Source organism: Pseudomonas sp. NFPP07, from assembly GCF_900115645.1.
GTDB lineage: Bacteria > Pseudomonadota > Gammaproteobacteria > Pseudomonadales > Pseudomonadaceae > Aquipseudomonas > Aquipseudomonas chlororaphis.
The window spans coordinates 109563-224905 of record NZ_FOXG01000005.1; the positions used below are offsets into that span (position 1 = coordinate 109563).

The window sequence follows — 115343 nt, forward strand, 5'->3', positions numbered from 1 at the left end:
ACCGAAGTGCGGCAGAAGATCCAGCAAGTGCTGATGGATCGCCTGAAGGCCACCGACTGCGAGTTCTGGACTTTCTTCTCCGAGTCCGTGCTGGCGCGCGTGCAACTGATCCTGCGGGTCGACCCGAAGAACCGCATCGACATCGACCCGCTGCTGCTGGAAAAAGAAGTGGTGCAGGCCTGCCGCAGCTGGCAGGACGACTACGCCGCGCTGACCGTCGAAAGCTTCGGCGAAGCCCACGGCACCAACGTCCTGGCCGACTTCCCGAAAGGCTTCCCGGCCGGCTACCGCGAGCGCTTCGCCGCGCATTCGGCGGTGGTCGACATGCAGCACCTGCTGAGCCTGACCGAGGCCAACCCGCTGGTGATGAGCTTCTACCAGCCGCTGACCCAGTCCACCAGCCAGCCGCTGCTGCACTGCAAGCTGTATCACGCCGATACCCCGCTGGCGCTGTCCGACGTGCTGCCGATCCTGGAAAACCTCGGCCTGCGCGTGCTCGGCGAGTTCCCGTATCGCCTGCGTCACGCCAGCGGCCGTGAGTTCTGGATTCACGACTTTGCCTTCACCGCGGCCGAAGGCCTGAACCTGGATATCCAGCAGCTCAACGACACCCTGCAGGACGCCTTCGTCCATATCGTGCGTGGCGATGCCGAGAACGACGCGTTCAACCGCCTGGTGCTGACCGCCGGCCTGCCATGGCGCGACGTCGCGCTGCTGCGTGCCTACGCCCGTTACCTGAAGCAGATCCGCCTGGGCTTCGACCTGGGCTACATCGCCAGCACCCTGAACAACCACACCGATATCGCCCGCGAGCTGACCCGGTTGTTCAAGACCCGCTTCTACCTGGCGCGCAAGCTCGGCAGCGATGACCTGGAAGACAAGCAGCAACGCCTGGAGCACGCGATCCTCAGCGCCCTGGACGATGTCCAGGTGCTCAACGAAGACCGCATCCTGCGTCGCTACCTGGACCTGATCAAGGCCACCCTGCGGACCAACTTCTACCAGACCGATGCCAACGGCCATAACAAGTCTTACTTCAGCTTCAAGTTCAACCCGCACTTGATTCCCGAGCTGCCCAAGCCGGTGCCGAAGTTCGAAATCTTCGTCTACTCGCCGCGCGTCGAAGGCGTGCACCTGCGCTTCGGCAACGTTGCCCGTGGCGGCCTGCGCTGGTCCGATCGCGAAGAAGACTTCCGTACCGAAGTCCTCGGCCTGGTAAAGGCCCAGCAAGTGAAGAACTCGGTGATCGTGCCGGTGGGCGCCAAGGGCGGCTTCCTGCCGCGTCGCCTGCCATTGGGCGGCAGCCGGGACGAGATCGCGGCCGAAGGCATCGCCTGCTACCGCATCTTCATTTCCGGCCTGCTGGACATCACCGACAACCTGAAGGACGGCGCCCTGGTGCCGCCGGCCAACGTGGTGCGTCACGACGACGATGACCCGTACCTGGTAGTGGCGGCGGACAAGGGCACCGCGACCTTCTCCGACATCGCCAACGGCATCGCCATCGACTACGGCTTCTGGCTGGGCGATGCGTTCGCTTCCGGCGGTTCCGCCGGTTACGACCACAAGAAGATGGGCATCACCGCCAAGGGCGCGTGGGTCGGCGTGCAGCGCCACTTCCGCGAGCGCGGCATCAATGTCCAGGAAGACAGCATCACAGTGGTGGGCGTCGGCGACATGGCCGGCGATGTGTTCGGCAACGGCTTGCTGATGTCCGACAAGCTGCAGCTGGTCGCGGCCTTCAACCATATGCACATCTTCATCGACCCGAATCCGGACCCGGCCACCAGCTTCGCCGAGCGCCAGCGCATGTTCGACCTGCCGCGTTCGGCCTGGAGCGACTACGACACCAGCATCATGTCCGAAGGCGGCGGCATCTTCTCGCGCAGCGCGAAGAGCATCGCCATTTCGCCACAGATGAAAGAACGCTTCGACATCCAGGCCGACAAGCTGACCCCGACCGAGCTGCTCAACGCCTTGCTCAAGGCGCCGGTGGACCTGTTGTGGAACGGCGGTATCGGTACCTACGTCAAGGCCAGCACGGAAAGCCACGCCGATGTCGGCGACAAGGCCAACGATGCACTGCGCGTGAACGGTAACGAGTTGCGCTGCAAGGTGGTGGGCGAGGGCGGCAACCTCGGCATGACCCAGCTGGGTCGTGTGGAGTTCGGCCTCAATGGCGGCGGTTCCAACACCGACTTCATCGACAACGCCGGTGGCGTGGACTGCTCCGACCACGAAGTGAACATCAAGATCCTGCTCAACGAAGTGGTGCAGGCCGGCGACATGACCGACAAGCAGCGTAACCAGCTGCTGGCGAGCATGACCGACGAAGTCGGTGGCCTGGTGTTGGGCAACAACTACAAGCAGACCCAGGCCCTGTCCCTGGCGGCCCGTCGCGCCTTTGCCCGGATCGCCGAGTACAAGCGCCTGATGAGCGACCTGGAAGGCCGTGGCAAGCTGGACCGCGCCATCGAGTTCCTGCCGTCGGAAGAGCAGCTCAACGAACGCGTCAGCGCCGGCCACGGGCTGACCCGTCCGGAACTGTCGGTGCTGATCTCCTACAGCAAGATCGACCTCAAGGAACAGCTGCTGGGTTCCCTGGTGCCGGACGACGACTACCTGACCCGCGACATGGAAACCGCGTTCCCGCCGACCCTGGTCAGCAAGTTCGCCGAAGCCATGCGCCGTCACCGCCTCAAGCGCGAGATCGTCAGCACCCAGATCGCCAACGACCTGGTCAACCACATGGGCATCACCTTCGTGCAACGCCTGAAGGAGTCCACTGGCATGAGCCCGGCCAACGTGGCGGGCGCCTATGTGATCGTGCGTGACATCTTCCATCTCCCGCACTGGTTCCGCCAGATCGAAGCCCTGGACCACCAGGTCTCGGCCCAGGTGCAACTGGAGCTGATGGACGAGCTGATGCGCCTTGGCCGTCGCGCCACTCGCTGGTTCCTGCGCAGCCGTCGCAACGAGCAGGATGCCGCGCGTGACGTCGCGCACTTCGGTCCGCACCTGGCGGCGTTGGGCCTCAAGCTCGACGAACTGCTGGAAGGCCCGACTCGCGAAGGCTGGCAGACCCGCTACACCGCCTACGTCGAAGCCGGCGTGCCCGAGCTGTTGGCGCGCATGGTGGCAGGTACCACCCACCTGTACACCCTGTTGCCGATCATCGAGGCCGCGGATGTCACCGGGCACGACGCCGCCGATGTGGCCAAGGCCTACTTCGCCGTGGGCAGCGCCCTGGACCTGCCGTGGTACCTGCAGCAGATCAGCGATCTGCCGGTGGCCAACAACTGGCAGGCCCAGGCACGCGAAGCCTTCCGCGACGACGTGGACTGGCAGCAGCGGGCGATCACCATCTCGGTCCTGCAAATGGCCGACGCGCCGCAAGACATGGAAGCCCGCGTGGCCCTGTGGCTTGAGCAGAACCAGAGCATGGTCGAGCGCTGGCGCGCGATGCTGGTGGAAATCCGTGCCGCCAGCGGCACCGACTACGCCATGTACGCGGTGGCCAACCGCGAGTTGCTGGACCTGGCCATGAGCGGTCAATCGGGCCTTGTAGCGGCGGCCTGATCGAGCGGTAAATGAAAAAGCCCCGTATCGCGAGATACGGGGCTTTTTTATGGCCTCAAGAAATGCTGTAGCCGCTGCCGCAGGCTGCGATCGAGCGGAACGCTCGCAAGGGGCTCAAGGTCCTGCGGACCTATCGCAGCCTGCGGCAGCGGCTACAAAAAGCACACCGCTCCTACGGAATATCTGGCGTTACGGAATCCGCCGCTTCTGTAGGAGCGAAGCTTGCTCGCGATGACGCCAGAACAGGCAACGCAATTTCCCAAGCCAAGCCGATGAAAAAAGGCGCCTGGCCGCTGTGCGGATCGCAGGCAAGCCTCGCTCCTACGGAGTATCTGCTGCCAGGCGCTTACTGCTTCAACGGCGTCAGCACCTCATCCTTGGCGTCCTTGAGCATGAACACCAGCAGTCTGGCCGGTTTGCTGGCGCTGGCATTGGCCGACACCGGGTGCTGCGAGCCGGCCGGTTCGTACCAGGATTCGCCCGCCTTGTAGGTGATGGCCGGTTCGTCGTTGACCCGCGAGGTGATCTCGCCTTCGAGCACATAGGCCAGGGCCGCGCCCTTGTGCATGTGCGGCACCGTGGCCTGGCCCGGTGCGTAGTCGACGGTGAGCATCAGCGCGGTCTTGCCCGGCAGGTTGCCCAGGGCATGTTCCTGCAGGATCCTGGTTTTCTCCTGGCCGTACTCCGGGTCATGGGCGGCAACGCCCAGAGAGGTGAGCAGGGTCAGGCCGGCGAGGGCGCAGGTCAGGGTAGCGAGGGGCTTCATGGTCGGTTTCTCCGGTGCGAAAGGGGCCGGCTCAAGGTAAGTCCGCTGGCGCGACTGGCCTATAACCAATCCCGGCAAAGAAGCGCAGACCAATGCCTCAATGTTCGAAGTCGAGGGCGCAGGCCAGGCGGCGGTCCAGCAGGTCGATGAAACCCTGGGCCGCCGGCAGATGGAAATGCGCCTGCATCTCGGCCGCCGAGCGCCACTGGCCGCGCACGGTCCAGTGCTGCGAGTCCGCTGTGTTGCACTGGGCGCTGTACGCCAGGCAACCGGGAGCCTCGCGCAGGGCGGCGAGAAGCGTGGTCAACTGCTGGCCAAGCTCCTCCGAACGGCCCTGGGCGGCCCGGATCTGCAGGATATTGATGGCTGGACTGGACATCTAGAACCCTCCACGAGTCCTGTAGCCGCTGCCGCAGGCTGCGATCGGCTTGGGTGGCACTCCGACGGAGCAGGTGCGGGATCTCAAGATCGCAGTTGCAGTCACGGCGTTTGCTGGAGGCTCAGAATAGGGCCGCAAGATTGCAGGAAAAATAACCAATCCCCGAGAAAAGCCCGGGGCCAATCAGGCGATCTGTTGCAGGATGTCGCGCACCTTGTCCAGGGCCGGGTCGATGTCCAGGGTCTCGATGGCGCCAAAGCCGATGAACAGCCCGTCCCTGGCCGGCTCCTGATAATAGAAGCCGTGCAGCGGGTAGAGCCCGACCTCGACCTTCTTCGCCAGCTCCAGCAACAGCGGGATGTTCACCGGCACCTTGCACAGCGCCGCCATGTGGAAGCCGGCGGTGGACGGCACCGCCTGCAGCCAGGGCGAGAGGTCGCCGTTCAGGCGCTGCAGAATGCGCTCGCGGCGCCCGGCGTACACCGTGTGGCAGCGGCGGATGTGCTTGAGCAGGTAGCCCTCGGCGATGAACTTGGCCAGCGCCCATTGCGGCAGGGTCGAGGTGTGGCAGTCGGTGAGGCGCTTGGCCTTGATCACCGCGCCGAGGATCGCCGGTGGCAGCACCGCGTAGCCCAGGCGCAGCTGCGGCAGCATGGTCTTCGAGAAGGTCCCGACATAGGCCACCATGCCGCGCTTATCCAGGCTTTGCAGGGAATCGGTGGGCCGCCCCTCGTAGCGGAACTCGCTGTCGTAATCGTCCTCGATGACGATCGCCCCCAGCTCCCGCGCCCGCTCCAGCAGGGCCTCGCGACGGGCCTGGCTCATGGGCATGCCCAGGGGGAACTGATGGGACGGGGTGACGTAGATCAGGCGCACGCCGTCGGGAATCCGCTCGACCTGGAGGCCCTGATCGTCCACCGGCACGCCGATCACCGTCGCGCCCTGGGCGCTGAACAGCAGGCGCGCCGGGGTGTAGCCGGGGTCTTCCATGGCCACCAGGCTGCCGGGTTCGAGCACCACCCGGGCGATCAGGTCCAGGGCCTGTTGCGCACCGTTGCAGACCAGGATGTCGGCGTCGCTGCAAACCACGCCGCGCGAGAACGAGACATGCCCGGCAATTGCATTGCGCAGCGCCGGCAGGCCTTCCGGCTGGCTGTAGAAACCGCCGCTCTGGGCGATCCGCCGCAGGGCGTCCTGGGTGCAGCGCCGCCACTCTTCCTGGGGGAACTGATTGCGGCTGGTGGCGCCGCCGATGAACTCGTAGCGCGAGGTGCCTTCCAGGGTCGGATGGCGCAGGGGCGAGGGCAGCTCGCGCCATTTTTCCAGGCTCTGCGCACAGGCCAGGTCGGCGGCGCTCTGCTTGGGCTCGGCCTTAACCGGGCGGGCATTGACGAAGGTGCCGCGGCCGATCCGGCCGATCAGGAAATTCTCGTAGGTCAGCAGGCTGTAGGTATCCGATACCGTCTTGCGCGAGATCCCCAGTTGCTCGGCCAGCAGGCGGCTCGGCGGCAACTGGGCGCCCGCCGCCAGCCGCCCGGATTCAATGGCGTCGCGCAGTTGCCGATACAGCTGGTCGGCCAGGTCCTTGCGCCCGTTGATGACGACATGCAGTTCCATCGATGACATTCCAAAACGATCGGTGCCCGCCAGATTACCCGCAAGCCCGGGGTTCGTGTAGCACCCCGGGATCGGCCTGCGGCCTTGGCGCGGACTGCGTCCGCGATCGCAGCCTTCGGCAGCGGCTACAGGGTACGACGCTGCTTTCGGACCGGGCGGTGTAGCCGCTGCCGCAGGCTCGGGCCGCGTTCGGACGATAAGCCCGAAGGGCTTCGGCGGTCTTGAGCCTGACACTGTTCGATGGACTGCCGATAAACCCCCGGATTGGCTATAGGGGCAGGCCGACCCGGCCCTTAGGCTGGGGGAACACAAACACACGCTCAGGGTGACTCCCGATGGAACCCCGCCTGGACTACTACAGCGCCTCGCCGGAAGCCCTCAAGGGCCTATTGATGCTCGAGGCACAAAGCTTCGGCCTGTCCATCGAGAAACCCCTGCTGGAGCTGGTCAAGATCCGCGTTTCGCAACTCAACCACTGCGCGTTCTGCGCCGACATGCACGCGGTGCAGGCGCGCCAGAACGGCGAGAGCGAGTGGCGCCTGTACGCCCTCGGCGTGTGGCGCGACTCGGCGTTGTTCAGTTCGCGGGAGCGCTCGGCGCTGGCCTGGAGCGAGTCGGTGACCCTGTTGTCCGAGTCCGCGGTGCCGGATGCGTTGTTCCAGGCCGTGCGCGGCCAGTTCAGCGAGCGCGAGCTGGTCGACCTGACGGTCGCGGTGGCGGCGATCAACTGCTGGAACCGCCTCGCCGTGGCGTTCCGCCAACAGCCCAGCGTCTAGCCCGGATTCCTTTTCCCTCCACGCCAGCCAATGCTCGGCAAACGGCTGCTCGCGACAGGGCCCGAGCACACAACCTCAAGGCCGTTGCGGCCTCACCGAAGTGCCGAAGGTATTGCCCATCCGCGTGCTGGTGGCGGCCGGGGTGGCCAGGCCCATCTGGTTCGGCGGGCGCTTGTGGATCGGCACCTGCAGGGCCTCCTGGTTCTTCTGCCCGGCCTTGGCGCCGTCGGGGTTGTTGCCCATCTGCTGGCTCAGGCAGCCGTAGTCCGGGGCCTTGTAGCCGCCCACGCTGACGTCGATACACCCCTCCGTGGGCGTTTTGCCGGGAGCGGCGGCGGGCGCTTCGCCAGGCGCGGCGGCGTGGCCGGCCAGCGGCAGGGCGCCGAGCATCAGGCTGGCGACAAGGGTGCGAAGCTGTTTCATCGGGGGGCCTCCTGGCGGGCCCGGGAGGGGCCGTTGCGGTCCTTGAGTGTAAAGCAAGGCGGGTGGCGCGAAGGTGATGGTTTTTTTGCGGGCGCCGTCACATCAGGTTCATAAACTGGCCTCAGGATGACGGTTTTCAGGGACAGGTCAGCCGTGCAGCGACGCCGAGCAAAGGTCGGGTATCGGTCTTTCTTTCACGCGGTGTTCGCGCGCTGTGGTCTTGCGCTGCTGTTGGCGCTGGCCGCCTCGGGTGGGTTGCGGGCGGCGCAACCCGCGCCGCCGATGGTGGATTCGCACCGGCTGCTGGACCTGGACATCGCCGCGCAAGACCTGGCCGAAGCGCTTGAACTGTTCAGCCGCTCGACCGGGATGGCGGTGCTGGTGGACCGCGAGCTGACCCGAGGGCGTCGCTCGGTACGGGTCCAGGGGCGCTACAGCGCCCGGGACGCCCTGAGTCGCCTGCTGACAGGAAGTGGTTTGATGGCCCGTTACGCCCGTTCCGATGCCTTTACCTTGCAAGTCGCCCAGCTCAGCGATGCACCTGCCCCCAAGGGGACGGGCGGCAGTGCCGGGGCCTGGGCCAGCGACAGTTTCGCCAGTGCGCTGCAACGCGCGGTGGAGGCCGGCCTGTGCCGTTCGGAACTGACCCGGCCGGGGCGCTATCGCGCGGTGCTGCAACTGTGGATCGACCGCGGCGGGCATATCGAGCACAGCCGCCTGGTCACCACCACCGGCGATCTGCGGCGCGACGAGGCACTGGTGCAGAGCCTCAGTGAAACCTGGGTCGAACGACCCGCGCCAAGTTCGCTGCGCCAGCCAGTGACCTTGCTTCTGATACCCGACAGCGCAGGAAAACGCATGGATTGCAGACAACGCCAGGGAGCCTTTGGGGCATGAAGAATACCGGGCACAGTGCGATGGTCAGGTTGTTCCTGACCTCCTACGACGACTTCAAGGTGCGTCTGCGCCGGCGCCTGGGCTCGGAGGATCTGGCCAACGATGTGCTGCACGAAACCTACCTGCGGGTCGACCGCATGGAACAGCCGCCGAACCTCGCCCAGCCCAATGCCTACCTCTATCGCATGGCCCTGAACATCGCCGCCGACCGCCGCGAGGCCGATGCCCGGCTGCTCACCGGCAGCGAGGTCGAGGAACTGCTGCAGGTCAGCGACGAGGCCCTGGACCCGTCGCGGGTGGTGGGCGGGCAGAAGGAAATCCAGTCGCTGCTCAAGGCGCTCTACGAACTGCCGGCGCGCCGGCGCAAGATCTTTATCGCCGCGCGCCTGGAGGAGGCGCCGCACCTGGAAATCTCCCAGCGCTTCGGCATTTCGACACGGATGGTCGAGAAGGAAATCAAGGCTGCCCTGGGCCACTGCGCCTCGCGCCTTGAAAGAAAAGTGATTCAGCGGTTCGGTCCCGGCGCCGGAAAACCGTCCTAGTCACTAAAGGCCCCGATTAATCCGTGAGTATCCGCACGCTTGAACATCTTTAGCATCTCCACTTCTCGGGCGACACCGGACCACCGGCTGCGCAACGAGGCCCAGGACTGGCTGCTCCTGCTGACCTCGGGGCGGGCTACCGCGGCCGATGCCCGGGCCTTGCAGCAGTGGTGCGCGCAGAGCCCACAGCATGCCGAGGCCTTCGAGCAGGCCAAGTTGCTGTGGCACAGCCTGAAGCCAGCCGCCGAACACTGCCAGCAACAGGCCCAGCCGCGGCGCTTCGGCCGCCGGGCCTTTCTCGGCGGGGCGCTGGCGGCCTCGGTGGCCCTGGTGGCGGTGCGGGTCTCGGTGCCCGGCGGTTTTGCCGGGCTGGGCGCCGATTACCGCACCGCAGTCGGCGAGCAGCGCCGGGTCGAACTCGAGGACGGGCTGAGCCTGGAACTCAACACCCAGACCCGTATCAGCCGGCGCGAGCTGGCCGACGGCGGGCAGGGCATCGAACTGCTCGAAGGCGAGGTCGAGGTGTTGAGCCAGAGCACGCTGCCGGTGCGGGTCCAGGCCGGCAACGGCTGGCTGAGCGCCTCCCAGGCGCGCTTCAACGTGCGCAATACCAACCACAGTGTCTGTGTGACCTGCATCGATGGCGCGCTGCAGGTCGAGGTCGCGGGCCGGCTGATCCGCCTGGACAGCGGTCGCCAGCTGACCTACGACAGCCGCCAGGTCGGCGAGCCGACGGCGGTGGACCCGACGGCGGTGATCGCCTGGCGCGAGCAGGTGCTGGTGTTCGACAACGCCACCCTCAACACGGTGATCGACGAGATCAACCGCTACCGCCCGGGCATGCTGGTGCTGCTCAACGCCGAGCTGGGCAAGCGCAAGGTGCAGGCGCGTTTCAACCTCAACCAGCTGGCCGGCGTGGCCCTGCTGATCCGCGACGCCTACGGTGCCAAATGCACCGAATTGCCGGGCGGCGTGGTGTTGTTGAGCTGAGTCCTGGCACCTGGATCTGTAGGAGCGAAGCTTGCTCGCGATAGCGTCCGTGCAGACAGCCCGCGTGGCCTGGATCGCGGGCAAGCCTCGCTCCTGCAGAATCGCCGTCGACCCAAATCCCCCGTGGCCGCTGCGTTAACGTACGTTGCCGTTGTAGCCGCTGCCGAGCGCAGCGAGGCTGCGATCGAGGTGGGCGGCATTCCGACGAAGTCCTCGCAAAACCTGAGCATGCGTTTTTCCAGAGAGAACAGGTTGACCGGTTTTACGGCCGTAGGCCGTTCGCAGCCTCGCGGGCTCGGCAGCGGCTACAGGTGCGGCGTCCAGCTCGACGCGGTAATCATTCCAACGGTCCCAGCACCTGGCGGTAACGCTCTTCGCCCTGGGGCGTCTGGCGCACCAGGCGGATCTCCAAGCCTGGCGGGTTTTCCTTGCGGTTGCCGCTGAGCTGGCGCCAGCCCTTGTCCCGATCCCAGACCCGTAGTTGCAAGTCGCTGACATGCTCCAGCACCGCCACGCCGTTTTTCGGCGCGGGCAGCGGATAACGATCGCGGGCCGGCGCCGCCGCGCGGTACAGGGTGTCGCCCTTGAGCCACCAGCGCACCCGTTGCAGGCCATCGCCGGGCGTTGCCGAACTGCGGATCACATCCAGACGGAAGGTGCCGCTGTCGGCGCTGCGCACGGTGAGGGCCGCCGGCACATCGCTGGCTTCGGCATCGCTTCCCGCCGGCACCGGCTCCATCAATTCCACGCTGGCCCGCAGCGCCACGTCCCGTTCCAGCTGGTGCAGGGTGCGCAGCAGCTCCTCGGTCTGCTCGCTGCTGGCCTGCAAATGGCTGTCGGCCCGGCTGACGCTGTCCAGCCCGCGCCAGGCGATCACGCTGACCACCGCCATCAGCAGGATCGCCACCATCACCTCGATCAGGGTAAAGCCGCCTTGGCGCTGGTTGGTCCGCGCCCTCATGGCTGTGCCACCACCCGGACCACGCCTGTGGCGGTGCGTTGCACCGTCAGGCTGTGCCGGCCGTCGGACAGTTGCACCTGCAGCGGCGCGTCTATCCATTCGGCGTTGAGCACCAGCCGCGGGCCGGGCTCGATGCGCACTTTGATCGTCGGGCTTTCCCAGGGCCGCGGGCGCAGCTGCGGGTCGTCCTTGAACTGGTCGAGGCCGCGGCCGTCGTCGCTGGGCCGGCTGAAGGCGAAACCCTTGGCATCCGCCCGCCAGCTGATGGGCCGGCCATCCACGCGCGCCTCGGCCTGGGCCACCTGGAGCAACTGCGCCAGGCGCTCGGCATCCTTGCGCAGGCCCTGCAGCGGGTCGGGGCGGATGCTCAGGCTGATGGCGGCGCTGGCGATCCCGATGATCACCAGCACCACCATCAGCTCGATCAGGGTGAAGCCCTGTTGTCGGGATGGGGTCATGGGGCGCGCTCCTGTGCGTCGGTTTTCATCCTGCCCGGCGAATGTGAAATAAAAACGTGACCATTGCGCGCTAGGCTGCGAAGACGGACAAACAGGAGGTCCTTGCCATGGCATTCGTCCATCGATTTTCCCCGCCGCAGCTGGTGCAGTCCGTGGCCCTGCTGGCGATCGTGGCCGGGGTGGCGACCTGGTCGTCGCTGCTGTTGACTCCCGCCGAGTCACGCACCCCGCAGGCGCCGCCGCAAGCCTTGGCCGCCCAGGCCCAGAGCCCGGCGCAGCAGTGGTTTTCCAACCAGCCGCTGGCGCTGGACATCAAGGTCACCGGGCTGATGGCCAGCCCCCGCGGCGCGGTGGCGATCCTCAGCCTCAACGACGCGCCGCCGCGCAGCTTCCTGGTGGGCGAGCGCCTGGCCCAGGGCGTGCAACTGGTGGCCATCGAGGGCGACGGGGTGGTGATCGAGCGCGCTGGCGAGCGCTCGCGGCTGGATGTCAGCAAGTTGCCGGAAAGCCCGGCGCTGCCGGTGCTGACCCGGCAGTGATGGCTCTGTACGACAAGTGGCTGCATGCTGGAGCCTTCGGCGCTACGCAGGCCATGCCTAGCGGAGTCCCCTGTAGGAGCGAGCTTGCTCGCGATGGACCCGAGAACGCCGCGTTCATCCACTCAACACGCATTATCGTTAACGTCTATCGCGAGCAAGCTCGCTCCTACAGGGTTATTCCTTAACGATTGGGGTTTTTCGGTATCCGCGCGACCAGGGTGTCCAGGCGCGCCAGGGGCGGGGCCTCGCGGCTGCGGTCGAGGACCAGCACGCTGACCCGGGACAGCCGTGGATCGGGGCTGGGCGCGATGTTCTGTTCGCAACGCAGCTTGAGCCGGCCCTGGTCGCACTCGATGTTCTTGGTCCCGGGCGGCAGGCGGCCTTCCAGGCGCAACTCCGCCAGGCGCGACTGGGCCGCCAGCAGGGCGATGGATCTATCCCGCAACAAACCATTGCTCTGGGTCATCAAGCCGGCCACGCGGATCGCCGCCGACATGGCCACGGCGATGATCGCCAGCGCCACCAGCACCTCGATCAGGGTGAAACCCCGCTGTTTAGCGGCTGGCGGTCCGGCGGGTGGTTTGAGTAGTGGCTGGCGGGGCCGCGGCATGGACGCCTCGTGGCGCAAATGGAAGCTTGCAGGCTACATGGCAAATTTGACCGATTGGCGACGGTCACTCCCGAGCAACGTCAATATCACTGACATATTTTCTTGCAACACTGCGCGACGAATCGAAATCAAGCCAAGGAACGTCGAGATGGATGTCGTGCGCTTCACGTCACACCCCGGATCCTGCTGTCAGCCCCGTCGCCAGCCCCGCCGCCCACGCGGACAGGGCGGTTTCACCCTGATCGAGATCATGGTGGTGGTGGTCATTCTCGGGATCCTCGCCGCGATGGTGGTGCCCAAGGTACTCGACCGTCCGGACCAGGCCCGGGCCACCGCGGCCAAGCAGGACATCGGCGGGCTGATGCAGGCCCTCAAGCTCTATCGCCTCGACCACGGCACCTACCCGAGCATGAACCAGGGCCTGAAAGTGCTGGTGGAACGCCCGGCGGATGCCAAGAACAGCAACTGGCGCTCCTACCTGGAACGCCTGCCCAACGACCCCTGGGGCCGTCCTTACCATTACCTGAACCCGGGGGCCAACGGCGAAGTGGATGTGTTCTCCCTGGGGGCCGACGGCCAGCCAGACGGTGACGGCGTGAATGCCGATATCGGCTCCTGGCAGCTGTAAGCGCCGCCATGACAGCCCGTTCGCCGACAGCGGCGAAACAGCGTGGCATGGCCATTATCAGCGCCTTGTTGATCGCCGCCGTGGTGGCGGTGATCGCCGGCGGCATGCTGACCCGCCAGACCCTGTTCACCCGTGGGCTGGAAAGCGAGCAGCTGCGGGTCCAGGGCAGCTGGCAACTCCAGGGCGGCATGGAAGTCAGCCGCCAGCGCCTGTGGGAAGACCGCCAGCGCGACGTGCTGACCCGCCTCGACCAGAACTGGGCGCGGCCGATCCAGCTCGCGGCCCTGGGCCCGGGCGCCGGGCCGTTCGAGGGGCGGCTGGAGGACGAGCAGAGCAAGTTCAACCTGCGCAACCTGCTGGCCAACGACCGGCTCGACCCGTTGCAGATAGAGAATTTCCAGCGCCTGTGCGAGCTGCTCGGGGTCAACGCGACCCTGGGCCAGCGTATCAGTCAGCGGGTGATCGCTTCCTACCCACGGCAGTTGAGCCCGGAAGGCACGGCGGCGCCGGTCAATAGCGGTTTCCACAGCGGTCGCGACACTTCGCCCGAGGCCGCGCGCAAGCCGCTGTTGGCCAAGCAGCCGATGCTGCGCAGTCTCGACGACTTGCTGGGGGTGAACGGCGTCGACGAAAAGCTGCTGGCGCGCCTGGAGCCCTTTGTCACCATCCTGCCGGCCAATACCTGGGTCAACGGCAACACCGCCAGCGCCGAAGTGCTCGCCGCGACCGTGCCGGGGCTGGCACTGCCACGGGCCAAGGCGCTGATCGCCGAGCGCGACAGCGGCCAGTGGTTCATCAATCAGGGTGACTTCATCAACCGCCTGCGCATGCCGCACGTACCGGCGGACGCGGTGCGGGTCGGCATCACCAGCGAATGGTTCCGCCTGCAAGGCCAGGCCCGTGGCGAGCGGCGCCGGGTCAAGCTGCTGGCCTTGTTGCACCGCAGCGAAGACAACATGCCCCGGGTGATCTGGTCGCGGGTGGGCGTATGAGCCGCTTGCGCGTCAGCCTGCCGCCCTTGCATTCGCTGACGGCCGAGAGCCGGGTGAGCTTTGCCCGGCTCCAGGTCAAGGAAGGCCAGGTCAAGGAAGCCGGCGAAGCCAGCCTGATGCAACTGGGGCAGATGCCCAAGGCGCCGGCGGTGGAGTGTTTCCTGCACCCCGAGGACAGCCTGCTGGCGAGTATCGAGCTGCCGGCCCTGGCGCCGGCCAAGGTCAGCGCGGCGGTGGCCTGTGCCGCCCAGGCGCTGATTCTCGGCCACAGCGACAGCCTGTACGTGGCCCACAGCCCGCGCGACGGCGACGGCCAGGTGCACATCAGCTGGCTGCCGCGCGAGGCGCTGGCGCGGCTCGGCCAGGTGCTGGAGCAGGCCGGCCTGAAACTGCGCGGCCTGTACCCGGCGCCCTATGCCTTGCCGGTGCCGGCGGCGGGCCAGTTGACCGCCTGCCTGCAAGACCAGCACCTGTTGCTGCGCCACAGCCCGCGGCAGGGCAGTGTGCAACCGCTACCCGAAGACGCCTTGCAGGCCCTGCTGGCCAACGGCGCCGGGCTGCAATGGATAGGCGAGGCGGCCCCGCCAGCGGCCCTGGAGCAACTGCCGGACAGCTGTCGCTGGACCGGCCAGGCCCCCGACTGGGGCCTGCACGGCGGGGTGCAGAACAACAGCGCTCGCCAGCAGGGCTGGGGCCGTGCCGCGGCGCTGTGCGCGGTGGCGCTGCTGGTCTGGACCCTGGGCCTGAACCTGTATGCCGCGCGCCAGGCGGCCCAGGGCCAGCAGCTCAAGGCGCAGATGAGCCAACGGGTGCAGCAGGTGTTCCCGGAATTGCCGGTGATCCTCAACCCCCTGCAACAGGCGCGTCAGCAACTGGCGGCGCGCCAGAGCGGAGCCAGCGGCGACGCTCCGCACAGCTTCAACAGCCTGGTGCTGCAGGCCAGCAATGCCATGCCTTTCGTGATCGGCGGGGTCGAGCGTTTGAACTATCAGAACGGCGAATTGCAACTGAGCCTGCTCAGCGACACCCGTGTCCCTGCGCCCGACAGTGGCTGGCAGGGCCTGCTGACCCAGGCCGGGCTCGAAGCCAGCCCCGGCGACCAGGGCTGGACCCTGCGCGCCGCCACAGGCATGGCGACCGGCGCGGTGCCGATGGAAGCCGACGACAGCGAGGAAGACGAGGATGAATAAGCTGAGCCTCAGCCATTACCGCCAGCGCTGGCAGCGCCAGACCGCCCAGGCACAGCTGTACTGGAGCGGTTTGGCCCTGCGCGAGAAACGCCTGCTGGCCGGCGCGGCGGCGCTGCTGGGCGGCTTGCTGGTGTGGCTGCTGCTGATCGAGCCGGCGCTGAACAAGATCGATTACTGGCAGGCCGAGATCCCCAAGCTGCGCTCCCAGTCCGAAGCCCTGGAGCTGGTGCTGCACCAGGCCGGTGGGCCCCGTGGCGGCGAGCCGGGGCAGAGCCTGGAGCAGTCCTTGCGCCAGACCCTGGATGCCGCCGGCCTGCAGGGGCTGTACCAGTTGCAGGTGGCGGGCGAGGGCGAGTCCCAGGCCTGGCACTTGAGTTTTCAAGAGGCCCCGGCGGATGCCGTGGTCGGTTGGCTGCTGGGCAATCCCCGGCAGTTTTCCCTGGAAGTGATGGAGGCCCGCCTGCAACGCGCGGGGCCGGCCGACATCGATGGCACGGCAGGCAAACTGTCCGGAACCGTTCGCATGGATCAGGCGCTTGGCGCTAAGGAAGCTTCATGAAGTGGTCAGGTTCTTTCTATGTTCGCCAGTCGCGCAAGGCGCTGCCCTTGCTCCTGCTGGGGCCGCTGGCCCTGGCGCTGGCGGCGTGCAGTCACAACCAGGAGCCACAGCCACCGTTGCTGGTGGACAGCGAACTGGGACGGCCCCTGGGCGAGACCAATCGCAGTGGCGGCGACGTGGTGGCCGAGCGGGAGCGGGCCCAGGCGCAACAGACCCAGCGTCCCAGGTTCCAGCATCCGATCAGCCGTGCGGGACGCGCGCCCGGTGCTCCCGCCGCCAGCGGCACTGTGGTGCGCAATCCCCTGGGCGACCAGCCGGTGCGCCTGAATTTCGTCGACGTCGATATCCAGGCCGTGGTCCGGGCGCTGGCGCGTTCCACTGGCCAGCAGTTCCTGGTGGACCCGCGGGTCAAGGGCAACCTGACCCTGGTCAGCGAAGGCGAAGTGCCGGCCCACCAGGCCTACGACATGCTGCTGGCGGCCCTGCGCATGCAGGGTTTCAGCGTGGTGGACGTCGGCGGCGTGGCCCAGGTGGTGCCGGAAGCCGATGCCAAGCTGCTCGGCGGGCCGATCTACAACGCCGGCAAGCCGTCGGCCAACGGCATGCTGACCCGCACCTTCCGCCTGCAATACGAAAACGCGGTGAACCTGATCCCGGTGCTGCGCCCGATCGTGTCGCCGAACAACCCGATCAACGCCTACCCGGGCAACAACAGCATCGTCATCACCGACTACGCCGAGAACCTCACCCGGGTGGCGCAGATCATCGAAGGCATCGACATTCCCAGCGCCCTGGACACCGACGTGGTGCCGGTGCAGAACGGCATCGCCGTGGACATCGCCGGCATGGTCTCCGAATTGCTGGAAACCCAGGGCGCCGACCCGACCCAGAAAGTCAGCGTGGTCGGCGACCCGCGTTCCAACTCGATCATCATCCGCACCGGCAGCCCCGAGCGCACCGAGCTGGCGCGCAACCTGATCTACAAGCTGGACAACGCCCAGAGCAACCCGAGCAACCTGCATGTGGTGTACCTGCGCAACGCCCAGGCCGGCAAGCTGGCCCAGGCCCTGCGCGGCCTGCTCACCGGCGAGAGTGACAGCGGCACCGGCGACAACGCGCGGGCCATGCTCGGCAGCATGGGCGGCATGAGCCAGGGCGGCAGTTCCAGCAGCGGCCAGAGCGGCAGCAGCGGTGCCACCAGTGGCAGCTCCAGCCTCAGCAGCGGCAGCAGTTCCGGCAGCGGTTATGCCCAGGGCGGCAGTTCCAGCAGCAGCCAGGGCGGCACCCAGGCGTCCGAGCAGAACACCGCCTTCAGCGCCGGCGGCGTGACCATCCAGGCCGATGCCACCACCAACACCTTGCTGATTTCCGCGCCGGAACCGCTGTACCGCAACCTGCGCGAAGTCATCGACATGCTCGACCAGCGTCGCGCCCAGGTGGTGATCGAAAGCCTGATCGTCGAAGTCAACGAAGACGACGCCGCCGAATTCGGCGTGCAGTGGCAGACCGGCAACCTCGGTGGCAGCGGCGTCATCGGCGGCGCCAACCTCGGCGGCAGCGGCCTCAACCTCAACGGCAAGACCAGCCTCGACGTGCTGCCCCAGGGCCTCAACGTCGGCCTGGTCAACGGCACCGTGGACATCCCCGGGATCGGCAAGATCCTCGACCTCAAGGTGCTGGCCCGGGCCCTGAAGAGCAAGGGCGGGAACAACGTGCTGTCGACCCCGAACCTGCTGACCCTGGACAACGAAGCGGCGAGCATCTTCGTCGGCCAGACCATTCCCTTTGTCACCGGCAGCTACGTCACCGGCGGTGGCGGCAACAGCAACAACCCGTTCCAGACCGTGCAGCGCGAAGAAGTCGGCCTGAAGCTGAATGTGCGGCCACAGATTTCCGAGGGTGGCACGGTCAAGCTCGACATCTACCAGGAGGTCAGCAGCGTCGACCAGCGCGCCTCGGTGCAGGCCGGCACCGTGACCAACAAGCGCGCGATCGACACCAGCATCCTGCTCGACGACGGCCAGATCATGGTCCTCGGCGGCCTGCTGCAGGACGGCTATAGCCAGAGCAACAACGCGGTGCCGTGGCTGTCGACTATCCCCGGGATCGGCGCGCTGTTTCGCAACGAAAGCCGCTCGACCAACAAGACCAACCTGATGGTGTTCCTGCGGCCCTACATCATTCGCGACAGCGCCGCGGGGCGCAGCATTACCCTCAACCGCTACGACTTCATGCGCCGCGCCCAGGGCGGCCTGCAGCCGGACCGCAGCTGGGCCATGCCGGACATGCAGGCGCCGCAATTGCCGACGGCGGAGCAGGGGGTGCCGGGGGTTGTGCCGGTGTCGGTGCCTGCGCCAGCGCCGAGGGCGAGGATCAAAGCGGTGCCGGTGCAATGAGTTCGCCTGTTGCGTTTATGCGCTCGGCGTCTGGTGCGTTGGGTGATGGGGGACATATCCGTTGCTGCGGTTATGGCTGCTTAGGGTTTCGCTTTTACAGTGGGGTTGGGGTACATATCCGGTACTGCGGTTATGACTGCTGGCGGTTCCGCCCTTACGGCGGGTCACTTTTGGCAAACGCCCCAAAAGTAACCAAAAAGTCTCGCCCCTCCATTCGGTGCCTCGCTAGGGCTCGGCATGCCCTCACTCCGGCATTGCTCCGGGGGCCCGCCGCCACAGGCCATCCATGGCCTGGGGCGGCTAGCGCGGCATCCCTGCCGCGCTACCCCCTACGCAACGCCTGCGTTCGGCCTCTGGGAAAGGGGCGGGTGGATCAAGGGCAAGATCAAAAGCCACAGCTAAAGCCAAGCGCGTTGTACGCGCTTCTTGTAGCCGCTGCCGCAGGCTGCGATCGGGCGCGCAGCGCACGCCAAACCAGACGACGCGATGTATCAGGCAGATCGAGGCGCATGGTTTTGCGTCTGCTTCGCAGCCGATCGCAGCCTGCGGCAGCGGCTACAGGGAACGTGTTCTCAGACAGGCCGACCGGCAGGTCGCCTCGCGTTGTTTTTGATTTTCTTGCCCCGTCGGGAGGCCGAGTGGAGGTTCTGCGCAGTGGGCAACCCGGCAGGGATGCCGGGTTAGCCGCCCCAGGCCATGGATGGCCTGTGGCGGCGGCCCACGGAGCAGGACCGGAGCGAGGGAATCCGAGCCTTGGCGAGGACCGGACGCTTGGGGCTAGAGCCCTTTGGTTACTTTGGGCTGGGCCGGCTTCCGGCTCTTCCAAAGTGACCCGCCGTAAGGGCGGAACCCTAGGTGGCCGTGACCGCAGCAACGGATATGTACACCCACTTCGCCGTACGAACGAAACCGCCAACGGCCATGACCACAGCAACGGATATGTACACGGTCAAGACCAAGCCCACGGCCAAGCCCCGGAGTTACTCCCATGAACCCCCAACTCCCTTACGCCTGGGCCAAATCCCAACGCATCCTCCTGCGTCACAGCGAGCAGGGCGCCGTACTCCTGGTCTGCCCCTCGACCCCCGGCTGGTCGATCAGCGAAGCGCGCCGCCAGTTCGGCCCGGCGCGGCTGGAGCGGGTGCGCGACGAGGAACTCGACGGCCTGCTGGCCAGCGCCTATTCCGACACCGGCAGCGCCGCCGCGGTGGTCGGCGCCGCCGAGAACGAGGTCGACCTCGACCGCCTGATGCAGGACATCCCGGAAATCACCGACCTGCTGGACACCCAGGACGGCGCGCCGGTGATCCGCATGATCAACGCCTTGCTGACCCAGGCCGCGCGGGACGAGGCCAGCGATATCCATATCGAGCCCTATGAAAGCCATTCGGTGGTGCGCTACCGCGTCGACGGCACGCTGCGCGACGTGGTCTCGCCGCGCAAGGCCTTGCACGGCGCGCTGGTGTCGCGGATCAAGATCATGGCCCAGCTCGACATCGCCGAAAAACGCCTGCCCCAGGACGGCCGCATCGCCTTGCGCGTGGCCGGGCGGCCCATCGATATCCGCGTGTCCACGGTGCCCACCGGCCATGGCGAGCGGGTGGTGATGCGCCTGCTGGATAAACAGGCCGGGCGCCTGCAACTGGAAACCTTAGGCATGGACCCCCAGGTGCTGGGCAAGCTCGACCACCTGATCCGCCAGCCCCACGGCATCGTGCTGGTCACCGGCCCCACCGGCAGCGGCAAGACCACCAGCCTCTATGCTGCCCTGGCGCGGCTGGACGCCAGCACTAGCAATATCCTCACTGTCGAAGACCCAGTGGAGTACGACCTGCCGGGGATCAGCCAGATCCAGGTCAACGCCAAGATCGACATGACCTTCGCCCTGGCCCTGCGCGCGATACTGCGCCAGGACCCGGACATCATCATGATCGGCGAGATCCGCGACCTGGAAACCGCGCAGATCGCCGTGCAGGCTTCGCTCACCGGGCACCTGGTGCTGGCGACCCTGCACACCAACGACGCGGTGTCGGCGGTCAACCGCCTGATCGACATGGGCGTCGAGCCGTTCCTGCTGGCCTCGTCGATGCTCGGCGTGCTGGCCCAGCGCCTGGTGCGGCGGCTGTGCCCGCACTGCAAGGAAGAAGACCCGACCGCCCCTGGCACCTGGCGCCCGGTGGGCTGCCCGGCCTGCAACCAGGTCGGCTACAGCGGGCGCACCGGCATTCACGAGCTGTTCTGCATCGACGACGACATTCGCAGCCTGATCCACCAGGGCGCCGACGAACAGGCGCTGCGCGCCGCCGCACGGCGCGCCGGGATGTTGAGCATGCGCGAGGACGGCGAGCGCTGGGTGCGCAGCGGCGCCACCGCCCCTGAAGAAATCCTGCGCGTAACCCGGGACGCCTGATGAACCGTTATCGCTACGAAGCCGCCGACGCCCTCGGCAAGATCGAGTCCGGGCACCTGGAAGCCGACAGCCAGAGCGCCGCTTTCGGCGTACTGCGCAGCCGCGGGCTGACGGCGCTGATGGTGCAGGTCGAGAGCAACACGCCGAAGGCCGGTGGCGGGAGCCTGTTCAGCGCCAAGCTGTCGGACAACGACCTGGCCTGGGCCACCCGCCAGCTGGCCAGCCTGCTGGGCGCCAGCCTGCCGCTGGAAGCGGCGCTGAGTGCCACGGTCGAACAAGCGGAAAAAAAACACATCGCCCACACCCTCAGCGCGGTGCGCGCCGATGTGCGCAGCGGCATGCGCCTGGCCGAAGCCCTGGCGGCGCGGCCGCGGGACTTTCCGGACATCTACCGGGCGCTGATCGCCGCCGGCGAAGAGTCGGGCGACCTGGCCCAGGTCATGGAGCGCCTGGCCGACTACATCGAGGAGCGCAACACCCTGCGCGGCAAGATCCTCACTGCCTTTATCTACCCCGGCGTGGTCGGGCTGGTCTCGGTGGGCATCGTGATCTTCCTGCTCAGCTACGTGGTGCCCCAGGTGGTCAGCGCCTTTTCCCAGGCGCGCCAGGATCTGCCGGGGCTAACCCTGGCGATGCTCAACGCCAGCGATTTCATCCGCGCCTGGGGCTGGTTGTGTTTCGGCGTGCTGGCCGGCGGCTTCTGGAGCTGGCGTATGTACCTGCGCAATCCCCAGGCCCGCTTGAGTTGGCACAGCCGGGTGCTGCGCCTGCCGCTGATCGGGCGCTTCGTGCTGGGCCTGAACACCGCGCGCTTTGCCTCGACCCTGGCGATCCTCGGTGGAGCAGGGGTGCCGCTGCTGCGCGCCCTGGAAGCGGCGCGCCAGACCCTGTCCAACGACCGCCTGAGCCAGAGCGTCAGCGACGCCACCGCCAAGGTCCGCGAAGGCGTCAACCTCGCCGCCGCGCTGCGGGTGGAGAAAGTCTTCCCGCCGGTGCTGATCCACCTGATCGCCAGCGGCGAAAAAACCGGCGCCCTGCCACCCATGCTCGAACGCGCCGCGCAAACCCTGTCCCGCGACATCGAACGCCGCGCCATGGGTATGACCGCCTTGCTCGAACCGCTGATGATCGTGGTCATGGGCGGGGTGGTGCTGGTGATCGTCATGGCAGTGCTGCTGCCGATCATCGAGATCAATCAGCTGGTGCAGTAACGACATCGATTGCCGGCTCGCTTTTCTGTAGGAGCGAGCTTGCTCGCGAAAAGACTCAAGACAACGCGATGTTTCGGCAAGAACCGCGTCAAGGTTCAGGGCCATCGCGAGCAAGCTCGCTCCTACAGGGGAAAGGGTCAGCCCAGGCAACTTTTTTCTGTGCTCCACTCATCACCCGAGCGCCGAATCCGCCGAACTCGGGTTCCTCGTTCTGTCATGCACGACCACCCCCAGCTCCCCCAGCCCAAGACCTGTGCCGCGTGCCGCCAGGAACTGGCAAAAGGCCTGACGCAACCTCGCTGTCACCTGCGCTGAAAAGCCCGTGCCAGGGCCCTCGAACACCCGAGAAAGTTTTTGAAAATCAAGCGCTTTCTCCCGAGGTTTTTTCCTTTATCTGTCACCGGAAACTGCGAACTTCTTCCCCATGGCCTCACCCCGCACAACGCTCTCAGAGCAGGGCAGAGGATCTGAGCGCCATGGCGTCATGCAAGAACCATTGACCTCCGTATACACACGACGAAAGGAGATTCTTCATGTTTAAGCGCACTATGATCGCAGCTTCCCTGGCCGTAGCGGCTCTGGCTTCGGCCCAATCGATGGCGGCTGTTGTGGGTGGCGGTGCCACTCTGCCTGAGAAACTCTACAACGGTGCTTCGCCTCTGCCACGTCTGCTGCCGGCAGACTTCAGCTATACCGGTGTCGGCAGCGGCGGCGGCAAGACCGCTTTCCTGACCAACGCTCCTGCTTCGATCAACCAGCCAGCCGGCACCCCAGTGGACTACGCCGGTAGCGACTCGGTACTCAGCTCGACTGAACTGACCAACTACAACAACGCCTACGGCGCCACCTTCGGCAAACTGATCCAGATTCCATCGGTCGGTACCTCGGTCACTGTTCCGTACAAGAAATCCGGCACCACCAACCTGCAACTGACCGGCGCACAGCTGTGCAGCATCTTCTCCGGTGCCGTGACCACCTGGGGCCCGATCCTGGGTAACAGCGACGCCACCCCGATCAAGGTCATCTACCGTTCCGGCAGCAGCGGCACCACCGAACTGTTCACCCGTTTCCTGAATGATTCCTGCCCTACCCAGTTCGGTGTCAGCAGCACTTTCACTGTTGCCAGCATCGGTGCCGAGCCTGCCAACTCGCAAGCCGTTTCCGGCAGCGGCGCAGTGGTGACTGCGGTCAACGCCACCGATGGCGCCATCGGTTATGTCAGCCCTGACTTTGTCTCTGCCAACAATAACGCCGTGGTTGCCCGCGTCAGCAAAAACGCTTTGCCTGCCGGCACCGCTCCACTGCCAAGTCTGGCCAACACCACCGCGGCCCTGGGCACCGCGCCAGTACCGGCTACCGCTGCCGAGCGTGCCAATCCGTTGAAGTGGGTGCCAACCTTCGGTTCCGCCGCCGGTGACACCGCTGTACCAACGGGCACCAACCAGTACCCGATCGTGGGTTACACCAACCTGCTGGTAGGTCAGTGCTACAAGACCGCTGCCGATGCCACTGCCATCCGCAACTTCCTGACCGACCTGTACACCGGCGTGAAAAACTCCACCATCGCCGCCCACTCCTTTGCCGTCGTGCCGAACACCAGCGCAACACCGACCAACCTGGCTGGCGAAATCAAGAAAACCTTCCTCGACAACGCCTATGGCGACGGCCTGGATATCGCCAACGTCAGCGTTTGCAACGGCAAAGGTCGTTTGTAAGCCGCACGCGGGATGCACCACTCGGCCACAGGATGTGGCCACTTGAACACCCATCGGTAGTGGCCTGGCTGGCGCTACCGATGTTGTGTTTCCAACCCTGATGATCTGTCGATCTTGCAGTTAGGGCGACTTTCCCCTCAGTAGCTTTTATTGCCCTGTTCGGGTTGCTCGATAGCGCACGGCCAGGGTCATTCGCACTGTCGGATCAGGGCTCAACCCCACTGTTTTCAGGAGATTGCTCATGTCACGGCATAGTCTCTTCGCAACGGTTCTGGTGCTGGCGAGCTTGTGTTCCCAGCCGGCGATGGCGGCGGTGATCGGTGGTGGCTCCAGTTCGCCGCTGCGGCTCTATACCGGTACGCCGGCCTTGCTGCCAGCCGACTTCAGTTATATCGGCATTGGCGGCGGCGATGAAAAGGCGGCCTTCCTGACCAATGCGCCGGTGCTGCTGGGATTGCCGCTGGCGACCTCGGTGGATTTCGCCGGCAGCGAGTCACTGCTGACAGCGGGCGAGCTGCAGACCTACAACAGCACGCAGTCCGCCAGCTATGGTCCATTGATCCAGATTCCGGTGGCCGGCATGGCACTGGCCATTCCTTATAAAAAGTCCGGTACCAGCACCCTGCAACTGACTGCGGCGCAGTTGTGCGACATCTTTTCCGGTGCTGTCAGCACCTGGGGCGCGGTCCTGGGGAATGCCGACACGATGCCGATCAAGGTCATCTATCGCTCCGGCAGCAGTGGCAGCACTGAGCTGTTCACGCGTTTTCTCAACGACTCCTGCCCCGGCAGGATTTCCGTCAGCAGCCTGTTCACCCAGGCCGGTTTTGCTCCGCTCCCCAACCATTGGCAGGCGGTGGCCGGCAGTGCCGATGTCGTGGCGGCGATCAATGCCGGGGAGGGCACCATCGGTTATGTCGCCAGCGAGTACCTGGCCCCCCACAACAACGCGACCTCGGCGCGGGTCAGCAAGCTACCCATGGCCGCCGGCACTGCGCCCTTGCCCACGGTTGCCAATACCCGCTACGCCCTTGGGTACTTCCCGCCGCCGATGACGGCGATGGATCGGGCCAATCCGTTGAAGTGGGTGCCGTTTTTCGGCTACGGCGCGGGCGGTCAGATGCCGGTGCCGACCCAGGGCAATCAGTACCCGATCGTCGGCTACACCAACCTGCTGATTGGCCAGTGCTATCGCGACGCTGCCGATGTCCAGGCGCTTCGCGGTTTTCTCGGCGAGCTGTACAGCCTGGCCAAGGCTCCGACTATCTATCAGCACTTTTTCGTCACTGTGCCGCAAACCGCCAGCCAGATGTCGGGGCTGGCCGGGGAGATCAGGAAAGTGTTTCTCGACAACGCCTATGGCGACAACCTGGATATCGGCAATGTCAACGTCTGTCACGGCATCGGGCGTCCATAGGACGTCGCTCCCGCCCGCGGATATGAACTTTGTATGACAACAGTTCGGTCGCGAACCTTTGTAACCGCCTATCAGGTATCGGCAATGCCGCCTCGGGGCGGCTGTGTGGCCCAACTCTGTGCAATGGGATAAGGATCAACCAGTGATGCGTCTGTCTAAAAAAACCTCGAACCCGACGCCTCGCGGCATTGCCCATGAATCCGTTCGCTCCGTGCTGGAGCAGGGCACGCTGTACCTCACGCCCCTGGCCCGGGCCATTGCCCTGCTGGTACTGGCGGGCTCGGCCCAGGCCGCTCAGCCCGCGGCGTTCAGCTCAGGTTGGTTTGCCGCCAAGGGCGCGGCCCAGACCACCAATGCCTCCCGCCCGGGCGGGTTGGTGCCGGGAGCGCCGCCACCGCTGGCGCAGCAGCAGAAAGCCAACCAGCAATTGCAGCGTTCCTTGAACAATCTCAACAACACCGTGGCGGCGATCGCCGCCCAGCAGGCGTTGCAGGCAGCCGGCCGCACAGCGGCCTTCGCCAGCCCGGAAACCATCCATAACGGCCTGGGCGGCAATGGCCTGAATCTGGTGATCGGCGCCGACGGCAAGCCGGTGTTCAGCAATGTCGAGGCGCCGGTACAGAGCGAGGCAGGCGGCAAGACCCAGGTTGCGATCAAGCAGACCGCGGACAAGGCGATCATCAACTGGGAAACCTTCAACGTCGGGCGCGACACCACCGTCGACTTCCAGCAGAACGCTGATTGGGCCGTGCTCAACCGGGTCAACAACACGACCGCGCCGAGCCAGATCCAGGGCGCGATCAGGGCTGACGGCACGGTGCTGATCCTCAATCAGAACGGCATCGTCTTCAGCGGCAGCAGCCAGATCAACGTGCGCAACCTGGTGGCGGCGGCCACTGCCTTCGACGACAGCCAGTTCCGCAGCAATGGCCTGTACAGCCCGGGCACGGCGCCGACCTTCACCAACGCTGGCGGCAAGGTGCGGGTCGAGCAGGGCGCAAGCATTGAAACCCATGCGCCCGCCACTTCCACCGCCGGCGGCGGTTATGTGCTGCTGTTGGGCAGCGAGGTGGACAACGCCGGGACCATCAGCACCCAGAAGGGCCAGGTCGCGCTGGCCGCGGGTGGCAGTTTCGTGATCAAGAAGGGCCAGGGCACCGACGGCAATGTCGATTCCACCGTGCGCGGCAATCAGGTGCTCGCCAGCGGCGTGGGCCAGGCCAGCAACAGCGGCCTGTTGCAGGCGGCGCTGGGCGACGTCAGCCTGACCGGCCAGGACGTGCGGCAAGACGGCGTGGCCCTGGCCAGCACCTCGGTGGATTCGCGCGGCACCCTGCACCTGACCGCCAGCCGCAGCGTGACCCTGGGCGAGGGCGCGACCAGCGCGATCCTGCTGGACAGCAGCAGTGCCCTGGACAGCCAGCGCAGCAGCCTGATGCAGCCGCTGAGTGCCGACAGCTCAACGATAGTCACGGCCGACGGCTATCGACGCGACCAGTCGTTGATCGCCATCGACAGCGCCGGCACCGTCGACTTTCAGAAAGGCTCGATCACCCTCGCCAGTGGCGGCCAGGTAGGCGTTCGTGCGGCCCAGCGCAGCCGGGTGGGCGACGGTGCGATCATCGACGTATCCGGTGAGCTGGGCGTCAAGGTGGCGATGGAGTCCAACAGCATCAAGGTCAACGTCCAGGGCAACGAGCAGCGCGATGCCTCGGCCAACCGCGACCAGGGCAGCCTGAACAGCCAGGACGTGTGGGTCGATACCCGTGAGCTGGTGTTCGTGCCCGCCGGCACCAACGGTTATGCCTCGGACCGCTGGTACACCGCCGGTGGCCTGCTCGAGGTCGGCGGTTACCTGGGCACTCGTGTGCACAGCGTGGGTGAGTGGATGGCCCAGGGCGGCACGGTGTCTTTCAGCGGCAATGATGTGGTTACTGTCCAGGGCTCGCAGATCAACCTGTCCGGCGGCACCCTCGATGTGCAGTCCGGGATGGTCAAGCAGAGCTGGCTCAAGGGCGCGGACGGTCGACTTTATGAAGTCTCCAGCGCCCCCGGCGACATACTCTACGAAGGCCTGTACCAGGGTTACGAGGATCACAGCGAGCGTTGGAACCAGAGCCATTTTTACTACAGCCCGCTGATCGCGCCACGAGAGCGTTTCGAGCAGGGTTACAGTGTCGGCCGCGACGCCGGTACTCTGGTGATTGGCACGCGTAACGCGGTGCTGGAAGGCCAGGTGGTCGGCGATACCTTCCAGAGCGACCTCCAGGTACAGGCCGCGCAGGTCGGGCTGGACGCTTACAACCAGTCAGCGAAAGCGGTGGCCCGTGGTGCGCAACTGGTGGTTGGCAGTTACGTGCCGTACTACGTGAAAAGCAGCGGCACCTTGCAATACGCCTTGCGCGCCAATGCCGGCACGCTGCAGGACATCGTCCTGGGGACGGAGGCCCAATCCCTCGCGGCCGGCCTGGGGCTCGACGACCCGGTGACCGCCGAGCGCGAAGGCCGCCTGTACCTGGACAGCGACCAGCTCAACGGCTTCGGCCTGGGGGCGGTGAGGATCGCCGCCACCGGCAGCATCAAGGTCGAGGGTGACCTGCAGGTGGCGCCGGCCGGCAGCATCACTCTGTATGGGCCGCAGGTCGAGGTCGACGCCAACCTGACGGCCCGTGGCGGCGACATTGCCCTGGGCAACGTGTTGCAGCAGATCAGCAGCAGTGCCCGGGTCGAGGACACCCGGATCGATGCCCTTGGCGGCAGCCGTGCCAGCGTCCGCGTGGGCGAGGGCGTGACCCTCGACACCCGTGGTGCCTGGAGCAATCAGGTGCACAACCCGAATGACGTCAGCGCGCTACCGTACCTCAATGGCGGCAATGTGTCCCTGCGCAGCAGTGGCGACCTGACGCTTGCGGCCGGAAGTCTGATCGACGTTTCATCGGGTGCCGCGTTGCTGGCCGATGGCAAGCAACGCGGTGGCAAGGGCGGCAACTTGACCCTGGCGGCCAACGCCAATACTTCCGACAGCAATGGGGTGTTGAGCCTTGACGGCGAGGTGCGCGGTCATGGGGTCAGTGGCGGTGGCCGCCTGAACCTGCAGGCCGGCCGGGTGACCATCAGCGACCAGCCGGTGGCGGGCAACGATGCTGGCCTGCTGCTGGGCAGTGGCTTCTTCAACAAGGGCTTCTCGGCCTACGACATCACCGGCAACCAGGGACTGACCGTCAGCGATGGCACCCAGTTGGACGTCAGCATGCCGGTGTACCACTTCGGTGAGAACATCCAGGACGCGGCGACCGGCAGCGCGCCGCAGGCACTGTTGTCGCTCTGGACCCCGCAGCTGTATCAGCAGGACCCGGTCAAGGGCCTGTTAAGCCAGCGCAAGGGCGCGAACCTGAGCCTGCAGGCTGGCAGCATCCTGTCCACCGCCAGCGAGCGGGAAACGACGGCCCTGCTGATCGGCACAGGCGCGCGGATCAGTGTCGATCCAGGCAGCAGCTTGAGCCTGGCCAGCGTCGGTCAGTTGAGTGTCGACGGGCAACTCGACGCTTGGGGCGGGAGGATCCAGCTGACCCAGATCAAACCCGTGGGATTGGCGGATATTCCGGTCACCGAAGCTCCTCATCAGCGTTCGATCCTGTTGGGCGAGCATGCGCTGCTGGATGTCTCGGCCCGCGCGGCAACCGCGGTGGATGCCCAGCGCCGACGTTACGGCCGGGTCGACGACGCCGGCAGCATCGTCATCGGTGGCAGTGTCGATACGGCCAAGGGCACCGCCAGTGCGCCGGACCTGTTCGTGGTGGTGGAGCGGGGCGCGCGCCTTTTGGCCAACGGCGCCCAGGCCGAACTGGATATTCGCGGGCAGGGCGCCACGACGCTGAGCAGCACCGGCGGCAGCATTGCCCTGAGTTCGAACAACGGCCTGCGCCTGGACGGTGAGTTCCAGGCCGCATCCGGAGGCGTGGGCGCGGCCGGCGGCAGCCTGTCGGTGGCCCTGGAAACCCCGCTGTACGATCGCTCCACGGTGGACGACCAGGTGCGGGTTCCGCGTGAGCTGGTCCTGTCCCGGGGAGCGGGTACTGCTGCCACGGATAGCCTGATGAACTATGGCCAGGGCCGTCTGGACGTCGATAATGTCGGCAGTGGCGGTTTCGCCAACCTGACCTTGCTGAGCAACGGCATTTTGTCGTTCGCCGGTGATATGGATCTGAACCTGACGCAGAGCCTGCAGATTTATGCCGGCTCCCTGGCGCTGGCCGAAGGCGCGCCGGGTGACAGCCGGATCAGTCTGAATGCGCCGTATGTGCGCCTGGCGGGGGCCGTGGCCAGTCAAGGTACTGATGTGGCGGTACGCCCGACTGTACAGGGTGGCCTGTCGGTACAGGACAGCGCGGCCCGACTGGAGGTCAACGCCGACCTGCTGGACCTGCGCGACGTCCTGACCCTGGGCGCCCACGGCACGCTGGAGCGCCAGCAGGGCCCGGCCCTGGAGGTCGACCGCCGTGGTTTTGCCCAGGCGCAGTTGAGCAGCCGTGGCGACATGCGTTTTCTCGGCGGTTCGCCGCTCAATATCGAGCGTATCGCTACACAACTGCTCAGCAACGCCGACCTGGCCCTGCTGGCGGCGCAGATCTACCCGACCACGGGGGCCACGGCGCTGGTCAAGACCACTGCGGACTCCACCCTGCGTATCGGTCGCACCAGCGACACACTGCCGGCCCAGCCCTATTCGGTGTTCGGCTCACTGAGCCTGGATGCCGGTACGCTGTTGCAGGGCGGGGTGCTGCGTGCGCCGCTGGGGCTGCTCAGCCTCGGTGAGGAAGTCGGCAATATCCAGACCCTGAAGCTGTTGCCGGGCAGTGTCACCTCGGTCAGTGCTGCCGGTCTGAACATGCCTTATGGCGGTACTGTCGATGGCCTGTCCTATCGCTATAACGGCAAGGATGTCGAACTGATCGGCGTGGCTGGCGGTATCTCGAACAACCTGTTGTCAGTGGGTGTATCGATGACCGGGCACACCATCGATGTGCAGCCGGGCGCAGTGCTCGACCTGTCCGGTGGCGGCGAACTGGCCGGGGCCGGCTTCATTTCCGGGCGTGGCGGCTCCACCGACGCGCGCTACAACCCGCTGGTGCAGATCGGCGCGGACGGCAGCCTGGTGTTGCCGGGTCTGGACACCAACCCGGTCTACGCCATTGTTCCGGGCGAGCAGCGCAACTATGCGCCGCCGGCTAGCGAGGCCGGGGTGCGCGACCCGCTGATTGGCCAGCGCATCACCCTGGACGCCGGGGTTCCAGGCCTGCCGGCAGGCACCTATACCTTGCTGCCGTCGACCTATGCCTTGCTGCCGGGGGCGTTCCGGGTCGAACTCAATGGCCTGGCCAGCAGTGGCAAGACGGCCAGCAGCCTGGCCATGCGCAACGGCTCCTGGGCCACCTCGGGGGGGCTGTCGATTGTCCACAGCGACGTTCGCGATGCGCTGTCCAGCCAGGTGATCCTGACCTCGGCGGACGTGCTGCGCCGCTACTCGCAATACAACGAAACCGGCTACGCTGCCTTCGCCGCGGCCGATGCCGCGCTCAAGGGCGTGCCGCGGCCGATGATCGAGGCCGATGGCAAGACCCTCAAGCTCACATTCAAAGGTGTGGGCGACCCGGCCGAGACTTTCCGTTTCGACGGAACGGCGAATTTTAAACCGGCGCAAGACGGCTTGGGAGGCAGTGCCGGTATTTTTGCCAGCGCACGTTATCTCGAAGTGCTGCCGGTCGGCCAGCAGGCCACACCGGGTTTCGCAGGGGCCTCGCTCTACGACCAGGCGCTGAATGCTTTGCAGGTTCCGCGCCTGTCGATAGGTGCGTTGCCCGGAGTCCTTTATGGGCAGGGCGGCAATCTGGTGACGTTCAACTCGACCCTGTCCGACATCAATCTGCGTCAGGGCAGCAGTCTCAAGGCCGGGGAAGTATTCCTCGTCACCAATACCAAGACTGGCGCCATCGTGATCGAGCAAGGGGCGAGCATCAACACCCTGGGGCAGGGCAGCGCGCCGTTCGATTCCCGTAGCGGATTCATCTACGACCCGGGCCAGAACAGCCTGCTGGCGGTGTCCAACGGTTGGCTCGAGGTGCTGCCGCCCACCACGAGTACAGAAGCCACCAGCGGTCCGGGGTCGATCCTGATCGGGTTGTGCGCCAGTGACTCTTGCGGCGCTACCACCGAACTCTATTCCCAAGGCACCATCACCGCGGCCACTGACAATACCTTCAACCTCGACGAATCGGTGCGTTTCGGCACGCGCAACCTGACGCTGGCGGTCGGCGCGATCAACATCGGCTCGGCCCAGGCCCTGGCTGCGGCCGGACAGCGCCAGGCGCTGCCCCAGGGGCTGACCCTGAACCAGCAGGTCCTTGACCGCCTGCTGCGCGGCGACACGGCCAAGGGTGCGCCGGCCCTGGAAAACCTGGTACTCAATGCCCGGGATTCGGTGAACTTCTACGAAAGCGTCGAGCTCAGCACCCTGGACCCGCTGACCGGCCAGTCCAGCCTGCAGCGCCTGGTCCTGGGGACGCCGGCGATCTACGGTTACGGCGCCGTTGGCGACCGCGCCAGCATCCGCACCGGCACGCTGGTATGGAACGGCGCGGCGACGGCACCCGGCGCGCCGTTGCTGGCCGGGCCCGGCAATGGCAGCGGGGTACTGGATATCCAGACCCAGGTGCTGGAGTTCGGCTACGGCCCCAACGCCCAGGCCAACAATCTCGACAACCTGCAGCGCCTGGCCCTGGGCTTCAGCCAGGTCAACCTGACCGCCAGCCAGCGCATTACCGCCAACCACAAAGGCGCGCTGCAGGTGTACCAGTTGCGTGGCGACTATGTCAGCGGCAAAGGCTATAGCTACAGTGGTGGCGACCTGCGGGTGAATACGCCGCTGTGGACTGGCGAGGCGGGCTCGGTCAACCGCATCACCGCCGGTGGCGCGCTGACGGTGGCGGGTATCGCCGGGCTGTCGGCCATCGCGGCCGACAACGCGGCGCTGGGGGCTGAATTGCAACTGGAGGCCGGCAGCCTGCTGCTCGACAGCACGGTGCGCCTGCCCAGTGGCAAGCTCACCCTCGGCGCCAGCGGCGACGTGGTGCTGGGGGATAATGCCCTGGTCGACCTGGCCGGGCGCGAGGTGGTCCTCAACGATGTGCGCAAGTACAGCTGGGGTGGCGACCTGATCCTCGACAGCCGTGGCGGCAATATCCGCCAGGCCACCGGTTCGACCGTCGACCTCAGCGCCCGCAACAATCGCGCCGGCCTGCTGAGCGCGATCGCCCTTGACCCCGATGCCGGCCTGATCGACCTGCAAGGACGGATCCTCGGCTCCGCCAGCGGCAGCTACAACGCCGGCGGCACCCTGGTGCCTTATGCCGGTGGCGCGGTGAGTTTGCGCGGGCAGAGCCTTGGGGATTTCGCCGCGCTCAACACGCGCCTGAACCGCGATCAGGTCTTCGGCTCGCGCAGCTTCCAGCTCAAGCAAGGCGACCTGGTGATCGGCAACGAACTCAAGGCCAATGAGATCAATGTCTCGGTGGACAACGGCAACCTGACAGTGGTCGGTACTGTCGATGCCAGCGGCCAGCAGGTCGGCAGTATCCGCCTGGCGGCCAGGCAGGGCCTGACCGTTGCCGGTAGCGCGCTGCTCGATGCCCACGGCAGCCTTCTGCGGGTCGACAGCTACGGCAAGATCATCGACAGCCCCAACCGGGCACTGATCGAACTCAACTCGGGGGACGGCCAGTTGACCCTGGCCAGCGGCGCGCGCTTCGACCTGCGCCATGGCACCGACGCGCCGCTGGGCAATGCCCCCGGGCAAAATGACGGTCGAGCCCGTGGCACTCTGGAGCTCAATGCCCCGCGGCTGCGGCTCGAGGATCCGCGATACGGCGATATCGCCATCGATGCCTCCGGCAACCTGTCGGTGCTCGGCGCGCGCTCGATCAGCGTCAACGCGATCGCCCGCTACACCGATGCCCGCGACGGCAGCACGCCGGCGGTGGACGGGCGGCCTTACCAGGTAATCGATCAGGACTACCTGAATGCCAAGCACCTCGACAGCCAGGCATTCATCGATGACGCCCTGGCCAACGGCAACCTGCTCAACGGCAAGCTGGCCGGCCTGAACAATGCGACTTACGCCGATGCGCTGCACCTGCGGCCCGGGGTGGAAATCCTCAGCAAGACGGCGGATGGCGATCTGCTGGTGCAGGGTGACCTGGACCTCTCCGGTTATCGCTACGCCAGCCTCAACCGTCATACGCAGAAGACCGATGTCTATGGCTCCGGCGAGCCGGGCAGTTTAGTCGTGCGCGCCGGCGGCAACCTGAATATCTACGGCAGTATCAGCGATGGTTTCGCACCGCCGGAGGCGGGCGATCCGGCAGAGCGTACCGATGGCAACGGCTGGTTGCTGATTCCCGGGAAACAGCCGTTCGGTGCCGACTTGGTGGTACCGGGGGCTGGCGTCGAACTGGCCGAAGGCACCCTGTACCCGGCCGGCAGCCTGCTCAACTACGACCTGCCGTTCAAGGGCGCCAGCCTGCCGGCGGGGCTCGAGTTGCCGACTGCTATGAGCCTGGGCGAGGCGCTGAACCTGCCCGCCGGTACCTTGCTGCAGGCGGCCATCCACGATGCTGGCGGCAATCTGTTGTATGCCGCCGGGACCTTGTTGAGCGAGACGGTCACCCTGCCTGCCGACACCCGCCTGGATGCCGGTACCCGACTGTCGATGGATATCACCGTCAAGGACGGCATCTGGCCCAAGGGCGTCGCGGTGCCCCGCAATGGGTTGACGCTGCGCGGGGCCATGGCGCTGGCCACTGGCGCGCTGATTCCTTCCGGCACCGACGTCAAGCTGGCCGAAGGCGTCGATCTGATCGAACTGCGTCCGGTCAACAACGGTGTCCAGGGGCGTAACTGGGCGGTGGCGAGCCTGCTGCCGGAAGGCTCGCAATCCTGGTCGATGCGCTGGGTGGCGGGGGCCGACACCGAGGCGGCCGACACCCGTCTTACCCGTCCCCACGCGGAGGCGGGCAGCCTGCAACTGGCCGACGGGCATTACCTGGCCAAGCGTGAGCAGACAGGTGGCGGAGGTGACGGAGGTGGTGGCGGCACGGGATTAGTGTGGTCACCGACCAGCAATTTCGGCACACCGGGCGATCCGGTGCCTCCAGAGATGCTGGACTTTTGTACCTGGGTGCCCGATGCGTGTGTGCCGGCGCCGGCCAAGACGCAGTTGGTCTGGTCACCGACCAGCAATTTCGGCACGCCGGGCGATCCGGTGCCTCCAGAGATGCTGGACTTTTGTACCTGGGTGCCCGATGCGTGCATGCCGGCGCCGGCCAAGACGCAGTTGGTCTGGTCGCCGACCAGCAATTTCGGCACGCCGGGTGATCCTGTGCCGCCCGATATGCTGGACTTCTGTACCTGGGTTCCTGACGCGTGCGTTGTGGCAACCGTTCCGGAGGAGCCTGGCCCTACGGATCCCGTACGCACCAAGGTCACGGTCGGCAACCAACTGTTCAGCGTCTTGCGTACCGGGACCGGGGACCTGGACCTGCTCAGCGCCGGCGATTTCAATATGCATTCGCTGTTCGGCGTCTACACCGCCGGCGCCCAGTCGGCCTCGCTGGCGCCGGGCGCCAACGACCCTTATCAGCAGGCCCGTGGCCGCCAACCCGATGGCAGTGTGCTGGGCACCGCGGGTGCGGCTTATGAATCGCTGACCACAGGCAGTGCCTATCAGGCCTGGTATCCGGAGCAGGGCGGTAATCTCAAACTGGCGGTTGGTGGCAATCTGCTCGGCGACTCGCTGGGTACCAAGAGGGACTCAAGCGGTGTCAGTGCGCCGCAGAAAACTTCGGCTTCCCTGGGCAATTGGTTGTGGCGGCAAGGCACTGGCGCCACGGCCGATCCGGCCGCGCAGATTCCTACTGCCTGGTGGATCAACTTCGGTAGCTTCGCCCAGCAGCCCTCTACCGGGGCGAGTGATCCTTACCTGACGGGTTTCACCGGGATCGGCACCCTCGGGGGCGGTAACCTGAACGTCGATGTCGGTGGGGATGCCGGCCTGATCTCGGAACAGCTCGAAGCATCGGGTACGGCCGTGGAGCGCAGCCAGGGACTGGTGCTGGCCGTGGGCAGCAGTGGCCGGGTCGCCGCCGATGGCAGTCTGGTGTTGACCGGTGGCGGTGACCTGCGGCTGCGCGTCGGCGGTGAGCTCAACCCGTCCCGGGAGGCGCGAGAAGCCGTCAACACGGTGGCCGATCTGAACGGCATGCTGGCCAACCTGCGTGGATCGTTGCAACTGCAAGCCGGGGCCATCGGGGCGTTGGGCCTGACCTATGGCAGCTATAGGGTCAGCCAGGATCCGCAAGAATCGCGGGCCTATGACGCCTATGTTTCGACCATGGCCGCCGCCCGCGGCGGCGTGACCCTGATGCCGGGGGATGCCGGCGTCAGCCTGGACAGCCGCGGCGACCTGGTGTTGCAGGGGGTGGGCGATCCGGGGCGGGTGGTGATGCAGAACTCCACCGGCTATACCGACCGTGACGGTGCCTACCGCAGCGGTGGTGGCCTGAGCCAGTTCTCCTTGTGGACCGATAATACTGCCATCGACTTGTTCAGCGTCGGCGGTAACCTGACACCAATCGTTGCCGATGAGCGTCGTGCCGGCACCAATGCGTCGACCTCCGGCGGACGTTTTGTCTATCCGTCGGTCCTGCGGGCCACTGCGGCCAATGGCAGCCTCTATTACGGGCCGTCGGCCAATGGCGTCAGCGGTCAGGCATCGGGTTTCTCGCTGATGACCGCACCTTCGGCCAATGCCGAGCTGCAACTGATCGCCGCCGATTCGATCTATGCCGGCGGTTATGCGGTGACACAGTCGGGGGCTGACCCGGCGCTATTGTCCAGTCCACTGAACCCGGGTTTCGCGGGTTATAGCGGGATCAATATCAACCCGAACTACGACAACTACGGTGCTGGGGTCGGTGTCTCGCCGAGCGAGTTTCCGTTGTTCAGTTTTGGCATCAATACCTTCAGCACCCAGCCGTACATCGGGCGTGAGCCGGTACGTTTTTATGCGGTCAAGGGCGATATCGTCGGCCTGCGTACCGGCGAAGTGATTCGTTATCCGTTGCAGGGCAACGAAGTACGCTACGAAGGTAGCGGCCCGCTGCGGGTGATGGCCGGGCGCGACATCGTCAACTCCGGCCTGCCGTTGAATACCTTTACCGATGTGCCTGTTGAAGTGAATGGGGCGGGTCCAGGGCAATCCACCGGTAACTTGATCGTGCACAGCCGGGCCGATGAGATTTCCCAGGTCTGGGCCGGGCGGGACATCCGTCTGAGTACCTTCAATATCGCCGGGCCCGGCCTGCTGGAGGTCAGCGCCGGGCGCAACCTGTACGGTTCGGGCCCGGGCGTGGGGCAGCTTTATCAGGAGAGTGCCTTCAACAGTATCGGCAATGTCGACCCCGCAGCGCGGATGCGCGACGGTGGCGCCTCGATCGCGCTGATCGCCGGGGCGGGTGCCCAGGGCCCGAATTACCAGGGCTTGCTGACGCGTTATCTGCAGCCGGGAGCGGCGCTGAAGAACTATGGCAGCGAGCTGAACCTGTGGCTGAGCCAGCGCTTCGGCTACAGCGCCGGCGAAGACCAGGCCCTGGCGTTCTTCGCCAGCCTGCCGGCGGAGCAGCAGAACGTTTTCGCCCGGCAGATCTACTTCGCCGAACTCAAGGCCGGGGGCCGTGAATACAACACCGTCGGTGGCGAGCGCAGCGGCAGTTACCGCCGTGGGCGCGAGGCGATTGCCGCGCTGTTCCCGAGCAAGGATGTGGCGGGCAACAGCATCCGCTATGACGGTGACGTCACCCTCTATGGCGGTTCGGGGATCCATACCGACTTCGGCGGCGATATCCAGGTGCTGACCCCGGGCGGGCAGCAGGTGTTTGGCATCGAGGGCGAGGCGCCACCGTCCACGGCGGGGGTGATCACCCAGGGCCAGGGCAATATCCAGCTGTACTCCCTGGGCAGCATCCTGCTGGGTCAGAGCCGCATCATGACCACCTTCGGCGGTTCGATCCTCGGCTGGTCGGCCGAGGGCGATATCAACGCCGGGCGGGGCTCGAAAACCACCGTGGTCTACACCCCACCAAGGCGTGTGTACGACAACTGGGGCAACGTGACCCTGTCGCCGTCGGTGCCGAGCACCGGGGCCGGTATCGCCACGCTGAACCCGATTGCCGAGGTGGCGCCGGGGGATATCGACCTGATTGCGCCCTTGGGCACCATCGACGCCGGCGAGGCCGGGATCAGGGTCTCGGGCAACGTCAACATCGCGGCCCTGCAAGTGGTCAACGCGGCGAACATCCAGACCCAGGGCGAGTCCTCGGGGATTCCGGTGGTGGCGTCGGTCAATACCGGGGCCCTGACGTCGGCCAGCTCGGCGGCGTCTTCGGCGACCCAGGCCGCCGAGGATGTGGCGCGCCAGCAGCAGGCGGCGGCGCGGCAGAACATGCCGTCGGTGTTTAGCGTGCAGGTGCTGAGTTTCGGCCAGGAGCGCCTGGCGCCGACCCGGGATGGCGCCAGCCGGGCCAACCCCGGCTACAACCCGGACAGCCCGGTGCAGGTGCTGGGCGCCGGGCCGCTGAGCGACCAGGCGCGCCAGCAGTTGACCGAGGAGGAGCGGCGGCAACTGACCTTATAGGTTCTCTCGTGGCAACACAGTTCGGGGCGATCGTTGATCGCCCCTTTTTTTGCAGACCTGTCACACAGGTGCCCATCACCCCTTGAAACCTAGGCGAAGGCTCTAGTCCGCGGGTTTGCCATTTTCTGCCCGGATCCATGGAGAAGACCGGCGCCTATCGGCCGGCCCGGCGGATGATTGACGGCAAAATAATGGCAAATTAACAACGCGCCACTATTTTGATATCATCTGTCTCGAGGGACCGAACATGTACTCACCCGCCTTCGCGGGGAGGTTGTGCCTGGCTTTGCTGTGCCTGACTCCACTGCACCTCGTTCATGCCGCTCCCACCCCCGGTGACACCGACCTGATCCGCGAACGCCAGGATCGCCTGCTCGAAGAGCAGCGCCGGCGCCTGGAAGAACTCAAGGACCTGCCCGGTAAAGAGGCTGCCCCTACGGCGCCGACCGCGCCTGCCGACACCCGCTGCTTCCCGATCAAGGACATCGAGCTCAAGGGCGCCGACAGCCTGTCCGCCGCCGAGCAAGCTCGCTTGCTCAAGCCCTATATCGGCCAGTGCCTGGGTGTCAGCCAGCTCAATGAGCTGCTCAAGGTCATCACCGATCACTACCTCGAGAAGGGCCTGGTGACCAGCCGTGCCTACCTGCCGCAGCAGGATCTGTCTGGCGGCCACTTGAAGGTGCTGGTGGTCGAGGGCCGGCTCGAAGGCTTGAAGGGCGCGGCCGACAGCCAGCTGTCCGAGCGCGAGCTGGCCATGGCTTTTCCCGGGAAGGTCGGCGAGCGGGTCAACCTGCGGGAAATCGAACAACTGGTGGACCAGCTCAACCGCCTGCCGTCGAACCAGGCGCAAATGGAGCTGGCGCCCGGCAACGAGGTCGGTGGCAGCGAAGTGCTGGTCAAGAACACCGCGCAAAAGCCCTGGCGAGCCGGGCTGTCACGCAGCAACGACGGCCAGCGCAGCACCGGCGAGCAGCAGTGGGGCACTACCTTTGACTGGGACAGCCCGCTGGGGCTGGCCGACCAACTGATGTTGCGCGGTGGCCACGATGCCATGAGCGATCACCAGCACACCTCCAATAACGCCATGCTCTATTACAACCTGCCCTGGGGCTGGTGGAACTTCAGTTACACCTACAGCCAGAGCGAGTACCGCTCCCAGGCCCAGGCCAATGGTTTCAGCTTCAAACAGACCGGCGACAGCCAGAACCACCAGTTGCGCGCCGAGCGGGTGATCCTGCGTGACGCGGTGAGCAAGACCTCGCTGAATGCCGGCCTGGCCTACCTGCGCACCAACAACTTCATCGAAGACAGCAAGCTGGCCTTGAGCAGCAACCGCCTCAGCGAAGCCCAGTTCGGCATCAACCATGGCCGGCGCATCGGCGGTGCCTTCGTCAACCTCGACCTGGGCATGCAGAACGGCATTGGTGCCTTCGACGCCCAGGACAATGGCCACCCGGGACCGGGCGAGCCGAATGCGCGCTACCGCAAATACACCGCCACCCTCAGTTACCTGCAGCCGTTCAAGCTGTGGGGCGAGTCGTTCAGCTTCAGCAGCCTGATGACCGGCCAGCGCAGCGAAGACGTGCTGTTCAGCCCGCAGCGCACCAGCCTGGGCGGGCAGTCGTCGATTCGCGGATACAAGGATCAGTCGCTGTCCGGCGACAGCGGCGGTTACTGGCGCAACGACCTGCGCTGGAGCCGTCCGGTGACCTGGGCCTGGCTCCAGCCACTGTTCACTGAGTACGGCAGCAGTCTGGGCTACGACCAGGGCGTCATCCGTGGCGATCGCTACAACGGCGAGCAGCACGGGCGCCTGTCGAGCAACTCCCTGGAGCTGTTCGCCCGCGGCCGGCACCTGGCGACCAGCGTGACTTTCGCCCATTCCCTTGAACGCCCGGATGTCCTGAGCGAGCGCGAAGCGCCGATCTACTTCCGTCTGGACTTCTTCCTCTGATTCGCGTTTTTCCGAGACCTTCGACATGGATGTTCGCCAATTCGCTTTCCTGGCCCGCCAGCCTTCTGCCGCTCTGAAAACCCACGAGCACTTCTGGGGCATGCCCAAGCGCGGCCTGGCGTTCCTGCTGGCCAACGCCATGTTCTGGCAACCGTTGTGGGCCCAGGCGGAGGGCATCGTGGTCAGCGCGCCGGGCACCAGCCTGGGCCAGGCGGGCAACGGCGTGCCGATCGTCAACATCGCCACGCCCAATGGCAGCGGCCTGTCGCATAACCAGTTCCACGACTACAACGTCGGCCAGCAGGGGCTGATCCTCAACAACGCCACCGACCGCACGCAGAACACCCAACTGGGCGGGATCATCGTCGGCAACCCGAACCTCAAGGGCGTCGCGGCGCAAACCATCCTCAACGAAGTCAACGGCGGCAGCCCGAGCCAGCTGCGCGGCTACACCGAAGTGGCAGGGCAGTCGGCCCATGTGATTGTCGCCAACCCCTATGGCATCAGCTGCAACGGCTGCGGCTTCATCAACACCCCGAAAGCCACCCTGACCACCGGCAAGCCGGTGATCGAAAACGGCCAGCTCAGCCGTTACCAGGTCGATCAGGGGCAGGTGACCATCGACGGGGCGACGCTCAACGCCAGCAACGTCGACAGCTTCGAGATCATCACCCGCAGCGCCAAGATCAACGCCGAGATCCAGGCGAAAAACCTGACCATCGTCACCGGCCGCAACGACGTCGACGCCCGCACCCTGAACGCCACGGCGCGCGCCGACGACGGCAGCGCCAAGCCGGAACTGGCGATCGACTCTTCGGCCCTGGGCGGGATGTATGCCGGGGCGATCAGGCTGGTGGGCACCGAGGCCGGGGTCGGGGTAAAACTCGACGGCAAACTGATCGCCAGTGGCGGCGATATCCAGCTCGATGCCAATGGCCATCTGAGCATGGTCGACACTGCGGCTGCCAATGGCGCGGTCAAGGTCACGGCGGCGAGTCTGGATGCCCAAGGATCGGTCCATGCCGGCAGCGCACTCACTGTGCAAACCCAGGGCGACTTGAACAACCGACAAAACCTGACCGCGCGCGACAGCATCAGCCTCAGCGCCGGCGGCCGCCTGACCAACAACGGCATCATCGAAGCCGGGGTCAATGCCGACAACAGCCGCAATGCTGGCGGTGATCTCACCGTCAATGCGCAGACCCTCAATAACAATGGCAAGAGCGTGGTCGCCAGCCGTAATTTGACGGTCAATGCGGTGCAGAGTCTGAACAACCAAGGCGGCACCTTGAGCGCGGGGCAGAGCGCCAACGTCAGCGCCGCGACCCTGGATAACCAGAACAAGGGCCGGGTGCTGAGCAGCGGTAGCCTGAATCTGAATGCCAACCAGTTGCTCAATAGCCAGGGTGGGCTGGTGAGCAGCAATGGTGAACTGGTCGCCAATGTGGCGGCGCTGGGTAACGCTGGCGCTGAGATTTCCAGCCTGGCCGGGGTGACCTTGAATGTTGCCTCCCTGGATAACGTCGCCGGTCTGATAGCGGCCGGTAGCGCTCTGAATATCAACTCCAGCGGTGTCTTCAATAACCAGGGCGGCCGGGTCCAGAGCACCGGCGCTGCGCTGGTCAACAGCGCCAGCCTCGACAACAGCCAAGGCACGTTGCAGAGCAGTGCGAGCCTGACAGCAAAGATTGCCGGGCACTTGCTGAACCAGGCCGGCCTGTTGTCAGCGAACGATTGGCTGGCCCTCGACAGTGCCAGTCTCGACAACCAGCTCAAGGGACGAATCGTCAGCAAGGGCGGCCTCGACCTGAACACGGCGGGCGTGCTGGATAACCGCAGCGGCAGTGTCAGCGCCGGTGGCGTCCTGACGCTCAATGCCAACCGAGTGGATAACCGTCAGGGCGGTTCGCTGGGCGCCGTCCAGGGAATGAACCTGGGGGGCGGCAGTCTCGACAATCAGGGTGGCAGCGTCTCCAGCCAGGGCTATCTGAAACTGACGGGGACCACGCTGAATAACAGCAATGGCGGCAAACTGCTCGCCAATGGCGACATCAACCTGAACCTCGAACAACTCGACAACCAACTCGATGGCCAGTTGTCCGGGCAGGCGGCTGTGCAGGTCAAGGCTGCGCGGTTGAACAACGGCCAGGGTGGCAATCTCTACGCCAAAGGCAATCTGGACCTTACGGCGAGCGAGCAGTTGCTCAACGCCCGAGGCACGCTCAAGGGTGATGGCGCCGTTCTGCTCAAGGTCGGCAGCCTGAACAACGACGGCGGCAACCTCTCCAGCGTCAAGGATTTGAAGCTCACCAGCCCGGGCACCGTCAGCAACCTGGGCGGCACTCTGGTCAGCGGCGATACGCTCGACCTCAGCGGCGGCCAGCTCAACAACGGCGCCCAAGGCAGCATCTCCAGCACCAAGGCCCTGACGGCCAGCGTCAGCGGCCTCGATCAACAAGGCGGCAAACTGTTCAGCAGCACGGGGCTGAGCCTCGACCTGAACAACGGCCAACTGAATAACCAGGGCGGCTTGATCAACGCCCCAGGCCAGTTATTGCTGAAGAACCTCAAGGGTGTCGCGAACCAGAAGGGCGAGATTTCCAGTGATCAGGGCTTCACCCTGGCCGCGCAAACGCTGGACAACACCGACGGCAAGGTGATCAGTCAGAACGCATTGGTCCTGCGCATCGACCAAGCCTTGAACAACGTCAGAGGACTGGTGTCGGCCGATGGCCTGGATGTCCGGGCCGCTAGCCTCGACAACACGGCCGGCAAGATGGGCAGCGACTCGGGCCTGGCCTTGCACGTCGAAGGTGCGGTGATCAACGTTAATGGCTCCGTTTCCAGTGCCGGGTTATCGACCTTCAAGGCGATGAGTCTGGACAATACCCAAGGCCAGCTGACGGCCGACCTTGGTCTTGGCGTCGAGTTGAGCGGGGCATTGAACAACCAAGGCGGCAAGGTCGGCTCCGGCAAGGCGTTGAACCTGGCCGCCGGCAGCCTCGACAACCGCGCGGCGGGAACGCTGCTGGCCGTCGATGGCAGCCTGACGGCAACAGTTGCTGGAGCCTTCGATAATCGGGAGTTGGGGAAACTCAGGGCCGGCGGCGGCATCGAGCTGACCACCGGCCGTCTGGATAACCGTGGCGGTAGCCTGTCCGGCAAGGATCGGCTGACCTTGCGCAGCGACCTGGCGGATAACCGGGGAGGGCTGATCCAGGCCGATAAGGACCTGAAGTTACTGGTCGGACAGTTGGATAACCGCGATAAGGGCGTGGTGACCGGCAAGGCGGCGATGGGCTATGAAGGCTCGCGACTGGACAACAGCGGCGGCCTGCTCAGTGCGGTCGGTCCGTTGACGCTCAAGGCCCTGGAAGTCACCAACAGCAAAGGCCGGATCGCCAGCCAGGGCGATCTGGACGCAACCCTCGACACCCTGAACCAGCAGGGGGGTGAGTTGGTCGCCAAAGGCAGTTTGCTGCTGACTGGCAAGACCCTCGACAATCGCGGCGGCCTGGTGGGCAGCACCCACGCATTGACCCTCAATGTCGACCAGGCGGACAACCGGGCGGGGGAGATCTCCAGTACCGAAAGCAGCCTGAGCCACACGGGCCAGCGTCTGGACAACAGCGACGGTGGCAAGCTGCTGTCCGCTAGCGACCTGCAGCTGACCGTGGCGCAACTGATCAACCAGACCAAGGGCAAGCTGTTTGCCCAGGGCGCGGCTCACCTGACCGGCACCACACTCGATAACGCCGGCGGTAGTTTCTCTGGTCTCAAGGGCCTGGATATCCGCCTGGACGGGGCCCTGCTCAACAACACCGGATTGCTCAGCAGCGAAGAGGCCCTGACCCTCAATGTCGCCACGCTGGACAACACCGCGGGCAAGCTCAGCGGCGCCCGCGCCCTGTCGCTTGCCAGCCTGGGGGCAGTGCTCAACCAGGGAGGCTCGATCATCACCGATCAAGGGTTGATCCTGTCCAGCGCCAGCCTCGATAACAGCCACAACGGCGTGATCAACGGCAAGGGCGCGACCGGTGTCACCACCGGTGTCTTGGACAACAGCCAGGGCGGCCACCTCACCAGTGACGGTACGCTGGAGCTGACTGCCACCCAGGTCAGCAACGGCGCCACCGGCCGCATTGCCAGTGAAAAGGATCTGACCGCCAGCGTCACGGGCCTGGATCAGCAAGGCGGCGAGTTCTTCAGCAAGACCCGTCTGGAGCTGGACCTGAACAACGGCCAGCTCGACAACCGCAACGGCCTGATCAACGGGCCCGTGCTGGTACTCAAGAACCTCAAGGACGTCGCCAACCAGAAAGGCGAAATTTCCAGTGCCCAGGCCTTCACCGTCACCGCGCAAAACGTCGACAACAGCGGTGGCAAGCTGCTGAGCGACCAGGGCCTGACCCTACGCATCGCCCAGCTCCTGAACAACCTCGACGGGCTGGTTTCCGCTGCGTCCCTCGATAGCTGCAGCGCCTCCCTGGACAACAGCCACGGCATGATCAGCAGCCGTGGCGCTGTCGATCTGGGCGTGGCCCAGACCTTCAACAACCGCAATGGCACGCTGATCGGCGACGGGGCAGTGCTGTTGGCGGCCAACCGTCTCGACAACCGCGATGGTTCGGTGGCCGGCAAGGCCGATGTGTCGGCCAGCCTCGGTACCCTCGACAACCAGAACGGTCAATTGATCGCCAGCGGTGCGCTGAATCTGACCGCCAGCGCGCTCGACAACCGCCAGGATGGCCTGGTGGCGGCTACAAAAGCGCTGAAACTCGAGGTCGGCGAGATCGACAACCGGGGCGGCGAACTCTCCGGCAGCGCCGGCATCAGCCTGACCGGCAACCGCCTGGACAACAGCGACAGTGGTCAAATCATCGCGGCCATGGGCTTGACCATGACCCTCGGCCAGGTGTTCAACCGCAATCAGGGCTTGATCGACGGCAAGGCGGGTTTGACCCTGGATGGCCAGACCCTGGACAACACCGCAGGTCACTTGCTCAGCGGGCAGGACCTGCGGCTGGGCCTGGGCAGCGACCTGACGAACGATCAGGGCCAGATCAGCAGCGAAGGCACACTCGATGTCACCGGCGCCAACCTGAGCAACGCCGGCGGCAGCCTGTCGAGCGCAGGCGCCTTGAAGGTCAAGGTCAGCGCTACGCTCGGCAACCAGGGCGGGAAATTGGTCAGCGACGGCAGCGTCGACCTGCACAGCGCCAGCCTCGACAACCGCCAGCAAGGCGTGATCAGCGGCAAGGGAGTGGTCGGCGTGACCACTGGCGCCTTCGACAACAGCCAGAAGGGTAGCCTGAACAGTGGCGACAGCCTGACCCTCAGTGCGGGCCAGGTCACCAATCGGGACGGCGGCAGCATCGGCAGCGTCAAGGCCCTCACGGCCAGCGTTACCGGCCTCGACCAGATGGGCGGCAAGCTCTTCAGCGAAACGAGCCTCACCCTCGACCTGCACCAGGGGCAACTGAATAACCGCAACGGCCTGATCAATGCGCCGTCGCTGGTGCTCGACAACCTCAAGGACGTTGACAACCAGGGCGGTGAAATCTCCAGTGCCCAGGCCTTCGCGCTTGTCGCCGACAGCCTCGACAACAGCAACGGCAAGCTCCTCGGCAACCAGGCCGTGACCCTGCGCGTCAATCAGGCCTTGAGCAACCTCAAAGGCCAGATTGCCGCGGCGGCCCTCGATGTACGCGCCGCCAGCCTGGACAACGCCGAGGGAACCGTTAACAGCCGTAGCGATTTGAACCTGAATATTGCCGGCCTGCTGAGCAACCGAGACAAAGGCCTGATCAACGCGAAGCAGAACCTGATACTCGGCAGCGCTGATCTGAATAACCAGGGGGGAACCCTGCTCGGTGGCAGCGCCGTGACCCTCAATGCAATGGCACTGAACAACAGCGCCAACGGCTTGATTAACAGCCAGGGCGGTTTGAGCCTGACCGCCCACAGCCTGAACTCCAATGACGGCGGGGAAGTGTCGGCCAAAGGCGACATGGCCTTGACCCTGGGGGCACTGACCCAGAATGGCGGTCGCCTGCTGGGCGACAGCGGTGTGCGTCTCGAGTTGTCGGGCAGTGACCTCGACAACCGCAATGGCTTGCTGATCGCCAAAGGCCCGCTGAGCATCAACCGCTTGCGCGACCTGAATAACCAGAATGGGGAGATTTCCAGCAGCCAGAGTTTCAACCTTATCGGTCGTACGCTGAACAGCAGCGGTGGCAAGTTGATCAGCCAGAACCAACTGGGGCTGACAGGCGACACCTTGCTCAATCAGGGCGGCCTGATCTCTGGCTGGCAGGGGCTGGCAGTCAATGGCGGCAGCCTCGACAACCGCAACAACGGTACGCTGTCCAGCCGCAGTGGCGACCTGGATGTGAATGTCAGCGGTGCCTTGCTCAACAGCAACGCCGGCGCGTTGGTGAGCCAGAAGACCCTGACCGTCAAGGCGGCCAGCCTGGATAACAGCGCAGGCATTCTGTCCAGCGGCGGGGCCCAGTTACTGACCGTTGGCGGGCTGTTGAACAATACGCTGGGTGGTTCGATCGACAGCGGCGCGGCCCTGACGTTGCAAGCCATGGCCTTGAACAACGGCGGCAACATCAATGCCCAGCAGTCGCTGGGCTTTACCGGCACCACCCTGGATAACTCCGGCGGCAGCCTGGCCAGCAATGGCGCGGTGAACCTCGACCTGCTGGGCAACCTGACGAACACCAATGGCAAACTAGCCAGTGGCGGTCCGCTGGTGATCAGCCGTAGCAGCCAGATCAACAACCAGGGCGGCCAATTGGTCAGCCAGGGGTTGCTGAGCGTGCTCAGCGGTGGCCTGGATAACCGCAATCGCGGCACTGTCGCGAGCAATGACAGCCTGGTCATCAATACCTCCGGTGCTGTCCAGAACAGCGGCGACGGCCTGATCTACAGCCAGAACGGCAACCTGCAACTCACTGCCGCCAGCCTGGGCAACGCCAAGGGCACCGTGCAAAGCCAGGGCGCGTTGAACCTGGCCGTGACCGGCGATATCGACAACCAGAGCGGTCGGCTCCTGGCTCAGAACGGCGATCTCAAGGTCAGCGCCACCAATCTCGATAACCGCGGCGGTACCCTCGCCAGCCTCAAGGGCGCGCTGGAAGCGCGTGTCGTCGGCGTGTTGAAAAATGGCTACGACCTGACCAACAACCGCCAGGGCGGCATCACTCAGGCTCAGCGTCTGAACCTCAGTGTATTGGGCGGCATCGATAACTACGGCGGGCGCATTTCGGCCCAGGGCGGCGATGCACTGATCACCACCGCCAACTTCGACAACCGTAACGGCGGCCTGTATGCCAAAGGCCTGGTCTACGTCAGCGGCAATAATTTCGACAACAGCGGTGACAACGACGGCCAGATCGCCGGTAATCGGATCGACCTCAGCCTCAACGGTCACTTGAACAACCGCATGGGCATCATCGAGAGCGACAGCACCCTCAGCGTGCGTGCCGCCAGCCTCGATAACCAGACCGGCCAGCTTCGGGCCCTGGGCACCGGCGGCAAGACCGACTTCCAGATCGGCGGCCTGTTCGACAACCGCAACGGCAAACTGGAAAGCGCCAACAGTGACCTGACCCTGAATGCCGCAAGCTTCCAGAACCAGGGCGGCAGCTTGTTGCATGTGGGCAACGGCACTTTCGATATCGCCACGGCCAACGTCACCAATGCCGGCGGCAGTCTCGTCACCCGAGGCGGGCTGACGCTCGCTGCCGACAGCTGGACCAACAGCAGCGTGATCCAGGCCGGGCGCCTGACCATCAACGTCAACAACCTGACCCAGACCGGCAGCGGGCAATTGCTGGCCTCCACCAGCCTGGTGGGCAACGGCGGTAACTGGGCCAACGATGGCCTGATTGCCAGCGACGGTACGGCCAGCCTGAACCTGGGCGGCAGTTATGGCGGCAACGGGCGTTATACCAGCCTGGGCGACCTGGGGCTGACGGCCGCTGCCGTGAGCCTGGGCAGTGCCGGCAGCGTCGCCAGCGGCGGCAATGCCACGATCAATATCGGCGGGCAGCTCAACAACTATGGGCGCATGACTTCTGCTTCCGGGATGAACGTCAATGCCGGGTCGATCAACAACTTCGGGACCCTGGGCAGCAGCGCCAACCTGCAGTTGGGGACGTCCAGCCTGCTGAACCAGAAGGGCTTGATCTTCAGTGGCGGCGACATGACCTTGAGCGTCGCCAACCTGACCAACCAGAACGGCGACCTGTACGGGCTCGGTAATGTGGCGATCGGCGGCTATGGCGGCGCTGCCCGGGCCGCGGGGGTCTACAACGTCTCCGGTTCGATGGAGAGCGGCGGGACCTTCGCGCTGAACGCCGATGTGTTCCAGAACCGGACCGATGGTGCGGTGGCGTCGGGCAGCCGTAAGCTGCTGTCGGGGTTTATCGCCAATATGTGTAATGACTGCAAAGGGAAGGTTTACACCTTCACCCTGGCGGCCCGCGAGGTCTACGAGAGCATCGACAACGACACCAGTGCCTCGGCGGTGCTGACCGCCGGCAGGGATCTGGTGTTCCAGGGCGGCAGCTTTCTCAATAGCAAAAGCACGGTGAGCGCGGGCGGCAATATCAATATCACTGCCGACAGCCTGCAGAACATCGGCGCGCAGAACGGGACCATCGAGCGCACGCGCCTGTACAAGGTCTACGACATGGGCGCAGGTGCTACCGGGCGGCTTTTCTCCGATGTCCTGACGCCCTATAACCAGCGCAACAACCCTGATTTCCCTTATGTGTATTACCTTGATCTGGCAGACAACATCCACAAGGCCATACCCAAATCGGCTTATTACAGAGAGCCGGGGCGAGACGGTCAAACGTACCAGGTGGTGTCCCTCAAAGACGCCGATACGGGGAGAACCGTCGATACAAGCAGTGTTTATAACAAAGTATTCAGCGGACTAAAGTACGGCTTCGAAAACACGACGCTATCCCAGTACGACCCGAACAACCTGCTTGAACTGCCGAGCCAGCTGTCCCAATACACACTGCTCAGCGACGTGGAAATCGCCAAGGACAGTAGCGGTGCCGCCAGTACGGCTGGCAGCCGTAATGCGGTTATCCAGGCGGGCGGCAATGTTTCGATCACCGCCGCCAAGGACCTGCAGAACAGCGTCATCCATCAGGACTACAGCGTCGGCGGTGGTACGAATAAAGTCGCCGACACCAAGGTGAATGCCAGCGGCACCACCGTTGTGCGGATCAATAGCCAACTGCCTCCCGATCTGGCCCAGCAACAGGTCAACCCGCTGAGCCTGCCCGGCTTCACATTACCAACAGGGCAAAACGGCCTGTTCCGCTTGAGTGGGCAGGGCGCAGCGGTGCAGCAGGCGACCCAGGCCAATAGCGGGCCGCAGGACTGGAGCATGGGCAGCGCCTCGGTCAGCACCGCCCAGCGTCAACAGAACCTGCCGGATATTCAGGCGCGTAGCTTCCAGATTGCCGATGTTGCCCCAGTGGCCTCCAGCGATCGACAACTGACCCGGGTTACTCGCCAGGTCACCGACAGCAACGTGGGTGCCAGTGCGCTCAATGTCAGTGCCCCGGCCGACAATGGCGGCAACCTGCTGTTGCCAGGCTATGAAGGCCATGCTGGCGCGATCACTCAGGTGGGAGCCGTGCAGGTCGAAGGCGCCAGCCATAGCGCAGTTGCCACGGGGCCGGACCTGAGCGTGCCAACGCTGCCGCTGGCCCCCTCGACCGGCGTGACCACGCCTGGGAACAGCCAAACCCCCGGTGCAATGGTCGCGACACCTGTGGCCAGCCAGACCCTGGCCCGGGTGCAGGGCCTGCCGGATAGCAGTTTCAAGCCCAATCCGCAGAAGTACCTGATTGAAACCAATCCGGTGCTCACTGACCTGAAACAGTTCATGAGCTCGGACTATCTGCTCGCCAACCTGGGCTATAACCCCGACGAGAGCCAGAAGCGCCTGGGCGATGGTTTCTATGAGCAGAAGCTGATCCAGCAGGCGGTCGTCGCCCGCACTGGCCAGCGTTTTATCGACGGCCAGACCTCGGACGAAAAACTCTTCAAGTACCTGATGGACAACGCCATCACCAGCAAGCAGCAGCTCGGCTTGTCGGTGGGCGTGACGCTGACCTCACAGCAGGTCGCGGCGCTGACCCACGACATCGTGTGGCTCGAAGAGCACGAAGTGAATGGGGAAAAAGTCCTGGTGCCGGTGCTGTACCTGGCCCAGGCCGAAGGCCGCCTCGGCCCGACTGGCGCCTTGATCGCCGGTAACGACGTCAGCCTGATCGCCGGGCAGAACCTCGACAACGTCGGCACCCTGCGCGCCACCAACAACCTGTCGGCCACGGCGGGCAAGAACCTGGTCAACAGCGGCCTGATCGAGGCCGGCAAACGCCTGGACCTGCTGGCGGGCAACGACATCGTCAACAAGGCGGGCGGCATCATCGCCGGGCGAGATGTGACGATGACCACGATTAGCGGCGATGTGCTCAACGAGCGCAGCGTCACCTCGGCGGACAGCGTGGCACGGGGCTATTCGCACAAGGATTACGCCAACAGCGCCGCGCGTGTCGAAGCCGCCAACGACATGAGCATTTCCGCCGGTCGTGACCTCAGCACCCCTGGCGGCGTGCTGCAAAGCGGCCGGGACATGAACCTGAGCGCGGGGCGCGACGCCAATCTGGTGTCCACTGAGCTCAGCAACAGCCTGGTGCTGGGTAAAAAACACTACAGCAGCGATATCACCCAGATCGGCGCCGAGGTCAGCGCCGGCCGCGACCTGACGGTCAAGGCCGGTCGCGACATCAACGTCATCGCCAGCGAAATCGAGGCCAAGCGCAACATCGCCATGGCCGCCACCGAGAACCTGACCCTGTCCTCGGCGGCCGACGAGCAGCACTCCTACGAAAAAACCAAGAAAGTCACCCGCCAGGAAGACCACGTCAGCCAGGTCGCCACCACCCTCAACGCCGGCGGCGATGTCTCGCTCAGTGCCGGCAAGGACATGGCGCTGATCTCCAGCCGCATCACCGCTGGCGACGAAGCCTACCTGGTGGCCGGTGACAAGCTTGAACTGCTGGCGGCGCAAGACAGCGATTACTCGCTGTACGACAAAAAGAAAAAGGGCAGTTTTGGCAGCAAGCAGACCCAACGCGACGAAGTGACCAAGATCACCCATGTCGGCAGCGAAATCACCACCGGTGGCGACCTGACGCTGGTCAGCGGTGGAGACCAGAAGTACCAAGCGGCGAAGTTGGAGAGTGGCAGCGACCTGACGCTGGCCAGCGGTGGGGAGATCACCTTCGAAGGGGTGAAGGATCTGCATCAGGAGAGTCATGAGAAGACCAACAACAACGCCGCCTGGGTTTCTTCCAAAGGCAAGGGCAATACCGACGAAACCCTGCGCCAGACGCAGATGCTGGCTGCCGGCGACATCGTGATCAAAGCCGTTGACGGCTTGAAGATCGACGTCAAACAGGTGGACCAACAAACTGTCAGCCAGAGCATCGATGCGATGGTGAAGGCCGATCCGCAACTGGCTTGGCTGAAGCAGGCCGAAGCTCGGGGCGATGTGGATTGGCGGCAAGTGAAGGAGATTCATGAGTCGTTCAAATACAGCAACTCCGGGCTCGGGCCGGCTTCGCAGATCATTATTGCGATCGTGATGGCGGCGGTGGTTGGGCCATTGGCGGCGGGAGCAATGGGGGGGGCTACTGGCGGGGCGGTCGCTGCTGGGACCATTTCGTCGACTACTGCGGGTGGTCTGTCAGCTGCAGCAGGGGCTGTCGCGGCAGGTGCAGCGACCAATGCCACCGTTAGCGTTATCAATAATCGCGGCAATCTCGGTGCGGTATTCAAGGACGTGACCTCTTCCGATGCGATGAAGGGGTATGCAATCTCTGGTATTACCGCGGGTCTCACGGCCGGCTATTTTGATAAATGGACTGGCACCGAAACCAACACGGCGATAGGAAAGGTCACCGTTCCGCCCTCTCTGGGTACCTGGAGTGGCGTTGGGCAGTTCGCAGCCAATCAGACGCTGCAGAGTGGTACCTCCATGTTGCTGAGCAAGGCACTTGGACAGGGTGGTAGCGCCAGTGATGCCTTGAAGAGTGCCCTGTTCAACACCTTGGCGGCTGCGAGCTTCAACGCGGTGGGTGACTACACCAAAAATGTCCTGGCGGACGGCTCGTTACCTAAGATCGCGGTTCACGCAATGGTGGGTGGATTACTGGCTAAGGCTACCGGAGGTGATTTCAAGACCGGTGCTTTGGCGGCGGGGGCGAATGAGGCGCTGGTTACCCATTTGGACAAATTGGTGGGCGGAAATGAAAACCTGCTGACCATGAGTTCGCAGATCGTCGGAGTGCTGGCGGCAGCCGGGCAGACAGATGCTGATGCGGCCAAGATGGAGAAGGGCAGTTGGGTTGCAAAGAATGCAACGCAGTACAACTGGCTTCTGCATCATGAAGCAGAGGAGATGCTGCGTGAAATTGATGAGCAAAAGACCGAAGAGGACAAAAACAGGGTTCGAGAGCGCTATGCGGAGCTAGATGAGACAAGAAACAAAGAGCTTCCAGAGCTTTGTCGGAACTCTCCTGGGTTTTGTGACCGCCTGTCACAGAAGCTGTTTCAAGATGATCCGAAGCTATTGGCGTTGGCAAAGACATTGTCAGCTAGTGGAAAATATGATCAGGCGACAGTCATCGCGTTGACTATTACCAACAGTAACCTTGCTGCTGGGAGCATTATTGCTACAGAGTTGGCGACTCTTGATGAGGGAGAGAGTGCGCGCTTCAAGAATGCGCTGGGTGGGGTGGCGCTTGGAGCCATATTGGGAGGAAGCAATCCAGGGCCTGGTGGTGCAAAAGGCATAATTAAAGCGAGTGAAACCATTGGTCAGCCAGTAGAGGCCGTGATAGGGGGGCGTAAGCGCCTGTTGCGGGTTGATATCGAACCTAATGGTAAGCTTCAAATACAGTCGGGGGGTGGGAAAGAGTCGATCGTAGACTTCAGGCCGGATCTATCCAAACCATTGGCTCCACAGATTAATACAGCATTCAAGCGACTACCTCAGTCAGCAAGAGACCAGTTGATCAGAAATGCTGAGAAAGGTCTAAAACGGTTACAAGAAACAGGAAATATGTAATGAGTAGTAGATACGCTGTTGTTTTGGGACCAGGATCTATCTTACCTGACAGAGGGTTCTTGATCAGTCAGGCTTGGGGTGATGTACCTGTCTCTTATGTTCAGGATCATGAAATTTTCAATGAGTGCAGATTTCTCGACTTGAAAATCAATAAATGGGAGCTCAATAGTCGGTGGAGTAATAAACAGGATAGCGAGCCCTGGATAAGGATTGAAATACTTAAAGGGCAAGTGCTTGAGGAATATTTGCAGAATGAAGGCTGTCCTTTGTCTGTAGAGGTTGCACGCGAAACTCTCATGATTTTTGACCTAGACGAAGGAGGGAGTGCGGTGGACGACATGTTATTGCTGCGTCTGGTGTCAGTTTTTTATGACCGCTTCAGGGTCTACAAATGGTCTGATCGTATTGAAGAAATGAGCGCAAATTCCATTGCCTCTCTACCGGCACGAGACACCATTCGTGAGCGACTGGTCAAGTGTGAGTAGGTGCATATTGATTTTTCGAAAGCTAGAAGCATCACATTTCGCACCTGATGGCGCTTTTAGGTAAGTAAAAAGACTGAATAGTTTAAAAAGGCAGCTAACTTATGGGGAGATATTTTGATGAGGGGGTGATTTCTGAGTTGGGGCAGTATATTGCGTCTGGGGAAATGGTGGTTGTTAATGATGTTAGTTGCTATGTGGATGGGATAAATTCACGGTTACCTATTAAGAATCGAAAGCTAGATTGGGGTACGAGTTTTTTAGCCTCGGGGCTTGAACTTGATCGTAGAAAAAAAGCCTCAGCATTTTCAGTTTTTTTTCAAGAGGTAAAGTTAAGGTATGGGTTGGAGGGTGAGGTTTTTTATATAGGGGGTGGAGCTACTGATATTGTTGTTGGAGATGTAGAAGTTTTTGTGAAAGTTTTGGACTGCTTTGTTTCGATTCCTCAACATCATTATTTTTTAGCGGATGACTATTCTTGGTTTATATGCTTTTCGATGGAGGGAGATATGGGGTTTAATTTTTTGTGAGGTTGGCTGTTTTCTATTTTGCCAATGTCAGCGTGAACAGAACCAATCTGGAATGTGATGTAAGCGCCAGTAAGAAGCTATTTCGGGGGGGGCACCTTCGAGGCAGATTTAATCGAGCGATTTCAGTGAGCGGTATAAAACTTTGTAAAATTAGTGAGTGGTGCATTCTGCTCGACCTAGCCCAAGAAGTGAAGATGACTCCATGAAGAGATTCATGTATCCGCGTCGTAAAGTATTCATAGCATTCTTCCTATGTCCTCTGGTACTAGGGTTTATCGCTGGCGTGATAAAGTTCATGACAGTAATTGTTCATCTAGCGAGCAATCCTCGGCTGCTGGGCGAGGTCAGAGGGGGCGAACTGCTATTGATGCCGTTAATGGCGCCTTTGATTGCGCAGCTATTGTTTCTGTTGCCATTTCTGGGATTTTCCCTAGTGGTTTCTCTAATGAGAGTTCGTAGGACGTCACGCAACTGTGTGCTTCTTGCTCTGATAGGGGGAGGCTTGTCTGCTTTATGGGCGTTACTATTTTTGGTAACTATTGCGAGTGGTATCAGCAACCTACAGCTTTCGAACTATCTTGAACTGTTAGTACTTTTTTTGCATCGGCCGTCACCTGCTGGTTGGTGGCACGCTTTTTTTTGCCGGAAGGGCATGGAGCTAATGCTTGATGTTCTCAGAACGGGATGTGCCGATGGTTTGAGTCTCAGTCATCGAGTTGATATGAGTTTTGCAATGGGACGAATAATGAGTGTTTAAGATGCGTTGTTGCTAGAGAACAGAGCTTGGTCTTTGAAACTTGCGCGATCATGTTTATACCCATAACAAATGAGAAAAGAAAAGATTCCTCGGAATTCGAGGCAGACAGCTGCGGGCAAGGAAGGCTGGGACAGTCCTTGGTTTCTGCGTTTTAAAGATGCACTCTGATTTGGCTCATGGACGGGCTTTGCTGAGCAAGGCTTGATCGGAGTTTGCCTAGTGGATTAAAAGTGGGCGGCCTGACACCGCCCGCTACTTTTTTATATCGAAAGTCTTTCTTGCAGCTTCCGTCCCGCCACATCCATCAAATCACACCCATCACGCAGCATGATGCTGCAAACCAACGTCAGTTCCTGCAGGAGAACAGGTTCGTGGCGAGGGGCATTCGCTGCCGAAAAGCTTTCCAGCAATCGGGTGACCGCGCGTATGCGATAAGCCGCTGCGTCGTGCAGCACGTCGATGGGAGCTTGGGTATCTATAAGCAAGGAAGGAATGTTGCAGTCGTTGCCGGTAATCGGCATGTAACGGTTCATACGTTCACCTCTGGTTGATTGCCTGAGCCATCATCCCTCTGGTGTCAGGTCGCCAAACCCGGTCGCCATTTGGGCGACTGGCCGACTGTAAGCCGTGCTGCGGTGGGTGGAAATAAGGGGAGTTCACCGCTGGTTGTAAGGCCTTTCTGATTATCAATGCAGCAGGCAAAGCTGCTTGAACTCGTCCTTATTAAGGGGGCATGACGACGTCGCGGCCGTTCCGGCCGATCGCAGCCTGCGGCAGCGGCTACGGGGATTACATCGGTCCGGCGTCTTTTTGTCGGGCATGTGGGCCTTCGGGCTTGGCCGCTCAACGGTCAATAGCTGGCGAGAAAATGCCTTGAAGCTCACCACCTTCCGACATAGCCGGTCGTTATTCAGCCGTGGAATGCCCCTCTCACCGACACGGTCCCTATAAAAACTGCCCATCCGGAAGGTCGAGATCGATGGTCCCTCTGGTCAATACAGAGGCTGCCGCGATTGCCTTTGCTGAAAACAGGCGCAACAGAACGACTTTACCCAGCGTATCGCTGCGTAACGCCATTTCGTTCTGATTGCCGATCAGCACTACGTCGGGCGCAATGGGCCAGCCGCCTGCCCGGGCATAGAAACGCGCCAGCGGTGGGTCGCAGGTGAAGACGCCGATATCGAGATTGCTGTGTTCCATGCAGCGCGTGGCCGCGGCGACGGTCCTCAGGCCCAGGCCTTGTCCCTGGCAAGCGGGATCGGTCATGACGCAGCTGAGCCCGGCGATGTCGAATGTGTGGCCGGCATGCTCGATCGTCTTCATGGCGACAGCGGCGTAGCTGAGCACCCGGTCGGGTGCGCAGATGTAGAACGAGAAGGTGTCGAACACGGGAGCGTGCAGCGGGGCGGCTTCGGCGTCTTCAGGCTCGTCCGGCTCGGGATAGACGCGCCGCTGCAGCAAGGCAAATGCTCGCTGCAAGGCCGAGGAGGCCCGCTGGTAGGCGATGGCGTCGACAGTCCCGGGTTCCAAGGGCCTGAGGTCTGTCATGGGGGTGTCCTTGTCTGCAATAGCCTGGTTGAGGGATCGACATTCTCGCATGCCGGCCGTGTGGCGTTCACCGCGTCACCGCCCCCCACCTTTCCACTCCATATTTCCAGGCCAGGCACCCTGGCGCCCTCTGGCCTGTCCTGGCCGAACCTTCCTGGGGTGAATGAAGCTTTTGTGACAAAAGTTCGGTAGCACTTCGCCAGTCCCGTCATGGATATGTGACGCGCTTGAGGGGGCCTTCTGGCCACTGTTCTGAGCCGAGGCGGGACGCCGGGAGTGAGGTATGGGGACTATGGAACGCTACGCGAAAGTGGGCATGCAGGAGCTGGACCAGCGGCTGTCGAAGATCGTCGAAGCCGCGCGCAAGAAGCCGGTGTCGGTCTATCGCTACGGGGCGCCGTGGGTCTGGATCGTTTCCCAGGATGACTGGCAGGGCGCCTTGAAGGAGGTGTCGAGCTATATCCCGCCGGGCCATTCGCTGGTGTTGCTGCGTCCGCAGATCGACGCCTTGCTCGACCAGCACCGCGACATTCTCCAGGGCCTGGATGCCGAGCCCGGCATGCTCATCGCCCCGCGCACGGTGATGCACATCCTGCTGTTGCAGCTGCTGTATTCGGTGCCCGGCGAGCAGCAGCTGTACGAGCAGCTCAATTACAACCTGCTGTTTCGCTGGTTCGTCGGCCTGGACCTGAACCAGAAGGTCTGGAGCCTCGGCGTGCTGAGCCGTGACATCGCCACGCTGTTGAACGATGCGCGGGCGGTGCTGCTGATCCAGAAAATCATCGGTGAAGTGTTCTGTGGCGCCTTGCTGCAAATGCCCGAGTTCTCGTTGAACTTCGCGCTGCTGCACAGCTGGCTGGCCAAGCACGCCACGACATCGACCTTGAGCAATTGAGGCGGCCAAACGCCGTACAGACGGCGACGGCGGTTTCGACGCGGTTGGACATTCTTGGAAATCTAGGGGGCGGTGTGGAGCATCTGTTCAAGAGATGGCGGCCGGGGCCGACCAGGCGCTGGCTGCCGGTGTGCGGCTGGCTGGCGCTGGTCGCGCTGAGTCAGCCGTTGTTGGCCGAGGAGGGCGGCCCGGTGGCAGGCGAGCCGGTGCAAGGCAGCGCGGCGCCAGGCAAAGCCGCGCCCGCGCGGCTGGTGGATGTGAATGAGTACTTCGTGCGCGGCAACACCGTGCTCGATGCCCGGGCCATCGAAGAGGCGGTGTATCCCTTCCTCGGCCCGCAGAAAGCCCTGAGCGATATCGAGGGCGCCCGCGATGCCTTGCAGAAGGTCTACCAGGCCCGCGGCTACCAGTCGGTGTTCGTTGAGCTGCCGGAGCAGAAGGTCGAGGACGGCATCGTCTACCTGCAGGTCAGCGAGACCAAGGTCGGGCGGGTGCGGGTGGTGGGGGCCAAGCATTATTCGCCGGTGGAAATCCGCGACGAGGTGCCGGCGCTGCAGGAAGGCGAGGTGCCGGACTTCGCCAAGGTCCAGGGCCAGCTGGCGAGCCTGAACAAGACCCCCGGGCGCCAGGTCATGCCGCTGGTCCGCGAAGGCCAGCGCCCCGGCACCATGGACGTCGACCTGCAGGTGGAAGACCAGAACCCGTGGCAGGCCAGCGTCGGCCTGAACAACGACTACAGCGCCGACACCAAGCACCTGCGGGCGGTCACCAGTCTGGGCTACAACAACCTCTGGCAGTTGGGCCACAGCATTTCCCTGACCTATTTCACCGCGCCCGAGGACCAGGACAACGCCAAGGTCTGGTCCGGTTCCTACACCGCGCCGCTGAACGAGCGCTGGAGCCTGCAGTTCGCCGGTTACCAGTCCGACAGCAACGTCGCCACCATCGGCGGCAGCAACGTGCTGGGCAAGGGGCACTCCTACGGCCTGTCGCTGATCTATAGCCTGCCGGCCAGCGGCAGCTGGGCCAATTCGTTCTCGGTCGGGGTGGATTTCAAGGACTTCGAGGAAGAGCTGAGCCTCGGCGGCGACAGCGACAAGGTGCCGCTCAAGTACGCGCCGTTCACCTTCGCCTACAACGGTTTCCGCTACACCGAGACCTCCCAGCTGGGCCTCGGCCTGAGCCTGGTGGCCGGCACCCGCAGCCTGTTCGGCTATGGCAGCTCGGACGAAGACTTCGACTACAAGCGCTACCGCGCCAACCCCAGTTTCGCCGTGCTCAAGGGCGACCTGAATTACACCTACACCTTCGCCAACGACTGGCAGACCGGGTCCAAGGCGGCCTTCCAGCTGGCCTCGGGGCCGCTGGTGTCCAACGAGCAGTTCTCCGCCGGCGGCGCCACCTCGGTGCGCGGCTACCTGGCGGCCGAGCGCACCAGCGACGACGGCTACCTGTTTTCCCAGGAACTGCGCACGCCGTCCCTGGCCAAGTACCTGGGCGGTTATGTCAACGAATGGCGTTTCTATGCCTTCGCCGAAGGCGCGCGGATGTACCTGCGCGACGAGCTTCCCGACCAGGAGGCCGACTACAGCCTGGCCAGCGTCGGCCTGGGCACCCGCGCCAGCTTGAGCAAATGGCTTTCCGGCAGCCTGGACTGGGGTTACCCGCTGCTTGATGGACCGAACACCCAGAAACAGGACTCGCGCGTGCACTTCAGTGTGCAGGCGACGTTTTGATCTTTCACGGAGTAACTTTCATGCAGCGCTTACTGATTTCCCTGTTGATCTGCCTGGGCTTCGTGCTCCCGGCGACCGCCCAGGCGTGGTGGCAGGACGACTGGCACTACCGCAAGCAGATCTCCATCGACACCACGCCGCAAGGCGCGGCCATCAACCAGGCCCTGGGCCGCACCGCGTTGCTGGTGCGCCTGCACACCGGCAACTTCAGCTTCGACGGGGTCAAGGAAGACGGCTCCGACCTGCGCTTCGTCAGCGCCGATGACAAGACCGTGTTCAACCACCAGATCGAAAGCTTCGACCCGCTGATGGGTATGGCCCTGGTCTGGGTCGACGTGCCGAACGTGGAGGGCGGCCAGCGCCAGGACATCTGGATGTACTACGGCAACCAGAAGGCCCCGGCGACCGCCAACGGCCAGCTGACCTTCGACCCGAACTACGTTGCCCTCTATCACTTCGACGGCGCCAACGGCACCCCGGCCAAGGACACCACGGCCTACGGCAACCATGCGCAGAACGCCACCGGCGCGAGCATCGACGGGGTCATCGGCCGGGCCTTGCAGTTTAACGGCCAGCCGCTGCTGTTGCCGGCCAGCCCGTCGCTGCAACACAGCGCCGACGGCGCCTTTACCTTCAGTGCCTGGCTGCGCCTGGACCAGGCCAGCGGCGAGCAGTTGCTGCTGGCCCGGCGTGAGGGAGCCAGCAGCCTGCTGATCGGGGTCAACCAGGGCGTGCCTTTTGTCGAGGTCGACGGCCAGCGCGCGGTGTCGACCCAGCCGCTCAATCCCGGGCAGTGGCAGCACCTGGCCCTGACCGCCCAGGGCAGCCAGCTGGCATTGTTGGTCAATGGCCGCGAAAGCGCCCGCCTGGCGGTGGCGCTGCCGGCGTTCAATTCGCCGCTGGCCATCGGCGCCGATTTGCCGCCGGCATCAACGCCAGGGGCAACGGCCGAGGCCAGTACCTTCCTGCCGTTCAATGGCGCCATCGACGAGCTGCGCCTGTCCAAGGTGGCCCGTCCCGCCGGCCTGCTGCTGGCCGATGCCGCGGCCCAGGGCGCCGAGTCGAAACTGGTGGTGTACGGCGTCGATGAAGAACAGTCGGGCTTCGGTTTCGGCAGCCTGGGCTTTTTGCTCAAGGCCGTGCCGGTGGACGCCTGGGTGATCATCGCGGTGCTGGTGCTGATGATGTTCCAGTCGTGGATCATCATGATCCGCAAGAACCGCATGGTCAGCCGTGTCAGCAGTGCCAACCAGATCTTCCGCGAGCAGTTCGCCCGGGTCGGCACCCGCCTGGAAATGTTCGCCGACGACCGCGATCTGGCCCAGCGCCTGGAGCATTCCTCGCTGTGGCGCCTGTACCAGGTGGCGGTCCAGGAGATCCGCACCCGCCGCGAGCAGGGCGCCGACACCTCGTCGGTCTCGGCGGCGACCATCGAGGCCATCCGCTGTTCCATGGACGGCGTGCGCACCCGCGAGAACCAGCAGCTCGGCTCCAAGCTCTCGACCCTGTCCAACGCCATCGCCGGCGGGCCCTACATCGGGCTGCTGGGCACGGTGTTGGGGATCATGGTGGTGTTCCTCGGCACGGCCATGGCCGGCGACGTGAACATCAACGCCATCGCCCCGGGCATGGCCGCGGCCCTGCTGGCCACCGCCATGGGCCTGTTCGTCGCGATCCCGGCGCTGTTTGGCTACAACCGGCTGATCACCCGCAACAAGGAAGTCAGCGCCGACATGCGGGTGTTCGTCGACGAATTCATCACCCGCCTGGCCGAGTTGCATGGCGCCAGCCAGTCCAGTGAAGCCGCGCCCGCGCGGGCTCATAACGCCAGCGTGCCGGCCTGAGGAGAAACGTCATGGCTTCTGTGAACGCCTCCCACGACGACGATGACGACGCGCCAGTGGACAGCATCAACATCACGCCCCTGGTGGACGTGCTGATGGTGGTGCTGGTGATGTTCATCCTCACCGCCACCGCCCAGGTCTCCGGGATCCAGATCAACCTGCCCAAGGCCAGCGCTTCGGTGTCGCTGTCCGAGGCCAAGACCAAGGCGATTTCGGTCAACGACGGCGGCCAGGTGTTCCTCGACGCCTACCCGGTGACGCTGCCGGAGCTGGAAGAACGCCTGCGCATGGAAAAGGCCCTGAACCCGGACTTCCCGGTGATCGTGCGCGGCGACGCCACGGTGCAGTACCAGAAGGTCATCGAGGTCCTGGACCTGCTGCGCCGGCTGGAGCTGTCCCAGGTCGGGCTGGTCACCGGCAAACCGAGCCAGGGCTGAGCCATGACCGCACAACAACCTATCCAGCTGCCGCCAGTGAAGAACCGCACGGCGCCGCGCCTGCTCAAGTGGGGCGTGGGCCTGCTGCTGGGCGCCGGCGCCGCCTGGCTGCTCTGGCAGTGGGCCAACGACATGAGCGGGGTGCGCCGGGAGGCGCCCAAGGTGCCGACCATCATCCCGCTGCCGCCACCACCGCCACCGCCGCCGGAAAAACCCAAGGAGCCGGAGCCGCCGGTCGAGGAGAAGGTGCCCGAACCGGAACCGACCCCGGAGCCGGAGCAGGTCAAGCCCGAGGAAGAGGCGCCGCCGTCGCCGGTGGACGACCTGGCCAATCCCATGCAGATGGATGGCGATGCCCAGGCCGGCAGCGACGCTTTCAACATCGGCGCCGGCAAGGGCGGCGGCATGGCCGGCTCCGGCGGTGGGCGCCTGGGCAACGGCACCTACAGCCAGTTCCTGGCCTTCACCTTCCAGCGCGTGCTGCGGGAAAACCCGGACCTGCGCAACCAGGCCTTTTCGCTGCAAACCGACGTCTGGCTGAGCGCCGTCGGCGAGATCACCCGGGTCGAGCTGGTCAAGTCCAGCGGCAACCCGCAAATCGACACCCAGGTGCTGGCCGCCTTGCGCGGCGCGGCGCATTTGACGGAGCGGCCACCGGCCTCCCTGACCCTGCCTGTACGCCTGTCCCTGCAGGGGCGGCGTCCGGGTTAACCGAACGACTGATGCAAGTTTTGCCAAAAGGAGCTGTGTGCAAATGATTTCCAACGTGAATCGATTGTCCCTGGCGATCGGCATGGTCATCGCGACCCTGGTGGGACCGGTAGCGGCCGCGCCCGCTGCGCCCTCGGAAAACGCCACGATCAATCTGATCCGTTTGCTGGTGCAGCAGGGCGTGCTGAAACAGGAGCAGGCCGACGGCCTGATCGCCCAGGCCGAGCGCGAAGCGCAGCAGGCGCGCCAGGCCAGCACCGCGGTGGCGGCAGGGCCGGCGGCGACGCCGGGGGATGTGCGGGTGCAATACGTGCCGGCCATCGTCCGCGACCAGATCCGCGACCAGGTCAAGGCCGAGGTCATGGCCACCGCCAAGCAGGAAAACTGGGCCCAGCCCAACACCTTCCCGGACTGGGTGTCGCGCATCAGTTTCGACGGCGACATTCGCCTGCGCGACGAGTCGCGCTACTACTCGGGCAGCAACAGCAATGAAATCGTCGACTTCGCCAAGCTCAACGACAAGGGCCCGTACGACGTCAACCCCAACAGCAGCTCCAACCTGCCGCCCTTGCTCAACACCCGCGAGGACCGCGAGAACCTGTTCCGCCTGCGCGCCCGGCTGGGCATGAAGGCCCAGGTCGCCGAGGACTGGACCGCCGGCATCCGCATCGGTACCGGCTCGGACAACAACCCGGTGTCCACCACCCAGACCCTGGGCGGCGGGTTCGGCAAGAAGGACATCTGGCTCGACCAGGGCTACCTGACCTGGAAGGCCACCGACGCGCTGACCCTGACCGGCGGGCGGATCGCCAACCCGTTCTTCTCCACCGACCTGCTGTATTCCAACGACCTGAACTTCGACGGCGTGGCGGCGATCTTCAACCACAAGCTCAATCGCGACTGGGGGCTGTTCGGTACGGTCGGCGCGTTCCCGGTGGAGTACACCAACGACACCTCCACCAGCAACGGCTTCGACAAGGAAGAGAGCGACAACAAATGGCTGTACGGCGCGCAGATCGGCGCCAACTGGGCGATCAACGGCAACCACCGGCTCAAGGGCGCATTGGCCTACTACCGCTTCGACGACATCGAGGGCCAGCGCTCCGGTGCCTGCGAACCCTGGGCCGGGGCGCCGGGCTGCGACAGCGACGGCAGCCGCGTGGCCTTCATGCAGAAGGGCAACAGTGTGTTCCTGTTGCGCGACATCACGCCCAACCCGCTCAACCCGGCCGCCACCGCGCAGCCGCAGTTCGTCGGCCTGGCCTCGGAGTTCAACCTGCTGGACCTGAACCTGGTGTGGGACGCCGACCTGCCGGAGAACTTCAAGCTGCGCAGCCAGGCCAACTACATCCACAACCTGGGTTACGACGAAGGCGAGATGCGCAAGCGCTCTGAAGGCCAGATCGTCAACAACCTGGACAGCAACGGCGAGCTGGAAAGCGGCGCCAACGCCTGGATGGTGCAGTTCACCCTGGGCAACAGCCTGGAGCTGGCCAAACAGGGCGACTGGAACCTGTTCGCCGGCTACAAGTACATCCAGCCCGATGCGCTGCCTGACGGCTTCAACGATTCCTCGTTCCACCTCGGCGGCACCAACGCCAAGGGTTACTTCCTCGGCGGCAACTACGGCCTGGCCAAGAACGTCTTCGCCACCGGCCGCTGGCTGAGCTCCGAGGCGGTGTACGGCGCGCCGTTCGACATCGATGTCTTGCAGCTTGAAATCAACACGCGCTTCTAGGGCGCAAGGGGCATTGTCATGACCAGTCTTGCTATGAGCAGCACGGCGATGAACACGCGAGCCAGGGCAGGGCGCTGCCTGTTGTTGGCCCTGGGCGTGCTGCTGGCCAGCGGGGCCAGCGCCGAAGGCATGGAGGAGCGCCTGCGCACTCAGTTGCGCAGCACCACCCAGCAGTTGCAGGCCCTGCAGAGCGAACAGGCCCAGGCCAGCGCGGCCCGGGTCGCCGCCGAGAACCAGGCCAAACAGGCGCAGGCGCAGATCAAGCAACTGAGCGCCGACCTGGCCAAGGCCCGCGGCGTCGCCGAGCAACTGGCCGGCCAGCAGCAGAACCTGCACAGCCAGGCTCAGGCGCAGATGGCCGCCAGCAGCGAGCAGATCGGCAAGTTCAAGAAGGCCTATGACGAGCTGCTGGTCATGGCCCGGGCCAAAGAGGCCGAGCGGGCCAGGCTTGCGGCGCAATTGAGCGAACGTGACACACAAGTGCAGCAATGTTCGGTCAAGAATCAGCAGATGTATGGCGTGGCCAAAGAGATCCTCGCGGCCTACGAGAAGATCGACGTGGCGCAGGTGATGAAAATCCGCCAGCCCTTCGCCGGCGGCGCCCGGGTCAAGTTCGAGGAACTGGCCCAGGGCTTTGGCGACGAGCTGTACAAAACCCAGTTCGATGCCCCGCGGGCAGCGAGCACCCACTGAATATCAGGGAAGAATCGAGCATGACTGAACAAGCGCAATTGATCCTCAGCGTCACCCCGCAGAGCCTCACCGAACTGCTGCAAGGCGCCGGCTACCGGGTCAACCAGACCGACCAGAACGGCATCGTGCAACTGCTCAGCGCCAGCCAGGGCATCGGCTACGCCGTGCGCTTCGGCAACGCGGCGGGTGCTGGGCAGGGCAGCTATGTGGACTTCACCTTCAGCTGCGCGCTGCGGGTCCAGGGCGAGTTGCCGGCGGGCCTGGCCGAGCTGTGGAATGCCTCGCGACGCTTTGCCCGGCTGTCGGTGCAGGGCGAGTTCCTGGTGATGGAAATGGACGTGGTGGTGGCCGGGGTCGGCCACGATCACCTGCGCAGCCAGCTGGAACTCTGGGACCGGCTGTTGCAGGAGTTCATCGTCTACCTGCGCGACTACAGCCAGCACGCCGCGCGCCTGCAGGCCCAGCCTGAAGCCACGCCAGAAACCATGCCTGAAGCAGCGCCCGAGGCCGTCGCCGAGGCTGTCGTTGAGGTGCCTGGGCAGTGAAGAAGCCAAGCCTGGTGGTCGGTGTCGGCGCCCTGGCCCTGGTGGCGCTGGCGGTGTGGCTGGGCGTGCGTCCGGGCAGCGACCCGGTGGCGGCGCAACAGCCCAGGGTGGCGCTAGCCAGCCCGATCGACGACGGCCCGGCGGTGGCGCGCCTGGGCAACCAACGGGTGGCGCCGGAGGAGCTCAAGGCGCTGTTCGCGGCGTTGCCCGAGGCGTCCCGCGAGCAGCTGCGGGGCAATCGCCCGGCCCTGGAAAACTGGATTCGCACGCGCCTGGCGGAAAAGGCCGTGCTCGAACAGGCCGATGCCCAGGGCTGGCGCCAGCGTCCGGAGGTGGCCTTGCAGACCAAGGTGGCCACCGAACAGATCGTCTTTCGCGATTACTTGCGCTCGGTCAGCCAGGTGCCGGCCGGCTACCCGAGCGAGGCCGAACTGCAGCAGGCCTACGACGCCGGCAAGGCGCAGTGGCAAACCCCGGCCTTGTACCGGGTCAGTCAGATCTTCCTCGCGGTGAATGACCCGCAGGCGCTGGAGGCGACACGCAAGCAGGCCCAGGAACTGAGCAAGAAGGCCCAGGCCGCCCCCGGCGAATTCGCCGCCCTGGCCAGCCAGTATTCCCAGGACCCCGACAGCGCCCGGCGCGGCGGCGACTCCGGTTTGCAGCCGTTGCCGCAACTGCTGCCCGAGGTCCGCGGCGCGGTGGCGCGCCTGAAGGTCGGCGCGGTGTCCGATGCGGTGCAGAGTGCGGCGGGTTTTCATGTGCTCAAGCTGACCGAGCAGCAACCGGCCCGCACGGCGACCCTGGACGAGTTGCGCGAACGCCTGACCCAGGCCCTGCGGGCGCAGCGCCAGGAACAGATCGCCAAGGCCTACCTGGAAGGCATGCTCGACACCGCGACCCTGAGTATCGACGGCGCGCAGTTGAACAAGGTGCTGGAGGAGAAGCTTTAGGCAAGCGGTGTGGCCGCTACCGCTTCGCGAGCAAGCTCGCTCCTACAGGATCGATGCAGTCCCCTGTAGGAGCGAGCTTGCTCGCGATAGACGGCAAAGCCGTCGCTGCCCGTACAACGTGCAATGGATGCCATCACCCACACGACAGGGAGTCACTCATGTCCTTTCTCGAACCCGTCCCGATCTCGGGCATCACCCCCTACATCGCCCAGGCCGAACCCCGGGAAGCCTGGCTGGCCCTGGCCGCCGGGATCGAGCCGGAGCTGGCCCAGTATTTCCTGGTCACCGCCCGTTGCGGCTGCTTCATGCAGGCGGCGCGCAGCCTGAACATCAAGTCGACGCTGCTGCGCAAACAGCTGGCGCACCTGGAGGAACAGTTGCGCCGCCCCTTGTTCAGTTTCCAGGGCAGTGCCCTGAGCCTCAGCCGCGAAGGCCAGCAGCTCAAGGCGCAGCTGATCGCCCTGGCCCACGGACGCACGCTGCCGGTGCTCGAACAGCCGCTGCTGCGCCTGGCGGTGGCCGAGTCGATCCTGCACGACATCCTCGGTCGCGACCTGATTGCCCTGTTGCGGCGCAACGCCAGCGTGCGCCTGGAGATCATCTCCATCGACAGCGAGCTGTCGCTGCGGGCGTTGAGCGCAGATGTGGTGGTGTGGCTGGGCGGGGTGGATTCACCCAGGCCGGGGCCGAGTTTCGTCACCAGCGCGCCGCAGCCGCTGGTGCGCCTGGACTACCTGCCGCATATCGCCAAGCGTTATTCGCGGGTCGCGGCGCGCCCCGACAGCCTGGCCGACCTGGCCGACTACATGCTGGTGCAATGGCAGCAGGACCGGCAGGTCGAGCCGCTGCGGCCGTGGAACCAGCTGGTGGAGCAGCGCCTGGCGGGGGTGGTGCAGGTGCATTCCTACGAGCTGATGCTGGAGATGATCCGCTGCGGCGCCTGCATCGGCCTGCTGCCTCATTACATGAGCCGCTTCGACCGCGGCCTGACGGCACTGCCCGGGCTGTTCGACGAGGCCATGGCGCGCCAGGTGTGGATGGCGGTGAACGCCGAAGTGGAGCACGACGCCGAGGTACAACAACTGGTCGACCTGATCCTCAACACCTTCCGGGAACGCAGCGAGTGGTTCGACTTCGACGGCACGCCTCCATAGGAGCGAAGCTTGCTCGCGATGGCGTTCTGCCTGATACACCGCGGCGCCGGCATCGCCAGCAAGCTGGCTCCTACAGAGAGAATCCCTGTGTCCGGCGCTCGCCATGCGCGGCGCTGGCGCTCTACACTCGACGGCCGTCTCGCATGAACCAAGGAAGACTTATGCCCGCAGAGATCCCCAGCATCGTCATCGAACGTTTCAGTGAAGCCCATGTGCCGGGCATTACCGCGCTGTACAACGACCCCGCGGTCGCCCGCCAGGTGCTGCAGATGCCGTTTCAGTCCGTTGAGGTCTGGCGCAATCGCCTGGTGCCGGACAACGAACGACGGGTGGCCCTGGTGGCGCTGCACCAGGGGGCGGTGATCGGCAGTTGCAGCATCGAGCAGTTCTCGCGCATCCGCCGCGCCCACTGCGGCAGCGTCGGCATGGGCGTGGCGGTGGAATGGCAGGGCCAGGGCGTCGGCAGCCGGCTGTTGGCGGCGGTGCTGGACGTGGCGGACAACTGGATGAACCTGCAACGGGTGGAACTGACCGTATTCGCCGACAACGAAGCCGCCCTGGGCCTGTACCGCAAGTTCGGCTTCGAAAGCGAAGGCCGGCTGCGCGACTACGCGGTGCGCGACGGCCAGTACGTCGACGTCTTGAGCATGGCGCGCCTGCGCCGCATGCTCCAGGCCTAACTCGCCCCTGTAGCCGCTGCCGAGCGCCAGCGAGGCTGCGATAGGTCCGCAGGACCTCAGCGATCTCGAGAGCGCCGCGCCCGTTCCGGGCGATCGCAGCCTCGCCAGGGCTCGGCAGCGGCTACAGGCTTGCGGATGGCCGATGATCTGCAGTCAGCCATGCCGCGCTCCATCCAAGGCAAACGCCACCGCCGCCCGCGCATGCAGCTCGGTGGTGTCCAGCAGCGGCAGGGGGCTGTGTTCGGGCTTGAGCAGCAGGCCAATCTCGGTGCAGCCGAGGATGATGGCCTGGGCGCCGCGCTCCATCAGGGCCTGGATCACCTGCTGGTAGCGCTGGCGCGAGGCCTCGCTGATGACGCCCACGCACAGCTCGTCGTAGATGATCCGGTGCACGGCCTGGCGGTCCACGGCGTCCGGCACCAGTACCTTGAGGCCGCGATCGAGCAGGCGCTGCTTGAGGAAATCCTGTTCCATGGTGAAGGCCGTGCCCAGCAGGCCCACGCTGAGGGTGCCGGCCTCGAGGGCGGCCTCGGCGGTCGGGTCGGCGATGTGCAGGAAGGGCACCGACAGCACGGCCTGAATCTCGTCGGCGACCTTGTGCATGGTGTTGGTACAGAGCACCACGCATTCGGCGCCACCGGCCTCCAGGCGGCGCGCCGCATCCACCAGGATCCCGGCCGCGAGGTCCCAGCGCCCGGCGTGCTGGGCCTGTTCGACAGGTCCGAAGTCGACGCTGTACATTAGCAACCGCGCCGAACGCAGCGGCCCGAGACGGTCCCGTACCTGCTGGTTGATAAGGCGGTAATACTCGGCGCTGGACTCCCAGCTCATGCCGCCGATAAGGCCGATGGTGCGCATACACAGCTCCTGTTGCTGACAAAACTGAATGCCGAGAGTGTCCCGTGACGCAGCCCCGCGATCTATCAAGAAATTTCACATGCCCGGCGTGCTGAGCAGCAAGGTTCTGAGCAGCCGGGGCCTGGGTCACGAGCCGCTGCGCCGCGAACTGCTGGGCGGCACGCTCGACCTGCAATTGCTGCCGCGCGCGGCCTACAGCGCGCGCGATCCGCTGCAGTGGCAAAGCCTCGGCCTGAGCCTGGAGCGCCAGCGGGGCGTGCACGCCATCGGCAGCGACCGGCGCGAGGATTTCGACAGCTGGCCGGGGACCCTGGCCTTGACCCCGGCCGGGGTCGAGGTGTTTTCCGAGTCGCCCCAGGGCGGTGAATACCTGCTGCTGCGCTGGCTGGCCGACCCCCAGGCCCTGGGCATCGCCCGCGGTTCGCGACGCTTGCAACGGCCCGGACACGCCCGGGCCCTGGCGTTGGGACGCCAGGCGCGGCGGCTGTTGCTGGAACCCGCCGGCGATCCGTTGGCCCTGGAACAATGCGCCCTGCAGTTCGCCGGCCTCGCCGCCTTCGACCCAGCACCGGCCAAGGCCGCCAGGCGTACCGAGTTCAGCCGGGTGTTGACGCTGATCGAGCAGCAGTACGCCGAGCCGCTGTCGCTCGGTGAACTGGCGGCCTGCACCGGGCGCAACGAACTGCGTTTCCTGCGGGATTTCACCCGCGCCATCGGCATGACGCCCCATGCCTGGCTGGTCGAAGTCCGGGTGCAGGCGGCGCGCCGGCTGATCGAACGCAGCGACCTGCCGCTCGCCGCCATCGCCCTGGAAACCGGCTTCGCCCACCAGTCCCATATGGGCAGCGCCTTTCGCAAGGTCCTCGGCCTGACCCCGAGCCAGTACCGCGCAGGTTTTTAGTCGTACGCCGACACCCCCCATCTGCCATGCTCAAGGTCCGCAACCGCGGTTTCTCGAAGAGGCATGAACATGGACGACGTACGGCAACTGGGCGAGATGCTTCGGCGCTATGCAGAAAGCGAAGCCCACAAGAAACAGCTGTTCGAAAGCCAGAAGGTGGTCTGGGCGAGCCGTATCACCGAGCTGTTCGAGCATATCCAGCAGTGGCTGGCACCGGTGCTGATGCCGGACCTGCTGGCCTTGAGTCGCGAACCCTACTTGGCCTTCAGCCCTAGCGTCCCGGTGAAAACCTCGACCTTCAAGACCGAGAAACTGACCCTCGTCATCGTCGGCAAACCGGTGGAGTTCGTGCCCGATGTGATGGGCGCCGCCGGGCAGATTTCCCTGGCGGTCATGGGCCTGACCGCCGCGCGGTATGGCAGCGTGTCCCTGGTGGGCTTGGCCGACGGCAGCTGGCAATGGCGCCAGGCCAACGGCCTGAAGGAGTCCGACGTCTTTACCTTCGACGGCGACTTCCTGGCGTCGCAGCTGCAGGCGCTGATTCCCCGGGAACGTGGGTGAGGCAGTAACTGTCTGGTGGCCTGGGCGTCTACCAGACCCATCAAGGGCATTCTTCAGATCTCTACATTGCCCCAGCCGGGCCTGGCGGTTTGCGGTTCCGGCGCCACGGCGTTGATTTTCTTGCCGGTGGTCAGTTCCACCCGGCGCGCCACGTCCGGGTCGTCGGCGAAGGGGATCAGGCTGGCGTCGTCGAGGCTCTTGGCCGATTGATGGCGCAGGCAGTAGCCGATGCTCAGGTAGAGGAAGGTCACGCCGAGCAGGTCAAGGGCGAATTCGATCATCGGGGGCTCGCTGTGCTGCGGGAGGGATGAGCGACGCGGGCCGGGTGTGGCCCGCGTCGTGGTCGTGGCTTGGGCGATCAGGCGATCTGGGCGTCGCTGAGGGCCAGGCGCGGGTCGGCCACGCGCACGGTGCGCCAGGTGTTGTAGGCCATCAGCAGCATGCCGCTGAGGAAGAACACGCCCCCGGCGAAGCGCACGATAAAGCCCGGGTGGCTGGCCTGCAGGGCCTCGACGAAGGAATAGGTGAGGGTGCCGTCGTCGTTGACCGCGCGCCACATCAGGCCCTGGGTGATGCCGTTGACCCACATCGAGGCGATGTAGAGCACGGTGCCGATGGTCGCCAGCCAGAAGTGCAGGTTGATCAGCGCGACGCTGTGCATCTGCTCACGGCCGAAGACCTTGGGCACCATGTGGTAGACGGCGCCGAAGGTGATCATCGCCACCCAGCCCAGGGCGCCGGCGTGGACGTGGCCGATGGTCCAGTCGGTGTAGTGCGACAGGGCGTTGACCGTCTTGATCGCCATCATCGGCCCCTCGAAGGTCGACATGCCGTAGAAGGCCAGGGACAGCACCAGGAACCGCAGGATCGGGTCGGTGCGCAACTTATGCCAGGCGCCCGAGAGGGTCATCATGCCGTTGATCATGCCGCCCCAGCTCGGTGCCAGGAGGATCAGCGACATGGCCATGCCCAGCGATTGCGCCCAGTCGGGCAGGGCGGTGTAGTGCAGGTGATGCGGGCCGGCCCAGATGTACAGGGTGATCAGCGCCCAGAAGTGCACGATGGACAGGCGATAGGAATACACCGGGCGCCCGACCTGCTTGGGCACGAAGTAATACATCATCCCGAGGAAACCGGTGGTCAGGAAGAAGCCCACGGCGTTATGGCCGTACCACCACTGGACCATGGCGTCGGTGGCGCCGGAATACACCGGGTAGGACTTGAACCAGTCCACCGGGATCGACAGGTGATTGACCACGTGGAGCATGGCGATCACCAGGATAAAGGCGCCGAAGAACCAGTTGCCGACGTAGATGTGTTTGGTCTTGCGCTGCACCACGGTGGTGAAGAACACGATGCCGTAGACCACCCAGACTACGGCCATCCACACCGCGCCGGAGAATTCGATTTCCGCGTATTCCTTGGTGGTGGTGTAGCCCAGCGGCAGGGTGACCAGCATGATCAGGATCACCGACTGCCAGCCCCAGAAGGTGAAGGCGGCGAGCTTGTCGGAATACAGCCGCACCTGGCAGGTGCGCTGGACCGCGTAGTAACTGGCGGCGAACTGGGCGCTGCCGGCGAAGCCGAAGATCACCAGGCTGGTGTGCAGCGGGCGCAGGCGGCCGAAGCTGGTCCAGGGCAGGTCGAGGTTCATTTGCGGCCAGACCAGCTGGGAGGCGATCCATACCCCCATGGCCATGCCGATCACGCCCCAGACCACGGTGGCGATGACGAATTGGCGTACCACCTTGTAGTTGTAGGCCGGTTCCATTGTTGCTGTGCTCATGGTCAATGCTTCCACGGTTGCAAAGGCTTGCCAGGCCACCCGGCCTGGCATGCCATGCACTGTAGAAAGCACGGGCGAAACAAAACAGGCTCAGAAAAACTGCATTAATACGGATCAGATTGACCGCCTGCCAGCACAGGTCTACGAGCTGCTGATACGGTTTTTTAGTGTTCACCTGAATCTGTAACGTCCTGAGCCGCAAGGGCATAGTCACCACCACACCAAAACCCCCGGATCACCCCTGGAATGCATAACCCCGTGGCCACCCTGGCCCTGTAGCCGCTGCCGAGCGCAGCGAGGCTGCGATCGGCTGCAAAGCAGCCGCAAGACCGACACATGCGTTCTGTCTGCCAGACCGCGTCGTCCGGGTTGCGAGTGCTATGTCGGGATGCCGCCCAACTCGATCGCAGCCTCGCGCTGCTCGGCAGCGGCTACAGGATTACAGCGGCTTCAGGGGCGGGATCGGGGTCAGCACTGATGAGGCCGTGACATGTATCACTATGACGAGTACGACCGGGCCCTGGTCTTTGAACGGGTGGCGCAGTTTCGCGATCAGGTCGAACGCTTCATGGCCGGCGAGCTGAGCGAAGAGGAGTTCCTGCCGCTGCGCCTGCAGAACGGCCTGTACATGCAGAAGCACGCCTACATGCTGCGGGTGGCCATTCCCTACGGCACCCTCAGTGCGCGGCAGATGCGCACCCTGGCCAGCATCGCCCGCGACTACGACCGCGGCTACGGCCACTTCACCACCCGGCAGAACATGCAGTTCAACTGGATCGAGCTGGCCCAGGTGCCGGACATCCTCGAACGCCTGGCCAATGTCGAGATGCATGCGATCCAGACCTCCGGCAACTGCGTGCGCAACATCACCACCGAAGCCTTCGCCGGGGTGGCCGCCGATGAGCTGATGGACCCGCGGCCCCTGGCGGAAATCCTGCGCCAGTGGTCGACCATCAACCCGGAATTCCTGTTCCTGCCGCGCAAGTTCAAGATCGCCATCTGCTCGGCCCGTCAGGACCGGGCGGCGATCATGATGCATGACATCGGCCTGTACCTGTACCGCGACTGGCGCGGGCAGATGCTGCTGCGGGTGATGGTCGGCGGCGGCCTGGGGCGCACGCCGATCCTCAGCCAGCAGATCCGCGACGGCCTGCCGTGGCAGCACCTGCTGTCCTATGTCGAGGCGGTGCTGCGGGTCTACAACCGCCACGGCCGGCGCGACAACAAGTACAAGGCGCGGATCAAGATCCTCGTCAAGGCCCTGGGTATCGAGGCCTTCGCCAAAGAGGTGGAGGAGGAGTGGCAGCACCTCAAGGACGGCCCGGCGCAACTGACCGAGGCCGAATACCAGCGGGTCGCCAGTGCCTTTGTGCCGCCGCTCTACGAACGCCAGCCGGCCACCGATCTCGACTACGGCAGCCGCCTGGCCGAGGAGCCGGCCTTCGAACGCTGGGTGGCGCACAACGTGCAGCCGCACAAGGTGCCGGGCTACGCCAGCGTGGTGCTGTCGACCAAGCCCGGCAGCGCCTCACCGCCCGGAGACGTGACGGCGGCGCAGATGGAGGCGGTGGCCGAGTGGTCCGAGGCCTTCGGTTTCGGTGAAATCCGCATCGCCCACGAACAGAACATTGTCCTGCCGGACGTGCCCAAGGCCGCACTGCATGAACTGTGGCGGCTGGCCGGCGAACAGAGCCTGGGTTGCGCCAACGTCGGCCTGCTGACCGACATCATCGCCTGTCCCGGCGGCGACTTCTGCGCCCTGGCCAACGCCAAGTCGATCCCCATCGCCCAGGCGATCCAGGCGCGTTTCGACAACCTCGACTACCTGCACGACCTGGGCGACATCAGCCTGAACATCTCCGGCTGCATGAACGCCTGCGGCCATCACCACATCGGCAATATCGGCATCCTCGGCGTCGATAAGAACGGCAGCGAGTGGTACCAGATCACCCTCGGCGGCGCCCAGGGCAAGCACAGCGCGCTGGGCAAGGTCATCGGCCCGTCGTTCAGCGCCGAGCAGGTGCCCGGGGTGATAGAGCGCATCATCGCCACCTTCGTGCGTTACCGGGAGAGCGAAGAACTGTTCGTCGACACCGTGCAGCGCATCGGCCTGGAGCCATTCAAGGAGCGGGTCTACCCGAAAGTGCTGGAGGCGCTGCCATGAGCCCGCAGCGCGACCATGCAATAGAAAGCACAGCCGTGAGCCAGGAGTTACAGCCGTGAGCGAGAGACTAAAACCATGAATAATCTGCTGCGTCTGCAAGATGGCCAGGCCGGGCGGGTCGAGGACGATCCCTGGAATCTGGTGCGCGAGGTGGACGGCCCGCTGCCCCAGGGCCCGTTGATTCTGCCGCTGGCCCGCTGGCTGATCCGCCGTATCGAGCACGAGCCAGCGCGGGACGGGGTCTGGCTCGGCCCGGACGACGAGGTGGAAAGCCTGCGGCCCTGGCTCAAGCTGATCCCGCTGATCGCCCTGGACTTCCCCAGCTTCCGTGACGGCCGTGCCTACAGCCAGGCCTACCTGCTGCGCACCCGGCTGGGCTGGATGGGCGAACTGCGGGCGGTGGGCGATGTGCTGCGCGACCAACTGAGCCATATGCGCCAATGCGGTTTTGACAGCTTTGCCATCCGCGAAGACAAATGCGCCGACGACGCCCTCAAGGGGCTGGCGGGCATGAGCGTGCTCTACGGGCGCTCGGCGATCGAGCCGCGGCCACTGTTCCGGCGCCGCTGAAGAGCAGCGCCTGCCCGGGCCGGCGCTTCGATCGATGCTCACAGTCGCCCGGGAACAGGGCCGGCAACGGCCATTGTCTGGCCGCCAGGGGCATTTGTCCTTGGGTCGATGATGGCGCTTTGGTAGAGTCGCACCTCTTATGACGGAGCCAGGGATCGGCGTCCGGCGATCAGTCGCCGGCGTGCCTGGCATGGGCCATCCATGGAAGAGAGTCGCGGCTGTGAGCGTTGCTAAAAAGATACTCGGGTTGTTTTCGTTGTTGCTGCTCCTGACCCTGTGGGTCGGCTATTTCTATGTGTATCAGGATGCCCGCAGCGGGCGCCTCGGCGACCCTCTCGACAGCTACGGCTGGTGCGGCCCCGCCGCGGATTCGCCGCACTCCTTCAAGCGCGACTACCTGCTGCTCAGGGTGACCAACAGCACCCAGGGCGAGTTCAAGGTCTCGGGGGAGGTCAACGTTTCCGAGCGCACCTACAACCGCTACGAGCTGGGCCGCTACCCGCTGAAACTGCGCCTGGAACCCTTGCAGTCCACCTACAGCATGCCGCCGTTGTTCTTCGAAGAGGTCAAGGTCAAGCCCTTGAACCGCAACTTCAGTTCGCCGCACAAGAATGCCTACGCCGACCTGGAAAACCGGCCGATCCGGGTCAACGGCGAGTCCAGCCGGTTTCCCTTCGAGGTTTACCGTTACGGCTACAAGCCGGTGCTGTACATCCTCAAGGGCAACGAGCAGGTCGACCTGCCGTTCAAGCGCATCACCACGCAGCTGAACCTGTCCAATACCTTTACCCCGACCCGCCTGTACAACCCGGCGGACTATATCGCCGAGCAGAACAGCCTGGTCCAGCCCGGCGACTATCCCGCCTATGGCGCCAGCGAGTGCGCCTTCAGCATCGAGCGCAAAGGCTCGTTCAAGATCATCGTGCTGCTGTTATTGCTGGTGCTGTGCCTGCCGCTGTTGATGGTGCTGTATCGCGACGAGCCGACCATCGACTTTCTTGCCACCTTGCTGGGCGTGGCGGCGGTGCGGGTGTTCCTGGTCGGGCCGCTGCAGGACTACCAGTTGTACGGCATCGACTTCGTATTTGGCGCCGTGATCATCCTGGCCGGGACCTTTTCCCTGCTCAAGGCCATGCGCATCAACGCCTTGCGCGAGGCGGCGGCAAGGCGCGGAACCACCTGGTAATGGGGAGAGGTGCAGCGTTGACGCTGCACCTGTATCTTTCCGATCTGCCAAGAATTCTCTGGCCTGCTTTGGCGATTAATCCGCTTTTGCTGTGCTGATATGCCCGCTATTGGCTATACCTACACTTCCTCAAACCAGTAGCGCTTCCGGATTTCTGACAGGAGTTACCCCATGAAGCTCGCATCAATGATGAGCACGCTGTGCCTGGCCTCCCTAGGGTTGGTGGGCTGTTCCAGCAACGTCACCCAACCCGACGAGTACTCCGGTTTTCTCGGCGACTACAGCCAGCTCAAGGAAGCCAAGTCGCCGTCCGGCGTCGAGGTGATGCGCTGGGTCGATCCCAAGCTGGACCTGAAGCAGTACCGCAGCGTCTATATCGAGCCCACCCAGTTCTACCCCAAGCCGCAGCCGACGGTGAAGATCCCGCAGAACACCTTGTACGGTATCAACCGCTATTACGACGAAGCGCTCAAACGCGAGATCGGCCAGGACTTGCCCCTGGCCACCGCGCCGGGGCCGGGGGTGATTGTGGTGCGCGCGGCGATCACGGCCGTGAGCAGCAAGACCGAAGGCCTGAAGCCCTACGAAATCATTCCCATCGCCCTGGTGGCGGCGGCGGTGAGCACGGCCAGCGGCATCCGCGACCAGGAGACCACCCTGGGCACCGAGGCGCAGTTCATCGACGGCGGCAACAACAAGGTGATCGCCCAGGTGGTGCGCAAGGGCAGCGGCAAGCCGCTGCAGAACGACACCCAGGTCATGCAGCCTTCGGACGTGAAAAACGTCATCGACGGCTGGGCCTCCGACCTGCATCAGTCCTTCCAGAAACTGAAAAAACAGTAGGGCCGGGGTTTCTCCCCGAGCTTTTTTGCCCACTGCGTCGGGGTCAGGGCGAATACCTGACCCCTTCACTGAGCAGTTCCGGCAAGTCAATCAAGAACACAGGTTTCGCTGGCGAGGCGAGGGCGCAAGGCCTGCTGTCCGTGACAGGTTTTCACGTCCGCGGCAGGGCAGCGTGCTCCAGGGTCGAGTGGCAGCGAAGCTTCAGGCGGCGCCTTCCGGTTCATGTGGATTATGATTATTTCCATGCTTTTAGAGTGGTTAACTTAAAGTGATTTATTGATTTAAATAAATTCAATAAAAGCAGATAGATACAGAATATTTATGATGTATTGAGTGAGATTGTGTTGAGGCTTTCAAGAGGTTTTTCCAGCATGCCTGTGCTCGAACGCATGACTTTCATTGCCGGTCGCAGCCCGGCTCAGGTGCTGGATTTCTGTCTTGAAGGCGCCAACTTCCCGAAGATCTTTCCCGAGCGCACCAGCCCCTTGCGGGGCGTGGATATCAATGACCTGCGGATCAGCGCCGGGCGCGAGTTCAGCTTTCGCCACTGGCTGTGGGGTGTCATACCGGCGACATGGACGGTGGTTATATGTAAATACCGACCGGGTGACCTATCGGGCGCTGGGCGGCGCACCTGTGGAATGGCTGCTGGTCAATGCCTGCATGCGCGCATTTTCGGGTTCCGGCATCGCACTCTGTTGCGCTTGCTAGGTTGAAGCAGGCCTTTGTAGCCGCTGCCGCAGGCTGCGATCGACCGCAACGCGGGCGCGGGATGCCGATATCGCCGAAGGCCTGCGGCCTTATCGCAGCCTGCGGCAGCGGCTACAGTGTTTTCGCGTTCCGCCGGTATTTCGATGGCCTCCAGCGTTGCGCTCCGCTCTCGGGGCTTGTTCTACAATTTGTATCCCGGGCATAGGTGGCCGGGCCATTTCATGTTTAACTTCCGGCCTCTCGATTTTCTTTACAGCTGTTCAATGACCATCGTTTATAAGGACTCCGTTCATGGCTCAAGTCACCCTTAAAGGCAACCCGGTTCAAGTCAACGGCCAACTGCCACAAATCGGCGCCAAGGCGCCCGCGTTCTCCCTGGTGGGCGCCGGTCTGGCCGACATCACCCTGAGCAGCTTTGCCGGCAAGCGCAAAGTGCTGAACATCTTCCCAAGCGTCGACACCCCGACCTGCGCCACCTCCGTGCGCAAGTTCAACGCCCAGGCCAGCGGCCTGAACAACACCGTGGTGCTGTGCATCTCGGCTGACCTGCCGTTCGCCCAGGCCCGTTTCTGCGGCGCCGAAGGCCTGGACAACGTGCAGAACCTGTCGACCCTGCGTGGCCGCGAGTTCATCGAGAACTACGGCGTGGCCATTGCCGACGGCCCACTGGCCGGCCTGACCGCCCGCGCGGTGGTGGTGCTGGACGAGAACGACACCGTGCTGCACAGCGAGCTGGTCAAGGAAATCGCTGAAGAACCGAACTACGACGCGGCCTTGGCCGTTCTGAAGTAACAGGTTTTACAATTATTCACGGCCTGGCCCTGTCCAGGCCGTTTTTATTTGTGCTTCAGTGGCTTAGCAGACACTTGCAAACGTAAGCCCAAGGTAAATTGCCGGTAAAGGCGCTTTGCTAAACACCGGCCAGTGCTTATCTTTCAGCCTTCTGAAAAAGATCCCCTCGCGCCCAATGGTTGATCACTCCATGCAATCCTCCGTTTCCCGCAACTCCCGTCGCTGGCTGCTCGGCCTGCTTGTCCTGTTGGCCATCGTCGGCCTGTGCTGGAAGTTCTGGCCGGCCTCGACCACCCCAAAGGATGCCGCCGGGCAAAAGGCCGCGGCCGGACACTCCGGTCGCAGCGGGTCTATGCGGCCGGGGTTTGGCGGCGCGAGCGGGCCGATCCCGGTGCGGGTGGCGCCGGCCACGCGCGGGGACTTCGCGCTGTATTACAAGGCGCTGGGCACCGTCACCGCGCTGAACACCATCAATGTGCGCAGCCGGGTGGCCGGTGAGCTGGTCAAGGTGGCCTTCGAGGAAGGGCAGATGGTCAAGGCCGGCGACCTGCTGGCGGAAATCGACCCGCGGCCTTACCAGAACGCCTTGCTCCAGGCCGAAGGCACGCTGTTGCAGAACCAGGCGCAACTGAAGAATGCCCAGGTCGACTACGAGCGTTATCGCGGCCTGTATGCCCAGGACAGTATCGCCAAGCAGACCCTGGACACCGCCGCGGCGCTGGTCGGCCAGTACCAGGGCACGGTCAAGACCAACCAGGCGGCGGTCAACGACGCCAAGCTCAACCTCGAATTCACCAAGATCCGCGCGCCGATCACCGGCCGCGTCGGCCTGCGCCAGCTGGACGTCGGCAACCTGGTGGCGGCCAACGACACCACCGCGCTGGCGATCATCACCCAGACCCAGCCGATCAGCGTGGCCTTCACCCTGCCGGAGAACAACCTGAGCAGGGTGCTGGAGCGTTATCGCAGCGGCGCCAGGCTGCCGGTGGAAGCCTGGGACCGCGGCGACCAGACGCTGCAGGCCAGCGGCGTGCTGCAAAGCCTCGACAACCAGATCGACACCACCACCGGCACCCTGAAGTTCAAGGCGCGCTACGACAACCGCGACCAGGCGCTGTTCCCCAACCAGTTCGTCAACGTGCGCGTGCTTGCCGACACCCTGAAAAACGTGGTGCTGGCGCCGTCGGCGGCGATCCAGTTCGGCACCAACGGCACCTTCGTCTATGCCCTGGACGGCGCCAACAAGGTCAAGATCCGCCAGCTGCAGGTCGGCGACAGCAACGGTGATTCCACCGTGATCAAGGCCGGCCTGGAAGCCGGCGACCGCGTGGTGCTGGAAGGCACCGACCGCCTCAAGGACGGCAGCGAAGTGGAAGTGGTCAACACCCCCGAAGAAGTGCCGGCCACCCCGACCCAGCACCTGCAGGGCCAGCCGGCCAGCTCGGCGACCACGCCGGCCACCGAGACGCCGGCGGGCAAGGTCGGCGCATGAATATCTCGCGGCTGTTCATCCTCCGCCCGGTAGCCACCACCCTGAGCATGCTGGCCATTGTCCTGGCCGGCCTGATCGCCTATCGCCTGTTGCCGGTCTCGGCGTTGCCCCAGGTCGATTACCCGACTATCCGGGTGATGACCCTGTACCCCGGCGCCAGCCCCGACGTGATGACCAGCGCGGTCACCGCGCCCCTGGAGCGCCAGTTCGGGCAGATGCCCGGCCTGACCCAGATGGCCTCCACCAGCTCCGGCGGCGCCTCGGTGCTGACCCTGCGCTTCAACCTCGACATCAATATGGATGTCGCCGAGCAGCAGGTGCAGGCGGCGATCAATGCCGCGACCAACCTGCTGCCCAGCGATCTGCCGGCGCCGCCGGTGTACAACAAGGTCAACCCGGCGGACACCCCGGTGCTGACCCTGGCCATCACCTCCAAGACCATGCTGCTGCCCAAGCTCAACGACCTGGTCGACACCCGCATGGCGCAGAAGATCGCGCAGATCAGTGGCGTTGGTATGGTCAGCATCGCTGGCGGCCAGCGCCAGGCGGTGCGGATCAAGGTCAACCCCGAGGCCCTGGCGGCCAACGGCCTCAACCTGTCGGACGTGCGCACCCTGATCGGCGCCTCCAACGTCAACCAGCCCAAGGGCAACTTCGACGGCCCGACCCGGGTGTCGATGCTCGACGCCAACGACCAGCTGACCTCGCCCAAGGACTACGCCGAGCTGATCCTGGCCTACAAGAATGGCGCGCCGCTGCGCCTGAAAGACGTCGCGCAGATCGCCGGCGGCGCCGAGAACGAACGCCTGGCGGCCTGGGCCAATGAAAACCAGGCGGTGCTGCTGAATATCCAGCGCCAGCCCGGGGCCAACGTGATCGAGGTGGTGGACCGGATCAAGGCGCTGCTGCCGAGCATCACCGACAACCTGCCGGCCGGCCTCGACGTCACCGTGCTCACCGACCGCACCCAGACCATTCGCGCCTCGGTCACCGACGTGCAGCACGAATTGCTGATCGCCATCGCCCTGGTGGTGATGGTGACCTTCCTGTTCCTGCGCCGGGCCAGCGCCACGGTGATCCCGTCGATTGCCGTGCCGCTGTCGCTGATCGGCACCTTCGGCGTGATGTACCTGGCGGGCTTCTCGGTCAACAACCTGACCCTGATGGCCCTGACCATCGCCACCGGCTTCGTGGTCGACGACGCCATCGTGATGCTGGAGAACATCTCGCGCTTCATCGAGGAGGGCGACAGCCCGATGCAGGCCGCGCTCAAGGGCGCCAGGCAGATCGGCTTCACCCTGGTGTCGCTGACCCTGTCGCTGATCGCCGTACTGATCCCGCTGCTGTTCATGGCCGACGTGGTCGGGCGGCTGTTCCGCGAGTTCGCCATCACTTTGGCGGTGGCGATCCTGATTTCCCTGGTGGTGTCCCTGACCTTGACGCCGATGATGTGCGCGCGCCTGCTCAAGCGTGAGCCCAAGGAGGAAGAGCAAGGCCGGTTCTACCGTGCCAGCGGCGCCTGGATCGACTGGCTGATCGCCAGCTACGGTCGGTGGCTGCAATGGGTGCTCAAGCATCAGCCGCTGACCCTGCTGGTGGCCATCGGCACCCTGGCGCTGACCGTGTTCCTTTATATGGTGGTGCCCAAGGGCTTCTTCCCGGTGCAGGACACCGGGGTGATCCAGGGCATTTCCGAAGCGCCGCAGTCGGTGTCCTTCGCCGCCATGAGCCAGCGTCAGCAGGACTTGGCGAAAATCATCCTGGCCGACCCGGCGGTGCAAAGCCTGTCGTCCTATATCGGCGTCGACGGCGACAACGCCACCCTCAACAGCGGCCGGCTGCTGATCAACCTCAAGCCGCACCGCGAACGCGACCTCAGCGCCGCCGAGGTGATCGCGCGCATCCAGCCCCAGGTCGACCGGTTGGTGGGCATCCGCCTGTTCATGCAGCCGGTGCAGGACCTGACCATCGAGGACCGGGTCAGCCGCACCCAGTACCAGTTCAGCCTGTCGTCGCCGGATGCCGACCTGCTGGCCCTGTGGAGCGGGCGCCTGGTGGATGCTTTGGCTCACCGCCCGGAACTCACCGATGTCGCCAGCGACCTGCAGGACAAGGGCTTGCAGGTGTACCTGGTGATCGACCGCGACGCCGCGTCGCGCATCGGTGTCTCGGTGTCGAACATCACCGACGCGCTGTACGACGCCTTCGGCCAGCGGCAGATTTCCACCATCTACACCCAGGCCAGCCAGTACCGCGTGGTGTTGCAGGCCCAGGCCGGGGAAACCATCGGCCCGCAGGCGCTGGAACAGATCCATGTGAAAACCACCGACGGCGGCCAGGTGCGCCTGTCGAGCCTGGCCCGGGTCGAGGAGCGCCAGGCGCAATTGGCCATCGCCCATATCGGCCAGTTCCCGGCGGTGATGATGTCGTTCAACCTGGCGCCCGGCGTGGCCCTGGGGCAGGCGGTGGACATCATCGAACAGGTGCAGCAGGACATCGGCATGCCGGTGGGCGTGCAGACCCAGTTCCAGGGCGCGGCCCAGGCGTTCCAGGCCTCGCTGTCGAGCACCTTGCTGCTGATCCTGGCGGCGGTGGTGACCATGTACATCGTGCTCGGGGTGCTCTACGAGAGCTACATCCACCCGATCACCATCCTCTCCACACTGCCGTCGGCGGCGGTGGGCGCCTTGCTGGCGCTGATCCTCAGCGGCAACGACCTGGGCATGATCGCGATCATCGGCATCATCCTGCTGATCGGTATCGTCAAGAAGAACGCGATCATGATGATCGACTTCGCCCTCGACGCCGAACGCAACCAGGGCATGGCCCCGGAGCAGGCGATCTACCAGGCGGCGCTCCTGCGTTTCCGGCCGATCCTGATGACCACCCTGGCCGCGCTGTTCGGTGCCGTGCCGCTGATGCTGGCCACCGGTTCCGGCGCTGAGCTGCGCCAGCCCCTGGGCCTGGTGATGGTCGGCGGCCTGTTGCTGAGCCAGATCCTCACCCTGTTCACCACGCCGGTGATCTACCTGTACTTCGACCGTCTGGGCCGGCGCTGGCGTTCGGCGCCTGAACCCGCGGAGCCGGTAGAACAGCCATGAACCTGTCCGGACCCTTTATCCGCCGGCCGGTGGCCACCATGCTGCTGAGCCTGGCGATCATGCTCCTGGGCGGTGTCAGCTTCGGCCTGCTGCCGGTGTCGCCGTTGCCGCAGATGGACTTCCCGGTGATCGTGGTCCAGGCCAGCCTGCCGGGGGCCAGCCCCGAGGTGATGGCGTCCACCGTGGCCACGCCCCTGGAGCGTTCCTTCGGCGCGATCGCCGGGGTCAACACCATGAGCAGCCGTTCCAGCCAGGGTTCGACCCGGGTCATCCTGCAATTCGACCTGGATCGCGATATCAACGGCGCGGCGCGGGAAGTGCAGGCGGCGATCAACGCCTCGCGCAACCTGCTGCCCAGCGGCATGCGCAGCATGCCCACCTACAAGAAGGTCAACCCGTCCCAGGCGCCGATCATGGTGCTGTCGCTGACCTCCGACGTGCTGGAGAAGGGGCAGCTGTATGACCTGGCCTCGACCATCCTGTCCCAGAGCCTGTCCCAGGTGTCCGGGGTTGGCGAGGTGCAGATCGGCGGCAGTTCGCTGCCGGCGGTGCGTATCGAGCTCGAGCCGCAGTTGCTCAACCAGTACGGCGTGGCCCTCGACGATGTGCGCAAGACCATCGCCGAAGCCAATGTGCGCCGGCCCAAGGGCTCGGTGGAGAACAGCGAGCAGATGTGGCAGGTGCAGGCCAACGACCAACTGGAGAAGGCCAAGGACTACGAGCCGCTGATCATCCACTACAAGGACGGCGCGGCCCTGCGCCTGAAAGACGTGGCCAAGGTCAGCGACGGCGTCGAGGACCGCTACAACAGCGGTTTCTTCAACGACGACGCGGCGGTGCTGCTGGTGATCAACCGCCAGGCCGGGGCCAACATCATCGAGACGGTCAACGAGATCAAGGCGCAACTGCCGGCGTTGCAGGCGGTGCTGCCGGCCAGCGTCAAGCTCAACCTGGCGATGGACCGTTCGCCGGTGATCAAGGCCACCCTGCACGAGGCTGAGATGACCCTGCTGATCGCCGTGGCCCTGGTGATCCTGGTGGTCTACCTGTTCCTCGGCAATCTGCGCGCGTCGCTGATCCCGACCCTGGCGGTGCCGGTGTCGCTGGTGGGCACCTTCGCGGTGATGTACCTGTACGGTTTTTCCCTGAACAACCTGTCGCTGATGGCGCTGATTCTCGCCACCGGGCTGGTGGTGGACGACGCCATCGTGGTGCTGGAGAACATTTCCCGGCACATCGACGAAGGCATCGCACCGATGAAAGCGGCCTACCTGGGAGCCAAGGAAGTCGGCTTCACCCTGCTGTCGATGAACGTCTCGCTGGTGGCGGTATTCCTGTCGATCCTGTTCATGGGCGGGATCATCGAAAGCCTGTTCCGCGAGTTTTCCATCACCCTGGCGGCGGCCATAGTCGTGTCCCTGGTGGTGTCCCTGACCCTGACCCCGATGCTCTGCGCCCGCTGGCTCAAGCCCCATGTGCCGGGCCGGGAGAACGGCCTGCAGCGCTGGAGCCAGCACGCCAACGACTGGATGGTGGCCAGATACGCCAGCAGCCTGGACTGGGTGCTGCGCCACAAGCGCCTGACCCTGCTCAGCCTGTTCGTGACCATCGGCGTCAACATCGCGCTGTACGTGGTGGTGCCCAAGACCTTCATGCCGCAGCAGGACACCGGCCAGTTGATCGGTTTCGTGCGTGGCGACGACGGCCTGTCGTTCACCGTGATGCAGCCGAAGATGGAGATCTTCCGCCGCGAAGTGCTCAAGGACCCGGCGGTGGAGAGCGTGGCCGGTTTCATCGGTGGCAATAACGGCACCAACAACGCCTTCATGCTGGTGCGCCTCAAGCCGATCAAGGAACGCAACATTTCCGCGCAGAAGGTCATCGAGCGCCTGCGCAAGGAAATGCCCAAGGTGCCCGGCGCCCAGCTGATGCTGATGGCCGACCAGGACCTGCAGTTCGGCGGCGGCCGCGAGCAGACCACCTCGCAGTATTCCTACATCATCCAGAGCGGCGACCTGGGGTCGTTGCGCGAGTGGTACCCGAAAGTGGTCACCGCGCTGCGTGCCTTGCCGGAGCTGACGGCGATCGATGCCCGCGAAGGGCGGGGCGCCCAGCAGGTGACCCTGGTGGTCGACCGCGACCAGGCCAAGCGCCTGGGGATCGACATGAACATGGTCACCGCGGTGCTCAACAACGCCTACAGCCAGCGGCAGATTTCCACCATCTACGACAGCCTCAACCAGTATCAGGTGGTGATGGAGGTCAACCCGAAATACGCCCAGGACCCGGTCACCCTCAACCAGGTGCAGGTGATCACCGCCGATGGCGCGCGGGTGCCGCTGTCGACCATCGCTCACTATGAAAACAGCCTGGAAGACGACCGGGTCAGCCACGAAGGCCAGTTCGCCTCGGAAAGCATTTCCTTCGACATGGCCGAAGGGGTGACGGTGGAGCAGGGCACGGCGGCCATCGAACGGGCGATCGCCAAGGTCGGCATGCCCGAAGACGTGATCGTCAAGATGGCCGGCACCGCCGACGCCTTCGCCGCGACCCAGAAGAGCCAGCCGTTCATGATCCTCGGCGCGCTGCTGGCGGTGTACCTGGTGCTGGGCGTGCTCTATGAAAGCTACATTCACCCGCTGACCATTCTCTCCACGCTGCCGTCGGCCGGGGTCGGCGCCTTGCTGTCGATCTACGTGCTGGGCGGCGAGTTCAGCCTGATCTCGCTGCTGGGCTTGTTCCTGCTGATCGGCGTGGTGAAGAAAAACGCCATCCTGATGATCGACCTGGCGTTGCAGCTGGAGCGTCACCAGGGCCTGGGCCCGCTGGAGTCGATCCGCAGCGCCTGCCTGCTGCGCCTGCGGCCGATCCTGATGACCACCCTGGCGGCGATCCTCGGCGCCTTGCCGTTGCTGCTCGGCAGCGCCGAAGGCGCGGAAATGCGCCAGCCCCTGGGCCTGACCATTATCGGCGGCCTGGTCTTCAGCCAGGTCCTGACCCTCTACACCACCCCGGTGGTCTACCTCTATCTCGATCGCCTGCGCCATAAATTCAACCACTGGCGTGGGGTCCGTACCGATGCCGCTCTGGAAACGCCGCTATGACTGACTGCTCGCCCCGCAACCTTCCTCAGCGCCTGGCCCTGGCCCGCGGTTCGCGGCTGTTGAGCCTGAGCTTGAGCCTGGCGCTGCTCAGTGCCTGCGCCATTGGCCCGGACTATCAGCGCCCGACCGTCGCCGAGCCCGCGCAATACAAGGAAGCCGCAGGCTGGCGCCAGGCCAGCCCCAGCGATTCCCTGGCCCGCGGCGCCTGGTGGGAGCTGTACGGCGACCGCCAGCTCAACGACCTGATCGACAAGCTCAACAGCGCCAACCAGAGCGTGGCGCAGTCCGAGGCCCAGTACCGCCAGGCCCAGGCCCTGGTGCGCAGCGCTCGTGGCTCGCTGTTCCCCACGGTGGACCTGAGCGCCGGGAAAACCCGCGCCAGCCAGGGCACCGGCAGCAGCAGTTCGGCCCTGAGCAGTTCCTCCAGCGGCATTCGCGACACTTACAACACCCAGCTCGGGGTGAGCTGGGAGGCGGATGTCTGGGGCAAGCTGCGCCGCGGCCTGGAAGCCAACGAAGCCAGCGCCGAAGCCAGCTTCGCCGACCTCGCGGCGATGCGCCTGAGCCAGCAGTCGGAACTGGTGCAGAACTACCTGCAACTGCGGGTCATGGACCAGCAGAAGCGCCTGCTCGAAGCCACGGTGGCGGCCTACCAGCGTTCGCTGACCATGACCGAGAACCAGTACCGCGCCGGCGTCTCCGGCAAGGACGCGGTGGCCCAGGCGCAAACCCAGCTGAAAACCACCCAGGCCGACCTGATCGACCTGATCTGGCAGCGCGCCCAGCTGGAAAACGCCATCGCGGTGCTGATCGGCCTGCCGCCGGCCGAGTTCAGCCTGGCCGAGACCCAGGACATCCCGGCCTTGCCCCAGGTGCCGCTGAGCCTGCCGTCGCAGCTGCTGGAACGACGCCCGGACATCGCCTCGGCCGAGCGTTCGGTGATCGCCGCCAACGCCAATATCGGCGTGGCCAAGGCCGCCTATTACCCGGACCTGACCCTGAGCCTGGCGGGCGGCTACAGCAGCAGTACCTACGCCGACTGGATCAGCCTGCCGAACCGCTTCTGGTCGGTGGGGCCGAAACTGGCCATGACCCTGTTCGACGGCGGCCAGCGTTCGGCGGAAGTCGACCGCACCGAGGCGGCCTACGACCAGACCGTGGCCAAGTACCGCCAGACCGTGCTCGACGGCTTTCGCGAGGTGGAGAACTACCTGGTGCAGCTCAAGGTCCTGGAAGACGAGGCCGCGGTGCGCCAGCAGGCCCTGGATTCGGCGCGCGAGTCGTTGCGCCTGACCGAGAACCAGTACAAGGCCGGGGTGATCGCCTACCTGGACGTGGTGGTGGTGCAGGCCACGGCGTTGAGCAACGAACGCAGCGTGCTGAGCCTGCTGCAAAGCCGGCTGGTCACCAGCGTGCAACTGATCGCCGCCCTCGGCGGCGGCTGGGACGGCCAGCTGCAGGCCAGCAAGGAGTAACAGGCTGAATCCGCGATCCGCCTGTTTTACCAGCGCTACGCGCTCGATCGCAGGCTGCGCCAGCGGCTACAGACAGCGTGTAGCCGCTGCCGAGCTTGCGAGGCTGCGAACGGTTCGCGCAGCGACCGCAAACCCTGAATCCGCGCTCCATCTGGCCTCACACATTGTCCGTCCTACGACCGCTATGCGCTCGATCGCAGGCTACGCCAGCGGCTACAGACAGCGTGTAGCCGCTGCCGAGCTTGCGAGGCTGCGAACGGTTCGCGCAGCGACCGCAAACCCCGTATCCGCGCTCCATCTGGCCTCACACGTTGTCCGTCCTACGACCGCTGCGCGCTCGATCGCAGGCCGCGCCAGCGGCTACATCGATAGCGGCGTCCCTGGCGTTGTGTCACTGTTGCCAGCGGTCGAGTCGCTGTAACCGGTTTGTTTTATCAAGCGGCTACTTTCGTCCGACTGATGGCTTTTTGCTTACTTTGTGAGTGTGTTTCTGTACGCAAGCAGTACAATTGCGCCTTTTTACCGCCGGGCATGGACGCTTCCGGCTAACGCCACGAGACGTTCATGCTCACCGGTACCTACTCTCCCGCCCTGGTTCTGATTTCCCTGTTTGTGGCGATTCTCGCCTCTTACACCGCGCTCGACCTGACCGGTCGCATCGCCACCACGCGTGGTCGAGCGGCGTTGCTGTGGATGGCCGGCGGCGCCCTGGCCATGGGCATCGGGGTGTGGTCGATGCACTTTATCGGCATGCTCGCCTTCAGCCTGCCCATCGACCTGGGCTACGACACCGGCATCACCGCGCTGTCGCTGCTGATTTCCGTGCTGTCCTGCGGTTTCGCCCTGTGGCTGGTGAGCCAGCAGAGCCTGCCGCTCTGGCAGCTGGCCTTCGGCGCGCTGGTCATGGGCGCCGGGATCAGCGCCATGCATTACACCGGCATGGCGGCGATGCGCATGCAGCCGGGCATCGACTACGACCCGAGCCTGTTCGGCGCGTCGCTGCTGATTGCCGTCGGCGCCTCGGCCGCGGCGCTGTGGATCGCCTTCCGCCTGCGCCGCAATACCCCTTATGTCCGTTTGGCCCGCGGTGGGGCCGCGGTGGTGATGGGCATCGCCATTGTCGGCATGCACTACACCGGCATGGCCGCGGCGCGGTTCGTCGACGGTAGTTTCTGTGGTGCGGCGGTGGATGGCCTGAGCGGCAAGGGCCTGGACAACCTGGTGCTGATCACCACCCTGGCGGTGCTGATCATTGCCTTGCTGACCTCGGTACTCGACGCGCGCCTGGAAGCGCGCACCGCGGTGCTGGCCGAGTCGCTGACCGTGGCCAACCGCGAGCTGACCCAACTGGCGCTGCACGACACCCTGACCGGCCTGCCGAACCGCACGCTGCTGGCCGACCGTATCGACCAGGCGATGCAGCGGGTGACGGAGCAGGGCGGTTGTTTCGCGCTGATGTTCATCGACCTGGACGGCTTCAAGCCGGTCAACGATGCCTTCGGCCATCACATGGGCGACCAGTTGCTGCGCGAGGTGGCGGTGCGCCTGCGCGAAGACCTGCGCAGCCAGGACACCCTGGCGCGGATCGGCGGCGACGAGTTCGTGCTGCTGGTGCAACTGAACGAGGCGGACGATGCCTTGCGCCTGGCCGCGCGCCAGGTGGGCCTGATCGGCCAGGCGTTCCGGGTTGCCGAGCACGAGCTGCAGATCTCCGCCAGCGTCGGCATCGCGGTGTACCCGGGCAACGGCCTGACGCCCCAGGAACTGCTGATGAACGCCGATGCGGCGATGTATCACGCCAAGGGCACCGGCAAGAACGGCTACAGCTTCTTCGACGCCTCGATGAACAGCGACGCGCGCCGGCAACTGCAACTGCTGCAGGACCTGCGCCATGCCGTCGAGCACGGCGAGTTCAGGCTGTATTACCAGCCCAAGTTCGATGCCGCCAATGGCTTGCCGGTGGGCGCCGAAGCCTTGTTGCGCTGGGAGCACCCGCAACTGGGGCTGCTGCTGCCGGACAAGTTCATTGACCTTGCGGAAAAGACCGGGCTGATCATCCCCATCGGCGAGTGGGTGCTCAACGAGGCCTGTCGGCAGATGCGCGAGTGGTACAGCGAAGGTTATGAAGGCTGGCGGATCGCGGTGAACATCTCGGCGTTGCAGTTCTGTCATGCCGGGCTGGTCGACAGCGTGGCCAGGGCGCTGAGCCTGCACCGCTTGCCGGCCAACAGCCTGACCCTGGAGATCACCGAGACCACGGCCATGAGCGATGCCGATGCCAGCATGACCGTGCTCAAGCAACTGGCAGAGATGGGCGTGGACCTGTCCATCGATGACTTCGGTACCGGTTATTCGAGCCTGATGTACCTCAAGCGCCTGCCGGCCAACGAATTGAAGATCGACCGCGGTTTCGTCCGCGACCTGGAGCACGACAGCGACGATGCGGCGATCGTCTCGGCCATCGTCGCCCTGGGCCAGGCCCTGGGCTTGCGTATTGTCGCCGAGGGCGTGGAAACCGACGTGCAGCAGAACTTCCTGACCCAGTTGGGCTGCGATTCGCTGCAAGGTTATTTCCTCGGCCATCCGCTGCCGGCCGCACGGTTCATGCAGAACATCCATCAGGCCGAACAGCTGGCACTCTGAGCGCCTCGAAAAGCCTGCCTGCTTCGCCGGTTCGCAGCCTGCGGCAGCGGCTACAGAGACTTCTGTAGGAGCGGCCGGTCCACGCTCGATTGACCAGGCAGCGTCGACCCATAAGGATTTGCTGGCGTGAGAACGCCACGGCCGTACCGGCCGATCGCAGCCTGCGGCAGCGGCTACATCGATCGCGTTGCAGCCGACTCCCGTAGCCGCTGCCGGGCCTGCGAGGCTGCGAACGGTTTGGGCGGCACTCCGACGCAGTGAGCGCAAACTCCAAGCCCGCGATCTGCCTGGATAGACACGCCGACCGGCGACCAGCCACGGGGCGGAGAAGGTTTGCAACGCTCGCCCCAGGGTGTTTAATTGGCGGCGTTCAAAGATCAGCGAGGGAGTTGGCAGCATGGACAAAGTCATCCTCATCACCGGTGGCGGTCGCGGTATTGGCGCGGCCACCGCGCTGCTGGCCGCGCAACAGGGCTACCGCATCTGCATCAACTACCAGGCCGACGAACAGGCGGCCTTCCAGGTGCTGGAGCAGGTGCGTGGCCTGGGCGCCCAGGCGATTGCCGTGCGGGCCGATGTCAGCATCGAGGACGAAGTGATCGCCCTCTACCAGCGGGTCGATGCCGAGCTGGGGCGGGTCACCGCGCTGGTGAACAACGCCGGGACCGTCGGGCAGAAGTCGCGCCTCGACGAAATGTCCGAATTCCGCATTCTCAAGACCATCAAGACCAACGTGCTCGGGCCGATCCTCTGCGCCAAGCACGCGGTGCTGCGCATGTCGCCAAGACATGGCGGGCAGGGCGGCAGCATCGTCAACGTGTCCTCGGTCGCCGCCCGCCTGGGCTCGCCCGGCGAGTACATCGACTACGCCGCCTCCAAGGGGGCGCTGGACACCTTCACCATCGGCCTGTCCAAGGAAGTCGCCGGCGAAGGCATCCGCGTCAACGGCGTGCGCCCGGGCTATATCTACACCGACTTCCACGCCCTGAGCGGCGACGCCGACCGCGTCAGCAAGCTGGAGTCCGCCATCCCCATGGGCCGCGGCGGCCGTCCGGACGAAGTGGCGGAGGCGATCATCTGGCTGCTGTCGGACAAGGCCTCCTATTCCACCGGGACCTTTATCGACCTGGGCGGCGGCCGCTGAGAGCCTCACGCGTGTAGCCGCTGCCGAGCCCGCGAGGCTGCGATCGACTGCGCAGCAGTCGCAAGGCCGGACAGCACGTCTATCCAGACAAATCGCAAGTTCAGGATTTGCGGTCGCTACGTCGGAGTGCCGCCCAAACCGATCGCAGCCTGCGGCAGCAGCTACAGGGCGCGGGATCGGTGTAGCCGCTGCCGCAGGCTGCGATCGGCCCGGAACGGGACGCGCTCTTGAGGCCGTCGAAGGTCCTGCGGACCTTGTCGCAGCCTCGCAGGCTCGGCAGCGGCTACAGGTTCCACATTTACGTGGAGCGCTGGCCCGGCTTCAGAACGACCGCACGATCCGTCCCAGGGTTTCCATGGCCTGTTCCGCCGCTTCGTTCCACGGGCTGCCGTAGTTGAGGCGGATGCAGTTTCGAAAGCGTTGGGTCGGCGAGAAGATCGGTCCCGGGGCGATGCTGATGCCCTGGGCCAGGGCCATCTGGAACAGCTTCAACGAATCCATCTGCGCCGGCAGTTCCAGCCACAGGAAGTAGCCGCCGGCCGGCTGGCTGACCCGGGTCTGCGCCGGGAAGTAGCGGGCGATGGCGGCGAGCATGGCGCTCTGCTGTTCTTCCAGGGCGTAGCGCAGTTTGCGCAGGTGGCGGTCGTAGCCGCCGTGTTGCAGGTAGTCGGCGATGGCCGCCTGGGCCGGCATCGAGGCGCACAGCGAGGTCATCAGTTTCAGCCGTTCGATCTTCTGCGCGTAACGCCCGGCGGCGACCCAGCCGATGCGATAGCCCGGTGCCAGGCTCTTGGCGAACGAGCCGCAATGCATCACCAGGCCCTCGGTGTCGAAGGCCTTGGCCGGTTTCGGCGCTTGCTGGCCGTAATACAGCTCGGCGTAGACGTCGTCCTCGATCAGCGGTACCTGATGGCTGCGCAGCAATGCCACCAGTTCCTGCTTCTTCGCCTCGGGCATGGTCGCGCCCATGGGGTTCTGGAAGCTGGTCATGCACCAGCAGGCCTTGATCGGATGCCGTTCCAGGGTCTGCGCCAGCACTCCCAGGTCGATGCCGTCCCGCGGGTGCACGGGGATTTCCACCGCCTTGAGTTTCAGGCGCTCCAGCACTTGCAGGCTGGCGTAGAAGGCCGGGGCCTCGATGGCCACCAGGTCGCCGGGTTCGGTCACCGCCTGCAGGCACAGGTTCAGGGCTTCCAGGGCGCCGTTGGTGATCAGCAGTTCTTCCATGGGCAGCATCAGCCCGCCGACCATGTAGCGCAGGGCGATCTGCCGGCGCAGCTGCGGGTTGCCCGGCGACATGTCGGTGACCACCACCCGTGGGTCCATCTCGCGGCTGGCGCTGGCCAGGGAGCGCGACAGGCGCTGCAGCGGGAACAGGGTCGGGCTGGGAAAGGCCGAGCCGAACGGCACGGTGGTCGGGTCCTTGATCGAGTCCAGCACCGAGAACACCAGTTCGCTGACATCGACCTCGGTGGACTCGTTGACCTGGCTGCTGATCACCGGCTCCGAGAACGGGCTCGGCGCATGGGTGTTGACGAAGTAGCCGGAGCGCGGCCGGGCGCGGATCAGGCCGCGCCGCTCCAGCAGGTAATAGGCCTGGAACACCGTGGACGGGCTGACCCCATAGGTCTGGCTGGCGTAACGTACCGAAGGTACGCGCTGGCCGGGGCCGAGCACCCCGGAGCGGATCAGTTCTGCGATGTCGTCGGCGAATTTTTCGTAGCGTTTCATGGGGCGGCTCGGGTTGGAGGCTGCGGTGGCTGAGCGATTTATCGCGAGCAAGCTCGCTCCTACAAGGACCAATGCGCACCTGTAGGAGCGAGCTTGCTCGCGATAGCCGCAAAGCGGCGCCCAGTCTAAGGGATCAACGGTTCAAGGGCGCAACAAACCGGCTCTTGGCCACGCTGTAGATCTGCGGCTGGTCGGCGTCGACCACCTTGAAACTCAGCTCCTGGGAACTGCTCTGCGGCTGCTCGGCGATCATCGCCACCGACACCGGCAGGTCGACGATCTCGCCCGCGGCCAGGCTGACTTCGGTCTTGCCTTGCAGCTGGAAGCCGTCGCCGTCCACCAGTTGCAGGCGGTAATCCTGGCGTTGCTGGGTCTTGTTGATGATCTTCAGGCTGTAGATGTTCTCGATCTGGCCCAGGCTGTTTTCGCGGAACAGGCCACGGTCCTTGCTGACGTCCAGCGACACCATCGGCCGCTCCACCAGCGCCAGGGCCAGGGCGCCGATCATCACCAGCAGCACCGCGCTGTAGCCGATCAGGCGTGGGCGCAGCAGATGGGTCTTGCCACCCTGCAACTGGTGCTCCGAGGTGTAGCTGATCAGGCCCCGGGCATAACCCATCTTGTCCATGATCGAATCGCAGGCGTCGATGCAGGCGGCGCAGCCGATGCATTCCATCTGCAGGCCGTCGCGGATGTCGATGCCGGTCGGGCAGACCTGCACGCACAGCTGGCAATCGATGCAGTCGCCGAGGCCGATATTGGCGGGTTTCACGCCACGCTTGCGCGGGCCGCGAATTTCGCCGCGGGCCGGGTCGTAGGAAATGGTCAGGGTGTCCTTGTCGAACATCACGCTCTGGAACCGCGCATACGGGCACATGTGCATGCACACCGCCTCGCGCAGCCAGCCGGCGTTGAGGTAGGTGGCGCCGGTGAAGAACAGCACCCAGAACAGGCTGACGCCGCCGATTTGCAGGGTCAGCAGTTCCTCAGCCAGCGGCCGGATCGGCGTGAAGTAACCGACGAAGGTCAGGCCGGTGAGCAGGCTGATGGCCAGCCACAGGCTGTGCTTGGCCGAACGGCGGATCAGTTTGTTCAGGTTCCAGGGCGCGGCCGCGAGTTTGATGCGTTGGTTGCGTTCACCCTCGGTGATCTTCTCGCACCACATGAACAGCCAGGTCCAGGAGCTCTGCGGGCAGGTGTAGCCGCACCAGACGCGGCCGGCGAACACGGTGATGGCGAACAGGCCGAAGGCGCAGATGATCAGCAACGCCGAGAGCAGGATGAAATCCTGTGGCCAGAAGGTGGCGCCGAAGATGTGGAACTTACTCTCCGCGAGGTCCCAGAGCACCGCCTGGCGGCCGCCCCAGTTCAACCACACGGTGCCGAAGAACAGCAGGAACAGGAAGCCCGCGCCGCTCATGCGCAGGGTGCGGAACAGGCCGGTGAAACTGCGGGTGTGGATCAGGTTGTCGCTGGATTTGGCCTTCGTCTTTGGGCGCGCAGGCTCGAATGTTTCTACTAATCGGACGGGGATTCTTTCGCTCATGGTCGTTCGCTCATCAGCCTCCATCAGGCAGACGAACTATGCCCAGCGATCTGTTTGCATAACAGACTCAGGTATCGCAATAAAAAGCAGATCAGATGCCCGTCAGGCGCCGCCCTGCGACAACTTGCCATACCCGGCCAAGCGCCCGCTATCGGGCGCCGTCGGCGTCTGGCACAGGCCTGCGCCGGGTGCCGTGATGCAGATCAGTCAAATCACCGAATCACTGTCGCTGGCGCGCAGATGACGCCGGCCGTCGGTGGCGCCTGCTACGGTCAATGCGTCGGCTTCTGCTTCGGTGATGTAGATGCGCCGGCCTTCGAGGTCGACCGCCGACATCGACTTGGCCGCGTCGGTGATCACGATCAAGGCGCTGGCTGGCAGGCGGGCGTGAAGGTCTTCGGTGTCGAAATGGCAGATCCGGTTTTCGATGCGCAGGCTCATGGTCGAATCCTGTTGTGCGGTGGGTACGGTTTTTAGGGCCCGGCTGCCGTCCGGGGTTCTGCCCGACCGATCAATGGTCGCCCGCTGGCGGATCGCACCTTTTGCCCGGCGTCGCTGTCCTTTGATTAAGGAGGGCTGCCTCGTCGCCCGCCCGCCAGCCAATAAGAACCTGAGAACCCGAACGGAAAGGACCTGCGCATGAACGCCTGGTGGCATGAAGTCTGGGACACCCTGCAAGCGGAGTTCGCCGACATCGGCGATGCCCGGCAACTCACCCAGATCACCGTACGCCTGCTGATCGCCGCGCTGCTGGGCGGCATTCTCGGTTTCGAACGCGAGCACAAGGGCAAGGCCGCCGGGGTGCGCACCCATATGCTGGTGGCGCTGGGGGCGGCGCTGTTCGTGCTGGTGCCGCAGATGTCCGGCGCCCAGGCCGATGCCATGAGCCGGGTGGTGCAGGGGGTGATCGCCGGTATCGGCTTTCTTGGCGCGGGCACCATTCTCAAGGGCAAGCAGGACGAGGAAGGGCACGTAAAAGGCCTGACCACCGCCGCGGGACTATGGATGACCGCGGCGATCGGCGTCTCGGCGGGCGTCGGCCGCGAAGCCACGGCGGTGTTCAGTACCCTGCTGGCGCTGGCGGTCTTCAGCGTGATGCCCTGGATAGTGCGCAAGCTGGAAGGCGACGATGAACCGCCCGGATGAACGCCCTGAAGCGTCGCGGGCACACTCGCCGCCAGCAACGAAGGGATGCCCGCTGCCGGTTGGCGACGGCAGCGACGGGCAACCGATTGTCTACGCTTGTCATGGTTTGGGCGTAATGCTGTGACCGCAAGCGATGACCGGTGCCGGATCGATCGGCGGCTCCTCCTTGGGCGGTGGGGTAGTTTCGGGTGGATCTTCCTCGGGCACCGGTTGCGGCTCGGTTGGCGGCAACGTCGGGTGGTCGATGTTCGGATCGGGCGTTTCCGCGGGGATTGGGATACTCATCGGCATGGCCTCCTTTGTGCTTGGTTTTGCACAGTCTCCCAAGGTGGACCCTCGCCCCGGCGATTTGATTCCCGGCGCGAAGGGAGGCAAATCCGGGTGAACTTTCCCGGCCCTGGTGTCTCGGAACCTAAGTGCTTCGCTGATCCGCGCGGGTGGTTGCCGACCCTGGGGGCCGCTCTCAAAAGAGGGCCCGCGCCGGAATAGACCAGCAACAGAGCGTCCATGGGGCGTAAGGAGTGATGCTCGATGACTGCCGAAAAAAGACCGACTGAACTGCAATACAACCCGAACCTGCCCCTGTCGCAGGCCTTGCTGCTGCCACGCATCGTCATCGAGAACACCCGGCCGCTGATCGACGGTGGCCAGTTCGCGGTCAAGGCGGTGGAGGGGCAGGTGGTGAAAGTCAGCAGCAAGGTGTTCGCCGACGGCCACGACAAGCTGGCCGTGCGCATCCGCTGGTGCGCCGAAGCCGACAGCCACTGGCACAGCGAAACCATGGAAGACCTCGGCAACAATAGCTGGGAAGGCCAGTTCACAGTGCCCAGCCAGGGCCGCTACCTGTATTGCATCGAGGCCTGGATCGATCAGTTCGCCAGCTTCTGCTACGAACTGCAGAAAAAACACCAGGCCGGCGTCGCGGTCAGCCTCGAATTGCAGGAGGGCCGCAGCCATGTGCTGCACGCCGCCGAGCGCAGCGAAGGGCCGCTGCGCGAGCAGTTGCTGGCGCTGCACCATGAGCTGGCGACGCTGCTCGAAGCCGAGCAGGTGGCGCTGTTCCTGCACGAACGCAGTGCACGGCTGATGACCGAGGCCGACCACCGTCCCTACCTGAGCCTGAGCCCGGAATACCCGCTGGACGTGGAACGCGAGCGCGCGCAGTTCGCCAGCTGGTACGAGCTGTTTCCCCGCTCGATCACCGATGATCCGGCCCGTCACGGCACTTTCAATGATGTGCACTCGCGCCTGGCGATGATCCATGACATGGGTTTCGACGTGCTGTACTTCCCGCCGATCCATCCCATCGGCCGCAGCTTTCGCAAGGGCCGCAACAACTCGCTGACCGCCGGCCCCGACGAGCCGGGCAGCCCCTATGCGATCGGCAGCGAAGAGGGTGGCCACGAGGCGATCCATCCGCAGCTCGGCAGCCGCGAGGATTTCCGCCGCCTGGTGGCGGCCGCCGCCGAGCACGGCCTGGAGGTCGCCCTGGATTTCGCCATCCAGTGTTCCCAGGACCATCCCTGGCTCAAGCAGCATCCAGGCTGGTTCAACTGGCGCCCGGACGGCAGCATCAAATACGCCGAGAACCCGCCGAAGAAATACCAGGACATCGTCAACGTCGACTTCTATGCCATCGAGGCCATCCCCAGCCTGTGGCTGGAGCTGCGCGACATCGTGGTCGGCTGGGTCGAGGAGGGGGTGAAGATCTTTCGCGTGGACAACCCGCATACCAAGCCGCTGCCGTTCTGGCAGTGGCTGATCGCCGATGTGCGGGCGCGCTACCCGGAGGTGATCTTTCTCGCCGAGGCCTTCACCACGCCAGCGATGATGGCGCGCCTGGGCAAGGTCGGTTACTCCCAGAGCTACACCTATTTCACCTGGCGCAACACCAAGAGCGAACTGGCGACTTACTTCACCGAACTCAACCAGTCGCCGTGGCGCGAATGCTACCGGCCGAACTTCTTCGTCAACACGCCGGACATCAACCCGTTCTTTCTCCATGACTCGGGGCGCCCGGGGTTTCTCATCCGCGCCGCGCTGGCCACCATGGGCTCGGGCCTGTGGGGCATGTATTCGGGGTTCGAGCTGTGCGAGGCGGCGCCGGTTCCGGGGCGCGAGGAATACCTGGACTCGGAGAAATACGAGATCCGCCCCCGGGACTTCAGCGCCCCCGGCAACATCATTGCCGAGATCGCCCAGCTCAACCGTATCCGCCGACAGAACCCGGCGCTGCAGACGCACCTGGGCTTGCAGGTCTACAACGCCTGGAACGACAACATCCTGTATTTCGGCAAGCGCACCGCCGACCTCAGCAACTTCATCCTGGTGGCGGTCAGCCTCGACCCGTTCAACGCCCAGGAGGCGCATTTCGAATTGCCGCTGTGGGAACTGGGCCTGCCCGACGATGCGCAGACCCAGGGCGAGGACCTGATGAACGGCCATCGCTGGACCTGGTACGGCAAGACCCAGTTCATGCGGATCGAACCCTGGCAGCAACCGTTCGGCATCTGGCGCATCAGCGTTGCCTGATTCACACCGGTAGCCGCTGCCGCAGGCTGCGATCGGCCCGGAACGGGGCGCGCTCTTGGGGCCGTTGAAGGTCCTGCGGACCTTGTCGCAGCCTCGCGGGCTCGGCAGCGGCTACAGGCCGATCGGTGTAGCCGCTGCCGCAGGCTGCGATCGGCCCGGAACGGGACGCGCTGTTGAGGCCGTCGAAGGTCCTGCGGGCCTTGCGCAGCCTCGCGGGCTCGGCAGCGGCTACAGGGCAGTTACACAGCCACGGATCAATGAATTTTTCAGGAGTTACCCATGGCGAAGAAAACCAGGTCAGCCACCTTCATCAAGGACCCGCTCTGGTACAAGGATGCGGTGATCTATCAGGTTCACGTCAAATCCTATTTCGACTCCAACAACGACGGGATAGGCGATTTTCCCGGGTTGATCGCCAAGCTCGACTACATCGCCGACCTGGGGGTGAACACCATCTGGCTGCTGCCGTTCTATCCCTCGCCGCGCCGCGACGACGGTTACGACATCGCCGAATACCGCGGCGTCAGCCCCGACTACGGGACCCTGGCCGACGCCCGGCGGTTTATCGCCGAGGCCCACAAGCGCGGGCTGCGGGTGATCACCGAGCTGGTCATCAACCACACCTCGGACCAGCACCCCTGGTTCCAGCGGGCGCGCAAGGCCAAGGCCGGCTCCAAGGCGCGGGACTTTTATGTGTGGTCCGATGACGATCAGAAGTACGACGGCACGCGGATCATCTTTCTCGACACCGAGAAATCCAACTGGACCTGGGACCCGGTGGCCGGCCAGTACTTCTGGCACCGCTTCTATTCCCACCAGCCGGACCTCAACTTCGACAACCCGCAGGTGATGAAGGCGGTCCTGTCGGTGATGCGCTACTGGCTGGACATGGGCATCGACGGCCTGCGCCTGGACGCCATTCCCTACCTGATCGAACGCGACGGCACCAACAACGAGAACCTGCCCGAGACCCACGACGTGCTCAAGCAGATCCGCGCCGAGATCGACGCCAACTATCCGGATCGCATGCTGCTGGCCGAAGCCAACCAGTGGCCGGAAGACACCCAATTATATTTTGGCGATGTGAAGGGCAATGACGGCGACGAATGCCACATGGCCTTCCACTTCCCATTGATGCCGCGCATGTACATGGCGCTGGCCCAGGAAGACCGCTTCCCGATCACCGACATCCTGCGCCAGACCCCGGAGATTCCCGCCAACTGCCAGTGGGCGATCTTCCTGCGCAACCACGATGAGCTGACCCTGGAGATGGTCACCGACCGCGAGCGCGACTACCTGTGGAACTACTACGCCGCCGACCGCCGCGCGCGGATCAACCTGGGCATTCGCCGGCGCCTGGCACCGCTGATGGAGCGCGACCGGCGCCGCGTGGAACTGCTCAACAGCCTGCTGCTGTCGATGCCGGGCACGCCGACCCTGTATTACGGCGACGAGATCGGCATGGGCGACAACATCTACCTGGGCGACCGCGATGGCGTGCGCACGCCGATGCAATGGTCGATCGACCGCAACGGCGGCTTCTCCCGGGCCGACCCGGCGAGCCTGGTCTTGCCGCCGATCATGGACCCGCTGTACGGCTACCAGTCGGTGAATGTCGAGACCCAGGCCGGCGACCCGCATTCGCTGCTCAACTGGACCCGGCGCATGCTGGCGATCCGCAAACAATCCAAGGCCTTCGGCCGCGGCAGCCTGAAGATGCTGTCGCCGAGCAACCGCCGGATCCTGGCCTATACCCGCGAATACACCGGGCCGGACGGCAAGCACGAAATCATCCTCTGCGTGGCCAACGTGTCGCGCAGCGCCCAGGCGGCGGAACTGGACCTGTCGGCGTTCGCCGGCATGGTGCCGGTGGAGATGCTCGGCGGGAATGCCTTCCCGCCAATCGGCCAGCTGAATTTCCTCCTGACCCTGGCGCCCTACGGTTTCTACTGGTTTGTCCTGGCGGCGGAAAACCAGATGCCGAGCTGGCATGTGGAGCCGGCCCAGAGCCTGCCGGACTTCACCACCCTGGTGCTGAAAAAACGCCTCGAGGAATTGCTCGAAGCGCCGTCGCGCGCCACCCTGGAGCAGAGTTCGCTGCCGACCTGGCTGCCCAAGCGTCGCTGGTTCGCCGGCAAGGACAGCGCCATCGAACAGGTGCACATCGCCTATGGCGTGCGCTTCGGCGATCCGCAGCATCCGGTGTTGCTCAGCGAGCTGGAGGTCAGCGGCGGCGGCCAGAGCGGGCGCTACCAGCTGCCGTTCGGCCTGCTCGGCGAAGAGCAGATCGGCGCCGCGCTGCCGCAGCAACTGGCCCTGGCGCGGGTGCGCCGTGGCCGCCAGGTGGGGCTGATCACCGACGCCTTTGCCCTGGAAAGCTTTGTCCACAATGTCCTGCAGGCGATCCAGACGCACACCGTGCTGCCGTGTGGCGAGGGCGAGATCCGCTTCGAGGCCACGGAGCGACTGGCCGGGCTCGGCCTGGGCGCGGAATCCGAAGTGCGCTACCTGTCCGCCGAGCAATCCAACAGCTCGGTGGTGATCGGCGGTAGCCTGGTGCTCAAGCTGATCCGCAAGGTGGCCAGCGGCGTGCACCCGGAACTGGAGATGAGCGCCTACCTGACCGCCGCCGGCTTCCAGCACATTTCACCCTTGCTCGGTTCGGTGATCCGCCGGGACGGGCAGGGCGAGGACAGCCTGCTGATGATCGCCCAGGGTTACCTGAGCAATCAGGGCGATGCCTGGGAGTGGACCCAGAACAACCTGGAGCGGGCGATCCGCGACGAACTGGCCGACGCCATGTCCGAGCAGGACCAGCATTACAACGCCCTGGGCGAGCTGCGCGACTTTGCCGGCATGCTCGGCCAGCGCCTGGGGGAAATGCACCAGATCCTCGCGGCGCCGACCGCCAACCCGGCCTTCCGCGCGCGGCCGAGTACCGACAAGGACGCCCAGGCCTGGGCCAGGCAGATTGGCGCGCAACTGGAACGGGCCTTGCACTTGCTCAAGCAGCATCAGACTGAGCTGACGGCCGAGGATCGACAGCGCGTGGCGTCGTGGAGCCAACACAAGAAGGCGATCCTGGCGCATATCCAGGGCCTGGCGAAACAGGCGGTCGGCGGTTTGCGCATGCGCGTCCACGGCGACCTGCACCTGGGCCAGGTGCTGGTGATCAAGGGCGATGCCTACCTGATCGATTTCGAGGGCGAACCGGCCCGGCCGCTGGACGAGCGCCGGGGCAAGCACAGTCCGTACAAGGACGTCAGCGGCGTGCTGCGCTCCTTCGACTATGCCGCGGCGCTGGCCCTCGGCGGCCAGAGCCTCGACGCCTCGGCCCACGCCCTGGCGGCCCGGCAGCGGGTCACCGAGCGTTATCTGCATGAAGCCCGCGAGTCGTTTGTCCAGGCGTACCGGCTGGCGGCAGCTAGTCTTGCTCATGCCTGGCAGGAAAAAAATGGCGAGGACGCCGCGCTGGCCTTGTTCAGCCTGGAGAAAGCAGCCTACGAAGTGGCGTATGAAGCGGAAAACCGTCCGGCCTGGCTCGCGGTGCCGCTGCGGGGGCTGCATATTTTGTTGAGTGATGTGAAACCCTTTTCCGATACAAAAAGTGCTGGAGAGCAGTCATGAGTTTCTCGAACAAGGAACAGGGTGAGGTCAAACAGGCAATGCCCGCCGCGCGGGATGTCGAGGCATTGGTGAGTGCCGAGCACCAGGACCCCTTTGCCGTGCTCGGCCCCCATGGCGACGACGTCGGTGGCCAATTCATCCGTGCCTTCCTGCCGGGCGCCCTGAGTGTGCAGGTGCTGGCTCGCGATGGCGTGACAGTGCTGGGCAGCCTGGAGGGCACCGAGGTGCCGGGGTTGTTCGTCGGGCACTTTGCCCAGGCCCAGCCCTATCTGCTGCGCACGCAATGGGCCGGTGGCGAGCAGATTGGCGAAGACCCTTACAGCTTCGGCCCGTTGCTGGGGGAGATGGACCTGTACCTGTTCGCCGAGGGCAACCACCGCGACCTCAGTGCCTGCCTCGGCGCGCAGCTGAAAACCGTGGAGGGTGTCGACGGTGTGCGTTTCGCGGTCTGGGCGCCGAATGCCCGGCGGGTCTCGGTGGTCGGCGACTTCAACGTCTGGGACGGGCGGCGGCACCCGATGCGCCTGCGTCATCCGTCCGGGGTCTGGGAGCTGTTCATTCCGCGCCTGGGCCCGGGCGAAGCCTACAAATATGAAATCCTCGGTGCCCACGGCATCCTGCCGCTGAAGTCCGACCCGGTGGCGCTGGCCACCCAGCTGCCGCCGGATACCGCCTCGAAAGTCGCCAGCCCGCTGAGCATCGACTGGCAGGACCTCGACTGGATGCAGGCCCGCGGCGAACGCCAGCGCGCGGATGCGCCCTTGTCGATCTACGAACTGCATGCCGGCTCCTGGCAATGCGAGGTGGACGATCTGGGCGAGGTGGCGCGCCAGTACGACTGGCACGAGCTGGCCGAACGCCTGATCCCCTATGTGCAGAACCTGGGGTTCACCCATATCGAGCTGATGCCGATCATGGAGCATCCCTTCGGCGGTTCCTGGGGCTATCAGCCGCTGTCGCAGTTCGCCCCCAGCGCCCGCTACGGCAGCGCCGACGACTTCGCGGCGTTCGTCAACGCCTGCCACCTGGCGGGCATCGGGGTGATTCTCGACTGGGTGCCGGCGCACTTTCCCACCGACGCCCACGGCCTGGCGCAATTCGACGGCACCGCGCTGTACGAGTACGGCAACCCGCTGGAAGGTTTCCACCAGGACTGGGACACCCTGATCTACAACCTGGGGCGCACCGAGGTCCATGGTTTCATGCTGGCGTCGGCGCTGCACTGGCTCAAGCATTTCCATGTCGACGGCCTGCGGGTGGATGCCGTGGCCTCGATGCTCTATCGCGACTATTCGCGCAACGCCGGGGAGTGGGTGCCCAATCGTCATGGCGGGCGCGAGAACCTCGAAGCCATCGATTTTCTCCGTCACCTGAATGACGTGGTGTCCCTCGAGGCGCCGGGCGCCCTGGTGATCGCCGAGGAGTCCACGGCCTGGCCGGGCGTCAGCCAGGGCACCCAGCAGGGCGGTCTGGGCTTCGCCTATAAATGGAACATGGGCTGGATGCACGACTCGCTGCATTACATCCAGCAGGACCCGGTGTACCGCGCCCATCACCACAACGAACTGAGCTTCGGCCTGGTGTACGCCTGGTCCGAGCGCTTCATCCTGCCGATCTCCCACGACGAAGTGGTGCACGGCAAACGCTCGCTGATCGACAAGATGCCCGGCGACCGCTGGCAGAAGTTCGCCAACCTGCGGGCCTACCTGAGCTTCATGTGGACCCACCCGGGCAAGAAGCTGCTGTTCATGGGCTGCGAGTTCGGCCAGTGGCGCGAATGGAATCACGATCAGCAGCTGGACTGGTACCTGCTGCAATACCCCGAGCACCGCGGCGTGCAGAAACTGGTGGGCGATCTCAACCGGCTGTACCGCGAGCATCCGGCGCTGCACGACCAGGACGACGCACCCCAGGGCTTCCAGTGGCTGATCGGCGACGACGCGATCAACAGCGTCTACGCCTGGCTGCGCTGGAGCAAGGACGGCAAGCCGCTGCTGGTGGTGGCCAACTTCACCCCGGTGCCGCGCCAGGCCTACCGGATCGGCGTGCCCTTCGCCGGGCGCTGGGGCGAGTTGTTCAACAGCGACTCCGATACCTACGCCGGGTCCAACTATGGCAATGGCGGCGGGGTGTTCACCGAGGACGTGGCGAGCCACGGCCAGGCGTTGTCGCTGGCGTTGAACCTGCCGCCGCTGGCGGTGCTGATCCTGCAACCCGAAGCGTGATATCGACTGGCCGCTGCGCGCAGCGGATCGCGAGCAAGCTCGCTCCTACAGAGGTTGCGCGTTCCCTGTAGGAGCGAGCTTGCTCGCGATGACATCCGCCCAGACACCCTCAAGTTGTCCCTGAAAATCCAATCCCTGTAGCCGCTGCCGCAGGCTGCGATCGGGCTCGCAGAGCCCGCAACCCGGACGACGCATATGGCCGATGCTCCCTTTGCCTCGGCTGCGCCGCCTATCGCAGCCTGCGGCGGCTACAGGTTTTTACCAGCGCATCCGCACACCCAGGCTGCCGATCAGCCCGTTGAGGTCATTGTCATCCACATCGCTGCTGTAGTCGGCGCTCACATACAGGCTGACGACGGGGGTAAGCCTGGCCACCAGGCCCAGGCCGACTTCGACCGTGGAGGACTTGCGGCTGCTGCTGATCTTGTCGACCTTGTCCAGGGTCAGGGTGTCGCCGCTGTACACCGTGTGCCACAAGCTGGTGCGCACATAGGGTTCCACCGAGTGCCCGGCGACGTCGTAACGGCCTTGCAAGTGGGCCCCGACGCGGCCGCTCCAGGCGTTCAGGTTGCCGGCGGAGCGGCTGCTGCTGTCGGCATTCGGGTTGTCCAGGCTGACGCGCTGGTTGATTAATTGCGCCTGGGGTTCGACCACCCAGTTATCGCTGATGCCGATGGGAATCCCGCCTTGCACCGACAGGGTCACCGCGCTGCCTTCGGCGGCTTGCCGCTGGCCTTGCTCGGTGCGGCTGAAGCCGCTGACCCGGGCGCCGCTGGCCGACAGATCGACGTGCCAGCCCTGCGGGCCGGTCAGGCTCCAGAACGCGCCAAGACTTTGACCCTGGACACTGAAACGGTCGTTACGCGGGTCGCTGAAACCGCCGGGCACGCCCTGGCCGTTGGCCTGGAACTGGCTCTGGCCGCCCAGCAGGCCGATGCGCTGGGTATGCCCGCTGCTGCTTTCCAGGGTGTAGAGCACCGGGCCGCCGGGCGTGCCGTTGATGCTGCTGGCAAAACGCGAACCGAGGTAGCCGGCTTCGGTCTGCCGCGCCGCGGGCCCGTACAGCGGGTCCCAGACCTGCGGGCTGCCTTGCACGATACCCAGGCTGTTGCCCTGGGGCTGGCTGGCCGGTATGGGCGTCGCGGAGGGCGCGGGTGTCAACAGGCGGTTCAGGAGCAGGTCCTGGCGATACCAGAGCTGCGCCTCGTCCTCGGCAGGGGACGCTTGTACCTCCATGGACGCGCACAGCAATACCGAAGCGGAAACTGTGCACAGAATGATCTTGATCTCTTGTGGGGTGAGTGAAGTTTTCATGGAGGGCTACCTTGCAATCGCATGCCGTGTCTCGCCGTGGCGTCTCTCCTACCCCGAATGAGGGGCGACCGAGTTCGTTGAGGCAAGGCTCGGCGACCCGCTCTAGAGCAGGTATCCGAGGCTTGCCCCTGGTTGTATTTCCGGGGGTAGTAAGCTGTAGCTAAGGAGACGACTCCGTTATCGTCAAGAAAATGACCGACCAATGGCGTAGGTAATTCAGGCGGTGTAACCGACTGAAAAAGCGCGATTCTCTAAGTTCTTGTTTGTGCGGAAAAACGTCGGCAGAGGCGGGGAAAAGCGATTTTCGGTAGCCCACTACCGACTCGTCCTGTGCGGGCGAGTCGGTAATTTTCCTGGGCCAAGGGCCGCGTCAGGCCTTGGCCAGCGCGCTGGCCGCTTCGTCCATCAGGCCGGCGACCGCGGTTGCCGGGGAGGCGAGAGTGGCCTGGTTGGCCGCCAGGCAGATGATCCTCGATGCCTGGGCGAAGGCATCAGAGGTGCACTTCCACCGCCAGCGGCAGGTGATCCGACAGGTGAGTCCAGGGCTTGTGCCCGAGGATCTTCGGTGCGTGGCTGCTGGCATTGCGCAGGTAGATGCGGTCCAGGCGCAGCAGTGGCCAGCGCGCCGGGTAGGTCTTGGCCGGCCTGCCATGGTGGCGTTCGAAGGCTTCGTGCAGGTCGTCGCGGCGGGCGAGGGTGGCATTGCCATGCAACTGCCAGTCGTTGAAGTCGCCGGCGATGATCACCGGCGCATCGTCCGGCAGCGACTCGAGCAACTGGCACAACAGCGCCAGTTGCAGCTGGCGATGGCTTTCCAGCAGGCTCAGGTGCACGCAGATCGCGTGCACTTCGGCATGCCCCGGTACATCCAGCACGCAATGCAACAGCCCGCGGCGCTCCGGGCCGGTGATCGAGACATCGAGGTTGCGGTACTGGCGGATCGGGTATTTCGACAGCAGGGCGTTGCCGTGATGACCATCGGGATAGACCGCGTTGCGCCCGTAGGCGAAGTCGCTCCACATGCTGTCGGCGAGAAACTCGTATTGCGACTGCTGGGGCCAGTTGCCGTAGCGGCTGGCGTGGCGGTCGTGCTCGCCCAGCACTTCCTGGAGAAACACCAGGTCGGCCTGGGTGCTGCGGACCGCGTCGCGCAACTCTGGAAGAATGAAACGGCGGTTCAGGGCGGTGAAGCCCTTGTGGGTGTTGACGGTCAGGATGCGCAGGCGATGGATCGCCGGGGTTTCGTCTGGCGCTGCCGACGTGACCGGACGCCTGGTTGAATCGGTGCTCACGCTCACTCCTCGTAATCAGGGCGGTTACTCATGCGACTGACACTTTGCCGGTCAGTTCAGGTTTTCCCCCGGTCTGCCTGCATCGGGGCAGCCCTACATGAAAAAGATTTCGTAGGACTGGCGCAGCCGCTCCAGCACCACCGGCGTCAGGGTCGGGGCCAGGCCGATGCCCGGATCGCCCTGCAACTGGCTGGCATAGGCATGCGCCGCGTGGCGCTTGCGGGCCACGGTCCAGGTGTCGAGGCGCAACTTGCGGGCGCGATGCCAGGGCAGCAGCTGTTCATCGCGCGCCGGCCAGTGCCAGGCCCACACCGGCACTTCATGGAACGCCACGCCGGCCTGGGCCGCGGCCTTGGCGCTGGCCCGGCCGACGGCGTCGTGATCGTCGTTGCCGTCTTCGCGCCAGGTGCTGAACACCACGTCATCGGGGCGCAGGTAACGGCCAATGAACTGGCTCAACTGATGCTCGCGTTCCTGCAGCCCACTGTCGGCAAAGCCGCCGCGAATCCACTGCAGGCTGTGCAGGGGCAAACCCAGGCGGCGCAGGGCCTCGACGCTTTCCTGGGGGCGGAACACACTCAGGCGCCGCTCCGACCACAGGTCGGAGCCGGGGTGGCTGGCGCTGCCGTCGGTGATGGAAATCAGTTGCAGCGGATGGCCATGGTGGGCCAGTACCTGCAGCAGGCCGCCGCAGGTCAGCACTTCGTCGCCGGGGTGCGGGGCGATGACCACCGCGCGAAATCCGGGCGGCACCAGGCTGGCAAGATTGATGGAGGGGACGTCGAGCAGTTGGCGGGCGCCGTTCCAGACCTGCTCCGGCCAGTTGTCGCTCAGGGGTATGGATCTCATGGGTGTCACATCCTTGTTCCGGGGCAGTCGGCGCGCGGTGATGGACCGGGCCGCTTGGGTCCGCACCCGGTATCGGTCCGGGTGCCGGCGCTCCATACCTTGGATTGCCGTCCTGCAAGAGCGTTCAATCATACACAGCCGTTGGCCACCATCGCAGGGGCCAGCGATTTTTTCCAATGGCGACGCTCAGCTGTTCAAGATAGCGGGGAATGGATATCCGACACCATCGTACATATGTCTGATGGGCTGGCCACTGCCCGTCATGCAATCCGGCAAATGGCCAATGACCTGTTCAATCGTCATCCTCGTGCTGCAGTTCGAACAGCAGCAGCGAGCGCCCGGTCACCGAGTACCGGTGGCCGAACTCGAAGCGTTCCTGGCCTTTCACCGAGGGCTGGTTGGTGTCGATCATGCAGGTCCAGAAACCGCCGTCGGGCACTTCCGGCAGGCTGAAGTTGACGATGTCGTGATGGGCGTTGACCACCAGCAACAGGGTCGCGTCGGCACCGGGGCGGCGTATCCCGGTTTCCTGGGCGCGGCCGTCGAGCAGCATGCCCAGGCAGCGGCCGTGGCTGTCCTGCCATTGTTCGATGGTCATCTCGCTGGCGTCCGGGGCGAGCCAGGTGACGTCCTTGACCCCGATATCCTCGTTGTAGTTGCCCACCAGGAAGCGTCCGCGGCGCAGGATCGGGTAGGTCATGCGCAGCTTGACCAGGCGCTTGACGAACTTCAGCAGCGACTTGCCGTCCTCGTCCAGGTCCCAGTTGACCCAGCCGATTTCGCTGTCCTGGCAATAAGCGTTGTTATTGCCGTGCTGGGTACGGGCGAACTCGTCGCCGGCGACGAGCATCGGCGTGCCCTGGGCCAGCAGCAGGGTGGCGAAGAAGTTGCGCATCTGGCGCAGGCGCAGCGCATTGATCTGCGGGTCGTCGGTAGGGCCTTCGACGCCGTGGTTCCACGACAGGTTGTGGTTGCTGCCGTCCTGGTTGTCCTCGTCGTTGGCTTCGTTGTGCTTGTCGTTGTACGACACCAGGTCATGCAGGGTGAAGCCGTCGTGGGCGGTCACGAAATTGACAGAGGTATAAGGCCGCCGGCCGCGCTGGTTGAACAGCTCGCCGGAGGCGGTCATGCGCGCGGCGAAGTCGGCGAGCTGGCCGTCGTCGCCTTTCCAGAAGGCGCGCACGGTGTCGCGGAACTTGTCGTTCCACTCCACCCATCCCGGCGGGAAACCGCCCACCTGATAACCGCCGGGGCCGATGTCCCACGGCTCGGCGATCAGCTTCACCTGGCGCAGCACCGGGTCCTGGCGGCAGGCCACGAGGAAGCTGTGGCGCTCGTCGAAGCCATCGTGGTAACGCCCGAGAATGGTCGCCAGGTCGAAGCGAAAACCGTCCACGTGCATTTCCGTGGCCCAGTAGCGCAGCGAGTCGGTGACCATCTGCAGCACGCAGGGATGGCTCAGGTCGAGGGTGTTGCCGGTCCCGGAATCGTTGATATAGAAGCGTTTGTCGTCGGGCATCAGGCGGTAGTAGGAGGCGTTGTCGATGCCGCGCATGGACAGGGTCGGGCCTTGCTCGTTGCCCTCGGCGGTGTGGTTGTAGACCACGTCGAGTATCACTTCGAGCCCGGCTTCGTGCAGGTGCGCGACCATTTCCTTGAATTCGGCGATCTTGCCGCTGGCCAGGTAGCGCGGGTCGGGGGCGAAGAAGGCGATGCTGTTGTAGCCCCAGTAATTGGTCATGCCCTTGTGCAGCAGGTGCTGGTCGTTGACGAAGGCATGGATCGGCAACAGCTCCACCGATGACACCCCGAGCTTGCGAATATGCTCCAGCACATCGTCCACCATCAGCCCGGCGAAGGTGCCGCGCACCGCCTCCGGCACCGAGGGATGACGCATGGTGAAGCCGCGCACGTGAGTCTCATAAATGATCGTTTTATCCCAGGGCACGCTGACCCGATGATCGTGGCCCCAGGTGTGGGCCGGGTCGATCACTTTGCATTTGGGCACGAAGGGCGCGCTGTCGCGCTCGTCGAAACTGAGGTCGGCGTCGGGGTGCCCGATGGTGTAGCCGAACAGCGCCTCGGACCATTTCAGCTGGCCCACCAGCTGTTTGGCATACGGGTCGATCAATAGCTTGTTGGGGTTGAAGCGATGACCGTTGGCCGGGTCGTAGGGGCCATGCACCCGATAGCCGTAGATCAGCCCGGGGTGGGCGTCGGGCAGGTAGCCGTGGAAGATCTCGTCGGTGTATTCCGGCAGTTCGATGCGTTCCAGCTCGACTTCGCCCGTGGCATCGAACAGGCACAGCTCGACCTTGGTGGCATTGGCCGAGAACAGGGCGAAGTTGACCCCCAGGCCGTCCCAGGTCGCGCCGAGCGGGAAGGGCAGGCCTTCGCGGATGCGCGAGGGCTCGGTGGCTTGCGGGGTTTTCGGCGTGGCGGCTGCTTTGGCGGTGGTCATGGGTGCTCCTGCGAATCAGATGGGCGAATGGGCTCCCTGTGGCGCTCGGGCGCGCCACGCACATGGGCAAGGTCGGCAGTGGAGGGTGGCGCGAACGCCTCGCGGCAGAGGCGTCAGCTGGTCGCTGGCTTGCGCGGTGCCCGCGGCTTTTTCGCCGCGCTGCTTTTGCTCCCGGGTGGCAATCCTTTTTCTGCGGGAGGCCGCTTTTCTCCAGGAGGCACCCTTTCTCCAGGAGGTACCAGGGGTGCTGCCGCCGCGGGTTTGGCGACGGCCTTGGGCTTTGCCGCGGGCTTGCCAGGCTTGGCGCTGGCGGCACGGGTCGCCCTGGGAGGTTTGCTCGGGGCCAGGGCCTCGGCTTCGGCCAGCTTGCGGGCCATTTCCCAATGCCGGTGTTCCTGGCCGTCGGGCCGGCCTTCCGATTCCCAGATTTGGTAGGCGAACTCACGAATGCGTTTGTCGTCGGTACTCATCGCAATGCTCCTGAACTGAACTCAAGTTTGGATGAAGAGGTTGACCGGGAAATCCCGCAATGCGCTGCTGATCATCAGATCCTTGTGGGGTGTGACTGCCCCCGTGGAAAAAAGTCCCTTCAGGTTTTGTCCTGGCGCGGCGAATGGCAGATGCACACGCGTATCGCCCCAATCCGGCGCGTCGACCCGGGGTTGCGCGCCGCTTTCCAGCAGCCCGGCGACCAGCCTGGGCACGATCACCACGGCGCGCTGGCCCTGGTGTTCGCGCATGAAGGCCAGCACCTTGTCGGCGTGTCGGCCCTGTACCGGCAGCGGCTGGTAAGTGCCCCGGCGAAACAGTTGCGGGTATTCGCCCCGGCGCGCCAGCGTGGCGGCGATCAGGGCCTGCTTGATGCGCCCGTCGCGCCAGTTCGCCAACAGTTCCATGGTTTCGCCGCAAGGGTCCAGAGCCTGCTGTCGGGCGGCGAAGTCCACCGGGCGACGGTTGTCCGGGTCCACCAGGCTGAAGTCCCAGAACTCGTTGCCCTGATACAGGTCCGGCACGCCGGGCACGGTCATGCGCAGCAAGGATTGAGCCAGGCCGTTGAGGGCGCCAGCGGGCGCGATGACCTGGACGGCTGTGCCGATGGCGCTGCGCAACGGCAGGCCCTCGGGGCTGAGCAACAGGCGCTCGATGAAGTCGTGCACGGCACTTTCATAGGCCTCGTTGGCCGCCGCCCAACTGCTGTGCAGCTTGGCTTCGCGCAGGGCTTTTTCCTGCCATTGCCAGAGGCGCTGGGCATAGTCGCGCAGGCCCTGGCGGTCGTCGCTGTGCAGTTCCAGCGGCCAGCTGCCGAGCAGGGCCTGATAGAGGATCAATTCGTCGCCGGCAGCGGGCGCCTGGGGATCGCTGCGCAGGGCCTGGGCCAGGCCGCGCCAGTGTTCCACCTGTTCGACGTACCAGGGGCCGAGTTCGCTGAGCACCGCCAGGCGCGCGCGGGCATCTTCGCCGCGCTTGTGGTCGTGGGTGGCGCTGGCCAGCAGGTTGTCGGGGAAAGCCTCCAGGCGTTCGCGGCAGGCGGCGTGGAAGTCTTCCACCGGGGCGCAGAACTGCTCGGTGGAAAAGCCGACGTCGTTGCGTGACAGCAGCACCGCCGAGCGATAGAGCGCGGTGTCTTCCACCGCCTTGGCCGCCGCCGGCGAGGTCAGTTGCTGGAAGCGCACGCAGGCATGCTTGAGCACCTTGCGCGGGCGCCCCGGTGGCAGCTGGCGCCAGCCGCGGCCGCCGAGCCACTGTTGCAGGTAGGCCAGCACCGGCCAGTCGGCTTCGCCCAGGGTGTCGCGGGCGCCTTGCAGGGCCTGCTGGAAAAAAACCTCGTCCGCCGCCGAGCGCCCGCAGGCGCCGATGTAGGTGCGGTACACCGGGAAGTGCACGATCAGTTCCTGCAAGGCACGACGGATGGCGCCGAGGGTCAGGTCGCGGCTCATCACGTCGTTGCGCGCCACTTGCAGCAGGGCCTGGGCCACGCTTTCGAAGTCGCTGGCCAGCGAGCCGTTGAGCAACTGCTGGCGCGCCAGCCGGGCCTCTTCGAGAAAGGCCGCCGGGCGTTCGCTGTGCCGGCTCCAGAGTTCGGCCAGGGGGGCGGCGCCTTGCGGGTCGTGTTGCAGCAGCGACAGCTGGTTCATGAACTCGTAGCCGGTGCTGCCGTCCACGCCCCAGTCGCGGCGCAGGGTTTCGCCAGCGCCGAGGATCTTCTCGACGTAGATCGGCAAGTGCTGGCCGGGGCGCAGGGCGTCGACCCGGCGCCGCAGTTTGCGGCAGTAGCCGCGGGGATCGGCCAGGCCGTCGATATGGTCGATGCGCAGCCCGTCCACCAGGCCGGCGGCGATCAACTGGAAGATTTTGCCGTGGGTGGCCTCGAACACCGCTGGGCGCTCGACCCGTAGCCCACCCAGTTCGTTGATGTCGAAGAAGCGCCGCCAGTTGATGTCGTCCGCCGCGGTGCGCCAGCTGGCCAGGCGGTAGCTCTGCTGCTCCAGCAGGGCGTGCAGGCGGGCGAAGCCCTGCGGCTGGCGCGAATCGTAGCGCGCCAGGTGCTGCTCGATGGCCGCGCGGACCTGCGGTTCACGGGCGGCTTCCTGCAGTTGTTGTTGCAAGGACTCGGCCTGGGTGTGGGCGTCGGGCTGGTAGCGCAGGGTGCTGAAGGCATCGGCCAGTGGCTTGAGGCGCTCGGCCGGCGCGGCGTCGGTCTCGCCCTGGAGCCGCAGCAGTTCGCCATAGTCGCTGGGGCAGATCGGGAAATGATGCTGGTAGTGCTCGACATGAAACTCGCCCCGTTCGGCATCGAAGCACAGCTTCAGCGCGCCTTCCTGCAGGGCTACGCCGTAGTCGCTGCCGAGGAACGGCAGCAGCAACTGGCCTTCCATCAAGGGGTCGGGGGAGTGCCACTGGATATCGAAAAATTCGCCGTAGGGGCTCAGGCGACCCCAGCGCAGCAGGTCATGCCACCAGGGATTGTCCGCGCCGCCGACCGCCATGTGGTTGGAGACGATATCCAGCAGCAGGCCCATGTCGTGCTGGCGCAGGCTGCGGACCAGGCGCTCCAGGGCGGCCTCGCCACCCAGTTCGGGGTTGACCCGGGTCGGGTCGACCACGTCGTAGCCGTGCATCGAGCCGGCTCGGGCGCACAGCAGCGGCGACGCGTACAGGTGGCTGATGCCCAGGCGGGCGAAGTAGGGCACCAGCGGCACCGCGTCGTCGAGAGTGAAGCCGCGATGAAACTGCAGGCGCAGGGTCGCCCGCATGGGCGGGCTGTGGTGCGTGGAATCCTTCATCGGTCGCGCTCGTGGGCCTGTTGCCGGGCGCAGGCCAGCAGCTCCAGGCGGCGCGCGGCGTCCGGGTCGTCGAGCAAGGCTGCGCTGCTGCCGGCCAGGCGCCGACGCCAGTTGGGATGGCTGTCGAGGGTGCCGGGCAGGTTGGCCTGTTCGTCGATGCCCAGGGCGTCCTCCAGGGGCAGCAGCACCAGCGGTGCGCGGGTATGGCCGAGGAAACGCACGCTGGCGTCCACCACCTGGTCGGCTTCGTGGGTGTCTTCTCGAAAGTTCTGCGGGTCGCGACTCAGGGCGTGGCGCAGGCCCTCGCGTTCGCGCTGGCGATGTTCGCGCCAATGGGTTTCGCCGCTTTCGTCCACCAGGCCCAGGCGCGCGCTCCAGTCAATGTCGCGGCCTTGCCACCAGCCGTTGAGGGTCGGCAGGTCATGGGTGCTGGTGGTGGCCAGGGCGTTGTCCGGCCAGTCGAGGATCGGCCGGAAATGCGTGCCGTGCTCCTGCTCGAACAGCAGCACGCGCATGCCGAGCATGGCCCGCGCGCTGAGTTTTTCCCGCAGGCCGTCGGGCACCGTGCCGAGGTCCTCGCCGAGGACGATCGCCTGGTGCCGGTGCGACTCCAGGGTCAGCAGGCGCAGAAGGTCGTCCACCGGGTAATACAGGTAGGCGCCGTCGCAGGGTGGGGCGCCGAGGGGGATCACCCACAGCCGCTGCAACCCCATCACATGGTCGATGCGCAGGCCGCCGGCATGGGCTAAGTTGGCCCGGAGCATTTCGATGAAAGCGTGGAAGCCATTGCGCACCAGGCCCTCCGGGGAAAAGGCGGAGATGCCCCAGCCCTGGCCCTGGCGATTGAGAATGTCCGGCGGCGCGCCGACGGTCAGCGCCGCCAGCAGTTCGTCCTGGCGACTCCAGGCCTGACTGCCGCCGCCGTCGGCGCCCACCGCCAGGTCGGCGATCAGGCCGATGCCCATGCCGCTGCTGCGGGCGGTGGCCTGCACGCGCTCCAGGCAACGGGCGATCAGCCATTGGCAGAAGGCATAAAAGCCGATATCGGCGGCATGCTCCTCGGCGAACTGCGCCAGCGCCGGGCTGCGTGGGGTGCGCCAGGCGTCGGGCCATTCGCGCCAGTCGAGGCTTTCGCCACGGGCGGCGCGCTGGGCCTGGATGGCTTCGAAGCGGCAGTGGTTTTCCAGGGCCTCGCCGCTGGCGTGGCGGAAGCTGGCGAAGTCCTGGTGCAGCGGATGCTCGCCCTGGCAGAAGCCGTCATAAAGCGCGCGCAGGACTTTCTGCCGGGCCTGGGCCGCCACCGGCCAGTCGACCATTGGCTGTTGTTCCAGCTGTTGCAGTTGCGGCCCGAGGCCGCTGGCATCGATCGCGCTGCGCCAGGCCCGCTCGCCGAGAATGGTCCCGGGCGCGGCGTACAGGCTGTTGAGAAACAGCCGGCTGGACGGCGAATAGGGGCTGTAGCGGCCGGTGTCGCTGCTGAACATGGCATGCAGCGGGCTGATGGCCACGGCCTCGGCGCCCCGTTCGCCGGCGACCCGGACCAGGTCTTCCAGCGCTTGGGTGTCGCCAAAACCACCGTCGCCGCTGCGCCGTAGCGAATACAGCTGTACGCTCAGGCCCCAGGCGCGGGGCGTGGCCTGGTCCACGGCGTCGGCGACGCTGTAGCAGCGCTCGGGCGCCACGGCCAGGGTGAAGTGCTGGCCGGCGATGCTCACCTCCTGGTAACCCACCGGGACCAGGCCCGGCAGCATGGAGTTGGCGTCCAGCCTGAGGTTGAGCACACCGCCGTCTTCGAGGTGGATTTCGCAGGGCGTGTCCGGGGCGAAGTAATGCCCCAGGTCCAGGCCCTGGCCGGCGTCGGCGGTCAGCAGCGGCGGCAGTTGCCGGCTCTGCTGCACCTGTAGCAGCTGGCGCAGGCTGGCTTCGATCTGCCGGTCGTTGTCGGCCGGATGGCCGAGGCTGGCCAGCACGGCTCGCAATACCCGTGGCTCGACCCGTTGCGGGCGGCCGTTGGCGTCGATCCAGTCGACGGCCAGGCCGGCCCGGCTGGCGAGGATTTCCAGTTGCGCGTCGCTCATGGGTGTTCTCCGTCAAGGTCTGGCGTGGGGGCGACTGCGTCGAGGCTGACCAGCGCGCTATAGGGGGCGAGAGTGCCTTGGCGCAACCGCTCGAACGCCTGGGCCGGGTATTCGAACAGGCGCTGCGCCGCGCTTGGCGGCTGTTGCTCGACATTGTGCGGGCTCAGGTTGAGGTCGATGCGCAGCTCCTGGCCATTGCCCAGGCGCCAGCGGGCACAGAGCGCGCCTTCGGCCAGCACCTCGGCGCCCAGGGCTTCGGCGCCGGGCAGGTAGGGCACGATGTGCTCGCGGCGCAGTTG

72 protein-coding genes and 1 pseudogene (2 of these 73 cut by a window edge) are annotated in these 115343 nt (G+C 64.9%); 49 read left to right on the top strand and 24 right to left on the bottom strand.

The genetic code is table 11. From position 1 onward, the window contains the following. Window positions 1-3579 carry the 3' portion of an NAD-glutamate dehydrogenase gene (locus BM019_RS14215; RefSeq protein ID WP_092418643.1) on the top strand. 1293 nt of this gene lie to the left of the window's left edge, so 3579 of the gene's 4872 nt are visible here — the last part of the coding sequence; the start codon falls outside the window, past its left edge; it ends in the stop codon at window positions 3577-3579. Between the two features lie 346 nt (window positions 3580-3925). On the opposite strand, the gene BM019_RS14220 is transcribed toward BM019_RS14215, so the two are convergent. The 3 genes from BM019_RS14220 to BM019_RS14230 all read right to left on the bottom strand — a co-directional run bounded on the left by BM019_RS14220 (window position 3926) and on the right by BM019_RS14230 (window position 6341). Next, on the bottom strand, window positions 3926-4345 hold the full coding sequence (locus BM019_RS14220) for a cupin domain-containing protein (RefSeq protein WP_092418644.1): 420 nt from the start codon (window positions 4343-4345) through the stop codon (window positions 3926-3928). 97 nt (window positions 4346-4442) lie between these two features. Further along, window positions 4443-4724 (bottom strand): putative quinol monooxygenase, encoded by a 282-nt coding sequence (locus BM019_RS14225; RefSeq protein WP_009043640.1) that lies wholly within the window; start codon window positions 4722-4724, stop codon window positions 4443-4445. Window positions 4725-4907: 183 nt separating this feature from the next. Beyond that, entirely contained in the window at window positions 4908-6341 is a 1434-nt protein-coding gene (locus tag BM019_RS14230) for a MocR-like pyridoxine biosynthesis transcription factor PdxR (protein ID WP_092418645.1), read from the bottom strand. A gap of 335 nt (window positions 6342-6676) precedes the next feature. On the opposite strand from BM019_RS14230, the gene BM019_RS14235 reads away from it, so the two are divergent. Then, a complete protein-coding gene (locus tag BM019_RS14235) occupies window positions 6677-7117 on the top strand; it encodes a carboxymuconolactone decarboxylase family protein (RefSeq protein ID WP_092418646.1) in 441 nt (146 codons plus the stop codon). Between the two features lie 75 nt (window positions 7118-7192). On the opposite strand, the gene BM019_RS14240 is transcribed toward BM019_RS14235, so the two are convergent. Next, the gene (locus BM019_RS14240) at window positions 7193-7540 is read right to left on the bottom strand and encodes a hypothetical protein (protein WP_092418647.1); all 348 of its coding nucleotides are present in this window, start codon (window positions 7538-7540) and stop codon (window positions 7193-7195) included. Window positions 7541-7822: 282 nt separating this feature from the next. Here BM019_RS14240 and BM019_RS14245 point away from each other — a divergent pair, with 282 nt between their 5' ends. Genes BM019_RS14245 through BM019_RS14255 form a run of 3 tightly spaced genes read left to right on the top strand, consistent with a single transcriptional unit; the run spans window position 7823 to window position 9969 of the window. Continuing rightward, on the top strand, window positions 7823-8437 hold the full coding sequence (locus tag BM019_RS14245; RefSeq protein WP_092418872.1) for an STN domain-containing protein: 615 nt from the start codon (window positions 7823-7825) through the stop codon (window positions 8435-8437). Then, window positions 8434-8979: an RNA polymerase sigma factor gene (locus BM019_RS14250; protein ID WP_092418648.1), complete on the top strand. Its 546-nt coding sequence runs from the start codon at window positions 8434-8436 to the stop codon at window positions 8977-8979. The genes BM019_RS14245 and BM019_RS14250 overlap by 4 nt, the downstream gene beginning before the upstream one ends. Before the next feature lie 39 nt (window positions 8980-9018). After that, on the top strand, window positions 9019-9969 hold the full coding sequence (locus tag BM019_RS14255; protein WP_092418649.1) for a FecR family protein: 951 nt from the start codon (window positions 9019-9021) through the stop codon (window positions 9967-9969). Window positions 9970-10306: 337 nt separating this feature from the next. Here BM019_RS14255 and BM019_RS14260 read toward each other — a convergent pair whose 3' ends face one another. Both BM019_RS14260 and gspH read right to left on the bottom strand, forming a co-directional pair. After that, window positions 10307-10930, bottom strand: a complete 624-nt coding sequence (locus BM019_RS14260) for a PulJ/GspJ family protein (RefSeq protein ID WP_092418650.1) — start codon at window positions 10928-10930, stop codon at window positions 10307-10309. After that, window positions 10927-11388: a type II secretion system minor pseudopilin GspH gene (gene gspH / locus BM019_RS14265; RefSeq protein ID WP_092418651.1), complete on the bottom strand. Its 462-nt coding sequence runs from the start codon at window positions 11386-11388 to the stop codon at window positions 10927-10929. Before gspH ends, BM019_RS14260 begins: the two co-directional genes overlap by 4 nt. 107 nt (window positions 11389-11495) lie before the next feature. Between gspH and BM019_RS14270 the strand changes: the two genes are divergently transcribed. Next, window positions 11496-11927: a type II secretion system protein N gene (locus tag BM019_RS14270; protein ID WP_085531025.1), complete on the top strand. Its 432-nt coding sequence runs from the start codon at window positions 11496-11498 to the stop codon at window positions 11925-11927. Window positions 11928-12108: 181 nt separating this feature from the next. Here the strand turns inward: BM019_RS14270 and gspI are convergent, their stop codons facing one another. Beyond that, window positions 12109-12537: a type II secretion system minor pseudopilin GspI gene (gspI, locus tag BM019_RS14280; RefSeq protein ID WP_009043648.1), complete on the bottom strand. Its 429-nt coding sequence runs from the start codon at window positions 12535-12537 to the stop codon at window positions 12109-12111. A 148-nt stretch (window positions 12538-12685) separates the two neighbouring features. On the opposite strand from gspI, the gene gspG reads away from it, so the two are divergent. The 14 genes from gspG to BM019_RS30520 all read left to right on the top strand — a co-directional run bounded on the left by gspG (window position 12686) and on the right by BM019_RS30520 (window position 53940). Continuing rightward, window positions 12686-13165: a type II secretion system major pseudopilin GspG gene (gspG, locus tag BM019_RS14285; protein WP_062825734.1), complete on the top strand. Its 480-nt coding sequence runs from the start codon at window positions 12686-12688 to the stop codon at window positions 13163-13165. An 8-nt stretch (window positions 13166-13173) separates the two neighbouring features. Next, window positions 13174-14157 (top strand): type II secretion system minor pseudopilin GspK, encoded by a 984-nt coding sequence (gene gspK / locus BM019_RS14290; RefSeq protein ID WP_092418653.1) that lies wholly within the window; start codon window positions 13174-13176, stop codon window positions 14155-14157. Further along, the gene (gene gspL / locus BM019_RS14295; RefSeq protein ID WP_092418654.1) at window positions 14154-15347 is read left to right on the top strand and encodes a type II secretion system protein GspL; all 1194 of its coding nucleotides are present in this window, start codon (window positions 14154-14156) and stop codon (window positions 15345-15347) included. The genes gspK and gspL overlap by 4 nt, the downstream gene beginning before the upstream one ends. Then, window positions 15340-15906, top strand: a complete 567-nt coding sequence (gene gspM, locus BM019_RS14300) for a type II secretion system protein GspM (protein WP_092418655.1) — start codon at window positions 15340-15342, stop codon at window positions 15904-15906. Before gspL ends, gspM begins: the two co-directional genes overlap by 8 nt. After that, on the top strand, window positions 15903-18302 hold the full coding sequence (gene gspD / locus BM019_RS14305; RefSeq protein ID WP_092418656.1) for a type II secretion system secretin GspD: 2400 nt from the start codon (window positions 15903-15905) through the stop codon (window positions 18300-18302). Before gspM ends, gspD begins: the two co-directional genes overlap by 4 nt. A gap of 988 nt (window positions 18303-19290) precedes the next feature. Further along, window positions 19291-20712, top strand: coding sequence for a type II secretion system ATPase GspE (gspE, locus tag BM019_RS14315; protein ID WP_092418657.1), 1422 nt, complete (start codon window positions 19291-19293; stop codon window positions 20710-20712). Beyond that, window positions 20712-21923, top strand: coding sequence for a type II secretion system inner membrane protein GspF (gspF, locus tag BM019_RS14320; protein WP_092418658.1), 1212 nt, complete (start codon window positions 20712-20714; stop codon window positions 21921-21923). Before gspE ends, gspF begins: the two co-directional genes overlap by 1 nt. A 533-nt stretch (window positions 21924-22456) precedes the next feature. Continuing rightward, window positions 22457-23638: a substrate-binding domain-containing protein gene (locus BM019_RS14325; protein ID WP_009043657.1), complete on the top strand. Its 1182-nt coding sequence runs from the start codon at window positions 22457-22459 to the stop codon at window positions 23636-23638. A gap of 241 nt (window positions 23639-23879) precedes the next feature. Then, the gene (locus tag BM019_RS14330; RefSeq protein WP_092418659.1) at window positions 23880-25055 is read left to right on the top strand and encodes a substrate-binding domain-containing protein; all 1176 of its coding nucleotides are present in this window, start codon (window positions 23880-23882) and stop codon (window positions 25053-25055) included. Window positions 25056-25200: 145 nt separating this feature from the next. Further along, the gene (locus BM019_RS14335; protein ID WP_092418660.1) at window positions 25201-37800 is read left to right on the top strand and encodes a filamentous haemagglutinin family protein; all 12600 of its coding nucleotides are present in this window, start codon (window positions 25201-25203) and stop codon (window positions 37798-37800) included. Between the two features lie 247 nt (window positions 37801-38047). After that, on the top strand, window positions 38048-39754 hold the full coding sequence (locus tag BM019_RS14340) for a ShlB/FhaC/HecB family hemolysin secretion/activation protein (RefSeq protein WP_092418661.1): 1707 nt from the start codon (window positions 38048-38050) through the stop codon (window positions 39752-39754). 25 nt (window positions 39755-39779) lie between these two features. Continuing rightward, window positions 39780-52928: a two-partner secretion domain-containing protein gene (locus tag BM019_RS14345; protein ID WP_239691075.1), complete on the top strand. Its 13149-nt coding sequence runs from the start codon at window positions 39780-39782 to the stop codon at window positions 52926-52928. Then, complete coding sequence (locus tag BM019_RS14350) at window positions 52928-53413, top strand: hypothetical protein (protein ID WP_092418662.1); 486 nt, start codon at window positions 52928-52930, stop codon at window positions 53411-53413. The genes BM019_RS14345 and BM019_RS14350 overlap by 1 nt, the downstream gene beginning before the upstream one ends. Window positions 53414-53514: 101 nt before the next feature. After that, window positions 53515-53940 (top strand): hypothetical protein, encoded by a 426-nt coding sequence (locus BM019_RS30520; protein ID WP_139217376.1) that lies wholly within the window; start codon window positions 53515-53517, stop codon window positions 53938-53940. A 1017-nt stretch (window positions 53941-54957) separates the two neighbouring features. Here the strand turns inward: BM019_RS30520 and BM019_RS14360 are convergent. Further along, on the bottom strand, window positions 54958-55230 hold the full coding sequence (locus tag BM019_RS14360) for a hypothetical protein (RefSeq protein WP_092418663.1): 273 nt from the start codon (window positions 55228-55230) through the stop codon (window positions 54958-54960). 412 nt (window positions 55231-55642) lie between these two features. After that, window positions 55643-56245 (bottom strand): GNAT family N-acetyltransferase, encoded by a 603-nt coding sequence (locus tag BM019_RS14365; RefSeq protein ID WP_092418664.1) that lies wholly within the window; start codon window positions 56243-56245, stop codon window positions 55643-55645. A 283-nt stretch (window positions 56246-56528) separates the two neighbouring features. Between BM019_RS14365 and BM019_RS14370 the strand changes: the two genes are divergently transcribed. The 11 genes from BM019_RS14370 (at window position 56529) to BM019_RS14420 (ending at window position 67628) form a co-directional block, all read left to right on the top strand. Continuing rightward, a complete protein-coding gene (locus BM019_RS14370) occupies window positions 56529-57140 on the top strand; it encodes a transposase (RefSeq protein ID WP_169897782.1) in 612 nt (203 codons plus the stop codon). Between the two features lie 74 nt (window positions 57141-57214). Beyond that, the gene (locus BM019_RS14375) at window positions 57215-58876 is read left to right on the top strand and encodes a ShlB/FhaC/HecB family hemolysin secretion/activation protein (RefSeq protein WP_239691076.1); all 1662 of its coding nucleotides are present in this window, start codon (window positions 57215-57217) and stop codon (window positions 58874-58876) included. 20 nt (window positions 58877-58896) lie between these two features. Further along, complete coding sequence (locus BM019_RS14380; protein WP_092418666.1) at window positions 58897-60720, top strand: DUF2341 domain-containing protein; 1824 nt, start codon at window positions 58897-58899, stop codon at window positions 60718-60720. Window positions 60721-60731: 11 nt separating this feature from the next. After that, window positions 60732-61157, top strand: a complete 426-nt coding sequence (locus BM019_RS14385) for an ExbD/TolR family protein (protein ID WP_007928991.1) — start codon at window positions 60732-60734, stop codon at window positions 61155-61157. Between the two features lie 3 nt (window positions 61158-61160). Then, the gene (locus tag BM019_RS14390) at window positions 61161-61868 is read left to right on the top strand and encodes an energy transducer TonB family protein (RefSeq protein WP_053260994.1); all 708 of its coding nucleotides are present in this window, start codon (window positions 61161-61163) and stop codon (window positions 61866-61868) included. A 43-nt stretch (window positions 61869-61911) separates the two neighbouring features. Then, window positions 61912-63606 (top strand): putative porin, encoded by a 1695-nt coding sequence (locus BM019_RS14395; protein WP_009043668.1) that lies wholly within the window; start codon window positions 61912-61914, stop codon window positions 63604-63606. Between the two features lie 48 nt (window positions 63607-63654). Continuing rightward, window positions 63655-64299, top strand: a complete 645-nt coding sequence (locus tag BM019_RS14400; protein ID WP_092418873.1) for a DNA repair protein — start codon at window positions 63655-63657, stop codon at window positions 64297-64299. Between the two features lie 20 nt (window positions 64300-64319). After that, window positions 64320-64844 (top strand): YbjN domain-containing protein, encoded by a 525-nt coding sequence (locus BM019_RS14405; protein WP_062825749.1) that lies wholly within the window; start codon window positions 64320-64322, stop codon window positions 64842-64844. Beyond that, window positions 64841-65794, top strand: coding sequence for a peptidylprolyl isomerase (locus BM019_RS14410; protein WP_092418667.1), 954 nt, complete (start codon window positions 64841-64843; stop codon window positions 65792-65794). Before BM019_RS14405 ends, BM019_RS14410 begins: the two co-directional genes overlap by 4 nt. A gap of 158 nt (window positions 65795-65952) precedes the next feature. Further along, complete coding sequence (locus BM019_RS14415; protein ID WP_092418668.1) at window positions 65953-66948, top strand: LysR family transcriptional regulator; 996 nt, start codon at window positions 65953-65955, stop codon at window positions 66946-66948. A gap of 161 nt (window positions 66949-67109) precedes the next feature. Further along, the gene (locus tag BM019_RS14420) at window positions 67110-67628 is read left to right on the top strand and encodes a GNAT family N-acetyltransferase (RefSeq protein WP_092418669.1); all 519 of its coding nucleotides are present in this window, start codon (window positions 67110-67112) and stop codon (window positions 67626-67628) included. A 153-nt stretch (window positions 67629-67781) separates the two neighbouring features. Here the strand turns inward: BM019_RS14420 and BM019_RS14425 are convergent, their stop codons facing one another. Then, window positions 67782-68486 (bottom strand): aspartate/glutamate racemase family protein, encoded by a 705-nt coding sequence (locus tag BM019_RS14425; RefSeq protein ID WP_085530982.1) that lies wholly within the window; start codon window positions 68484-68486, stop codon window positions 67782-67784. Window positions 68487-68565: 79 nt separating this feature from the next. On the opposite strand from BM019_RS14425, the gene BM019_RS14430 reads away from it, so the two are divergent. Beyond that, a complete protein-coding gene (locus BM019_RS14430) occupies window positions 68566-69387 on the top strand; it encodes a helix-turn-helix domain-containing protein (RefSeq protein WP_092418670.1) in 822 nt (273 codons plus the stop codon). Between the two features lie 69 nt (window positions 69388-69456). Then, the gene (locus tag BM019_RS14435) at window positions 69457-69948 is read left to right on the top strand and encodes a hypothetical protein (RefSeq protein ID WP_175510651.1); all 492 of its coding nucleotides are present in this window, start codon (window positions 69457-69459) and stop codon (window positions 69946-69948) included. A 53-nt stretch (window positions 69949-70001) separates the two neighbouring features. Here BM019_RS14435 and BM019_RS14440 read toward each other — a convergent pair whose 3' ends face one another. Together BM019_RS14440 and ccoN are read right to left on the bottom strand one after the other, a co-directional pair. Then, the gene (locus BM019_RS14440) at window positions 70002-70229 is read right to left on the bottom strand and encodes a CcoQ/FixQ family Cbb3-type cytochrome c oxidase assembly chaperone (protein ID WP_092418671.1); all 228 of its coding nucleotides are present in this window, start codon (window positions 70227-70229) and stop codon (window positions 70002-70004) included. 77 nt (window positions 70230-70306) lie between these two features. Beyond that, entirely contained in the window at window positions 70307-71734 is a 1428-nt protein-coding gene (ccoN, locus tag BM019_RS14445; protein WP_092418672.1) for a cytochrome-c oxidase, cbb3-type subunit I, read from the bottom strand. A gap of 490 nt (window positions 71735-72224) precedes the next feature. Here ccoN and BM019_RS14455 point away from each other — a divergent pair, with 490 nt between their 5' ends. The 12 genes and pseudogenes from BM019_RS14455 (at window position 72225) to BM019_RS14510 (ending at window position 90959) form a co-directional block, all read left to right on the top strand. Continuing rightward, window positions 72225-73898, top strand: coding sequence for a nitrite/sulfite reductase (locus BM019_RS14455; protein WP_092418673.1), 1674 nt, complete (start codon window positions 72225-72227; stop codon window positions 73896-73898). 75 nt (window positions 73899-73973) lie between these two features. After that, window positions 73974-74468: a DUF934 domain-containing protein gene (locus BM019_RS14460; RefSeq protein ID WP_092418674.1), complete on the top strand. Its 495-nt coding sequence runs from the start codon at window positions 73974-73976 to the stop codon at window positions 74466-74468. A 220-nt stretch (window positions 74469-74688) separates the two neighbouring features. Beyond that, window positions 74689-75654 (top strand): hypothetical protein, encoded by a 966-nt coding sequence (locus tag BM019_RS14465; RefSeq protein ID WP_092418675.1) that lies wholly within the window; start codon window positions 74689-74691, stop codon window positions 75652-75654. 171 nt (window positions 75655-75825) lie between these two features. Next, the gene (locus tag BM019_RS14470) at window positions 75826-76497 is read left to right on the top strand and encodes a DUF3313 domain-containing protein (protein WP_009043682.1); all 672 of its coding nucleotides are present in this window, start codon (window positions 75826-75828) and stop codon (window positions 76495-76497) included. Window positions 76498-76868: 371 nt separating this feature from the next. Further along, a pseudogene (locus BM019_RS14475) lies at window positions 76869-77213 on the top strand (polyketide cyclase). Window positions 77214-77499: 286 nt separating this feature from the next. Beyond that, the gene (gene tpx / locus BM019_RS14480) at window positions 77500-78000 is read left to right on the top strand and encodes a thiol peroxidase (RefSeq protein WP_092418676.1); all 501 of its coding nucleotides are present in this window, start codon (window positions 77500-77502) and stop codon (window positions 77998-78000) included. Between the two features lie 175 nt (window positions 78001-78175). Further along, window positions 78176-79492: an MdtA/MuxA family multidrug efflux RND transporter periplasmic adaptor subunit gene (locus BM019_RS14485; RefSeq protein ID WP_062825759.1), complete on the top strand. Its 1317-nt coding sequence runs from the start codon at window positions 78176-78178 to the stop codon at window positions 79490-79492. After that, on the top strand, window positions 79489-82593 hold the full coding sequence (locus BM019_RS14490) for an MdtB/MuxB family multidrug efflux RND transporter permease subunit (RefSeq protein WP_009043686.1): 3105 nt from the start codon (window positions 79489-79491) through the stop codon (window positions 82591-82593). Before BM019_RS14485 ends, BM019_RS14490 begins: the two co-directional genes overlap by 4 nt. Then, a complete protein-coding gene (locus tag BM019_RS14495; protein WP_009043687.1) occupies window positions 82590-85697 on the top strand; it encodes an efflux RND transporter permease subunit in 3108 nt (1035 codons plus the stop codon). The genes BM019_RS14490 and BM019_RS14495 overlap by 4 nt, the downstream gene beginning before the upstream one ends. Continuing rightward, window positions 85694-87172 (top strand): efflux transporter outer membrane subunit, encoded by a 1479-nt coding sequence (locus BM019_RS14500; protein ID WP_092418677.1) that lies wholly within the window; start codon window positions 85694-85696, stop codon window positions 87170-87172. The genes BM019_RS14495 and BM019_RS14500 overlap by 4 nt, the downstream gene beginning before the upstream one ends. Window positions 87173-87736: 564 nt before the next feature. After that, window positions 87737-89815: a putative bifunctional diguanylate cyclase/phosphodiesterase gene (locus BM019_RS14505; protein ID WP_092418678.1), complete on the top strand. Its 2079-nt coding sequence runs from the start codon at window positions 87737-87739 to the stop codon at window positions 89813-89815. 397 nt (window positions 89816-90212) lie between these two features. Then, window positions 90213-90959 (top strand): SDR family oxidoreductase, encoded by a 747-nt coding sequence (locus BM019_RS14510; RefSeq protein ID WP_009043690.1) that lies wholly within the window; start codon window positions 90213-90215, stop codon window positions 90957-90959. Window positions 90960-91280: 321 nt separating this feature from the next. Here the strand turns inward: BM019_RS14510 and mapR are convergent, their stop codons facing one another. From mapR to BM019_RS14525, 3 genes are all read right to left on the bottom strand, one after another. After that, entirely contained in the window at window positions 91281-92690 is a 1410-nt protein-coding gene (gene mapR / locus BM019_RS14515; RefSeq protein WP_007930974.1) for a GntR family transcriptional regulator MpaR, read from the bottom strand. Between the two features lie 133 nt (window positions 92691-92823). Beyond that, window positions 92824-94236 (bottom strand): cytochrome c oxidase accessory protein CcoG, encoded by a 1413-nt coding sequence (gene ccoG, locus BM019_RS14520; protein WP_085530969.1) that lies wholly within the window; start codon window positions 94234-94236, stop codon window positions 92824-92826. A 207-nt stretch (window positions 94237-94443) separates the two neighbouring features. After that, window positions 94444-94677 carry a DUF3203 family protein gene (locus BM019_RS14525; protein WP_092418679.1) on the bottom strand — a complete coding sequence of 78 codons (234 nt, stop codon included), beginning with the start codon at window positions 94675-94677 and terminating at the stop codon, window positions 94444-94446. Window positions 94678-94875: 198 nt separating this feature from the next. On the opposite strand from BM019_RS14525, the gene BM019_RS14530 reads away from it, so the two are divergent. Then, window positions 94876-95382, top strand: coding sequence for an MgtC/SapB family protein (locus BM019_RS14530; RefSeq protein ID WP_092418680.1), 507 nt, complete (start codon window positions 94876-94878; stop codon window positions 95380-95382). A 99-nt stretch (window positions 95383-95481) separates the two neighbouring features. Here the strand turns inward: BM019_RS14530 and BM019_RS14535 are convergent, their stop codons facing one another. Further along, the gene (locus BM019_RS14535; protein ID WP_007930980.1) at window positions 95482-95667 is read right to left on the bottom strand and encodes a hypothetical protein; all 186 of its coding nucleotides are present in this window, start codon (window positions 95665-95667) and stop codon (window positions 95482-95484) included. 246 nt (window positions 95668-95913) lie between these two features. Here BM019_RS14535 and BM019_RS14540 point away from each other — a divergent pair, with 246 nt between their 5' ends. The 3 genes from BM019_RS14540 (at window position 95914) to glgB (ending at window position 103766) form a co-directional block, all read left to right on the top strand. After that, window positions 95914-97914 (top strand): alpha-1,4-glucan--maltose-1-phosphate maltosyltransferase, encoded by a 2001-nt coding sequence (locus tag BM019_RS14540; RefSeq protein ID WP_092418681.1) that lies wholly within the window; start codon window positions 95914-95916, stop codon window positions 97912-97914. A 279-nt stretch (window positions 97915-98193) separates the two neighbouring features. Continuing rightward, on the top strand, window positions 98194-101541 hold the full coding sequence (gene treS, locus BM019_RS14545) for a maltose alpha-D-glucosyltransferase (protein WP_092418682.1): 3348 nt from the start codon (window positions 98194-98196) through the stop codon (window positions 101539-101541). Next, entirely contained in the window at window positions 101538-103766 is a 2229-nt protein-coding gene (gene glgB, locus BM019_RS14550; protein WP_092418683.1) for a 1,4-alpha-glucan branching protein GlgB, read from the top strand. The genes treS and glgB overlap by 4 nt, the downstream gene beginning before the upstream one ends. Before the next feature lie 258 nt (window positions 103767-104024). Here the strand turns inward: glgB and BM019_RS14555 are convergent, their stop codons facing one another. The 8 genes from BM019_RS14555 to treZ all read right to left on the bottom strand — a co-directional run. Further along, on the bottom strand, window positions 104025-105080 hold the full coding sequence (locus BM019_RS14555) for an autotransporter domain-containing protein (RefSeq protein ID WP_092418684.1): 1056 nt from the start codon (window positions 105078-105080) through the stop codon (window positions 104025-104027). Window positions 105081-105571: 491 nt separating this feature from the next. Beyond that, a complete protein-coding gene (locus BM019_RS14560) occupies window positions 105572-106372 on the bottom strand; it encodes an endonuclease/exonuclease/phosphatase family protein (protein ID WP_009043699.1) in 801 nt (266 codons plus the stop codon). A gap of 93 nt (window positions 106373-106465) precedes the next feature. Further along, window positions 106466-107221, bottom strand: coding sequence for a PIG-L deacetylase family protein (locus BM019_RS14565; protein ID WP_007926788.1), 756 nt, complete (start codon window positions 107219-107221; stop codon window positions 106466-106468). A 292-nt stretch (window positions 107222-107513) separates the two neighbouring features. After that, window positions 107514-109682 carry a glycogen debranching protein GlgX gene (gene glgX, locus BM019_RS14570; protein WP_009043700.1) on the bottom strand — a complete coding sequence of 723 codons (2169 nt, stop codon included), beginning with the start codon at window positions 109680-109682 and terminating at the stop codon, window positions 107514-107516. A gap of 113 nt (window positions 109683-109795) precedes the next feature. Then, on the bottom strand, window positions 109796-110152 hold the full coding sequence (locus tag BM019_RS14575) for a DUF2934 domain-containing protein (RefSeq protein ID WP_092418685.1): 357 nt from the start codon (window positions 110150-110152) through the stop codon (window positions 109796-109798). A gap of 21 nt (window positions 110153-110173) precedes the next feature. Beyond that, window positions 110174-112966, bottom strand: a complete 2793-nt coding sequence (locus tag BM019_RS14580; protein WP_092418686.1) for a malto-oligosyltrehalose synthase — start codon at window positions 112964-112966, stop codon at window positions 110174-110176. After that, window positions 112963-115044: a 4-alpha-glucanotransferase gene (malQ, locus tag BM019_RS14585; RefSeq protein WP_092418687.1), complete on the bottom strand. Its 2082-nt coding sequence runs from the start codon at window positions 115042-115044 to the stop codon at window positions 112963-112965. The genes BM019_RS14580 and malQ overlap by 4 nt, the downstream gene beginning before the upstream one ends. After that, window positions 115041-115343, bottom strand: partial view of a malto-oligosyltrehalose trehalohydrolase gene (gene treZ, locus BM019_RS14590; RefSeq protein WP_092418688.1) — the 3' end only. The gene runs 1494 nt beyond the window's last position; the window shows 303 of its 1797 coding nt (coding positions 1495-1797); its start codon lies beyond the right edge, outside the window — the gene reads right to left on this strand; its stop codon occupies window positions 115041-115043. The genes malQ and treZ overlap by 4 nt, the downstream gene beginning before the upstream one ends.

Excerpts from the sequence above, each read along its gene's own strand:
- BM019_RS14575 (WP_092418685.1), bottom strand. The coding sequence starts at position 110,152 with ATGAGTACCGACGACAAACGCATTCGTGAGTTCGCCTACCAAATCTGG.
- BM019_RS14350 (WP_092418662.1), top strand. The coding sequence starts at position 52,928 with ATGAGTAGTAGATACGCTGTTGTTTTGGGACCAGGATCTATCTTACCT.
- gspL (WP_092418654.1), top strand. The coding sequence starts at position 14,154 with ATGAGCCGCTTGCGCGTCAGCCTGCCGCCCTTGCATTCGCTGACGGCC.
- BM019_RS14235 (WP_092418646.1), top strand. The coding sequence starts at position 6,677 with ATGGAACCCCGCCTGGACTACTACAGCGCCTCGCCGGAAGCCCTCAAG.
- BM019_RS14335 (WP_092418660.1), top strand. The coding sequence starts at position 25,201 with ATGCGTCTGTCTAAAAAAACCTCGAACCCGACGCCTCGCGGCATTGCC.
- ccoG (WP_085530969.1), bottom strand. The coding sequence starts at position 94,236 with ATGAGCGAAAGAATCCCCGTCCGATTAGTAGAAACATTCGAGCCTGCG.
- BM019_RS14485 (WP_062825759.1), top strand. The coding sequence starts at position 78,176 with ATGGTTGATCACTCCATGCAATCCTCCGTTTCCCGCAACTCCCGTCGC.
- BM019_RS14455 (WP_092418673.1), top strand. The coding sequence starts at position 72,225 with ATGTATCACTATGACGAGTACGACCGGGCCCTGGTCTTTGAACGGGTG.
- glgB (WP_092418683.1), top strand. The coding sequence starts at position 101,538 with ATGAGTTTCTCGAACAAGGAACAGGGTGAGGTCAAACAGGCAATGCCC.
- BM019_RS30520 (WP_139217376.1), top strand. The coding sequence starts at position 53,515 with ATGGGGAGATATTTTGATGAGGGGGTGATTTCTGAGTTGGGGCAGTAT.
- BM019_RS14330 (WP_092418659.1), top strand. The coding sequence starts at position 23,880 with ATGTCACGGCATAGTCTCTTCGCAACGGTTCTGGTGCTGGCGAGCTTG.
- BM019_RS14370 (WP_169897782.1), top strand. The coding sequence starts at position 56,529 with ATGGGGACTATGGAACGCTACGCGAAAGTGGGCATGCAGGAGCTGGAC.
- BM019_RS14400 (WP_092418873.1), top strand. The coding sequence starts at position 63,655 with ATGAACACGCGAGCCAGGGCAGGGCGCTGCCTGTTGTTGGCCCTGGGC.
- malQ (WP_092418687.1), bottom strand. The coding sequence starts at position 115,044 with ATGAGCGACGCGCAACTGGAAATCCTCGCCAGCCGGGCCGGCCTGGCC.
- BM019_RS14220 (WP_092418644.1), bottom strand. The coding sequence starts at position 4,345 with ATGAAGCCCCTCGCTACCCTGACCTGCGCCCTCGCCGGCCTGACCCTG.
- BM019_RS14500 (WP_092418677.1), top strand. The coding sequence starts at position 85,694 with ATGACTGACTGCTCGCCCCGCAACCTTCCTCAGCGCCTGGCCCTGGCC.
- BM019_RS14540 (WP_092418681.1), top strand. The coding sequence starts at position 95,914 with ATGACTGCCGAAAAAAGACCGACTGAACTGCAATACAACCCGAACCTG.
- BM019_RS14435 (WP_175510651.1), top strand. The coding sequence starts at position 69,457 with ATGGACGACGTACGGCAACTGGGCGAGATGCTTCGGCGCTATGCAGAA.
- BM019_RS14260 (WP_092418650.1), bottom strand. The coding sequence starts at position 10,930 with ATGAGGGCGCGGACCAACCAGCGCCAAGGCGGCTTTACCCTGATCGAG.
- gspE (WP_092418657.1), top strand. The coding sequence starts at position 19,291 with ATGAACCCCCAACTCCCTTACGCCTGGGCCAAATCCCAACGCATCCTC.
- BM019_RS14380 (WP_092418666.1), top strand. The coding sequence starts at position 58,897 with ATGCAGCGCTTACTGATTTCCCTGTTGATCTGCCTGGGCTTCGTGCTC.
- gspK (WP_092418653.1), top strand. The coding sequence starts at position 13,174 with ATGACAGCCCGTTCGCCGACAGCGGCGAAACAGCGTGGCATGGCCATT.
- BM019_RS14490 (WP_009043686.1), top strand. The coding sequence starts at position 79,489 with ATGAATATCTCGCGGCTGTTCATCCTCCGCCCGGTAGCCACCACCCTG.
- BM019_RS14395 (WP_009043668.1), top strand. The coding sequence starts at position 61,912 with ATGATTTCCAACGTGAATCGATTGTCCCTGGCGATCGGCATGGTCATC.
- gspH (WP_092418651.1), bottom strand. The coding sequence starts at position 11,388 with ATGACCCCATCCCGACAACAGGGCTTCACCCTGATCGAGCTGATGGTG.
- gspF (WP_092418658.1), top strand. The coding sequence starts at position 20,712 with ATGAACCGTTATCGCTACGAAGCCGCCGACGCCCTCGGCAAGATCGAG.
- BM019_RS14525 (WP_092418679.1), bottom strand. The coding sequence starts at position 94,677 with ATGAGCCTGCGCATCGAAAACCGGATCTGCCATTTCGACACCGAAGAC.
- BM019_RS14580 (WP_092418686.1), bottom strand. The coding sequence starts at position 112,966 with ATGAAGGATTCCACGCACCACAGCCCGCCCATGCGGGCGACCCTGCGC.
- BM019_RS14555 (WP_092418684.1), bottom strand. The coding sequence starts at position 105,080 with ATGAAAACTTCACTCACCCCACAAGAGATCAAGATCATTCTGTGCACA.
- BM019_RS14530 (WP_092418680.1), top strand. The coding sequence starts at position 94,876 with ATGAACGCCTGGTGGCATGAAGTCTGGGACACCCTGCAAGCGGAGTTC.
- BM019_RS14360 (WP_092418663.1), bottom strand. The coding sequence starts at position 55,230 with ATGAACCGTTACATGCCGATTACCGGCAACGACTGCAACATTCCTTCC.
- BM019_RS14425 (WP_085530982.1), bottom strand. The coding sequence starts at position 68,486 with ATGCGCACCATCGGCCTTATCGGCGGCATGAGCTGGGAGTCCAGCGCC.
- BM019_RS14495 (WP_009043687.1), top strand. The coding sequence starts at position 82,590 with ATGAACCTGTCCGGACCCTTTATCCGCCGGCCGGTGGCCACCATGCTG.
- BM019_RS14420 (WP_092418669.1), top strand. The coding sequence starts at position 67,110 with ATGCCCGCAGAGATCCCCAGCATCGTCATCGAACGTTTCAGTGAAGCC.
- BM019_RS14245 (WP_092418872.1), top strand. The coding sequence starts at position 7,823 with ATGGTGGATTCGCACCGGCTGCTGGACCTGGACATCGCCGCGCAAGAC.
- glgX (WP_009043700.1), bottom strand. The coding sequence starts at position 109,682 with ATGACCACCGCCAAAGCAGCCGCCACGCCGAAAACCCCGCAAGCCACC.
- tpx (WP_092418676.1), top strand. The coding sequence starts at position 77,500 with ATGGCTCAAGTCACCCTTAAAGGCAACCCGGTTCAAGTCAACGGCCAA.
- BM019_RS14345 (WP_239691075.1), top strand. The coding sequence starts at position 39,780 with ATGGATGTTCGCCAATTCGCTTTCCTGGCCCGCCAGCCTTCTGCCGCT.
- BM019_RS14230 (WP_092418645.1), bottom strand. The coding sequence starts at position 6,341 with ATGGAACTGCATGTCGTCATCAACGGGCGCAAGGACCTGGCCGACCAG.
- gspG (WP_062825734.1), top strand. The coding sequence starts at position 12,686 with ATGGATGTCGTGCGCTTCACGTCACACCCCGGATCCTGCTGTCAGCCC.
- gspD (WP_092418656.1), top strand. The coding sequence starts at position 15,903 with ATGAAGTGGTCAGGTTCTTTCTATGTTCGCCAGTCGCGCAAGGCGCTG.
- BM019_RS14340 (WP_092418661.1), top strand. The coding sequence starts at position 38,048 with ATGTACTCACCCGCCTTCGCGGGGAGGTTGTGCCTGGCTTTGCTGTGC.
- BM019_RS14325 (WP_009043657.1), top strand. The coding sequence starts at position 22,457 with ATGTTTAAGCGCACTATGATCGCAGCTTCCCTGGCCGTAGCGGCTCTG.
- BM019_RS14565 (WP_007926788.1), bottom strand. The coding sequence starts at position 107,221 with ATGAGATCCATACCCCTGAGCGACAACTGGCCGGAGCAGGTCTGGAAC.
- treS (WP_092418682.1), top strand. The coding sequence starts at position 98,194 with ATGGCGAAGAAAACCAGGTCAGCCACCTTCATCAAGGACCCGCTCTGG.
- BM019_RS14415 (WP_092418668.1), top strand. The coding sequence starts at position 65,953 with ATGTCCTTTCTCGAACCCGTCCCGATCTCGGGCATCACCCCCTACATC.
- BM019_RS14250 (WP_092418648.1), top strand. The coding sequence starts at position 8,434 with ATGAAGAATACCGGGCACAGTGCGATGGTCAGGTTGTTCCTGACCTCC.
- BM019_RS14405 (WP_062825749.1), top strand. The coding sequence starts at position 64,320 with ATGACTGAACAAGCGCAATTGATCCTCAGCGTCACCCCGCAGAGCCTC.
- BM019_RS14505 (WP_092418678.1), top strand. The coding sequence starts at position 87,737 with ATGCTCACCGGTACCTACTCTCCCGCCCTGGTTCTGATTTCCCTGTTT.
- mapR (WP_007930974.1), bottom strand. The coding sequence starts at position 92,690 with ATGAAACGCTACGAAAAATTCGCCGACGACATCGCAGAACTGATCCGC.
- gspI (WP_009043648.1), bottom strand. The coding sequence starts at position 12,537 with ATGCCGCGGCCCCGCCAGCCACTACTCAAACCACCCGCCGGACCGCCA.
- BM019_RS14270 (WP_085531025.1), top strand. The coding sequence starts at position 11,496 with ATGGCATTCGTCCATCGATTTTCCCCGCCGCAGCTGGTGCAGTCCGTG.
- BM019_RS14385 (WP_007928991.1), top strand. The coding sequence starts at position 60,732 with ATGGCTTCTGTGAACGCCTCCCACGACGACGATGACGACGCGCCAGTG.
- BM019_RS14390 (WP_053260994.1), top strand. The coding sequence starts at position 61,161 with ATGACCGCACAACAACCTATCCAGCTGCCGCCAGTGAAGAACCGCACG.
- BM019_RS14430 (WP_092418670.1), top strand. The coding sequence starts at position 68,566 with ATGCCCGGCGTGCTGAGCAGCAAGGTTCTGAGCAGCCGGGGCCTGGGT.
- BM019_RS14225 (WP_009043640.1), bottom strand. The coding sequence starts at position 4,724 with ATGTCCAGTCCAGCCATCAATATCCTGCAGATCCGGGCCGCCCAGGGC.
- BM019_RS14460 (WP_092418674.1), top strand. The coding sequence starts at position 73,974 with ATGAATAATCTGCTGCGTCTGCAAGATGGCCAGGCCGGGCGGGTCGAG.
- BM019_RS14510 (WP_009043690.1), top strand. The coding sequence starts at position 90,213 with ATGGACAAAGTCATCCTCATCACCGGTGGCGGTCGCGGTATTGGCGCG.
- ccoN (WP_092418672.1), bottom strand. The coding sequence starts at position 71,734 with ATGAGCACAGCAACAATGGAACCGGCCTACAACTACAAGGTGGTACGC.
- BM019_RS14440 (WP_092418671.1), bottom strand. The coding sequence starts at position 70,229 with ATGATCGAATTCGCCCTTGACCTGCTCGGCGTGACCTTCCTCTACCTG.
- BM019_RS14240 (WP_092418647.1), bottom strand. The coding sequence starts at position 7,540 with ATGAAACAGCTTCGCACCCTTGTCGCCAGCCTGATGCTCGGCGCCCTG.
- gspM (WP_092418655.1), top strand. The coding sequence starts at position 15,340 with ATGAATAAGCTGAGCCTCAGCCATTACCGCCAGCGCTGGCAGCGCCAG.
- BM019_RS14470 (WP_009043682.1), top strand. The coding sequence starts at position 75,826 with ATGAAGCTCGCATCAATGATGAGCACGCTGTGCCTGGCCTCCCTAGGG.
- BM019_RS14535 (WP_007930980.1), bottom strand. The coding sequence starts at position 95,667 with ATGAGTATCCCAATCCCCGCGGAAACGCCCGATCCGAACATCGACCAC.
- BM019_RS14365 (WP_092418664.1), bottom strand. The coding sequence starts at position 56,245 with ATGACAGACCTCAGGCCCTTGGAACCCGGGACTGTCGACGCCATCGCC.